The organism is Streptomyces sp. BYX5S (assembly GCF_054724165.1).
The window spans coordinates 855,568-964,998 of sequence record NZ_CM138829.1 but is presented as its reverse complement, the minus strand read 5'-3'; the positions used below and the strand labels follow the sequence as shown (position 1 = coordinate 964,998).

Here is a 109,431-nt window from a genome sequence, read left to right as displayed (position 1 = left end):
ACGCGGCCGGGCCGGAGGCGCCCGCGGTCAACGAGTGGGTGGACTTCCGCGTCTCGGCGCACGCGAGCGCGATCGGCAAGAGCCTGCTCGGCCAGCTCGACATGAACGGGCGGCGGGACCATCTCTCGCGGCACAAGATGGCGCGGCTCACGTCGCGGACGATCACGAACGAGAAGGTGCTGCTGTCGCGGCTGGCGTCGCAGCCGGCGACGGTTCCGGTGCTGGATCTTCAGGAGTACGCGGTGGGGACGGTGTGCGCGGCGGTGCCGATCACGGCGGGGGCGGCGGTGGGCTGCCTTGCGCTTTCCCTGCCGGTCGAGCATGCGCACCGTTTGCACGATGCGGCGGAGCAGCTCAACAAGGAGGCCGCGCCGGTCCTCCTCTCCCTGACCATCTGACCCACCCGTCCGTCCCTCACGCCACGGGGCTCCGCCCCGGACCCCGCTGCTCAATCGCCGCAGGGGCTTGATAAGCCGCAACAGAGCGAGGCCCCCGCACTGCGGGGGCCTCGCTCTTCTGTGCGCCATCAGGGACTCGAACCCCGGACACGCGGATGCTGCATTTCCCCGGGGGATAACCCCCGGACCCCCAGCCGGGCTTGTCGGCGTCGGGGTTGTGCGGTGTTCATGACGAAAGCCCCCCGCTGTTGCGGAGGGCTGTGCGTCTGGTGCGCCATCAGGGACTCGAACCCCGGACACGCGGATTAAGAGTCCGCTGCTCTAACCAACTGAGCTAATGGCGCCGGTTGACGAGGTAAATACTACCTGGCCCCAGGGGGTGCTTCCGACCACTGGCGTCACGGGGCGGTGAGGAGGGTTTCGCGGCCGTGTTCGCGGTAGGAGGTCGTGAGGCGGGCCTGGTCGGCGGAGGTCAGGGGGCGGTAGGCGGGCTCGCCCGGCGGGTGCCACCACACCGTGCCGCCGGACCAGAACCCCTCGCGGCGCAGCTCACCCCGCCGCACCTTGTTCGTGGCGGTCACCGGCATCCGGTCCACGATCCGGAGGAAGCGGGGCGGCATCTTCGTACTCAGGTCCGACTGGGCCCGCAGGAAGGCCGAGAAGCACGCCGCGTCGAAGGCCGCGCCCTCGTGGAGCGCCAGCGTCGCCATCACCTGGTCCCCGGCCACCGGGTCCGGCACCCCGTACACCGCCACGGCGGCCGCGTCCGGCCAGCGGGCGAGGATGTTCTCGATCATGGCGGGGGCGAGGTTCTCGCTGTCCACGCGGATCTTGTCGTCGCCGCGCCCGGCGAAGTAGAGGAACCCGTCGGCGTCCCGGTAGAAGTGGTCGCCGGTCCAGTACCAGCCGTGCTCGCGGACGCGCTCCGCGTACGCGGCGTCGTTGCGCCAGTAGCCCTCGAACGGTGAACGGGACCGGTTCACCAGCTCACCTATCGCCACCGCCCCGTTGAGGAGCCGGCCCGCCCCGTCGAAGGCCGCGGGCGGGCACTCCTCCTTCGTCCGCGGGTCCAGGACGGCCAGGTCACTGCCCGGCGCCGCACGGCCGATCGCGCCCGCCGGGGTGTCCGGGGTGCGCTGCACCGCCGCGCCGCCCTCGGAGGACCCGTACCCCTCCACGAGCCGCACCCCGAACCGCGCCTCGAAGCGCGCCGCGTCCACCGCCCCCGCCTCGGTGCCGAAGCCGACCCGGAGGGGGTTGTCGCGGTCGTCCGGCCGTTCCTCCGTGGCCAGGATGTACTGCACGGCCCGGCCCACGTAGGTGAAGTACGTCGCGCCGAATTTCCGTACGTCGTCCAGGAAGCCGGACGCCGAGAAGCGGCGGCGCAGCGCGACGCCCGCCCCCGCGGCGACGGCGGGTGCCCAGTCCGCGATGACGGCGTTGCCGTGGAAGAGGGGCATGCAGATGTAGTGGACGTCGTCCGCGCTCACCCCGAAACTGCGCACCAGGGAACGGCCCGCCGCCGCCAGCCGCCCCTGCGTGCACAGCGCCGCCTTCGGCGCGCCGGTGGAGCCGGACGTGAAGGAGAGCAGCATGCGGGTGCCGGGCCCGACCCCGGCGGCGATCTGCGGTTCGGCCCCTGCGTAGGGCGCGAGCAGTTCGTCGTACGCGTCGGTGTCGGTCACGAGGATGCGGACGCCGGGCAGGGCGAGGCCGTCGAGCAGCGGGAGGTGGGCGCGCTCGGTGACCAGGACGCGGCATTCGGTGTGCGTGATGTCGCGGGCGAGTTCGGCGCCGCGCCGGGTGGGGTTGAGGCCGGCCACGGCCGCGCCGGAGAGGGCGGCGGCGCCGAGCCACTGGGGGAACTCCGGCGTGTTGTCGAGCAGCACCCCGACGTGCGGCTCCCCGGACCGTGGCAGCAGCTCCCCGAGCAGCGCGGCTCGGGCCGCCGCGCCGGCCGCGACCTGGTGCTGGCTGAGCATCAGCCCTTCCGAGGCGAGCCCCGGCCGCCGGTCGCCCCACCGCGCCTGAACCAACTCAGCAAACGTCTCCGCCACGTTCCCCATGCGCCCGCACCATAACTGACACCCCATCAGATTCCCACCCCGCGAACCCGCCCCACCCCTTCAAGCTCCTGCGGCGATGCCCGTTCAAGCCCCTGCGGCGATTGAGCAGCGGGGTCCGGGGCGGAGCCCCGAGGCGTGGGGGCGGGGGGCCGGGTGCCCCGGTGCGCCGTGGGGCGACGCACCGGGGCCGCGGAGGATCAGAAGGTGACGTCCGAGCACGCGTAGAACGCGTTCCCCGTATCCGCAACCGTCCACACCGCAAGAATCACGTGATGCCCCGACTTCCCGGAGGGCAACGTGCCGGAGTGCGACAACGTCGCCGGCGGCTGCCCACTGAACGGCACCGTCAGGAACGGCGTCGTGTTCAACGCCGCCCGCGTCAACGGCTGACTCTGGTCCCACCCGTCCTTGGTGATGTAGTACCGGAAGTCCGTCGTCGAGTGCCGCGCCGTGAACTGCCACCGGAAGGTCTGGCTCTGACCGCCCGTCACCTTCGTCGTCGGCCAGGCGTTCCCGTTCGGCTGCTTCGCCGCGTCCAGCGCGCTGAAGCCACCGTTGCCGGCCGAACACAGCTTGCCGTCCGCGGGCCCGGCGGCCGGGAACCCCTTGGGACCCTCGACGCTCTGCGGCTCCCACTGGATGTTGCCGCACCCACTGACGGACCCGTTCGCACAGAGCTTCTGCCTGCTGATGGGCAGATCGGTGTAACCGTGACCGCTCGCACCACCCGCCGAGAACGCGAACGCTCCCGCGGTGGTCAGGCCGAGCAGGCCCGCGTACGCCTTCGTACGCTTGGAGATTCTTCGCATGCTGCCGCTCCTGGGGGGTGTTGGGAGTGGTGCCGGAAGCCGTGCGCACAGCGATGGTTCAGGTCTAGACCAACGCCCAATGTAGAACCGCCCATTGGGCATGTCCAGACCAATCGCAATTCCCGGAACGCCCCACTCCCCGTCACCCCACCACCTCCCTCTCCCCCGCTACTCCCCTCTCCCCGTGTAGAACGCCACCGTCAGGTCCTTCACGAGCAGCTTGCGCTCGTAGTCGTCCAGATCGACGAGCCCGCGCGCGGTCAGCCGCGTCACCGTGTCCTCCACCGAGTCCACGACCGACGCGAGAACGGTGTCCCGCTGCCGTGCGTCGAGCGCCGCGATCCGGCGCCGCCGCATCGCCGCGGCCACCTCCGGCTCGTACTCGATCCGGGTGGGCTGCGCCGAGAACACCTCGATGCCGACCGCCTCCGCGTCCTCGGCAAGCCGCCGGGTGAGCAGGTCGCCGAGGGCCTCGGCGTTGCGCAGCACCGGCTCGTCCCGTTCCAGTACGTCGGCGGGGAGTTGGGCCAGCACCCTGGTGAGCCCCGCCTCCACGCACTCGCGCAAGTACGTCTCGTGGTCCGCGATCCCGAGCGTCGCCCGCGCCGTGTCCTTGATCCGCCAGGCGACGAGCACGACGACGCGCAGCGCCTCGCCATTGGTGTCGACCGCCGGCATCGGCTCGCTGCGCCAGTGCCGCAGCCGCAGGTCGACGCGGCGGCGCGGGACCAGCGGGTTCAGCCACAGCAGCCCCTGCTTGCGCACACTCCCCCGGTACCGGCCGAAGCGAGTGAGCACCCAGGCCCCGCCGGTGCGCCCGCGCGCCAGCCCGCCGACGCCGAACAGGGCGAGCGCACCCGACCCGGCGAGCGCCGCCCACTGCGCCGGGCCGAACCCGGCGGCCGCGATCCCGTCGATCCCCGCCCGCCCGGCGAGGTCGGTCATGATCCGGGGCAGCTCCCCCGCCCAGCCGAGCGAGGCCGTGACCCCGGCCGCGCCCACGGCTCCGCCGAACAGGCCGAAGACCCCGGGCAGCGCCCGTGCGGGACGCTCCTTCAGGTCCGGGTCGACGGTCGGCGCGGGCCGCGGCGGGGCGGCGGCACTCTCGACCGCACCCGCGCGTACGCCCGCCCCCGCCCTGCCGATGCTCCCGGTGGAGACCACCGCGGGCCGCAGCGGCACGGCCACCGGGTCGGGGTCGTCACGGAAGAGAAGGTGGACCGGGATCTCGGTGGTGGACTCGTTGCGGATGAGCCGCGCGGTGCGCGTGCCTCCGTCGGTTTCGGTCATGGAATCCTCCGCGTTGCGCGTCATGAGAAGAGCCGGCGCCAGGTCTCGGGGCCGGGATAGCCGTCCGCCGCCTTGCCCCGCCAGCCCTGGGCCCGCTGGAACGCCTCGACGTTGCGTCGGTCCGCCTCGGTCCAGCGCGGCCCGGGACCCGTGCGATAGAAGGTGCCGAATCCTTTCTTCACGAGCTGCTCGCCGAGCCGCGTGACATCGGCGTTCCGCGCGCCGGAGCGGAACTTGTCCCGCCCGGGAAAGGCCGTCGACCCGGCCCGCTCACCGGCGGACCCGCCACTGCCGCCACCGCCCACGGGCGGAATGCTCCGGCCCTGCCCCTTCGACAGATACGCCCAGGTCGTGGGCCCGGGGATGCCGTCCGCGTCCTTGCCGCGCCAGCCCTGCGCGCGCTGGAACGCGGCGGTGGCCCTGCGGTCGGCGTCGCTCCAGCGCGGGGTGGGGCCCACCCGGTAGTAGCGCTTGCCGCCGCGCTCGACGAGCATCTCCCCGAGCCGGGTGACGTACTTGTTGTTCTTGCCGGGGCCGAAGTACTTGGTGCCGGGGAACTTCGTCGTCGTCGCGCGCGAACCCGAACTGCCGTCCGTGACGGCCTTGTAGCGCAGCGCGATGTAGCGGCTCGAATTGCTCCAGTACGCGTACGGGGTGGACTGCATCCGCGCGCCGGGGCGGGTCTGCTCGTACGCCATGTAGTGCGTACGGCTGCTGTCCGTCCAGCCGGCGAAGATCGTGACGTGCGAGCCCTTCTCCGGGTCGGACGGGTTGTGGAAGAGCAGGATGTCGCCGGGCTGGAGCTGGGCCTTGGTGATCCGGGTGCCGTACTGGGCGAGGCTCCCGGTCCACTCGTTGCCCGGCAGCCCCCAGGCCATGGAGACGAACCCGGAGCAGTCCTGCCGGTACCCGTCGTTCCAGTACTTGTTCATGCTGTACGGCACCTTGGCCGCGATCCACGTCCGCGCGCGGTCGAGGATCGCGGCGCGGGAGGTCTTGCGCAGAGCGGTGGACTTCGTGAGCGAGACGGAGGCGGCCGCCTGGCCGGGGGCGCCGTGGAGGGGGCCGGTGCCGCCCTGCGGTGTCCGGTCCGCGTCGTCGCCCGGGGCGGGGGTGAGCGGTCTGGCCTCGTGGTGCTCGGCCGCGGTCGCCGAGGGGGTCTGGACGCCGCCGATGACGGTGCCCGCGGCGGCGGCGAGCACCAGGGCGTGCCGGGTGCACGCCTTGGCGCGCGCCGGGTGGTGTGCGGTCCGCCGCCATTCGGCGCAGCCCGCGCAGTCGCAGTCCTCGGCCGGGTCGACGTCCTCGAAAACGGGTGCGTCCATGCGCTCCATGCGATTCCCCTCACACTCCGGTGCCGGACTTCGGAATAACAAGCCTCGATTTCGCACGCTGGAAGCGTCTCAACTGTCCACGCAAATCGCATGTTGACGGTCCAAAAGGTGGAAATCCACAGAAACCACCTATCTCCTCGGCGCGTCGAGTGGTCAGGAGCACCCCGGAGGGTCGGGTAAAGTTATGCACGTCGACAGGCGCCATTAGCTCAGTTGGTTAGAGCAGCGGACTCTTAATCCGCGTGTCCGGGGTTCGAGTCCCTGATGGCGCACCAGACGCACAGCCCTCCGCAACAGCGGGGGGCTTTCGTCATGAACACCGCACAACCCCGACGCCGACAAGCCCGGCTGGGGGTCCGGGGGTTATCCCCCGGGGAAATGCAGCATCCGCGTGTCCGGGGTTCGAGTCCCTGATGGCGCACAGAAGAGCGAGGCCCCCGCAGTGCGGGGGCCTCGTTGCGTATGTCCGCGTTCGGCGGCGGGTGCGCCCCATCAAGCCCCTGCGGCGATTGAGCAGCGGGGTCCGGGGCGGAGCCCCGTGGCGTGGGGCACGGCTCGGGCAGAAGCGGTAAACGGCATGTTTCGCTGCGTATCGGCCTTGCGATCATGAACCGGGGCACAGCACTCTGTCATGGAGCCTTTGGCTCCCAAGATGCTTACGGTACAAGGCAGTTGAAGCGGGCACCGAGTCGAGCCGGGCCCGAACACCGGTTGCCGACCGCGCGGGGAGGGGGCCCCGCCCATGAACCGATGCCGAGGGGGGCATCATGCAACCGGAAGGCCGCCGTACCAGTCTTATGTAAGTAGGTAAGGGTGGGACGGTGGCCCGCCAGTGATACGTCCGGGGGCACGGTCAGGGGGCCCGTTCCCGGGCGCAGGACCACGACCACGCGGTGACGCGTGCGGGGGGATGACTCATGACGTCTACGCCGACGGGCGCCCGGCCGGAATTCGACCCGTCCGAGACGACCCAGCTGCGGCTGCCACCACAGCGCACGGCCGGTTTCCGCCGCCTCAGGAAATCGTTGCCACGGTACGACTACGAGCACTACAGCCGGCTTGCCGGGCCTCTGACCCAGCCCGATCCGAACAAGCCGTACACGGTGCGCTACCGCTCACTGCTCTCACAGGAACCGCACAGGGTCCGGGCCGCGCTGATGCTGGGCGCGGCGCCGCTGCTCTCCCTCGTCCTGCTGTTCTGGCTGATGCAGCCCGAGCACTGGACCGAACGGGACTACCCCGCCTACGACTTCCTGCCGGCCCTGGACATCGTGATGCTGGTGTCCATCGGCCTCATCGAGTTCTTCCGCTGCATGAACGTGCTGTCGAACGCACACGCGACGCTGGTCGCCCGCGACCCCATCCCGGTGGTCCCGGAGACCGGCACCCGCGTCGCGTTCCTCACCTCCTTCGTGCCCGGCAAGGAACCGCTGGAGATGGTGACGAAGACCCTGGAGGCGGCGGTGAAGCTGCGCCACCGGGGTCTCATGCACGTATGGCTCCTCGACGAGGGTGACGACCCGGCGGTCAAGGAGGTCTGCGAGCGCCTCGGCGTGCACCACTTCTCCCGCAAGGGCGTCGCGAAGTGGAACCAGCCCAAGGGCCCGCACCGCGCGAAGACCAAGCACGGCAACTACAACGCCTGGCTGGACGCGCACGGGGACGAGTACGACTTCTTCGCCTCGGTCGACACCGACCACGTGCCGCTGCCCAACTACCTGGAGCGGATGCTCGGCTTCTTCCGCGACCCGAACGTCGGGTTCGTCATCGGCCCCCAGGTGTACGGCAATTACGACAACTTCATCACCAAGGCCGCCGAGTCCCAGCAGTTCCTCTTCCACGCGCTGATCCAGCGCGCGGGCAACCGGTACGGCTCGCCGATGTTCGTCGGCACCTCGAACGCGGTGCGCATCAGCGCGCTCAAGCAGATCGGCGGCCTCTACGACTCCATCACGGAGGACATGGCGACCGGCTTCGAGATCCACCGCCACAAGAACCCGGCGACGGGCAAGAAGTGGCGTTCGGTGTACACGCCGGACGTGCTGGCGGTCGGTGAGGGGCCGAGCGCCTGGACGGACTTCTTCACCCAGCAGATGCGCTGGTCGCGCGGTACGTACGAGACGATCCTCAAGCAGTACTGGAAGGGCTTCTTCACGCTCCCGCCGAGCAAGCTCTTCAACTACACGATGATGATCATCTTCTACCCGATGGCGGCCATGAACTGGATTCTGGCGGCGCTGAGTTGTGCGCTGTTCCTGGGTCTGGGCGCCTCGGGTGTCAACATCGACCCGACGGTCTGGCTGATGCTGTACGGCAACGCCTCGGCGCTCCAGATCGGCCTGTACATCTGGAACCGCCGGCACAACGTCTCGCCGCACGAGCCCGAGGGCTCCGGCGGTGTGGCCGGCATGGTGATGTCGGCGCTGTCCGCGCCGCTGTACGCGAAGGCGCTGATCGACTCGCTGCTGCGCCGGAAGTCGAAGTTCGTGGTGACGCCCAAGGGCGACTCGGCCAGCCCCGACCGCTGGTTCGGGACCTTCCGCTACCACTGGTACTTCATCCTCATCTTCGCCGCGTCCATCACCGCGGGCTTCGTCTATGGTCACTCCCACCCGGCGATGATCACGTGGGCCACGTTCGCCCTGCTGATCACCGCCGCCCCGATGTTCGCGTGGCGCTACATGCTCCGCCAGGAGAAGAAGAAGCCGAAGGCTTCCGAGGCCCCGCGGCAGGAGCGCCCCGAAGCGGTGGCGCCGTCCCGGGCGCACTCCGTGCCGCAGCAGAAGCCCAGTTGGGCCGCGCAGCCGCAGGGCGGGGGCACCACGGCGGGCGGGGGCAACGAAGAGACCATGCAGATTTCCCTGGGGGGACGTAAGCAGTGAAAGACGGTGCGAGCCGCCGCCGTGCCCGGCGCATAGTCATCGGCACGGTGGTGGTCCTGGCGCTGGCCGGGATGAACGGACCCTGGCTGTACCGCTTCGGGTCGGCCAAGTACCACGAGTACAAGATCAACAGACCGGAGTACAAGGCCGAGAACGGGCACTGGGACGTCATCGAGTTCCCTCAGAACATGCGCCTCAACACGATCCACGCGGCGCTGCTCCACACCGGGAAGATCCTGCTGGTCGCCGGTTCCGGGAACAACCAGAAGAACTTCGACGCGAAGAAGTTCGACACCCGGCTGTACGACCCGGTGAAGAAGACCATCAAGAAGATCGACACGCCGAGTGACCTGTTCTGCACGGGACATACGCAGCTGGCGAACGGGAATCTGCTGATCGCGGGCGGCACCAAGCGCTACGAGAAGCTGAAGGGCGACGTCACCAAGGCCGGCGGCCTGATGATCGTGCACAACGAGGACCCGGACGCGCCCAAGACCATCAAGGCGGGCACGGTCTTCACGGGCAAGAAGAACGGCAAGTCGTTCGTCGCCAAGGACAACATCACCATCGAGCGCGCCAAGAAGGTCTTCGACAAGGCGACCGGACGGTTCCTGCGCAATGAGCCGGGCCTCGGCCGTGTGTACGTGGAGGCGCAGAAGTCCGGCGCGAAGTACGAGACCGGTACCCAGGACAACTACCGGGTGCAGGGCCTCACCGGCCAGGACGCGCGCAATGTGTACGGCATCGCGCAGAAGCTCGCCCTGGACAAGAAGGACTTCCAGGGGATCAAGGACTCCTACGAGTTCGATCCGGTCGCCGAGAAGTACATCAAGGTCGACCCGATGAACGAGGCGCGCTGGTACCCGACGCTGACCACGCTCTCCGACGGCAAGGTCCTCTCGGTGTCCGGGCTCGACGAGATCGGGCAGCTGGTGCCGGGCAAGAACGAGGTGTACGACCCGAAGACGAAGAAGTGGACGTACCTGAAGGACGTCCGCCAGTTCCCGACCTATCCGGCGCTGTTCCAGATGGAGAACGGGAAGATCTTCTACTCGGGCGCGAACGCCGGTTACGGGCCGGACAACGTCGGGCGCAAGCCCGGTATCTGGGACCTGACGACCAACAAGTTCCAGAAGATCCCGGGGCTTTCCGACGCCAACATGCTGGAGACCGCCAACACGGTCGAGCTGCCGCCCGCGCAGAACCAGACGTACATGGTGGTCGGCGGCGGTGGTGTCGGCGAGTCCAAGCTGTCCAGCGAGAAGACCCGCATCGTCGACCTGACGGACCGGAACCCGGAGTTCGTGGACGGGCCGAGCCTGGACACGGGCACGCGCTATCCGCAGGCGTCGATCCTCCCCGACGACTCGGTGCTGGTCGCCGGCGGTTCGCAGGACTACCGCGGGCGCGGCGACTCCAACATCCTCGAGGCGCGGATCTACGACTCGAAGAAGAACACGTTCAAGCGGGTCGCCGACCCGAACGTGGGCCGCAACTACCACTCGGGTTCGCTGCTGCTGCCCGACGGGCGCGTGCTGTTCTTCGGTTCGGACTCGCTGTACGCCGACAAGGCGAACACGAAGCCGGGGGTGTTCGAGCAGCGCATCGAGATGTACACGCCGCCGTATCTGTACCGGGACTCGCGGCCCACGCTGGAGGGTGGCGAGCGGACGATCCGGCGGGGCGGGTCGGCGACGTACAAGACGGATCACGCGTCGTCGATCAAGTCGGCGCGGTTGATTCGGCCGAGTGCGTCGACGCATGTCACGGACGTGGACCAGACGTCGATCGCGCTCGATCTGAAGAAGTCCGACAGGTCGGTGACGGTGGGGGTGCCGAGGAGTCGGTCGTTGGTCGAGTCCGGGTGGTACATGCTGTTCGTCACGGACGACGAGGGGACGCCCAGTAAGGCGCAGTGGGTGCGGGTGCCCTAGGCGGGCCGCCATGCGGAGTGGGGCGGAGCGCCGAGTCGTCGTTGTCGTTGCCTACGACTCGGGGCTCCGCCCCGGACCCCGCTGCTCAATCGCCGCAGGGGCTCCAACGGCTATTTGGCTTCTGCCAGTTTCAGGGCGTACTCGCCCCACCATTCGCCGGCCTTGGGGCCGCCCTTGCAGGTGCCGTCGGATTCGCCGGGGCGTTTGACCCAGAGGTAGGCCTTCACCTGGGGGTCGCCGGTCTTGGTGGTGGGGGTCTCGCCGAGGGCGCGGCCGGGCGGGTTGCACCAGCGTTCGTCGGCGGCGCCGCCGGTGTACGGCCCGTTGCCGTTGCGGCTCGTGTCGACGACGAACGGCTTGTTGCCGACCTTCGCCGACAGCTCCTTGCCGTACTTGACGGACTCCTCGGTGGTGTAGAAGTTCGACACGTTGACCGAGAAGCCGTCGGCCTGGTCGATGCCCGACCACTTCAGCGGCTCGTAGATCTGGTCGGGCTTGCCCCAGCCCGCGTTGCCCGCGTCGAGGTAGACCGTCGTGTTCTTCAGGGACGTGAGCTTCGTGATGGCGCCCTTGAGCAGGTCGTAGCGCTCCTCGTGGAACTGCTCCGGCGTGCAGTTGTCCACCATGTGCTGCACCGCGTCGGGCTCCAGGATCACCGTCGCGGGGCGGTCCCCGATGCCCGCGGCGACCTGGTCGATGAACTCCCGGTACGCGTTGCCGTCCGCGGCGCCGCCGCCGGAGTACTGGCCGCAGTCGCGGTGCGGGATGTTGTAGACGACGAGCAGCGCGTCGCGGTCGGCCTTCTGGGCCGCCTCGGTGAAGCCGCGCGCCTGGTCCCGCGCGTTCTCCGGCAGGAGCCACTCGCCGCTCGGCTGTTCGGCGATCTTGCGGACCGTGGCGGCCTCGTCGTCCTTGCCGTCCTTCGACAGGCTCGCGACGGCCTTCGCGGCCTTGCTCTCCGGGTTGACCCAGAACGGATCCGCGCTCTTGGGCTGCTGCTTCACGGGCGACCCGGCGTCACTGCCCTCGTTGTCCCCGCCGCCCGAGGAACACGACGTACAAGCCGCCGCGAGCAGTGCCGCCCCCACGACGACCGCTCCAGTCCTCATTTTCCGGTACATCCACTCCCCCTTGGGTGCACTGCCTGGCTCTCAATCCTGGCATACGCCCCTGTCGTGCCACGAGCGCGTGCTTCCCTTGTCAAGGACCTGTTACAGCTCCCGCGCCTCGGGTAGGCGGCGCCCAAGAACTCTCTGGTGCGCGGGGGGAAGGGGGGCGCCACATGTCCCACGCGACGCGTGAACTGCGTCTGGCAGCGGCCCTGTTGGAGTACGCGGAGATATTCCGGGACTCCTTCGACCCGCCGCGCTGCCTGCACCGGCTCACCCACCACTGCGTGGATCTGCTCGGTGCGCTCGGTGCGGGCGTCCTGCTCTCCCAACCCCGCTTTCCCGCACCCGCGACACATCATGCCGACCGGCACGACGTCGTCCGGGAACTGGTGGACGCGGACGGCCCCGCGGGCCCCGCGCACGACGCGCTGCGGACCGGGCAGGCGGTCGCCCCCGTGGACCTCGCGTCGACGACGGCCATGCAGCGCTGGCCGGTGTTCACGGTGATCGCCCGGGGCCGCGGCATCGCCTCCGCGTACGCGGTCCCGCTGCGCCGGGACGAGGACATGGTGGGGGCGCTCGCCGTGTTCCAGCCGGAGCCCGCCACGCACCACGGGGAGCCGGCGCTCGCGCAGGCCCTCGCCGACGCGGCGGCCGTGGGGCTGCACAACCACCGGGTGCACACCGAGTACCGGGAACTGACCGAGCAGTTGCGCGGGGCGCTCGCCAGCCGCGTACGGATCGAGCAGGCCAAGGGGATGCTCGCGGAGCGCTGGGAGACCGTGCCGGACACCGCGTTCTCGGCGCTGCGCCGGTACGCCCGGACGAACCGGCTGCCGCTCGACCGGGTCGCGTCCGCCGTGATCCACCGCGCCCTGCCCGACGCCCGGATCCGGCCCGACTCCCTGTGAACCGTCGACGACACTCTGTGCCGCACCGCCAAAGCGTTCTAGAGTCGGGGTGCAGGGCCCCAGTCCTTGGCCTGCCCGAACCGATGGATCATCACAGCCTCCCGTGCCGAGGCCGGGCCCTCCCGCAGCCCGCTGCCCGCGCGGTCGAGGACCAGCCCGGCCGGCGGCTCCGGGGGGAGCGTGCTGTCGGCCGGGCCAGGTGCCCCAAGGCGCCCGCCCCGCCCGCCCGCGCTCAACTCGCCCGCTGTGGAGCCTTGTCGGCGCCCGTGACGTCCGAGAGGTACGCGGAGACGACGACGTTCGCGTCATAAGTGTGCGAGGCCTTGTCGAAGGTGCCGCCGCAGGTGATCAGGCGCAGCTCGGCGCGGTCGCCGCGGTGCGGCCCGTACGCCTTGGCCGGGTCGAAGTCGTCGCGGGTGAACACGCGGACGTCGTCGACGGTGAACTCGGCGACGGAGCCGTCGTCCCGCGTCACGCGCACGGTGTCGCCGGGCTCCGCCTCGCTGAGGTGGTAGAAGACGGCGGGTTCGGTCTCGGTGTCGACGTGGCCGACGAACAGCGCGGTGCCGCGCTCCCCCGGCCGCGCCCCCTCGCCGTACCAGCCGACGACGCCGGCCCGTGCGTACGGCGGCGGGTCGACGGCGCCGCCGCCGTCCAGTCCGCGGGCCACGACGGGGGCCCGCACCTTCAGCGCGGCGATGTCGACGCGCTGCGGGGCGGCGCCCGCGACGGGCTGGTGGGCGGGCGGCAGGCGGACCTCGGAGGGGCGGCCGACGGCGGCCGCGTCCCCGGTGGTCGGCGAGGACAGGTTCAGTTCGGTGGCGCCGCGCCCCCACAGCCACAGGCCGAGCAGCAGCACCGCCCAGGCGACCCCCGTCAGGAGCCGCCCCGCGCCCTGCGACCGGTCGCCCATGCCGGGTCAGCGCCTGGTCGGCGCTTCGGAGGCCCGGCGGCGGCGGACGCTGCGCACGGCCACGGCGACGGCGGCGATCGCGGTGAAGCCGAGCCCGATGAGGGCGTGCCGGGTGCCGGGGCCCTCGGCGGGGGCGGCGGCCGGGGAGCTGAGGACGGCGAGGGCCTGCCCGTCGGCCGCGGTGCCGCCGCCGCCCGCGTGCACGGGGGCGGTCGGGGTGGGGGTGGTCGAGGCGTCCGCGTCGAGGACGCGGAGCGTGCCCGTGACCTTGCCGTCGACTCCGTCGCAGGTCACCGTGATCGGGTAGGTGTCGGGGGCCGCGGTGGACTTCACGCGGGCCTCCGCGAAGAGGGTCGGTCCGTCGGCGGAGGGCGCAAGGCGGGCGGTGGTGACGAAGACCGCGGAGCGGGCGCTGCCCGTGGTGCCGTCGCAGCCGCTGACCCGCAGATCGACCTCGGTGCCCGCGGGGGCGTCGGACGGGGTGACGGTGATCGCCGCGCCGCCGTCGGCCGTCGGGGCCGCCGCGACCCCCGCGGCCGGTGCGGTCACCAGGACGGCCGCACCCGCGGCACTGACAGCAAGCAGTCCTGCACGCATCGTGAACCTCCTCTAGGCAGGGTCACGCTTTCCGGCGCGTTCCGCATCCCGAGAGGCTCCTGTGGCAGGTCACAGCGGGAGGGGCGGGTGCATACGATGGCAGTTCCGTCGATCGAGCGCCGAGGAGTCCGCAAGCATGGCAGAGCCCAAGCCCATCGAATCGTGGCTGACCGACATGGACGGGGTCCTCATGCACGAGGGGGTGCCGATCCCGGGGGCGGACGCCTTCATCAAGAAGCTGCGGGACTCCGGCAAGCCGTTCCTCGTCCTCACGAACAATTCCATCTACACGGCCCGTGACCTGCACGCCCGCCTCAACCGGATCGGTCTGGAGGTGCCGGTCGAGAACATCTGGACCTCGGCCCTGGCGACCGCCCGGTTCGTCGACAGCCAGCGGCCGAACGGTACGGCGTACGTGATCGGCGAGGCCGGTCTGACGACGGCGCTGCACGAGGCCGGGTACATCCTCAGCGACTCCGACCCCGACTTCGTGATCCTCGGCGAGACCCGTACGTACTCGTTCGAGGCGCTCACGAAGGCGATCCGGTTGATCAACGGCGGGGCCCGGTTCATCGCCACCAACCCCGACAACACGGGCCCGTCCACGGAGGGTGTGCTGCCCGCGACGGGGTCGGTGGCCGCGCTGATCACCAAGGCGACCGGCAAGGACCCGTACTTCGTGGGCAAGCCCAATCCGCTGATGATGCGGACGGGGCTCAACGCCATCGGGGCGCACTCGGAGTCCAGCGCCATGATCGGCGACCGGATGGACACGGACGTGCTCGCGGGTCTGGAGGCCGGGATGACGACGTATCTCGTGCTGACCGGGCTCACCGGCCAGTCGGACATAGACCGTTTCCCGTTCCGGCCGACCGAGGTGGTCGACTCGATCGCGGACCTCGTCGACCTGGTCTGAGGAACGTGCGCGGGCGGCCGGTCGCTCAGCTGCCGGTCGCCGTCTTCCAGGCGTCGACGTAGCTCCGGAGGTTCTTCGCGACGTCGGTCCAGTCCGGCTCGAAGACCTGCACGCCGTCCATGATCTTGGCGAGTGCGACGGCGTCCGCGTCGGTGGCCTGCACGTCGGCGCGCGAGGAGAAGCCGCCGCCGACGGAGCTGACGGCCCGCTGCTGCTTCGCGGCGAGCATGAAGTCGAGGAGCTTCTTGCCGTTGGCGGTGTGCGGGGCGTTCTTCACGAGGCCGCCCGCGTACGGCAGGGCGAAGGAGGTCGGCCTGCCCGCGCCTCCGGAGCCCTTCCTCGGGAACCAGATGCCGAGGTTCGGCATGTCCTTGGCCTGGGCGTAGTTCATCTGGACGTCTCCGTTGGCGACGAGGAGTTCGCCCTTGTCGACCTTGGGCGCCAGCTTGCCGGTGGAGGCGGACGGGCCGACGTTGTTGGCCTGGAGCTTCTTCAGGTAGGCCATGGCCTGCTCCGTGCCGCCGAAGTCGTGCATGGCCTTGACGAGCAGGGCGGTGCCGTCGCCCGCGACGCCGGGCGTGGAGTACTGGAGCTTGTTCCGGAACTTCGCGTCGAGGAGCTGCTCCCAGGTGGTGGGCGGGGTCTTCAGCTCCTTCTTGTTGTAGACGAAGCCGAAGTAGTTGTTCACGACGGACGTCCAGGTGCCGTCGGCCGACTTGTCGGCGCCGTCGACATGCTCGGACCCCTTCGGCTTGTACGCCGCCAACAGGCCCTTCTCGTCGGCCTGTTGGATGAACGGGGGCAGGGTGACGAGAACGTCGGCCTGGGTGTTGACCTTCTCGCGGACGGCGCGCTGCACCATCTCGCCGGAGCCGCCCTCCACGTACTCGACCTTGATGCCGGTCTCCTTGGTGAAGTCCTCGAAGACCTTGTCGTACCAGCCGTCGCCGTTCTCGCCCTTGAGGCCGTCGGCGCTGTAGACGGTGACGACGTTCTTGTCGGCGGCGGCGGAGCTGCCGCCGCAGCCGGTGAGGGTCGCGGCGAGGGCGAGGCTGCCGGTCAGGGCGCCGAGGGTGGTGAGCGTGTTCTTGCGCATGACGTGGTGAACTCCGTTGTGAGGGCGGGGCTTTCAGCGGTACGAGGCCTTGCTGCGGATCCGTGAGAGGGCCAGCAGGACGAGCAGCGTGGCGGCCATCAGGACCACGGCGACGGCCGAGCCGGTGAACAGGGAGCCGCGGTCGGTGGCCGCGTAGATCCGCACCGGCAGCGGCATCCAGTCCGGCGGGTAGAGCATCATCGTGGCGCTCAGCTCGCCCATGGACAGGGCGAAGCAGAGGCCCGCGGCGGCGTTCAGGGACGGCAGCAGCAGCGGCAGCTTCACCTTCCACAGCACGTACGCGGGGCGGGCGCCGAGGGAGGCCGCGGCCTGCTCGTACACCGGGTCGAGGCGCCGGAGGGCGGCGGAGACGGACTGGTAGGCGAACGCGGTGACGAGGATCGTGTGGGCGATGATCACGATCCAGCGGGTGCCGTTGAGCAGCATCGGCGGCCGGGAGAACGCCACGAGGACGGCGAGGCCGACGACCACGGACGGCACGGCGACCGGCAGCACGAACAGCGCGTCCATGAAGCGGCGCCCGCGCTTCCCGAGCGCGGCGGCGGCCAGCGCGGCCCAGCCGCCGACGACGAGCGCGAGCACGCTCGCGGTGACGGCCGTGACGAGGCTGGTGGTCAGGGCGGACAGGGACTCGCCGCGGGTGGCCGCCGCGTAGTGCCCGGCGGTGAATCCGGAGGGCAGGGCGCCCGACCAGTTCGTGGCGAAGGACGCGGCGAGGACGACGAGGAGCGGAAGGGCGAAGAGGGGCAGGAACAGGACGAAGAAGAGGGCCCAGGCGGCCCACCTGCCGGTCCGGCTATGCACGAGCACGACGGCTCACCACCCGGTACAGGCCGTAAAGGCTCACGGAGACAAGGACGTTGACGACCGCGACGACGCAGGCGCCCGGGTAGTCGGATTCGAGGATCGCCTTGCTGTAGACGAGGGTCGGCAGCGTCGTGACGCCCTTGGCGCCGGTGAAGAGGACGATGCCGAACTCGTTGAGGCAAAGGACGAGGACGAGGCTGCCGCCGGCGGCGAGCGCGGGCAGCGCCTCCGGCAGGATCACCTGCCGCACGATCCGCGCGGGCCGCGCCCCGAGCGACGCCGCGACCTCCAGCTGTCCCGTCTCGACCTGCGAGAACGCGGCGAGCAGCGGGCGCATCACGAACGGCGTGAAGTACGTGATCTCGGCGAGCAGCACGCCCCACGGCGTGGTCAGGAACCGGAAGGGTCCGGTGGCGGCCCCGGTGACGTCCGTCCACAGCCCGTTGGCCATGCCCACCTGCCCGTAGACGAACAGCAGGGCGAGCGTGATCAGGAACGACGGGAAGGACAGGAAGACGTCGATGAAGCGGGCGACGGCCCTCGCGCCGGGGAACGGCACGAACGCGACGATCAGCGCGAGCGCGAACCCGAGGACGAGACAGCCCGCGGTCGACCCGACGGCGAGCCACACCGTCGTGCCGAGCGCCTCGCGGAACGCGGCGGAAGCGAAGACATCGGCGTACGGCTCCAGGGAGGTGCCGCCGGTGTCGGGGGTGAGGGACTGCTGAACGACGAGGAGGAGGGGGTAGAGGAACACGACGGCGAGAGCGGCGACGGGTGGCAGCGCCCATATCCAACCTCGTCGTGCTGTACGGGACTTGGTGGCACCCTGGCGGGGCGCGGCGAGCGTCGTGCTAGCCATGCCTGGCCACCTCCGAAGCGACCCCCGAGGCCAGCAGCACCGCGTCCTCCGGTGCGAAGTGCACGGTGATCCGGTCCCCGAGCGCCGGTGGCTCGCGCAGTTCGCGCAGGTCGGCCTTGAGGCGGTGGCCGTCGATGTCGACGTGGAGGCGGTGGGTGGAGCCGCGCCACTGGACCTCGGTCACCTGTCCCGTCAGGGAGTTGGGGCCTTCGCCGAGGCCGACGAGGTGGGGGCGGACGCAGAGGGTGGCGGTGGCCCCGGCGGCCACGTCGCCCGGCGCCGGGACCTTCAGTTCGGTCGACCCGAGGGAGACGGAGTCCGTGCCGACCGTCACCGGGAGGAGGTTGGCGTTGCCGACGAAGGAGGCGGTGAACTCGGTGCGGGGGCGCCGGTACAGGTCCTGCGGCGTGCCGACGTCCTGGAGGCGGGCCCGGTCCATGACCGCGATGCGGTCGGCGAGGGTGAGCGCCTCGACCTGGTCGTGGGTGACGTACAGGATCGAGACGTCGGGCAACTCGCGGTGCAGGCGCGCCAGTTCGGCGAGCATCCCGGAGCGGAGCGTCGCGTCGAGCGCGGACAGCGGCTCGTCGAGCAGCAGCACGCCCGGCCGGACGGCGAGGGCGCGGGCGATGGCGACGCGCTGCTGCTGCCCGCCGGAGAGTTCGCGCGGGTGGCGCTTGGCGTAGGCGGCCATGCCGGTCAGTTCGAGGGCCTCGGCGACGCGGGCGGGGATCTCGCCCTTGGGCACCTTCTGCGCGCGCATCCCGAACGCGACGTTGTCCTCGACGCGCAGGTGCGGGAAGAGCGCGTAGCTCTGCACGACCATGCCGATGCCGCGGCGGTGCGGCGGCAGGTCGGTGACGTCGCGTCCGCCGAGGAACACCCGGCCGGACGCGGGCCGCACGAACCCGGCGACGGCGCGCAGCGCGGTGGTCTTCCCCGAGCCGGAGGGGCCGAGGAGGGCCATCACCTCGCCGGGCTCGACGGTCAGGTCGAGGGAGTCGAGAACGGTGGTGCCGCCGTACGCGACCGACACCCGGTCGAACCGGATGCCGCTCAGCTTCTGGTCGATGTCTCTCACGGCGGCCACGCTCGTGGCGGCGGATGTCCCGGGCGGAGCGGCGCGGCAACGGGAGGGTGAACGGGCACCCAAGCTTGGACCAGACCCGTTACCGTTCTGTTATTGGGGTGAGAATCGGGAGGTCAACCAGCGCCCTGGGAGCGGGAGTTACCAGCCGTCCGCGCCCAAACGCGTGGTGAACGAGAACCGGTCCCCCCGGTAAAGCGTCCGCACGCGTTCCGTGGCGCGGCGCCCGGTGTCGTACGAGATCCGGTGGATGAGCAGCATCGGCAGCGCGGGCGGCGTGCCGATGAGCAGGGCCTCGCGCGGCGTCGCGAGCACGGTCTCGATGCGCTCGTCGGCCGAGCCGAACTCGATGCCGAGGCGGTCGTGGACGTAGGCGTAGAACGAAGAGTCGGGGTCGAAATCGGTGTCGAGGCGCGGCATCCGGGCCACGGAGACGTAGGTCGATTCGAGGCCGACGCGCTCGTCGTCGGCGAGGAGGACGCGCTCCATGTGCCAGACGGGTTCGCCGCGTTCGAAGCCGGTCTCGGCGGCGAGGGCGGGCGGGCACGGGAAGCGTTCGAGGCCGATGAGGGTCCGGCCGGGGCGCCGCCCCTGTCTGCGCACGCCTTCCGTGTACGAGGCGAGGGACAGCGGCTGGGCGAGTTTCGGGCCCGCGACGACGGTGCCGCGCCCCTGACGCCGCAACCGTCCTTCGAGCAGCAGCTCGCGCAGCGCCTGCCGCACGGTCTCGCGGGCGACCTCGTACCGCAGGGCGAGCTCGCGCTCGACGGGGAGGGCGGCGCCTTCGTCCAACGCGTCGATCAGCGCGGCGATGCGGGCCTTCACGGCGTAGTACTTCGGAATCCGGCCGTGCTCGGGGATGCCGTCGCGCACGGGGGCGCCGGGGGCCTGGTCGTTCGGGTAGTCCACGCGGGGATGGTCGCAGACGAGGGTGAACGGTTCGGGGGCGTACGCCGTTGGCGGCGGGTGGGGTCAGCGGGCGGCGGCGCGCAGGCGGCGGGCGCCGACCACGAGGGCCGCGCCGGCGAGCAGCAGCGCCCCGGAGGCGATGCCCAGCCCGAGCGTGGCGCGCTGGGTGCCCGTCCGGGCGAGTTCGTCCGTGGCGGCCGGGGCGGCGGGGGACTCCTCGATGGTGAACGGGTAGTCGTCGGACTCGCCGACCCAGTCGCCGTCGTCGTCCCTGCGGCGGACGAGCGCGGCGTTCGCGACGACCCGGCCGGAGCGGGCGCCGTCAGCGAACGCGAGGCGTACATCGACGGTGACGGTCTCGCCCGCGCCGACCGAGAACCCCGGGAAGCCGGCGAAGACGCCGACGTTCTCGCGGGCCTCGGTCCGCTCGAAGTCGACGGGACGCCAGCGGGCGCCGTCCCGGAATTCGAGGCGGATGCGCCGGGGGGTCAACGCCCGTTCCTGGTCGACCAGTACGAGGACGGGGTGGAGGTCGGCGCAGCGGGAGGCGGTGGTGTTGGTGAGGTCGAGCGTGAAGTGCCGGGCGGCGGCGCCGGGGTGGTAGGTGGTGGGGCCCTCGTCGATACGGGTGTCGATCGGGAAGTCGCCGCCGCGGTCGGCGGCGCAGGCCCTGGTGCCGGTGTCCGCGGTGGCGGTGGCCGGTGCGGGGGTGGCGGTCGCGAGGGCGAGGGCGGCGGTGGCGGTGACGCCGAGGGTGAGCGGGCGGCGCGGTCGCATCAGTCGCATGGAGGGCCTTTGCTGGTCGCGGACTTGACCGACAGTCGTGGGCCAGAACCCTTCCATCGCGGGTGGGGCGGGTGGGGTGCGTACGCCGCGACACCCCGAGCGGCTCCCTCGGGTGGCGGATCCCCGGCGCCGGGGGCGCCACCACGGAGCTCCGCTTTGGAGCGGATCACCTGCGCCGGGGGCGCCACCCCCGGGGCCCCGCCCCGGAGCGGATCACCTGCGCCGGGGCGCCACCCCCGGGGCGCCACCCCGGACCCCGCTCCTCAATCGCCGGAGGGGCTCGAAAGGGCGACCGCCACGGGCACGCTGCCGCCGGTCACGGCCCGCCTTGGGCAATCTGCCGCCAGGGGCGGCAGGGTGGGCAAGGCGGCGCACGGTGCCGCGCAACGGGGACGACGGGCGCCGACCACGACGCAGACCCTCGGCACCCCGCGCCGACCGGCAACCGCTACCTCCGCCCGCTCGCGGGAGCGCGTCCGTACAGGGGCGCCAGCACCATGTGGGCCGCGCCCTCCACCGCGAGGGTGTCGCCGCCGGGGGCCGCCCGCACGGGGATCGCGGGGCCGCCGCCCTCCCGCTGGGCGCGCGCCGCGACGACCCGCCGCACCCCTCGGACGAACCGCTCCTCGTGCGCCGCGACGGTCCGCCCGCCCAGCACCACCGCGTCGATGTCGAGCAGGCTCACCAGGTTCGCCGCCCCCTCCCCCAGCACCCGCGCCGCCTCGTCGAGCCCCCGCTCCGCGCCCTCGCCGACCGCCGCGAGGCAGAGCGCCTCGATGCACCCCCGGTTCCCGCACCCGCACACCGGCCCGTCCAGCTGGATCACCTGGTGCCCGAACTCCCCCGCGCCGGTCCGCGCGCCCCGGTACAGCGCCCCGTCGAGCACGAGACCCGCCCCCAGCCCCGTACCGAGGTGGAGGTACGCGAAGGAGGGCTCCGCCTCGCCCTCCAGCGCCAGCGCGAGCCCGAGCGCCGCCGCGTTCGTGTCCTTGTCCACGACGACCGGCAGCCCGAGCCGCTCCGCGAGCGCGTCCCGCAACGGGAACCCGTCCCACTGCGCGAACCCCGTGACCCGGTGCAGCACCCCCTCGGCGTGGTCCAGCGGCCCCGGCACCGCGACCCCCACCCCGAGCACGCTGCGCCCGCCGTCCGCGTCCAGCAACGAGTCCACCTCGCAGGCCGCGGCCCCCAGCACCGCGTCGGCGCCCGCCCCGAGATCGAGCGGAGCGCGCCGCGCCGCCACCACCGCCCCGGACAGATCGACGAGCACCGTGCGCAGCTCGTCGCGGTCCAGGTGCAGGCCCACCGCGTGCCCGGCCCCCGCCAGCAGCCGCAGCACGGTCCGGGGCTTGCCGCCCGTGGACGCCCGGCGCCCCGCCTCCACGGCGAGACCGTCGCCCCGCAGCCGCGCCGTGATCTTGCTGACGGCCTGCGGGGTCAGCCCCGTGCGCTCGGCGAGCTCCAGGCGGCTTATCCCGTCCTCCCCCGCCGTCCGCAGCAGATCGAGCACGAGCGCCGCGTTGTGCCCGCGCAGGGCGCTCAGGTTCGCGCCCACCGTCGCGGCCATGGTCCTCCTCACGTGTGCTGTCACCAGCCCATTGTCCCCCGCGCTTGCACTTTGGCAACACCGTTGCTTAAGTGGGGGCATGACTGGTACGAGTGCTGCTCTCCGCGTGGGCCTGGTCGGCTACGGCCTGGCGGGCTCCGTCTTCCACGCCCCGCTGATCGCCGCGACCGAGGGCCTGACCCTCGACACGGTCGTCACCTCGAACCCCGAGCGCCAGGCCCAGGCCCGCGCCGAGCACGGCGACGACCTGCGCTTCGTCTCCTCCCCCGACGAACTGTGGGCGCACGCGGACGAGCTCGACCTGATCGTCATCGCCTCCCCGAACAAGACGCACGTACCGCTCGCGAAGGCCGCCATGGCGGCGGGCCTCCCGGTCGTCGTCGACAAGCCGCTCGCGGGCACCGCGGCCGAGGCCCGCGAGCTCGCGGAGCTGGCCGAGAAGCAGGGCGTCCTGCTGTCGGTCTTCCAGAACCGCCGCTGGGACAACGACTTCCTGACGCTCCAGAAGCTCCTCGCCGACGGCGAGCTGGGCGACATCTGGCGCTTCGAGTCCCGCTTCGAGCGCTGGCGCCCGCAGCCGAAGGGCGGCTGGCGCGAGTCCGGCGACCCGGAGGAGATCGGCGGCCTGCTGTACGACCTCGGCAGCCACGTCGTCGACCAGGCCCTGGTCCTGTTCGGCCCCGCCGTCTCCGTCTACGCCGAGTCGATCGTGCGCCGCCCCGGCGCCGAGGCCGACGACGACACGTTCATCGCGATCACCCACGCGAACGGCGTCCGCTCGCACCTCTACGTCTCCGCCACCACGGCCCAGCTCGGCCCGCGCTTCCGCGTCCTCGGCTCGCAGGCCGGCTACGTCAAGTACGGCCTCGACCCCCAGGAGGCGGCTCTGCGCGACGGCAAGCGCCCGGCGGAGGGCAAGCCGTGGGGCGTGGAGTCCGAGTCCCTGTGGGGCCGCGTCGGCTCCGGCGAGTCCCCCCTCACCGGCGGCGGCCGCCCGCTGCCGACGGCCGACGGCGACTACCCCGCGTACTACGCCGCCATCGCCGCGGCCCTGCGCGACGGCGCCCCCAACCCGGTCCCCGCCACGCAGGCCGCCGACGCGCTCGACGTCCTCGAAGCGGCCCGTGTCTCGGCCCGCGACGCCAAGGTGGTGACCCTGTGACGAACCCCGAGGGCGCCCCGCAGATCCCGGAACTGGAGGCCCAGGAACGCCGCCTCGTACTGAACTCCTTCACGTACGACGACGCCTGGACCCTCGGCAACCTCCTGGTCGACCTCGCCCGCGAACGCGAGGCCCCCGTCGCCATCGACATCACCCGCGGCGGCCAGCAGCTCTTCCACGCGGCCCTGCCGGGCTCGACCCCGGACAACGACGCCTGGATCACCCGCAAACGCCGCGTCGTCGAGCGCTACCACGCCTCGTCGTACCTGGTCGGCAGCCGCTTCCGCGCCAAGGGCACGACGTTCGAGGCCGCCTCCCGCCTCGACCCGGACACCTACGCGGCCCACGGCGGAGCGTTCCCCCTCACGGTGCGCGGGGCGGGCGTCGTCGGCACGGTGGTGGTGTCGGGCCTGCCGCAGGTGGAGGACCACAAACTGGTGGTGGAAGCCCTGGAACGCTTCGTCGCGGGCGAGGGGTCCCACTCCTCACCCGAGTGAACTCTTAACAAAAGCGTCCGCCTCACACCCCGGCTGCGCTTCTATGTCCCCATGCAGCTGCCCCCCTTCGTAGATCTGCGCCCCATCGGCCGCTGCAATCTCAGCTGCCCCTTCTGTTTCGGCCCGCGCCACGAGGTCGAGACCATGGGCCAGGACGACGCCCTGCGAGTCGCCTCCGTCCTTCGGGCCGGAGGCGTGCAGGGCGTCGTCATCTCGGGCGGCGAGCCCACCCTGCTGCCCTACCTCCGGGATCTGGTCCGGACGCTGAGCGCGCCGCTGGCGGACGGGCGATGCCCGCGCGTCGTTCTCAGCACCAACGGCCTCGCCCCGCTGCGCGCCATGGAGAAGGTGCTGCCCCACCTCTCGTGGATCGCCCTGCCGCTGGAGTCCCGGGACGAGGCCGAGCACAGGCTTCTGCGCACCGGCGTCGCACCCCACCGCGACAAGGCTCTCGGCCTTCTCAGGGAGGTCCGCAAGAACCATCAGCACGTCCGCGTGAAGCTGGGCACGGTCGTCACGCGCCTCAACACGAAGGGGGCGCCGGGCGTCCTCGACCTCATCGAGGACGACGCCTCGCTGCCGGACGTGTGGAAGGTCTACCAGATGTCCGAGACCAACTACGGTGCGGACAACCGGGACTGGCTCTCCGTCGGGGACGACGAGTTCGAGTCGGTCGTCGACCGGTGCCGTGAGGCCGCCGCCCAGCGCGGAGTACCGCTGCGCGTCTATCGCAACTCCACACGCACGGGCAGCTACTTCTTCATCGACCCGGACTGCGAGATCGTCGTCGTGGACGAGAGTGGGGAACGCAGGGAGGGGAATCTCTTCGAGAGGCTGGACGCGGGGACACTGCACCCCGCCGAACTGATCGTCCCGTCACGCAACGCCGAGAACTTCGACGGTACGTACCCCGATGCGTGAGGAGTCTTTGATGACCCGAAACGTACGCGTAGGCGTCCAGGCCATCGTCCGCCGTGACGACGACGTCCTGCTCGGCCTGCGAACCAACTGCTTCGGGGCCGGCACCTGGGGGCTCCCCGGCGGACATCTTGAGGTGGGCGAGTCCCTGACGGGGGCCGCCCGACGGGAGTTGGCCGAGGAGACGGGCGTCCACGCCCTGGAACTGCGGGTCGTCTGTGTCACCGACCCCGACCCGGCCGCGAACCACCACATGCAGATCGGCGTGGAGGTCATCGACTACACGGGCGACATCCGCGTACGCGAGCCGGACAAATGCCTGCGCTGGGAGTTCTGGCCGCTGGACGCGCTGCCCGACGAGCTCTTCGTCGGCTCGGTCGACGTGCTCGGGAGCATCAGGACCGGCGCCCTGCACCGTCTGTGAACCCGTCGCCGTCCGACTCGTCGTTCCGCTTGCTCAGCCGGTCGTCGGACTGCGTGGCCGCCAGCGCCCGCAACCGGTTCTTGTGCTCCTCCTCGTGCACCCCGAAGTGCTCCCACGTGCTGGCCTGCGCCCAGTCCTTCAGGAAATCGGCCAGGCTGTCCACGTGGTACTGGCTGTCCTTGAGGAACTTCTGCTCGAAGGCCCTCAGGCCACGGCGCGTCCTGTCGTCCAGATTCATGGTGGTGTACGGCTCGAAGAAGCTCACTTCCGAGGTGAGCAGGGTCGAACCGGGCAGATCGATGTTGGTCAGCTTCAGCTCCACCTTGCCCGGGAACTCGTCGCGCAGCGCCAGATAGGAGCGGATGACGGGTCGATACGTCTTCAGGTAGTAGTCGCCCGCCTTCACCCTCGCCACGATGTCCTCACCGGCGCGCTCCGCGTCCCTGGCATGGCCCCGGGATGTGGCGAGCGGGTTCCAGGGGCTGCCGAGAATCACGTGGAAAAGCGTTCCGCGCCGCAGGGCGGCCCTGATCTGCCAGTAGAAGATGTCCAGGTCGCCCAGGAAATAGGAGGCTCCGGCCTGAGCGATGAGACGGATGACGTTGTCCTCCGCCTCAATGGCCGCCCGCTTCGCGGCATTGCGCAGGTCGTTCTCCTGGGGCGTGTAGGTGTAGTCGATGAGGTAGGGCAGATCGTCGGGCTCGACGGTGGCCGCCCGCAGATGGGCCAGCGCCTCCCGGATGGCGAGGGTCTGCGTATGGCCACGTCCCAGCACGTCCACCGCCGCCTGTTCGGCCAACTCCAGCAGGGCCACGGCTCGCTTGCGGCGCGGCGGGCTGCCCGAACTTCCGCTCGCCGCCTCGAACTCGGCGACGGCCAGGGCCGCTTGGGCGACGATGGTCTCGCGGTGGCGGGCCCCGAGCAGCGCGGCCGCGTTCAGCTTGACGATCTCCATCTCGCCCAGCCCCTGCTCGCCGCGCCCCACGTCGTGCGTCGCGGCCGCCGTCTCGGACTTCGCCGTGGCGAGGGCACGTCGCGCGGCGATGGCCGTGGGGTGGGCGCCGCCCTTGCGGCGGATGACGACATCGGCGGACCGGTCGAACTCGTCGATCGCGGCGCCGAGCCGGGTGATGTCCGTACCGGACCTGGCGACCTCCAGCCGCACCCAGTCCGCGATCATCCGTGCCTCGTGGTCCTCGTCGCCGCACGTGTCCAGTTCGCGCAGCGCCTTGTCGGCCCAGACATCGGCGTCCGCGACGTCCCCCATGCGCAGGCTCACCGCTCCCAGGTTGGCCAGGATCCGGCCGCGGTCGGGGACGCCGCTGCCCCGCTTCGCCCGGTTGAGGGCGCAGCACAGGATGAGCTTGGACCGTTCGAGCTCTCCGTGCTCGGCGAGCAGCGCTCCCAGTTCGTTCCAGACGGAGGCCGTGTACACCTCGTCGTCCGCCTCCGAGATCTCCATGTGCCGCAGCGTCATGCCCACCACGGACAAGGAGAGGGTCTTCATGCGGAGCGCGCCGAGCAGCTTGGCGAGATGTGTGAGGCGCTCGGCGGAGTCCTGTGGCCAGGCGGCGGGGTGCTGCGGCCTGGCGACGTTCTTCACCCGGTCCGCGAGGCTGTCCTTGTCGCTTCTGCGCGGCTCGGTGGGCGCCAGGAGCATTTCCTCGGCGGCCGCTATGGCGTCGTCCAGGTTCTCGGTCGTGGTCATGGTCCCTCCTGGGATACCGCCGGACCGCTGCCGGCCAGGGTGTGGTCAGCGGCGCTTCCACTGCGGTCGCACCAGGGCCGAGTAGCCCGCCTCGTCGAGGGCCTTGCGCACGGCGGCCCTGATGTCCGGCTCGTGCGCCGACTCGATGGGCTCCACCCGGTACGGGCTCACGGACCTGGGATACGGCTCCCGGCCCAGGTCCTCGATGCGGAAGCACTCGAACCGTCGGACGGCCTCCCGCACGGTGCCCGCGTGGACCGACTCCGGGGGTGCCGCTCCCGACCGGCGCTTGACGATGAGCCCGAGGACGACGGGCGGGTGATAGGGGTCGCCGCGCTCCACTGGGCTGCCGGCGAACTTGCGGTAGTCGTCCGGGGGTTGGTGACAGAGCAGACGCAGGGCGCTGATCTCGGCTCCCTCGGTCGTCCGCCGGTACAGGCCGGCGACCTCGGCGACCGTACCGGCCAGGACCTGTCCGTTGTCCGGAGGCTGGTGGGTCGCCTGCCACAGCTCGCCCTCGGAGGCGACGTCGAAGCACACACCCGGCAACTGGATGTCCTCGTCCCGGTGGAAGACGATCCTGAGCAGCGCGAGGTCGGACAGTTCGTCGTGGTCCTGGACCTCCCCCCGGACATGCTTGCCGTCCGGCAGCCGCAGCCGCACCGGAACCGCGTCCTCGAGCTCACCCTTGTCGAGGCAGTGCGCCGCGGTGAGAGCGAAGTCCCGGGTGAGCCGTACGCCCGAACCCAGACGGCAGTCGTTCCGGAAGATTTCGATGAAGAACTCGTCGTGCACCACGGGCCCCCGTCCTGCCCCGGAGCGACCCCCGCTTTCGCCCGGAAGACGCCATGGTAGCCAGGAACGGTTTCAGCGGCGCCGGATTGTCGGCACTTCTTGGCGAATATGCCGGAAGGAAATCGGAGACCGCCGTTCAGTTCCGCCTCTGCCGCCATTCCCGTCTCTCCCGCACCTTCCACCACTTGGGCGGCCGTGCGGAATGCAATTCGGCCCGCAACAGCTCGATGACCCGGCTCTCAGCCGCTTTCGATCTCTGCACGGCGTCCAGGAATTTCACCCACAGCGGGTCGGTCCTGCTGCGCCGGGGGTTGGTCTCGCGCTGCCTGGTCCACACGCCCCATGCCCAGTGCCAGCCGTCCATCGCCTCCGAGGCCTCCTCGCAGGCCTGGAGCAGCGCGTCGGTTCCGTAGATGTCCATGCGGGCGACCACGGGGACCATGTCGCCGAGCGGATCCGGGGCGCCGGCGGGGCGCGGGGGAATCCTGCCGGTGTCCTCGACCTCGTCGCGCAGCCGCCCGATCCGGTGCATCACGACCACCGTGTCGTCGTACACCGCCCGCCGTCGTTCCCAGACGCGGCCGTCGTGCTCGCGCCGAGCCGTGGCGCGCTGGATGAACCACGCCGTGCAGAACGTGGTGAGGGACCCCAGCGCCGCGCCGGTGAGCGCGGCTTCGACCGCTGTCAGTCGCACGACGCCATCATGCCGCGTCGGCGCTCCCGGCAGACCGGGAACGCCGACCGCCGCCGACGGGGCCTACGCCCCCTTCAACTCCTGCCGCTGCCGCCCGAGACCGTCGATCTCCAGCTCGACCACGTCCCCCGCCCGCAGATACGGCTTCGGCTCGGGCTGCCCCATCGCCACCCCCGCCGGGGTCCCGGTGTTGATGACGTCGCCGGGGTACAGCGTCATGAACTGGCTGACGTAGCGGACCACTTCGGCGACCGGGAAGATCTGGTCGGCCGTGGTGCCGTCCTGCTTCAGCTCGCCGTTCACCCACAGGCGCAGGCCGAGCGCCTGCGGGTCCGGGACCTCGTCGGCGGTCACGAGCCACGGGCCGAGCGGGTTGAACGTCTCGCAGTTCTTGCCCTTGTCCCAGGTGCCGCCGCGCTCGATCTGGAACTCGCGCTCGGACACGTCGTGCGCCACCGCGTATCCGGCGACGCACGCGAGCGCCGCCTCGTGGGAGTCGACGTAGCGGGCCGTGCGGCCGATGACGACGGCCAGCTCGACCTCCCAGTCCGTCTTCACGGAGCCGCGCGGCACGAGCACCGTGTCGTCGGGCCCGACCACCGTGTCGGCCGCCTTGAAGAACACGACCGGCTCGGCGGGCGGCTCGGCGCCGGTCTCCGCCGCGTGGTCGTGGTAGTTCAGCCCGATGCACACGACCTTGCCGATCCGGCCCACCGGCGGGCCGACCCGCAGCCCCGACGCGTCGAGGGCGGGAAGGCTCCCGGACGCGGCGGCGGCCCGTACGCGCTCCAGCGCGGCGTCGTCCGCGAGCAGCGCCGCGTCGACGTCCGTGACGAGTTCCGACAGGTCGCGCAGGGTGCCGTCGGCGTCGAGCAGCGCGGGGCGCTCGGCTCCGGCGGGACCGACTCGGAGCAGCTTCATGGTGTAACTCCCTCTGCAGTAGGAGGAGCCTCCACGGCCCGGTGCGGCGTGCAGCCATCGGAGGACTGGTCGATCCTCCAAGGAGAACGTCCAGTCCGCAATACCTCGTTCACGGACTGGACCCGCCCCGCCGCTCAGCGTGGCCTCAGAGCGCGGGCGCGGCCGCCGCCCCGCCCGCGTACGGCATGTCCCGGTAGAGGACGGCCCGCTCGATGGAGCTCCAGGTCGTCGACGTGACGACGTACAGCGCGGCGGCGAGCGGCACGAAGGCCACCGTGAACAGGGTGAAGAAGGACATCAGCGGCATGAATTTGCCCATCGCCGCCATGCCCGGCACCGGCTGGTCGCCCTGTGGCCCCGGCGCCTGCGCCATCTGGCGCTTCGTGCGCCGGTAGTTGAAGGTCGCGACGACGGCGACGAGCGCGAACAGCGCCACGTAGACGAGCCCCTGCTCCCCGAAGAGCCCGCCGTGCGCGAGCGCGTCGTGGAACCGGCCGCCGAGCGGGGCCGCGCCGAGGGTGTGGCCGAGCAGCGCGTTCGGCTCGTCGCCGATGCTGCTGTTGGAGAACAGGTGGTAGAGCAGGAAGAACGCCGGCATCTGGAAGAGCATCGGCAGGCAGCCGGTCAGCGGGGAGACCTTCTCCTCGCGGTGCAGCGCCATGATGGCCTTCTGCATCTCCTCGGGGTTCTTCTTGTGCTTCTTGCGCAGTTCGGCGATGCGCGGCTGGAGCCTGGCCCGCTCCCGCTGCCCGCGCGCCGCGGCCCGCGACAGCGGGTGCACGAGGAGGCGTACGAACGCGGTGAACAGGACGATCGCGGCGGCGGTCGCGGAGGCGTGCAGCAGCGGCTGGAGAAGGTCGGCGAGGTGCTCGACCAGGCTGGCGAAAACGGACATGAACGACGACATGGGTGAGCCCTCCGGGGGTCTCGTCGTGCCGGAATCAGGAAGAGCTGAGTCGGCGTGACGGACCGCGAACCCGGGACGGGTTCAGCGGGCCGTCGGGACGGGACGTCCGGGTGCTCGGGGCCTGGGGCGGCCGGAGGCGTCGGGATCGCGCTGTGGCAGGAACGCGGTGCGCCGCTCGCGGTCGCGGATCGCGGTGCGTACGCGGGTGCGCGGCACGGTGGGCGCGGAGCGCGCGGCGAGGACGGCGCAGGCGGCGAGCGCGGAGCCCGCGGCGGCGGTCGCGGCGAGCGCGACGGCGCCGACGAAGCTGCCGGTGTCGACGAGCGCCGAGCCGAGGAGGACGAAGAGCAGCAGGGCGACGGGCCGGAGCGCCGTGATGCCGCTGGTCGTGCGTGCCATGTGCCTGCCTCCTCTCGCCGCTCGTGCGGTCGGTTCGTCCTGCCAGTTATACAGGCTCGGTCACGACCGGCTGGAGGAGGCGTCGCGGTTCGAGCAGCGCCCGGCTGACCGGATCGGCGGGGTCGGGGTCGAGCCCGGCGCCCGGCAGCATCTCGACGTCCTCCAGTTCGACCGGCCCGCCCCCGCACGTCGCGCACTCGCCGACGACCCCGAGCGGCGTCCCGCACGCGGCGTGCCGGAACTCGCGCATCGGCAGCGCCCCCGGGATCTCCCGGCCCCACGCGCCGAGCGCCCGCACCGCGGGCCACAGCCCGCGCCCGTGCCGGGTCACGACGTACTCGTGGCGCGGCGGCGCGTCCTGGTACTGCCGCTTCTCCAGGACTCCGGCGGCGGTGAGCGCCTGGAGCCGGGAGGCGAGGACGGCGCGCGGGATGCCGAGGTGGACGAGGAAGTCGTTGTAGCGGCGCACTCCGTAGAGCGCGTCGCGCACGACGAGCAGCGTCCAGCGCTCGCCGACGATCTCCAGTGCGCGGGCGAGCGAGCACTCCTGCGACGCGTAGTCCTTGCCGAGAGCCATGCCCCCACTGTAGCCACTTTCCAGCTTCTCGGTTCAGTGACCGAACCTACCGTGCTACGTTCGTCGGACCCGGTTGGTTCATTCACTGAACCTGAGCCCTGAGACTGGATGGGTCCACCCATGCCACAGCCACAGCCCGTACGCACCCAGGCGCCGCGCGACACCGCCTCCCCGACGGCGGCGCCGCCCCGCCCCACCGCCACCCTCGCCGTCACGAGCGCGGCGACGGCCGTGGCCCTGATGACGTACACCGCGCCGATGATCACGCTCTCCGACACGGCCGCGTCCCTGCACACGGGACTCTCCGCCCAGGCCTGGCTCCTCAACGGCACCCCGCTCGGCCTCGCCGCGCTGCTCCTGGTCGCGGGCAGCCTCGCCGACGACTACGGGCGGCGCCGCGCCTTCGTCCTCGGCACCGCCCTGCTCGCCGTCACGACCGCGCTCGGCGCGCTCGCCACGAACACCCTCCTGTTCACGCTCGCCCGGATCGCGCAGGGCGCGGCGTCGGCGGCGATCCTGGCCGCGAGCCTGGGCCTGCTGGTGCACGCGTTCCCGAGCCCGGCGGGCCGGGTGCGGGCCACCGGGGTCTGGGGCGCGTTCGTCAGCGGCGGCATCGCGCTCGGCCCGGTCCTCGCGGGCGCGGTCACGGACCTGGCCGACTGGCGCTGGGCGTACGGGGTCCTGGCCCTGGCCACGGTCGTCGTCGCGGTCCTCGCGCCCCGGGCGCTCACCGAATCCCGTTCTCCGCGCGGCGGCCGCCCCGACCTGCCCGGCGCCCTCACCCTCGGCCTCGCCCTGGTCGCGCTCCTCGCGGCGCTCACCCTCGGCCGCGACGGCTGGCTGCGCGCCCCCGTCGGCGTCCTGCTCGCGGCGACGGCCGTCCTCCTGACGGCGTTCGCCGTCATCGAGCGCCGCAGCCGCACGCCCATGATCGACCTGTCCCTGCTGCGCCGCCCGCTCTTCCTGGCGTCGACGGCCGGTGCGTTCTTCACCGGTTTCGCCGTCGTGGCGCTCTTCAGCTACGTCCCCACGCTCGTGCAGCACACGATGGGCGTGACGGCGATGGGCACGGCGGGCCTGTTCGTGCTCTGGTCAGGGACGTCGTTCGTGGTGGCGCTCCAGGTGAGGCGCCTCGCGGGCCGCGTCTCGCCGCGCCACCAGCTCGCCGCCGGTTTCGCCCTGCACGCGCTGGCCGTCGCGACGATGCTGGGCGCGGCCGGCTCCGGCGACTGGCGGCGCCTGCTGCCGGGCCTCGTCGTCTCCGGCATCGGCAGCGGCCTGCTGAACGCCGCGCTGCCGCTGCTCGCGGTCGACTCGGTGCCGGCCGACCGGGCGGCGATGGGCTCGGGCGCCAACAACACGTCCCGGTACATCGGTTCGGCGGCGGGCGTGGCCCTGATGATCGCGCTCGCCACGTCCACCGGGACCACGCGCCACGCCCTGGACCAGGGCACGAACGCGGCGCTCGCGGCATCGGCGGTGCTGGCACTGGCGGCGGCGTTCCTGCTGCTCGCGCTGCGGGAGCGGCGGCCGGTGCCCGAGCGGCCCTGAATGCGCTTCCGGTAAGGGAGTTCTCCCGAGCGCGCGCCGCCCGGTGCCCGGTGGGAGCGGCTACCCCGCCGCCCCGACCGGATCCCGCGCCAGTACGTCCTCGTCCGCCCGCTCGTCCCGGTCGGCGGGACGCGCGTACGTCACGACCAGCGTCACGACGAGGTTCACGGCGAGCGCCACGATCCCGGCGTTCACCCCGAACACGGGATCGTGCCCGCTGAACACGAGCCCGCACACCACCCCGACGCCCACCACGAGCCCGCTCAGCGCACCGGCGAGACTCAGCCGCCGCCACACGAGCCCCACCAACAGCATCGGCACGAGCTGCGCCATCCCCTCGTACGAGATGAGGGAGAGCCGTACGAGGGTGTTGGGCGCGGCGTACGTGAGGACGAGCGCGAGCGAGCCGGCGATCACGACGACGGCCTGCGCCCCGGTCTTCTGCGCCGGGGAGGACCCCCGCCACCGCGGCACGAGGGAGAAGACGCTGCTCCCCCACATCGTCCCGATGACCAGCATGAACACGGCCATCGGCACGATCGACGACAGCGCCGCCGCGACCCCGACGATCCCCACGACCCACGCGGGCAGCGAGTCGACGACGAGCTTGAACAGCGCGAGGTTCGAGTCGGCCCCGGTGAGGCCTGGTACGACGAACAGCGCCGCCATCCCGAGGAACATCGGCACGAACAGCAGCACGTTGTACGCGGGCAGCCACATCGCGTTGCGCCGCAGGGCGTCGGCGCTGCGCGCGCCCAGATATCCGGCGACGGTGGTCGGGAAGATGACGACGGTGAGGGCGTTGAGGAAGGTCGTGGTGGCAAACCACCCCTCCCCGTACGGCGATCCACCACTCCCGGGAAGGGTGAGCCAGGCACTCTTCTCCTCGACGAGCCGGTCGAGGAACGGCCCGTAGCCGTCGAAGTAGTGCAGCGGCACATAGAAGGCCAGGAAGGCGAGGGTGACGATGACGAGCAGGTCCTTCATCACCGACACCCACGCGCTCCCCCGCAACCCGCTCACGACCACGAACAGCGTGGTGACGGCGAAGCCGACGAAGTAGGCCCAGTTGAGGCTGACGGCACCGTAGGAGATCGTCGAGACGACGACGCCCATGCCCGTGATCTGCAACTGGATGTACGGGAGCAGGAACACGGTGACGAGGACCGCGACCGCGGCGCCGAGCCAGGGCCTGCGGTACCGGTGCGCCACCATGTCCGTGATGCTCACGAGCCCGTGCTGCCGCGCGTACGACCAGAGCAGCGGCCCGACGACGTACCCGATGGCGTACCCGCAGGACATGTAGGCGACGACGTACAGCACCGGGGCGCCGTAGTTGTACCCCCACCCGGCGGCGCCCAGGTAGCTGAAGCTGGTGTACCCCTCCCCCGCCATCAGCACCCACACGAAGACGGCCCCCAGCGACCGCCCGCCCACGGACCACTCGGCGAGCCCGCCCCCGCTGCCGCGCCCGCGCACGGCGAGCAGTCCGAGGCCGACGGTGGCGACCATGAAGACGCCGAAGAGGGTGGTGGCGACGGCGGCGTTGCTCACTTCGCGGCCTCACGCATCGCGTGGTCACCGCGCCAGGTGAGCCAGACGGCGAAGGGGGTGAGCAGCGTGGCCCCGAGCAACCACACGAACAGGAACGGCAGCCCGAACACGACGGGTTCGACGCGGTTCACGAAGGGCAGCGCGCCGATGTAGAGCACGAAGGGGACGAGGAGCCAGAGCAGATGGGGCCGTTTGTTCACGAAACGGCAGCTTAACCGGGGTGCCGGTCGCTACCGGGGACGCATGGCGGTGAGCTTCCCCCACACCACGAGCCGGTACTTGGAGGTGAACTCGGGCGTACAGGTGGTGAGGGTGATGTAGTACCCGGGGTCGCTGTACCCGGCCGACGGCACGACGCCGCTGCGCGGCACGGGATTGATCACACCTCCGTCCCCGGCCGAGGTCTGCGCGAGCGTTTTGTCGACGACGTACGTGTACGAGGCGGACTTCGTCTCCACGGTGAGGGTGTCGCCGCGCCGCAGCCGGTTGATGTACCGGAACGGTTCGCCGTGGGTGTTGCGGTGCCCGGCGAGCGCGAAGTTCCCGGAGCGGCCCGGCTGGGCGGTGCCCGGATAGTGGCCGACGTAGCCGCGGTTGAGGACCCCGGACTTGCTGACGCCCTGGGCGACGGGGGCGCGGAGGCCGAGGCGGGGGATGCCGAGGATGGCGTAGGCCTGGTCCCAGTCGGGGGCGTTGGCCGGGTGGCTCGCGGCGGACCGGGGATCGGACCGCGGATCGGTCTGGGAGGACGACGCGTCGCCGGAGGAGCCGTTGCCGCCGGGGCCGGGGTCCTCGGAGGGCCGGCCCTCGGAGCCACGGTCCTGGGAGTCGGCGCCCCCGGAGGACGACCGGTCCCCGCCCCACTGCCGCTCAAGGGCCCGCACCTGCCGGTCGGCGCCGGCCTTGGCCTCCCTGTTGGTCCACCACAGCTGGTGCACGACGAGCAGGAGCACGACGGCGCCGAGGGTGACGGCGACCTCGGCGCCGTTCCACAGGGCGCGCCGGACGGGCGCCCGGGGCGTCGGCCCCTGGGCGACGACGGCGGGCCGGTCGGCGCGCGGACGTCGCCCACGTTGCATGGATTGCACACGTTGCGGCAGCACGCGCGCAAGATAGATCGCGGGGCGCGAAGTCACCAGGGCCGCGGCACGGTCGCGACGGGCGCCCGACCCGATCGGGCCGGTCCTTCGCCCGCGTTCCGGCAGTACGGTGTCCACCATGCGCCCCGACACCCCTGGCACGCCCGCCGAGCCGACCCCCACGACCGACCGAGCGAACCACGTCGCGGAAGCCGAGCGCCTGGAGCGCACGGCGGCGATGTACCCCGAAGACGCGGAGCACCTGCTCGTCCAGGCCGCGGCCCACTACGAACTGGCCGAGGCCCGCGACCGCGCGACCACCCTCTACGACAACCTGCTGGCCGGCACCGGCCTCCAGGGCGACCTCCAGTCCCCGGCCCTGGTCCGCGCCTTGAAGGCGGCGAACCTCTGGGAGTACGGCCACGAGGCGGAGGCCCGCGCGATCATCACGGGCGTCCGCACGGCGGCCCCGCGGGACCCGGCGCCGTGGGTGATCGTGGCGGAGTCCCTGGAGTCCCACGACGAGCTGGAACAGGCCCACGAGACGTTCACGGAGGCGCTGGAGCTCCTGGTCCCGGACGCCGAGCGCGACGCGGGCGGCACCGGCATCCCCCTCGCCAAGCACGCCCTCCTGCTGGGCCGCCACCGCGTCCGCCGCCTCCTGGGCGTGGACCACGACGCGTGGGACGGCCTGGCGGACGAGGTCAACCGCACGTCGGTGTCCCTGGACGAACTCCACGACCCGAAACGGGTGTGGGCGCTCGGCTCGGAGAACCCGGCGGAACTCGAAGCGGAAATCACCCGCATCCGCGCGGAGTTGGGCAACTACCGGGAGGCCCTGTCCCGCCCGTTCCCGGTGGCGGTACTGCACTGGCCATCGTCCGAGTACACGGAACTCCTCTCGGCGTACCCGTCCTTGTCATCCGAATACCCCTCGTACGAAGCCCACTTGACGTCCACGGAAGCATCCCTGCGCGAACTGGCGGCATCGGGCACCCAGAACCTCGGCATCGTCACGGGCACGGTCCCCTCCTACGAAGCCTTCGCCGCCTCCGAAGCCACCCCACCCTCCGACCCGAACCTCCTCCCCCAGTACGCCACCACCCTGGCCGCCCGCGGCCGCGCGGTGCCGTGGCCGCCGGCGGCGGGGGCGGAGTGCTGGTGCGGGTCGGGGAACGCGTATGAGGTGTGTCATGGGGCGGGGGCCTGACGGCGGACCACCCCTTCGCCCCTCTACTGACGGACCACTCCTCCGCCTACGATGCCGGGCATGCCACTCCTTCTGATCCGCCAGAAGTTCACGGACTACACCCAGTGGCGCAAGGCCTTCGACTCTCTCGACGCCCAGCGCGCCACCCTCGGCCTCGAAACGGTGACCGTCACCCGGAACATGGACGACCCTCACGAGGCAGTCGTCCTGTTCCGCTTCCAGAACATCGACCGCCTCCGACAGCACTTTCCGTCCCCAGCGCTAGAAGAGGCGTGGCGGCGGGGCGGGGTGATGGAGGGCAGCAACCAGGTGACGTTTTTGCGGGAAGAGGACTGAGCGCGGGGAGAATGTCGCGCATAGCGTGATCCATCTCGCTGTCCGGCACAGTTCGGCCTACATGAGCGGACAGGGTTCCCGCGGCACTTGGCGCGAGGTGGCATGCCGCCGCCTCTTGAGAGCAGCGAGCCTGCGCCACGGCTCCCGGTTCCCCGGCATGCCGCGGCTCATATCGACATCGTCGGCGGCAAAGACAAGATCACTGCCTCCGGCACCCCACTCTTCGGACACCTGCGCGGCCAGGAGCCAACCATCTAAGATCCACGGCCATAGCGCTTGATTCCGCTGTCGTCGACTCCCACCGAGGTAAATGGTGAATGACTATCTATTTCGGGACATTGAAGCCACACAGAACCTTATCCGGGCAAGCACTCCACAAGAAGCGGATGCCCCTCTGGATGAAGTGCTCACCTGGTTCAAAAAGCAGACAAACCTGGAAGAGAGATTCGGATACGTCTTCAGACAGTCCATCGACGAGGTACTCGATGGACAGCGTACCGGCCGATTCGACATCAACCAGGCCGAGAAGACGGAAAAAACCTACCTGGGGACAAAGGTAGAAATTATTCTACGTTCCGAGTTCTCCCTGCCACGCGGAGAACGCATGGACAACCTTATCGCCGGACATGAAACGGACTCAAAATTCACCAGCCAGGCCAACTGGACTATCCCGCGCGAGGCTGATGGGCACATTTGCCTCCTAATGAAGGCCGACGATCACGGCGGCCGCTACGAAGTCGGGCTACTTCGAATCTGCGATAGCTATCTCAACCTGGGAAGAAATCGCGACGGGAAGCGCACCCCTTCCGCTATCGGAAGGCGCGCTATTCGGTGGATTGTTCAGAATGGAAAAATCCCGCCCAATACGTTGCTCAATCTCCGAGAGTCGGATCGGAGGGCGATCTTCAGTGCGTCTGAAGGCCACCGAGGCGGCGGAAACGGTGGCCAGCTGCGCACAAACGAGCTATTCCGTCGAGTGCAAGGAGAACCAGTAAATCGAAACACCGTCCTCACAGTCGCGAGCCAAGACGACGGACCTAAGCGCGTGCGCGATGCGCGCATACACCTCCGCCCCGAGGGAATCTTGATTCTAGGACATCAGGGCCAGCACCCAAGAATCGCTCGCGAACTGGGCCTCCCCGTGCCCAACAAGGGATCCTGGATAGCTGTGCACCTATCAAAGGCAGATCCAGGAGCAACCAACAGGCCCGTCACGGAGATTGACGGGAAAATCTATACGGTCTGGCGCGAAGGGGACGCACATACGCCCGCACCAGTGGCATGACGAACGGAGCACGGCCCTATGAGTAGCGACGGGCACCCATCCTCAGCATGGAACCCGCCAGAAGGATCCTGGGCCTCCTCCGCTGCAAGACGTCGCAATATGCAGGCGATCCGCAGCAGGGACACCAAACCGGAGCAGCTCATCCGTCGGCTGGTGCACGCCCAGGGCCTTCGTTACCGCGTCGCTGCACGCCCGCTGCCCAGCCTTCGCCGCACTGCCGACATGGTATTCCGTCCGTCGAAGGTCGCGGTATTTATTGACGGCTGTTACTGGCATGGCTGCCCAAAGCACTACGTCTCACCTAAGACAAACCCCGGATATTGGTCGGCCAAGGTAGCCCGGAACATGGCACGCGACCGGGACACTGACCAACGCCTCACAGAAGCCGGATGGCTCGTGCTCCGGTTCTGGGAGCACGAGCCATCCGCTGACTGCGCAGAACAGATTGCGGCCGAAGTCAGAAGTCGGCGCGAGGGCCTCAACGACCGCAAGAAAGGGTCGAATTAGCTAGCGCCCCCGTCTCGCCCGCGAGCCGCCTTCAGTACCTCGATGATCGATTTCCCGATGGCCTCAGCAACCGGTGGCGGGAAAGCGTTACCCACCTGCCGATAGCGCGCCGTCTTACCGCCAACAAACTCCCAGTACTCAGGAAACCCTTGGATGATCGCAGCCTGCTGAACCGTGAGCATGGGACCTTCCTTGCCGAACAGGTCCCGGTCTTCGGTGCCCTTCTCCCGGCAAACCTCCGGATCGTTGGCTACGCCCATACCCGAGACACCGAGTGCCCGCCATGCCTTTTTGGCGCGGCTGGGGCCTAGGTCAGCACCACCATGCTTCTTCGAACCACCCACCAGCGTCGGGGCGACCCCCCTAGCCGAATCCTGCGACCAGCCATCAAGGATCCGCTTTGCTTCGGCTGCGCGAGGCCCGTCAAGGTAGGGCTTGAAGCGCTCCTCCATCGTCTTCTCAAGCGCCTTGAAGACCGTACGCACCTCAGTCCCCGCGACCGGCTCCTCGTACTTCAGGTCCTGGAGCACATCAGCCCGGAACGCCACCAAAATCGACCGCGGACGAAGCTGCGGAACTGAAAAGTCGGCGGCTTCGAAGACCTTCCACTGGACCACCTCATAGCCGGGCAGTCCGTCAGCGTCCGGCTTCATCTTTTCCAGTTGATCAGAGATCCACTTGCGATACTCGTCGAACTTTGCGTCCATAAGACCGCGCACGTTCTCAATCATCACGGCCTTGGGCCGGACCTGGTCCGCCAACTGCAGGATTCGCGGGAAGAGATCCCGCTCGTCGTCCCTCCCGAGCTGGTTTCCCGCGTGGGAAAACGGCGGGCAGGGAACGCCACCGGCGAGCAGGTCCACCTCACCCTTGCGGTACAGACCCTTGCTCTTCCGAAGGTGCTCCTCCGGCTCGAACTCCACTACGTCCATGCACAGCACGTCGCAGTTTTGGTGCTCCCACTCCCACTTCGGGTGCACGTCGATGTTGCTACTCAACGTAGCCGCTGCGTGCTTGTCGATTTCGACGAGCGCGAGATGCCGGAAACCAGCTGCATGCAGGCCGATCGCCTGGCCACCTGCACCAGCGCAGATCTCAATCGATGTGTAGTCCCGGTCAGTGCCGGTCATGGACCCTCCTCTTACACGAACCCTGCTGACGCCCCGTACCGCCAGTCATTACAGAGGGTGACAGACGCCACTGACATCGCGACTGACTTCGCGGTCCACCCCAGTTTGCGCCATCACTTGCTCGACTCCAGCCACTCCCGACACGCCATCGAATACCCGTACGATATCGCTCGTGGCGAGGACACCCTGGAGTCGAGACGAACTGCTGCTGGCCTGCGCGCTCGTGGCCCAGAACGGCTGGCGCGAACTGCGACAGACTGACGAGCGAGTACGTGACCTGTCCAGCCTCCTCCGCTCGCTCCCGATCCGGCGGGACACCGCGGCCAACGACCCCAGCTTCCGGTCTGTGAACAGCGTCAGCCGGAAGACTACGGATATCGCCACGGCCCATCCCGACTATCGCGGCACCCGAACCCGCGGCGGCAGGCCCACCCAGAAGGCAGTCAGCGACTTCCTGGAACGCCCTGGCGAGATGATGGATCTCGCCGACGCCATCCGTGCCGGAATGAACTCCGGAGAGCTGCACGGCCTGCCGCCGCTGGATGAGACCACCGCCGAAGGCGAGGACGCCGTCGGCCGAGAGGGAGAACTCATCCCGCGACTGGTTCGCAAACGGGAGCGGGATCCCAAGCTGCGCCGCCTCAAGCTTGAGCAGGTTCGCCGCCGCGGGCAGGTCATTCGCTGCGAGGTGTGCCTCTTCGATTTCCACACGACGTACGGCGGGCTCGGCAACGGGTACATCGAGGTGCATCACCGACTCCCTCTCCACATATCGGGCCGGACCGAGACCCAACTCGACGACTTGGCTCTCCTGTGCGCCAACTGTCACCGCATGTGCCACAAGAGCTTCGATGACAAATCCTGGCGCACCCCCGACGAGCTGAAGGCCGAGATAGCGAAGTCTGGCGGCAGCTGATCTCTGACGGGCCAGGAAAAGCACGCCGCCCACGTCCTCCATCTCAAGCCGCCGCACCGGCTACTCGCTCATCCAGATCCATGCCAAAATCGGCAGCCAAGACCAACGCCAACCGTCGGTACGCCTGCGTCTCCCGTCGGCGCATTTCCTCGACCGCAGCCTGATAGGAACGCACCAGCAAGTTCTCGTCACCGCTGATCGGTGAATCCAGACCATATGGGGAACGGTGTGCTGGCAGGCGCAGCGGCTCCGTGGCCGCTTCCAACGTCGTCGCCAAGGCCTCCGCGGGACCCAGCACCACACCACACTCCGCTGGCCGGCGCACGGCCCCCGGCCCGACCTGTACCCAAAGACGATGGATAAGCGCCCGGACCCCGCCCCTCACGTCCCCTCCCCCTCGTAGCGCACCACAGCCTGATCCAACAGATCATCCGGGTCACACCCCCGGGCCGCCGCCCAGTGCAGGAGGTCGGCGATCAGCTCAACGGCGGGCTGGGCGAGGCCTGTTGGTGCCTTCACCGCGAACAGGAGTGGGCGGCCCCGGTGGTCTTGATACGCCTCAAGGGCGTCGTTGGCACGCCTGACGCCGGACGTGAACTGTTCTGCAGGAAGGCCCAATTCGCACCAGACCGCCTTGCCCGACGCCGTGAGCAAGATGCCCCACTCCGCGACGAGCGCCGCGATCAGATAGAGCCCCCGGCCGCACTCCGCACCGCACCCTGCCTCCGTAAGCACCGGGATCGCATGGCTCTGGTCATGGACTTCGACGCGGCAACAGCCGTGCCTCACCTCAAGGACCAACGTGGCCGCAGCACCTGCGCCGACATGGTGCAGGACGTTCGTCGCCAGTTCTGTCACGACGAGCTGAGCCTCCTCGACGAGGGCATCGAGCGCCCAGCGGACAAGGACGTCGGCGACTTCCCGGCGCAGACGCCGTATCTCCAGTGGGGCCGCCTCGAAGGGCAGCACATAGCGGAGTTGGTTCTCAGAAGAGATGTTGTGGTCGGCCATAGCCGTGCTCCCTCCCAGGCCACACAGCGCTGCGCCCGCCGCGTCCACGCGACTGCACTGCGTAGCGGTACGTGCACGAGCATGGCATAGAGAAGTCTCGCTGTGTAACTTCTCACGAGTCTCCATCGAGTGAATCCTCTGGTACGTCAACTCCTCTCACACCTAGCCTGTTTGAGAAATCCGGGACTCTCCCGGCGCACACGGGAGGAAGTCCATGCCCGCCGTCCGGACCACCACGCGGCGCCGTCAGCTCGGCGCGACGATGCGGAAGCTCCGCACCCGCAAAGGGCTGACCCTTGAGGAGGCCGGGAACCTGGTCGGCGTATCGAAAGCGACCGTCAGCCGGTACGAGACCCAGGCCGGACCCGTGAAGTGGCTCGTGGTGGACGCGCTCTGCCGGGAGTACGACGCGACCGAGGCCGAACGAGTGGCAGTTGTCGCGATCGCCAAAGACGCCAAGCAGCAGGGCTGGTGGAGTTCCTTCACCGACTCCATCCCCGAGGACATGAACCTGCTGCTCACCCTGGAGGACGAAGCCGTCCGCGAGGATCACTTCTGCTCGGTCTACGTTCCCGGGCTGCTCCAGACCCGCGAGTACAGCACGGCCCTCCAGAAGGCCAACGAAGTCCGGCTCGCCCAGCCCGAGATCGAGCGCCTCGTAAACATCCGCATGAAGCGGCAGGCCATCCTCGACCGCCCCAGCCCTCCACACCTGTGGGCCGTCCTCGACGAGTCCGTGATCCGACGCGTCGTGGGCTCTCCCGCCATCATGAAGGCGCAGCTCGACCGGCTTCTCGAAGCGAGTGAGTCGGCGAACATCACGCTGCAGATCCTGCCGTTCGCCAAGGGGGCTCATGGGGCAGCCCTGGGAAGTTTCGTGATCCTCGGGGCCGCCGAATCCGCCCTCGACGTCGTGTACGTGGACCTCCACACCGGCTCCCTCTTCCTTGAGAAGGAAGAGGAACTCGCGCGCTACCGGCTTGCGTTCGAATACCTTCGCGCACAAGCGTTGGACATGGAGGCTTCCGCCGCCGTGATCCAGAACGTACGTAAGGAGCTCTAATGCGAGGTGGGTCCGCACATCCAGCGGCTCGGACATGGTTCAAGTCGTCCTACAGCGGCGCCAATACGACTGAGTGCGTGGAAGCCTGCCCGGTCACCGGCGGCATCGCGATACGCGACTCCAAGGACCCCGAGGGAAACGTCACTACCTTCGGCGCCCGCCCCTGGGCCCACTTCCTGCTCTCCCTTCGGGTCGCCGGCCCCCGCGGCCCGCTGGGCGGGCGGTAGACGTCGCCGACCGTGGTGGCGGGTTGACGAGGAGCGGAGGTGCCGGGTGGTGGCGCGTCGTGGTCAGCGCCACCCGGATCTCACCCGCCACCCCCTCCGCCCGCCCCCGCAGGTCCTCCGCCGTGACGGCCAGGACTGGGAGGCCGGCGCGGGCGAGGCGGTTGCGTTGGGAGAGGGTGCGGCGCCAGGAGGCGGGGTCCAGGTGGAACTCGCGGGAGTCGACCTCCAAGGCGACGCCTTCCGTCGGCCAGTAGGCGTCGGGGCGGGCCAGGAAGGCTCCCGTCGTGACGTCGTGGAGGTCCGGGTTCCACAGAGGCTCGGGCAGTCCGAAGCGGTGGATCAGGGCGCGGGCGTCCGCCTCCAGCACGGAGTGCACACCCGCGATCAGGTGCGACGCCGCCGTGACGACGTACGGAGCGAAGCGGCGTCGAGTCGCGCGGAGCTCCGTCAGGATCTGCTCCGCCGTGCAGAAACCACGTTGCACGGCCTCCGCGAGCAAGGCGGTCACATCACGCTCGCAGGCCAGTCCGGGGACCGCGTCCACCACCGCCCTGACCGGCGCCGCACACCGTAGGCCCGCCACCGGGAACTGGTCCGGCATCCGACGCGTGCGGTGCACCTTCACGAAGCTGCGGCCGGACGGGCCTCGGGACGAGCCGACGCCCTCGTACGGGACGAGTACGTCGATATAGCGCAGCCGTTCGGGTCGCGGCGCCGCGCGGAACTTGTGCATGGCGAGCGCCGCATGCCCCGTGAGCAGGGCGTTCTCACCCGCGTACAGCAGAGCGGCCCGCATGCGCTGGCGCGGTGTCGGGGTGCCGGTGTGGAGGAGTACGACCCTGGGGAGCAGACGCTGCCACGGGCCGTCGCGGCGGCAGCGGTAGTCGATGGTGGAGTCGGCGCACCCGAGGGCCAACAGCTGCGCGCGAGTGAGGAGTTCGTCCTGGCCGCGGGCCAGCTGATGGCGCGCGAAGGCCGCTGCCGAGGTCGAGGGCGAGCGGCCGGGCGCGCTGGTGCTTGGAGAGGGGTTCTGGTTCACACCGCCTCTCATCCCCCTCCCCCACCCCCTCCGTACCCGCTCCCCACCTCTCCGTAGCGGCTCTGTGGCTGATCACGGACCACACCGTGACCGCCCCCGCCAGTCCCTCCGCGTTTTCGCGTCACAGCCCCCAACCAACTCCCCTTGCGATACGGAGCGTTGCGGGCTCAGGCCATGGATTGCGTTCGCGGCCCCACCCGTGTCACTCTCCGTCAGCGGGGCCTCACGGGCGCCCGCCACCACCACAACTCCACACGACACAGGCGACCCCCGCGAGGCGGCAACCTCCGGGGGTCCGGCACAAGGAGCCACAACTCCCCATGCAGGTTCATCGTATCCGTCGGCATGAGCGGGACTTCACCGTCATTGCCAACAAAGCCATCCGCGATCCCCGGATCTCCCATACTGCGCGCGGCATTCTCGCGTACGTCCTGTCGCTGCCCAGCGGCGCCCAGGTCAACGTCCGCACCCTCAGCGACGGCTTCCCGCAGGGGCGGCTGGCCGTGTCCAAGGCGGTCAAGGAGCTGCGGGAGCTGGGTATTGGGTGACGCGGACCGAGCGGGACTGTCGCAGTAAGCGGATCGTCTCCAGCGTTGACGTGTACGAGCTTCCTGGGCTTCGGCCCTCCACGGATGCCGGTGAGCCGTTTGCCCGTAAGCCGGTTCCCGGGCGGGTGGGAACCGGGGAACCGGGAGCGATTTCCCCTACCGGGGAGGACTTCCACAAGGACGGGAGGAAGGACCCTCCCCCTCCCCTCCCCGCGGCCGCACGACCCGCCACCGCACGACCCGCCACCGCCGAAGCCGAGGTCGCGTGTGATCCGCGCGCCGACGAGAGCGCCCGCATTCTGCGGCGGCTCGGCGTCGTCGACCCTCGGCTGCGGCTCTCCGAGCGGAGCGTGCGGGAGCTGGTGCCCGAGGTGGTGAGGTGGCTCGACCGGGGGGCTTCCGCCGCCGAGATCCTCGACGCCGTGACCGTCGGGCTGCCCGCGAAGGTGTACTCGGCCGCTCGGCTCGTCGGCGACCGGCTCGTACGGAAGCGGCCCGAGCGGAAGCGGGTCTGGCGGCAGGTGCACGAGTGTCCTGAGTGTCGTGATCCGTTGCCCTGGGGGGTGGAGGGGGGCGTGTGCCGTGCGTGTACGGCGACATCGGCCAGTTCGGCGGGGCCCGCCCTCGACCGCTTCGCCGCCGCCCGAGGCTGAGCCGCACCCCGACGGGCCCCGACGAGCCCCAGCAAGCCCCGGCGAGCCCCGACGGGCCCCCGCGAGGCATGAGACCCACATCACATCCGCCCGTGTCACATCTCCGCTCTCCGCTCCGTCACATCTACGTAGCCGCCACCAAGGCACGTAGCACGTACACAACGAGACCGGGAGCACACCATGGAAGCTCGCCTCAACCCCTTCGCCAGCCCGCTCGCCGGGAAGGTCATCAAGCACATCAACTCGGCCGGGAAGGTCGTCGCCGAGTCCGGCGTGCCCGCCGCCACGCAGGAGCTCGTGAAGATCCGGGCGAGCCAGATCAACGGCTGCGGGTTCTGCACCGACATGCACACCAAGGACGCCGCGGCCGCGGGCGAGGACGTGCAGCGGCTGCACCTGGTGGCGGCCTGGCGCGAGGCCACCGTGTTCACCGACGCCGAGCGGGCCGCGCTGGAGCTGACCGAGCAGGGGACGCGGATCGCGGACGCGGCCGGCGGCGTGCCGGACGAGGTGTGGGCGAACGCCGCCAAGCACTACGACGAGGAGCAGCTCCTCGCGCTCGTCGCCCTCATCGGCCTCATCAACCTCTACAACCGCATGAACGTGATGGTGCAGATGCCCGCCGGTTCCTACCAGCCGGGGCAGTTCGCCTGAGACACCCGTACCGCCCGGCGGCCCGGACGCGACCCCCGAGGTCCGCGTCCGGGCCGCCGGGCGTAACCTCACAAAAGAGACACGCCGCACGGCGACCCGAAGACCCCGGAGGTTCACCCCATGGCCCGCGCCCTCCCCACCGCCCCGATAGCCGCCGCCGGACTCGTCGGCGGATACGCCACCGCCCGGTTCACCAAGAAGCGGCAGCTCGGTGGGGCCGTGCTCGCCGTGGCCGGGGCGACCGCCGCGACGCAGTGGACGAAGACGCGGGGCGGGAAGGTCGCCGGGGCGCTGACCGGGGCGTACGTCGCCGCCTTCGCCGGGTCGCACCCGCTGGCCAAGAAGGTCGGGGCCTGGCCCGCCGTCCTCGGCGTCGCCGGTGCCGTGGCCGCCGCGTCGTACGTGCTCGTGGACCGCCGCGCCTAGGAACCGCGGGTGTGCGTGAGTACGTTCACCACCTTGCCCTGCGGGTCCCGTACGAAGAAGCGGCGCACGCCCCACTCCTCGTCCCGCAGGTCGTGGACGATCTCGGCGCCGGCCGCGACCACGGCCGCGTACACCGCGTCCACGTCGGCCACCTCCACGCTCATGTCCGGCACGACCGGCGCCGTCGCGTCGTGCGTGAGGAACTGGACCTGGGCCGTGGGGTCGGACGGGGAGACCATGGTCATGATCCAGCCCATGTGCATGGCCTCGCGGAAGCCGAGCGCGCCGTAGAAGTCGCGGTTCGCCGCCATCGCGTCCGCTCCTGAGACCTCTACGTTCGGCACCGCCCGGCGGATGGGGTGTTCGGCTGCGTCGCTCATGGCCTCATCGTCCCCTGAACGTCGCCCGGTACGCCCCCGGCGACACCCCCAGCAGCGCCTGGAAGTGCTGGCGCAGGGACGTGCCGGAACCGAAGCCGGTCTCCGCCGCGACGCGGTCGACGGTGTGGTCCGTCTGTTCCAGCAACTCCCGTGCCCGGTCGACTCGTTGGCGGTTCAGCCATGTCATGGGCGTGATGCCCGTCTCCTCGCGGAAGCGGCGGTTGTACGTGCGGATGGACATGGCGTCGCGGGCCGCCAGGTCGGCCAGGGTCAGGGGCTCGGCCAGTCTCCCCAGCGCCCAGGCCCGTGAGCGCGCCGTCGACGCCGGTCCGGACGTCGACCCCGGGCCCTCCACCGGTACGGGGCGCTGGATGTACTGCGCCTGGCCGCCGTCCCGGTACGGCGGCACCACCGTGCGGCGCGCCACCTCCGCGGCCACCGCCGAACCGTGGTCCGCACGGATCATGTGCAGGCACAGGTCGATGCCCGCCGCCTCCCCGGCCGAGGTCAGGACCCGGCCCTCGTCGACGTAGAGGACGTCCGCGTCGACCGTCACCGACGGGAACGTGCGCGCGAACGCCTCCGAGGACATCCAGTGCGTCGTCGCCCGGCGGCCCTCCAGCAGGCCCGCCGCCGCCAGCACGAACGAACCCGTGCAGATCGACGCCACCCGGCCCCGGGCGGCCGCCTCCGTGAGTGTCTCCGCCAACTCCGCTTCGAGACCGCCCGGTTGAAGCTTCTCGTCCAGTTCGTGCGACGCCGGGACCAGCACCGTGTCCGCCGCCGCCACCGCCGCCAGGCCGGCTTCCGCGTAGATCGGGAAGTCGGCGTCGGTGCGGATCCGGCCGGGGCGCGGCGCGCACGTCGTCACCTCGTAGAGGCGCTCGCCCGTCGACGGGTCCCGGGCCGTGCCGAACAGCTGGTGGACCAGGCCCAGCTCCATGGGCAGGACACCGTCCCGCACCAGGACCGCCACCCTCGACCTCGCACCTCGATCACGCCGCGCCGTCGTCATGGCCAAATTCTTTCACATCGCGGCCATCTGGCCAGTCGTGCCGACCCGTCCTCGCGGCGCAGGGTCGAGGGCATGGACAGAAAGTGGATCGTCGCCGCCGGTGCCGCGCTCGCCATCGTCGTCGCGGGCAGCTTCAGCACGCTCGCGGGGCTGCTCGTCGGGCCGTTGCACGAGGAGTTGGGGTGGTCGCGGGCGGACATCGGGTTCGGCTCGCTCGTGAACATGGTCGTGTACGGGGCCACCGCCCCGCTCGCCGCCGCCCTCATGGACCGCATCGGGATGCGCCGCGTCGCCACGGCGGCGCTGGGGCTCATCGCCACCGGGACCCTGCTCGCCACCACCATGACCGCGCCCTGGCAGTTCGCCCTCTACTGGGGGGTGTTGGTCGGCGTCGGGACCGGGGCGACCGCCACCACCTTCGCCGCGACCGTCACCGAGCGGTGGTTCGTGGCGCGGCGCGGGCTCGTCGCGGGCATCCTCACGGCGGCCAGCGTGGTGGGGCAGTTCGTGTTCCTGCCGCTGCTGTCGTGGGTGATCGACGAGTGGGGGTGGCGGGCCGCCGCGTACGGGCTCGCCCTCGCCGCCGCGGGCGCGCTGCCGCTCGTGTACGCCACCGTCCGGGATCCGCACGCCACCCCTCGTACGGAGAAGATCCCGCGACCCCACGTCAACTTCCTGCGCAGCGGCGCCTTTTGGCTGCTGGCTGGGACCTTCGCCGTGTGCGGCGCCTCCACCAACGGCGTGATGTGGACCCACTTCGCGCCCGCCGCGCACGACCACGGGATGCCGACGACCGTCGCCGCCTCGCTGCTCTCGCTCATCGGGATCTTCAACGTCGCCGGGACCATCGGCTCCGGGTGGGCGACCGACCGCACGGACCCGCGGCGGCTGCTCGCCGCGTACTACGCGGCGCGCGGGCTCAGCCTCCTCGCGCTGCCGCTGCTGCTGAGCGCGAGCGTGAACCCGCCGCTCGTCGTCTTCACCGTCGCCTTCGGCCTGCTCGACGTCGCCACCGTGCCGCCCACGATCGCCCTGTGCCGCGCCCACTTCGGTGCCTCCGCCCCCGTCGTCTTCGGCTGGGTGAGCGCCGCGCACCAGGTGGGCGCCGGATCGGTGGCGTACGTCGGGGGCGCGGTGCGGGACGTGTTCGGGTCGTACGACCTGATGTGGGTGGGGACGGGTGTGCTGTGCGCGGTCGCGGCGCTGCTCGCGCTCGTCATCGGGCGCGGGGCACCGGGCGCTTCCACGGTGCCCGAGCGATCGGGGCGGCCCGTGCCCGTCTACTCTCCCGATCATGGCTGACTGGACCCTGCGGGCCGCCGCGCCCGAGGACATCGAGACGATCGCCGAGCTGCGCGCCGTCGTGATGCGCCCCGACCTGGAGCGGCTCGGACGGTTCGACGAGCGGCGCGTACGGCAGCGGTTCCGCGACGGCTACGCCCCCGCGCACACCCGGGTGATCGAGGTCGGCGGAGCCTTCGCCGGATGCGTGGCGCTGCGCCCGGACGGCGCCGAGTACTGGCTGGAGCACTTCTACCTCGCCCCGGAACTGCACGGCCGGGGTGTCGGCGGCGCCGTCCTCGGCGCGCTGCTGGAGCGCTGCGACCGGGAGGGCGCCACCGTCCGCCTCGACGTGCTGCGGGGCAGCCGGGCCCGGGGCCTCTACGAACGGCAGGGCTTCGTCGCCTACGACGAGGACCCCGTCGACGTGTTCATGGTGCGCCGCCCGGCCACCGGTCCCCGCTGATCAGACCGCCGCCCCCTGCTTCGGCCCCGCCGCCGACAGCGGCTGCGCGATGTCCTCCAGAGACCGCCGCTCCGCCCGCACCGCGAACACCACCGCGACCAGGCCCGCCAGGCACATCAGCGCGGCGCCGATCTGGAACGCGAGCACCGTGTCGGCGACCTTGCCGGACTCGGTGAGTTTCGCGAACAGCAGCGGGCCGCTGATGCCGCCGGCCGCCGTACCGACCGCGTAGAAGAAGGCGATCGCCATCGCGCGCGTCTCCATCGGGAAGACCTCGGAGACCGTGAGGTACGCGCTGGAGGCACCGGCCGACGCGAAGAACAGCACCACGCACCAGCACGCCGTCAGCGTCGTCGCGGTCAGCGAACCGCGGTCGAACAGCCAGGCCGTGCCGAAGAGGAGGGTCCCGGAGAGCAGGTACGTCGACGAGATCATCACCCGGCGGCCGACCGTGTCGAAGAGCTTGCCGAGCAGCAGCGGGCCCAGGAAGTTGCCGGCCGCGATGACCGCGAAGTAGTAACCGGTGCTGCCCGTCGGCACGTCGAAGAACGTCGTGAGGATCGCGCCGAAGCCGAACGTGATCGCGTTGTAGAGGAACGCCTGCCCGATGAAGAGGGACAGGCCGAGCGTGGTGCGGCGCGGATACTTCGTGAACACCGTGCGCGCGATCGTGCCGAAGCCGATGCTCTTGCGCTGGTGGATGGTGATCTCCCCGGCGGGCGGCGGGAGTTCGGCGCCGCCGCGTTCCGCGCGCACCTGTTCCTCCACGCCCGCCACGAGCGATTCGGCCTCCTCCGCCCGGCCGTGGATGAACAGCCAGCGGGGGCTCTCGGGAACGTTGCGCCGTACGAGCAGGATGACCAGGCCGAGGACGACGCCGAGGGCGAAGGTGAGCCGCCAGCCGACGTTCATCGCGAACAGGTCCGTGTCGAGCGCGACGATCGACAGCAGCGAGCCGCCGATCGCGCCGAGCCAGAAGCTGCCGTTGATGATCAGGTCGACGCGGCCGCGGAAGTTCGACGGGATCAGCTCGTCGATGGCCGAGTTGATGGCCGCGTACTCGCCGCCGATGCCGAAGCCGGTGAGGAAGCGGAAGAGGAAGAACCACCAGGAGGAGAACGACACCGCGGTGAGGGCCGTCGCCGCGAGGTAGACCGCCAGGGTGATGAGGAAGAGCTTCTTGCGGCCGAAACGGTCGGTCAGCCAGCCGAAGAACAGCGCGCCGGAGCAGGCGCCCGCCACGTACAGGGCGGCGGCGGTACCGGTGACCTGCGCGGACGAGATCGGCAGGCCGCTGCCGGACTCGGAGAGGCGGCCGGCGATGTTGCCGACGACCGTGACCTCCAGGCCGTCGAGGATCCATACGGTGCCGAGGCCGACGACGACCATCCAGTGCCAGCGGGACCAGGGGAGGCGGTCGAGGCGGGCGGGGACGGCGGTGGTGACGGTGGCGCCGCCGGTTCGGTGGTGCTCGGGGTGCGGTGCGGGCATTGACCCTCCTCGTTGAGGGGTGGGTCGTCCGAGTCCCCCGCCGAGCAGGGGTTACGCCCGCGGGGCTCCGCCCCGGACCCCGCTCCTCAAACGCCGGAGGGGCTGGATTGGGGAGCAGGGGTTACGCCTGCGGGGCTCCGCCCCGGACCCCGCTCCTCAAACGCCGGAGGGGCTGATATGGCTCGCCGGAGGGGCTGAAGTGGCGCGGGCTACGCGCCGAAAGCCTGCGAGACCGTGTAGATGACCAGGCCCGCCAGGGAACCCACCACCGTGCCGTTGATCCGGATGAACTGGAGGTCGCGGCCGATGTGGGCCTCGATCTTGCGAGTCGTGTGCTCGGCGTCCCAGCCCGCGACCGTGTCCGTGATCAGCGACGTGATCTCCGCGCGGTACGTCGTCACCACGTACACCGCGGCGCCCTCCACCCAGCCGTCGACCTTCGCGCGCACGTCCGGCTGCGTCGACATGCGGTGGCCGAGCGAGAGCAGGGACGCCCGGACCCGCAGCCGCAGCTCGCTCTGCTCGTCCTCGGCCGCCGCGACGATCATCCCGCGGACCGCGGACCAGGCGGAGGCGATGATGTCCTGCACCTCGGACCGGCCGAGGACCTCCGACTTCAGGCGCTCGACGCGGGCCCGGGTGTCGGAGTCGGACTGGAGGTCGGAGGCGAAGTCCACCAGGAAGCGGTCGAGGGCGCCGCGCGCCGGGTGCTCGGGCACGTCGCGCATCTCCGTGACGAAGCGCAGCAGCTCCTTGTAGACGCGCTCGCCGACCCGCTTGTCGACGAACCGCGGCGTCCAGCCGGGGGCGCCGCCCTGCACCGCGTCCATCACGTGGTCGGAGTGGAGCACCAGCCAGTCGTGGGCGCGGGCGCACACGAGGTCCACGATCCGCTTGTGCCCGCCGTCCGCGACGACCTTGTCGAGCATCTTGCCGAGGCCCGGCGCGATCTCCGCGTTGTCCGCCCGGCGCGTGATCGCCTCGCCGACGATGGCCTGCACGTCGGAGTCGCGCAGCACGGTCAGGGCGCCCCGCAGCGCCGTCGCCAGCTCCGCCGTCACCCGATCGGCGTGCTCGGGCATCGCGAGCCACGAACCGAGGCGGCTGGCGATGCCGACGGAGCGCAGCCGCTCCCGTACGACGTCGCCGGAGAGGAAGTTCTCGCCGACGAACTCGCCGAGCGAGACACCCAGCTGGTCCTTCTTCGTGGGGATGATCGCCGTGTGCGGAATCCGCAGACCCAGGGGGTGGCGGAAGAGGGCCGTGACCGCGAACCAGTCGGCGAGCGCGCCCACCATGCCCGCCTCGGCCGCCGCCGCGACATAGCCGGCCCAGGCGCCCGCGCCCGCGTGCTCGGCCCAGGTGGCCAGTACGTAGACGATCGCGACGAGGACCAGCAGCCCGGTCGCCGTCAGCTTCATCCGGCGCACGCCGCGGCGCTTCTCCTCGTCGGCCGCGGTGAACTCGTTGGCGAACCGGCGGGCGGGGGCGGGGCGGGATTGGCCCGGTGCCGTACGGGCAGACTGCCTGGTGCCCGCTTCCTCCGCTTTGTCAGGTACGTTCGTCGCCGTGCTCGACGCCCCGCGCGTCCCCCCGACCCCGCGCGCCTCCGGTGTCACATCGCCGTCCACTCAGCCCACTCCGCATCCGTCATCGGCCCGGCCCTCGCCTGTCACCGAACCCGGCTCCCACCGGCCTCGCCCGCCACTGTCATTCGCCTCACACATTGTCTCTTCCTGACCTACTCCCGGAACGAACCAAAGGTTCCCGGCGTCTACCTGTCCGGAGGGGGGCAGTGTCGGCCCCCTCGTTTGACGGTCCCATCCCATGCCGCATCATGGGTTCATCACACCGGAGCCTCGGGCTCCCCCTGCTCGAGGAGACAAACACCGCATGACCAAGCGTCACGGTTATGCCTTGTTGACCGCGCTCGTCGCGGTCGTCGTGATGATCTCGGCCGCCATCTACGTCGGATTCTCCGGAGTCCTCGGCGGCGACGACGACAACGTACAGGCAGGCGGCGCGCACCCGCGCGGATCCGCCGCACCGGCCTCCACCGGCACGTGGGCCGGCACCTGGTCCGCCTCCCCCGCCGGCGGAGAGCCCGGCACGGAGACGAACGGCTTCTACGGCCACTCCATCCGCAACATCGTGCACACCAGCGTCGGCGGCAACGCCGCGCGCATCACCCTCTCCAATCTGTACGGCCAGTCGCCGCTGCGCATCACGCACGCCTCCATCGCCGTGGCCTCGGCACCCAACAACCCGACGGCGCTGTCCGACACGATGCGGCGCCTGACGTTCAACGGAAACCCCTCGGTCGTCATCCAGCCCGGCCAGCAGACCGTCAGCGACGCCCTGCGGATCACCGTGCCCAGCGACTCGGACATGCTGGTCACGACGTACTCGCCGACGCCCTCCGGTCCGGTCACGTACCACCCGCAGGCCCGCCAGATGTCGTACGTCGCGCGGGGCGACCGCACCGAGGACCCCAGCGGCACGCTCTACAACCAGCAGAGCCCGTACTGGCGCTATCTGACCGCGCTCGACGTGCTCAGCAACGAGGCGCAGGGCAGCGTCGTCGTCGTCGGCGACTCCCTCACGGACGGCATCACCTCCACGATGGGCGCCAACCGCCGTTGGACGGACGTCCTCGCGGAGCGGCTGCGCACGGAGTCGGGTGCCCCGCGCTACGGCGTCGTGAACCAGGGCATCAGCGGAAACCGGATACTGGCCGACGGCTTCGGCCGCCCCGCCAACAACCCGAGCGGCCTCTCCCGCTTCGAGCGGGACGCGCTCGGCCGTGCCGGGGTCCGCGCCGTGATCATCGACCTCGGCATCAACGACATACTGCGCACCCCGCAGCAGACGGACGCCTCGAAGATCGTCGCCGGACTCCAGAAGATGGTCCAGCAGGCGCACGGGCGCGGCCTGCGGGTGGTCGGGGCGACGCTCATGCCGTTCCAGGGCCACCCCGGCTACCGCACGGACCTGGAGGCGGTCCGCCAGTCCGTGAACCAGCAGATCCGCGCCGGCAAGGTCTTCGACAGCTACGTCGACTTCGACCGCGCCCTGCGCGACCCCTACAACCCCCGCCGCCTCCTCGACCAGTACGACTCCGGCGACCACCTCCACCCCAGCGACGCGGGCTACCGCAAGATGGCGGAGTCCTTGGACCTTTCCGCGCTGCGGGGGTCGTCGGGGGCGGAGCTGTAGCGGGGACCGGTCCGGCGGGAGACCTGCCGCGTGCAGGCGGTGCCGGATTTGTCGGACGGAACCCGGGATAAGCGCGGGATACGCGAAAGGGCACCCCTAGTGGGTGCCCTTTCCTTGCGTGTGGTGCGGCTGGTGGGACTCGAACCCACACAGGATTTCTCCCAGACGCCCCTAAAACGCCCGCCGATACCGATTTGGCTACAGCCGCATCAAAGCGGGCATGATGCCCGCTCTCATTGTTGCGTGGGGCCAGTGTACGGCGGGTGCTTGCGCCCGGGGGAGCCGGAGGCCGCCCTGTCGTCAGGACGGCCCCGCGGGCGGCTCCAAGTCCTGGTCTGCGCGTGACAGGTGGGGCACAAGTACCGCAAGTTCCCAGCCCGGTTGTCGAGCCTGTCGCCACTGATGTGGTCGATCTCCAGCACCAGCCGTTTCCCCTGCCACTGTTCACCGAGCCCGCACTCGGCGCACGCGCGCACGACCCCCACCTCGTCGAGCGCCCGGCGCAGTAGCGCCGTCTTGGTACGCCGGGAGTCCGCCGGACGGCGGACAAGGATTTCCTGGGCTGATTTGCGCGCCGATGAGGGGACGCCGCCGTAGTGCCCCTGTCCCGTGAAGTGCTCGGTCGAGAGCCCGTACTCGTCGATGCTCCGGCACGCCTTTGCACGGGCAGCCCCGTGGAACGGTGGTAGCCCCAGGCGACGCATCAGGTCTGCCAGGCCACGGGACGCGGCGACGGCTCGCGTGATTTCCTCCTCGGGGAAGAGACCGCCGCCGATGCCCGATCGCGGTGACGCGAAATGACTGGTGTCGATGCCGAACAGTTTGAGTCTGCGCTTCACATGCTCGTACGGACCGTCTTCTGGCGGGATGCCCATCAGGAGGAACATCCCGCGGATGCTGGTAGAGCGCGCCGCCGCTTCGGCTAGAACTTCCTTGGAGTACGACCGCTTCGGCCGCTCAGGCAGGGGTTCGTCTTGGAAGTGAGACGTGTCAATGCCGTAGTGGGCGAGCCGCATGCGCAGATATCGCCGTGGCTTGCTGCCCAGAGGAGCGTGGACGCGGCGCATGAGATCAACCAGGCTGGAGGAGGCCGCAGCGGTCTCCTCCAAGAGCTTTCGCGGGTACTTGCTCATGACGACCGCCGCTTCCGGCCTCGATAAGTGTCCGTCACTGCATGGCAGTTCGGGCACACAAGGCGCAGGTTGTCCGGGCGGTTGTCCCACCATTCACCGCTGACGTGATCGACCTCCAGCGGGATCGGCATCTCGCGCCACTCCGCGTGTCCGCACATAGCGCACCTGTCCGGGACCCCGAGCCGTAGCAGCTCGCGACGGAGACGCGATCCCGGGACGCGGCCGTCATCCGGAGACCGCAGGGTCAGCGGATTTCCCAGCGAGCCCTTGGGGCGGGACTCGACACGAGCGAAGTGCGAGGTGTCGATGCCGAGTGCCGTGATCCGGCGACCGATGTGAGCGTGGTTGCCGCCGACGTTACTGATGCCCAGGCGGCGCACCACGTCCTTGACGCTGCGCGCCTTCGCAACGGCAGTTCGCAATTCCTCATCCGTATGCCTCGTCCATTGACGAGGGAAGTGCGACGTGTCGATTGCCGCCTCGCGCATCTTCTGGCGCAGGTAGCGGCGGCTGCCCGCCGTTGGCTCGCCCCCGCAGAACCGCACCGCCTCGTCCCACGACCCCGCGCTCCGCGCCGCCGATTCCAGCAGTTCCCGTGTGTACCGCCGCCCCGCCATCCCCGCCCTCCCTCTTCGACCGCGCGTTCGCGGTCTCGCACAGGACAACGAAACGAAAATCGGACCGTCACGCACGAAATGCGGAACGGTCCGATCCGGTGTGGGCGGGCCCTCTGGGGGTTGTGGCCCGCCCACGTAGAGCAGGGGGTCGGGTCAGAACTTCGGGGTCGGGGCCTGGGATTCGACCAGCTCGGCGGCTTCCTCGTCCGTTTCCACCGAGGGTGGGGAGCCGGCGAGAGGCTTCTGGGCGGTTTCCTTCATGCAGGCCACCGCGATGACGCCGACGAGGGCCGCGGCCATCGAGTAGTAGGCGGGCATCATGTCGGAGCCGGTCAGGCCGATCAGGGACGTGATGACCAGGGGGGTCGTGCCGCCGAAGATCGAGGCCGAGAGGTTGTAGCCGACCGAGAGGGAGCCGTAGCGGACCTGGGTCGGGAAGAGGGCCGGGAGCGCCGCCGACATGGTGCCGAGGAGGCAGACCAGGGAGAGGCCGAGCATCAGCATGCCGAGCGAGACCGCCCACAGGGCGCCGTTCTTGACCAGGAGGAAGGACGGGACCGAGAGGACGAAGAAGCCGATCATGCCGGCCATGAGGAGCGGCTTGCGGCCGAAGTGGTCGGAGAGCTTGCCGACCTGGTTGATCAGGCACATGAGGATGATCATGGTGACGATCAGGATGAGCAGGCCGTGCGTCTCCGAGTAGCCCATCTCGTCCGACAGGTACGTCGGCATGTACGACAGGAGCATGTAGTCGGTGATGTTGTACGCGCCGACGAGGCAGATGCACAGGATCAGGGTCGGCCAGTAGTCGCGGAAGATCTTCGCGAGGTCGCCCTTGGCGGTCGTCTCGACCGAGGAGGCGGCGTCGGTCGCGCGGTGCGAGGACTCGTCCTCCAGCTTCTGGAAGGCCGGGGTCTCGTCGAGGCGGAGTCGCAGGTACAGACCGACCAGGCCGATGGGGCCCGCCACCAGGAACGGGATGCGCCAGCCCCAGGACTCCATGCCGTCGCTGCCGAGCCACGCGGTGAGGATCGTGACGAGGCCCGCCGCGCCGACGTAACCGGCGAGCGTGCCGAACTCCAGGAAGCTGCCGAAGAAGCCGCGCTTCTTGTCGGGGGCGTACTCGGCGATGAAGGTCGAGGCGCCGCCGTACTCACCGCCGGTGGAGAAGCCCTGCACGAGGCGGAAGACGATGAGGAGCACCGGCGCCCAGAAGCCGATCGTCGCGTACGACGGGATCAGACCGATCGCGAAGGTGCCGACGGCCATGAGGATCATCGTCAGCGCGAGGACCTTCTTGCGGCCGACCTTGTCGCCCATCGGGCCGAAGACCATGCCGCCGATCGGGCGTACGAGGAACGAGACCGCGAAGGTCGCGAACGACGAGATCAGCTGGACCGTGTCGTTCCCGGACGGGAAGAACACGTGGCCAATGGTGACGGCCAGGTAGGAGTAGATGCCGAAGTCGAACCACTCCATGGCGTTGCCGAGCGACGCCGCCTTGACCGCCCGCTTCACTGCCGCTTCGTCCGTGACGGTGATGTCGGTACGGCGCAGTGGCGGGTTCTTCCGCCGCCTGACGGCGCGGAAGAGGGCGCGGTGACGCTTGACCGCCTCCGGGTCGGGCACCAGCCCTTCCTCGGTGTCGGTGGCCATGGGGTGGTTCCCTTCTCTGACTGCAAAGCTTTTCCAGGCTCCACCTGCTCAGTGCTGACAGTTGCAAACGAAAGTCCCCGGCCTTCGGGACTTTCGTCACAACCTTTCGCCCTTAACTTCCGCCAATGACCGAACTTTCGCACCCCGAGTCGCTCAAGCGGGTGCGGGGATTCTCAGATGCCGAGATCCTTGATGATCTTCGCCACGTGGCCGGTGGCCTTCACGTTGTAGAGGGCGCGCTCGACCTTTCCGTCCTCGTCGACGACGACGGTGGAGCGGATCACTCCGGTGACGACCTTGCCGTAGAGCTTCTTCTCGCCGAAGGCACCGTAGGCCTCCAGAACCTTCTTCTCCGGGTCCCCCACCAGCGTGACCTTCAGGTTCTCCTTCTCGCGGAACTTGGCGAGCTTCTCCGGCTTGTCGGGCGACACGCCGATGACGTCGTAGCCGGCCTCGGCGAGCACGTCGAGGTTGTCGGTGAAGTCGCAGGCCTGCTTGGTGCAGCCGGGGGTAAGCGCTGCCGGGTAGAAGTAGACGATCGTCTTACGGCCCTTGTGGTCGGCGAGGGAGACCTCGTTGCCGTCGGCGTCGGGCAGGGTGAAGGCGGGCGCGGTGTCGCCGGGCTGAAGTCGCTCGCTCATGGGGGCCTCCTGGGGCGTCGTGACAAGTGGACTCGGTTGAGCGTACTGACGTCGCCGTCCGGTGTGCCGACGGAGCATCTTGGGCTGCTTTGCCCGGCCGGGGGTACGGGGGTTGTCCCCCGGATGAGAGCAGCATGGGGGTGCCGGGGGGTGGGGCGGGCGGTGAACTGACAGACTGTCCATTACTCATACGCAGTGAGAGCAGCGACCTTGGAGGCAGCGCGGTGTCGCACATGTCCAGCACGCCGGATACCCCGGATACGCGAACCCCGGCTCAGATCGAGGCGGACATCAAGCGCCGCCGCGACACCCTGGCCGAGACGCTCGACGAGATCGGCATCCGGGTGCACCCGAAGACGATCGTGGGCGACGCGAAGGCGAAGGTGGCCTCGCAGGTCGACCACACCCTCGGGCGGGCATACGTCGGGGCGAACCGGCTGGTCTCCGAGGTGAAGGGGCAGTTCGTCTCGGAGGAGGGCGCGCCGCGCCTGGAGCGGATCGTGCCGGTCACGATCGTCCTGGTGGGTGTCGTGGGGCTGCTCACGGTGGGCTCGCGGCGCCGTAAGCGCTGACCCGGCGGCGTACAACGGGGCGTGGGGCAGGTAAGTTCGTCGGCGTGAGCCCCCATTCCGATAAGCACAGCACCCACGACGACAAGTTGCCCATCCGGATGCTGCACGACCGTGTGCTCGTGCGGCAGGACACCTCGGAGGGTGAGCGGCGCAGTGGTGGCGGCATCCTGATCCCCGCGACGGCCGCCGTGGGCAAGCGTCTCGCCTGGGCGGAGGTCGTCGCCGTCGGGCAGAACGTGCGGGCGGTGGAGCCGGGCGACCGGGTGCTGTTCGACCCGGAGGACCGGGCGGAGGTCGAGGTGCGGGGCGTGGCCTACGTGCTGATGCGGGAGCGGGATCTGCACGCCGTGGCGGCCGACCGTTTCGAGGGCTCCGAGGACTCGACGGGCCTGTACCTGTAGCCGTTCCCCCGTGTACCGAGAAGGTAGCGAGAAGGAACCGAGAAGGGCTGGTGACCATCGTCACCAGCCCTTTTTATGTGCTCTTTGCTACCTTGGAGGCACCCGACGAGACGCGCCGTACCGGGCTGAGCTGTACTTCGCAAAGACGACGCACCCCTGTTGAGAACCACTGACGGAGGTGCCAGTCATGGCCTGGATCCTGATCGTGATCGCCGGACTTCTCGAGGTCGCCTGGTCGATCGGCATGAAGTACACCGAGGGCTTCACCCGGCTGTGGCCGAGCGTGTTCACCGGCGCGGGGATCGTCGCGAGCATGGTGCTGCTGTCCTACGCCGCCAAGTCCCTGCCCATCGGCACCGCGTACGGCGTGTGGGTGGGCATCGGCGCCGCGGGGGCGGCGATCGTGGGCATGGTGGCGCTGGGCGAGCCGGCGTCGGCGGCGCGGATCGGGTTCATCGCGCTGCTGCTCGTGGCGATCGTGGGGCTGAAGATGACCTCCGGTCATTGAGCGGCGGCCCCGGGCCGACGACGGCCTCGGGTCATTGGATGTCGGGCAGCGGGTTCAGGCCGTCGCCGCCGTCCTGACCGCCGTCCTGCCCGCCGTCCTGGCCCCCGGTCTGGCCGCCGTCCTGTCCCCCGTCCTGGCCTCCGGTGCCGGGTTCCTCGGTCGTCGGTTCCTCTTCGGTGGGCTCCTCGGTGGGCGTCTCGTCGCCGGGGGTCTCGGAGGCGGTGTCCGAGGGGGTGTCGGAGGCCGTGTCCGAGGGGGACGCGGTCTCCGTCTCCGATCCGGTCGCCGAGGTCGAGGGCAGGGGTTCCTGCTGGGCGCCGTCCTGGAGTTCCAGGTCGAAGTCGTTCGCCGGGGTGCCGGAGAGGGCCGCCCGGGTGAACTGGGCCCAGATCTGCGCCGGGTATCCGCCGCCGTTGATCCGCTGGAGGCCCGTCGCCCCGTACAGCGGGGTCTGCGTACCGGATTCGGGGTCCTGGCCCATCACGGAGACGACGGTCGCGAGGTCCGGGGTGTAGCCGGCGAACCAGGCGGCCTTGTCCTCCTCCGCGGTGCCGGTCTTGCCGGCGGCGGGGCGGCCCGCGGCCTGGGCGGCGGTGCCGGTGCCGCCGTCGACGACCGACTTGAGGATCGAGGTGGTGGTGTCGGCGGCCTCGCGCGGGACGGCCTGCCGGGTCTCCTTCTCGGGCAGCGTGACCTTCTCGCCGTTCCTGGAGATCGATTCGACGAGCGTGTACGTGCCGTGCTCGCCGTGGTTGGCGAGCGTCGCGTAGGCCTCGGTCATGTCGAGCACGGAGGCGGTGGACGGGCCGAGCGCGATCGACGGGGAGGCGTTCAGGTCCGGGGTGCTCTCGGGGATGCCGAGATCGAGGGCGGTCTGCTTGACCTTGTCGGAGCCGACGTCGACGGCCATCTGCGCGTACACGGCGTTCACGGACTTGTCGGTGGCGGTGGAGACGGTGATGTTGCCGTAGGAGCGGTCGTCCTCGTTGGCAGGGGCGTAGTTGCCGCCGTCCCAGCCCTGGACGGGGCGCTTGTTGGTGCCGTCGTAGATGGTGCTGGGGGTGATGCGGCGGCCGTCCTGGGTGGTCGAGTCGTTCTCGACGGCGGACGTGAACACGAACGGCTTGAACGTGGAGCCGACCTGGTAGTCGCGGCGCGTGGCGTTGTTGACGTACTGCTTGACGTAGTCGACGCCGCCGTACATGGCGCGGACCTTGCCGTTGGAGGGGTCGATGGCGGCGCCGCCCGCGCGGACGTTCTTGTCGATGTCGCGGGCGTCCTTGTCGAGCTTCGACATCAGCTGGTCGTCGACGGCCTTCTTGAAGGCGTCCTGCTTCTTCTTCTGGAGCGTGGTGGTGATGCGGTAGCCGCCGCCCGCGAGGGTGTCCTCGTCGAGGATCTTGTTGTCGGTGATGTAGTCCTTCACGGCCTGCACGATGTAGCCGCGCTGTCCGGAGAGCCCGGAGGGCGCCTTGGCCGCGTCGGGCGCCGGGAACGTCATGGTGTCGCGGTCGGACCGGTCGAGCCAGTCCTCCTTGACCATGCCGTCGAGCACGTAGTTCCAGCGGGCGGTGGCCGCCGCCTTGTTCTCGGGGTGGGCGGCGACGTCGTACGCGCTGGGGGCGTTGACGAGGGCGGCGAGGTAGGCGCCCTCGGCGGTCGACAGGTCCTCGACGTCCTTGCCGTAGTAGGCCTGGGCGGCGGCCTGGATGCCGTACGCGTTGCGCCCGAAGTAGCTGGTGTTGAGGTAGCCCTCCAGGATGTCGTCCTTGGACTTCTCGCGGTCCAGCTTGATGGAGATGAAGAACTCCTTCACCTTCCGGGTGACGGTCTGCTCCTGGCCCAGGTAGTAGTTCTTCACGTACTGCTGGGTGATCGTGGAGCCGGACTGCTTGCCCTTGCCGGTGACGGTGTACCAGGCGGCGCGCAGCATGGCTTGCGGATCGACGGCGGACTCGGAGTAGAAGTCGCGGTCCTCGGCTGCGAGCACGGCGTGCTGCACCGGCTTGGGGATCTGCGTGAGGCTCACGTTCTCCCGGTTGACCTCGCCGTCGCGGGCGATCTGGCTGCCGTCCGCGTACAGGTAGACGTTGCTCTGCGCGGTGGCGGCCGAGTTGGCGGCGGGGATGTCCACGAGGAAGTAGCCGAGCGCGAACAGGCCGACGCACAGCAGGATGAAGCCGATGAAGCCGCCGAGCACCATCCGCCAGGTGGGCACGAGGCGTCGCCAGCCCGTGCGCTTGGGACGCCTGCCCTTGCCCTTCGCCCCGGTGGCGGCCGCGGTGGAGGTGTCACCGGGCGTGCTCGCGTCCTCGGGGCCTTCGGGCGTCTCGCCGTGCGGCTCGTCGCTGTTCATGTCCTGTGGAACTCCTGATCCGCGTCGTACGTCACGTACGTCTCGTATGACACATAAGACATCCAAGACTGCTACACCGCACGGAAAATTCGTGGCAGGCGACGCGGGGGCTCACTAGGCTCGTGCGCTTGGGCCTGTTGCGCGAGGGGGACGTGTGGGAGCAGTGCGGCTGTACGCGGCCGTCGCCGCCGGGGGGTTTCGGCGGTACGCGACGTACCGCGGCGCGACCCTCGCCGGAGTCTTCACGAACACGGTGTTCGGCCTGATCATCGCGTGTACGTACATCGCGCTGTGGGACGAGCGGCCGCGGCTCGGCGGGTACGACCAGGCGCAGGCGCTCACGTTCGTGTGGGTGGGGCAGGCGATGTTCGCGGTGATGGTGCTTCAGATGGGGGGCGGTTTCGAGGCCGACCTCATGGAGCGGATCCGCAGCGGGGACATCGCCATCGATCTGTACCGGCCGGTGGATCTTCAGTTGTGGTGGCTGGCGCAGGACCTCGGGCGGGCCGCCTTCCAGTTCCTCGGGCGCGGGGTCGTGCCGATGACGGTGGGGGCGCTGGTCTTCGAACTGGCGCTGCCGGCGGATCCGTTGAGGTGGCTGGCGTTCCTGCTGACGCTGGTCGGCGGGGCGGCGGTGAGCTTCGCGCTGCGCTATCTGGTGTCGCTGTCCGCGTTCTGGCTGATGGACGGCAGCGGGGTCGTGCAGATGGCGGGCCTGGTGTCGACGTTCCTGTCGGGGATGCTGCTGCCGCTGAACGTGTTCCCGGGCGCCTTCGGTGAGTTCGCCCGCGCGCTGCCCTGGTCGGCGCTGGTGCAGGTGCCGGCGGACGTGCTGCTCGGTGAGCGGGGCGCGGCCAGTGCGCTGCTGTTCCAGGCGGCGTGGGCGGTGGTGCTGCTGGGCGCGGGGCGGCTGGTGCAGTCCGTCGCGACGCGGAGGGTGGTGGTGCAGGGTGGCTGAGCGGGGCACGGCGCTGGGCGCGGGGCTGCGGACGTACCGGCTGGTCGGCGGGGCGTGGATCCGGTCGACGATGACGTACCGGGCGTCGTTCCTGATGACGGCGTTCGGGAACTTCGCGGTGACGGGTCTGGAGTTCGTCGGGATCCTGCTGATGTTCTCGCAGGTGGACCGGCTGGGCGGGTACGGGCTCGGGGAGATCGCGTTCCTGTACGGGGCGGCGGGTACGTCGTTCGGCCTCGCGGACCTCGCGTTCGGTTCGGTGGGGCGGCTCGGGCAGCGGGTGCGGGACGGCACGCTCGACACGTTCCTGGTGCGGCCCGCGCCGGTGCTGGCGCAGGTCGCGGCGGACCGGTTCGCGCTGCGCAGGCTGGGGCGGGTGATCCAGGGCGTGGTGGTGCTGGTGTACGGCCTGGCGGCGATCGACGTGGCGTGGACGCCGCTGAAGGTGCTGCTCGTCCCGGCCCTGGTGGTGAGCGGCGGCGCCATCTTCACGGCCGTGTTCATCGCGGGCGCGGCCTTCCAGATCGTGGCGCAGGACGCCTCCGAGGTGCAGAACGCGGCGACGTTCGGCGGCAACGCGATGCTCAGCTATCCGCCCACCGTCTTCGGCGACACGCTGCTGCGCGGCGTCACCTTCGTCCTGCCGCTGGCCTTCGTGAACTGGCTGCCCGGCCTGTACATCCTGGGCCGCCCCTATCCGCTCGACCTGCCGCGGTGGGTGGCGTTCGCGCCGCCGCTGGTGGCGGTGGTGTGTCTGGCCGTCGCGCTGTTCGCGTGGCGGGCGGCGCTTCGCACGTATCGCAGCACAGGGAGCTGAGTCGGCATGACCTTCGCGGGTGAGGACTTCATCCAGCTGGACGGCGTCGAGAAGGTCTTCGACGTACGGCGCAAGACCGGATTCATGCGGCGGGAGCGGCGAGAGGTGCGGGCCGTGGACTCGCTGAGCTTCTCGGTGCGGCGCGGCGAGATGGTCGGCTACATCGGGCCGAACGGGGCGGGGAAGTCGACGACGATCAAGATGCTGACGGGCATCCTGACGCCGAGCGCGGGCCGCCTGCGCGTCGCGGGCATCGACCCGTCGCGGGAGCGGGCGCGCCTGGCGAGCCGGATGGGCGTGGTCTTCGGCCAGCGGACGACGCTGTGGTGGGACCTGCCGCTGATCGACTCGTACCGTCTGATGCGCCGCATGTACCGCATCGAGGAGCGGCGCTACGAGGAGAATCTGGCCCGCTGCGTCGAACTCCTCGAACTGGGGGACCTGTTGGACGCTCCGGTGCGTCAGCTGTCGCTCGGGCAGCGGATGCGCGGGGACATCGCGGCGGCGCTGCTGCACGACCCGGAGGTGCTGTACCTGGACGAGCCGACGATCGGCCTGGACGTGGTGTCGAAGGTCAAAGTGCGGGAATTCCTCCGGGACTTGAACCGGGACCGCGGCACGACGGTCCTCCTGACGACCCACGACCTGACCGACATCGAGCAGCTGTGCAGCCGGGTGATGGTCATCGACCACGGGCGGCTGGTGTACGACGGCGGGCTGGAGGGTCTGCACGAGGCGGGTGGCGGGGGCGCGGCCGAGCGCACGCTGGTCGTGGACCTCGAACGTGAACTGCCGCCGCTGGACGTGGAGTCGGCGCGGGTGGTGAAGGTGGAGGGGGCGCGGCAGTGGCTGGCGTTCCCGGCGGGGCAGTCGGCGGCGCCGCTCGTGGCGCGGATCGCGGAGCGGTATCCGATGGTCGACCTGTCGGTGCGCGAGCCGGACATCGAGGCGGTCATCGCGCGGATGTATGCGAGGGACACATCCGTAGCGCCGTCGGACCGATCCTCCGTACGCTGACTGACATGACGGACGAATCCGGTCTCCCGAAGCCCTCCTCCGGCTCCCACCCCGAACTGCGCGCCTCCGATGCCGACCGCGAGCTGGTCGCCGAGCGGTTGCGGGACGCGCTCGCGGAGGGGCGGCTCGACATGGAGGAGTTCGGCGAGCGGCTGGACGCGGCGTACCAGGCGCGTACGTACGGTGAGCTGGAGCCGCTGACGAAGGACCTGCCGGTCGGGTCGGGCGGCGCGCCGGGGCCGGTGAGCTTCGTGAAGGAGCCGCTGCCCGAGGGGGCGGTCGACTGGCCGTCGCGGATCCGGGGCGAGGCGACGTCCACGTGGGGCGTCGGGATCATGTCGGGGTTCCAGCGCAAGGGGCGGTGGACGGCGCCGCGTCGGTTCAACTGTTTCGCGTTCTGGGGTGGCGGTGAGATCGACCTGCGCGAGGCGGACTTCGAGGCGCGGGAGATCGTGATCAACTGTGTGGCCCTCATGGGCGGGATGAACGTCGTCGTGCCGCCCGGGGTGGAGGTCGTGGTGCGCGGCATCGGCATCATGGGCGGCTTCGACCACAGTGAGGAGGGCGTCCCGGGCGAGGTGGGCGCGCCGCGCGTGGTGATCACCGGTTTCGCCTTCTGGGGCGGGGTCGGTGTGGAACGCAAGGTGACGCGGGCGGAGAGGCGCCGCCTGAAGGAGGCCAGGCGGCGGGATCGCTTGGAGCGCGGCGACGGTTGAGCTCCGCTCGGGCCGGGGCGGGGATCAGGTCGGCCGAAGAGCGCGTCGACCCCGCGGGGCTCCGCCCCGGACCCCGCTGCTCAATCGCCGCAGGGGCTTGATTGTGCCCGGTCCGCCGCCAATTGAGCCCCCGCCGTCGATTGAGGCGCGGGGCCGTAACGTCGGTGCCGCCAATCAAGCCTCGCCGGCGATTGAGGCGCGGGGTCCGGGGCAGAGCCCCGAGGCCGTAACGTCGGTGCCGCCAATCAAGCCCCGCCGGCGATTGAGGCGCGGGGTCCGGGGCGGAGCTCCGGGGGCGTAACGCCGGGGGCGCGGCCCCGGGACGGTCAGCCCAGAAGGTCCCGCACCGCAGGTACCAGCGCCCGGAACGCCTGCCCCCGATGGGAGATCGCGTTCTTCTCCGCCGCCGAAAGCTCCGCCGCCGTCCGCCCCTCCCCCTCCACCTCGAGAATCGGGTCGTACCCGAACCCGCCCGACCCCGCCGGCGCATGCCTCAGCACACCCCGCATCCGCCCCTCCACCACCCGCTCCGTCCCGTCCGGCAGCGCCAGCGCCGCCGCGCACGCGAAGTGGGCCCCCCGGTGCACGTCGTCGTCGATGTCGGAGAGCTGCGCCAGCAACAGGTCGAGGTTCGCCTGGTCGTCGCCGTGCTTGCCGGCCCAGCGGGCCGAGAAGATGCCGGGCGCCCCGCCGAGCACGTCGACGCAGAGACCGGAGTCGTCGGCGACGGCGGGCAGGCCGGTGGCCCGGGCGAGGGCGTGGGCCTTGAGGAGGGCGTTCTCGGCGAAGGTGACGCCGGTTTCGCGCACGTCCGGCACCTCGGGGTACGCGTCGGCGCCGACCAGCTCGTGGGGCAGGCCGGCGTCGGCGAGGATGGAGCGCAGTTCGACGATCTTGCCGTTGTTACGGGTGGCGAGAATGAGGCGGGTCATGCCTCCAGTATCCAGCCACCCGGGCCCGCGGCCGCGGTCGGACCCCAGGACACCTAGGACGTGCAGACCTTCGTCAGCTCGCCCGCCGCGTCCGTGACGGGGGTGACGTCGGGTGTGCCGTCGCCGTTGTTGACCGACGTACGGACGTTGTCCACGGCCTTGTTGAGGTCGTCGACCGCCTTGGAGACGTCCGTGTTGTCGGTCTTGGCGCCGATGTCGTCGAGGTTCTTGTCGATCCGGTCGAGCGCCTCGTCGGCCTGCGTCGGGTCGTTGGACGCGTTCTCCACGGCCTGCTGGAGGTCGGTCACGCTGTCGGCGATGGAGTCGGCGGTGCGGGCACAGTCGAGTGCCTTGTCGACGGCCGAGCAGCCGACGGTGGCCGGAATCGCGACGAGTGCCGCGGTGGCGGCCAGTAGGGCGATACGGCGGTGACGCGCGGGCATGGAACGGTCCTCCCCTGAAGTACGGACGGGCGGACGGCCGTTGGTGTCGTAGGCCGTCCATCCACCCGTAGTGACGCAGCCGTCGGCTGTCCGGTTGCTGTGCGCCACCACACTACTTGGGGTTTTCTTTACCTTACGAAAGCGTCTCCTCCAGCGCCTTGCGCTGGATCGCCGCCAGTTCGTCGCAGCCCGAAACGGCCAGGTCCAGCAGGGCGTTGAGCTCGTCGCGGGCGAAGGGCTCGGCCTCGGCGGTGCCCTGGACCTCGACGAAGCGGCCGTCGCCGGTGCAGACGACGTTCATGTCGGTGTCGGCGCGCACGTCCTCCTCGTAGGGGAGGTCGAGCATCGGGACGCCGTCGATGATGCCGACGGAGACGGCGGCGACGGAGCCGGTGAGCGGCTTGCGGCCGGCCTTGACGATCTTCTTGCCCTGGGCCCACGCCACCGCGTCGGCCAGCGCCACGTAGGCGCCGGTGATGGCGGCCGTGCGCGTACCGCCGTCGGCCTGGAGGACGTCGCAGTCGAGGACGATCGTGTTCTCGCCGAGCGCCTTGGTGTCGACGACGGCGCGCAGCGAGCGGCCGATGAGACGGCTGATCTCGTGGGTGCGGCCACCGATCTTGCCGCGCACGGACTCGCGGTCGCCGCGGGTGTTCGTGGAGCGCGGCAGCATCGAGTACTCGGCGGTGACCCAGCCCTCTCCGCTGCCCTTGCGCCAGCGCGGGACGCCCTCGGTGAAGGAGGCGGTGCAGAAGACCTTGGTGTCGCCGAAGGAGACGAGGACGGAGCCTTCGGCGTGCTTGCTCCAGCCGCGTTCGATGGTGATCGGGCGGAGCTGGTCGGGGGTGCGGCCGTCGATGCGAGACATAGGGAGGAGCGTATCGGGTACGGCGAAGGCCCCGTCCACGCGTACGCGGACGGGGCCTTCGCGGGCGACCTTCAGCAGGTCACATCATGTCCTCGATGTCGGCGGCGATCGGGTCGGCGTCGGTGCCGATGACGACCTGGATCGCGGTGCCCATCTTCACGACGCCGTGGGCGCCGGCGGCCTTCAGGGCGGCTTCGTCGACCAGGGCCGGGTCGACGACCTCGGTGCGCAGGCGGGTGATGCAGCCCTCGACCTCTTCGATGTTGTCGAGCCCGCCGAGGCCGGCGACGATCTTCTCAGCCTTCGTGGCCATTTCGTTCTCCCTGTGTTCTCCGGGCCCGCCTCTGGGCCGCTTTGTCACGGTAACCCACGGTTGGCCCATCTTCGCGAGCGGTGAACCCACCTGTGCCGAAAGATGACGAGCACGGACCGACCCGTCCCCGCAACTGGTCTACACCAGTAGCCAGAGTATCTGACGCCCGCCAAACGTGGCTTGTTCCGGGAGGACGCCCATGAGCGCCAATGCTGCCGCCGCGCCCCGACCGAGTCCCTGGAGCAATTTCTTCCAGGGACTCCAGAAGATGGGGCGCAGTCTGCAGCTGCCCATCGCCGTCCTTCCCGCCGCCGGCATCGTCAACCGGCTCGGCCAGCCCGACGTCTTCGGCGACGACGGCCTCGGCTGGACGAACGTCGCGAAGGTCTTCGCGGGCGCGGGCGGCGCGCTGCTCGACGCCGACCTCGGTCTGCCGCTGCTGTTCTGCATCGGCGTCGCGATCGGCATGGCGAAGAAGGCCGACGGTTCGACGGCGCTCGCGGCCGTGGCGGGCTTCCTCGTCTACCGCGGGGTGCTGCACCAGTTCCCGGTGGACTGCCCGGACGGCTCGAAGACGGTGGCGACGGGCTGTCTCGCGGACGGGGCCGTGACCGCCTCGACGTTCCAGAACCCCGGCGTGTTCGGCGGCATCATCATGGGGTTCCTGGCCTCGTTCTTCTGGGTCCGCTACCACCGCACCAAGCTGGTGTCGTGGCTCGGCTTCTTCAACGGCCGCCGGCTCGTCCCGATCATCATGGCCTTCGTCGGCATCGTCTTCGCGGCGCTGTGCCTGTGGATCTGGCCGCCGGTCGGTGACGGTCTGGAGAGCTTCTCCAACTGGCTGGAGAGTCTGGGCGCCGTGGGCTCCGGCATCTTCGGCGTCGCCAACCGCGCGCTGCTGGTGATCGGTCTGCACCAGTTCCTCAACGTGCCGCTGTGGTTCCAGTTCGGCTCGTACACGAAGCCGGACGGCACGACGGTGCACGGCGACATCAACATGTTCCTCAGCGGCGACCCGACGGCGGGCATCTACCAGTCGGGCTTCTTCCCGATCATGATGTTCGCGCTCCCCGCGGCCTGCCTGGCGATCGTGCACTGCGCGCGGCCGGAGCGGCGCAAGGTGGTCGGCGGCATGATGCTGTCGCTGGCGCTGACCTCGTTCGTCACGGGCATCACCGAGCCCATCGAGTACTCCTTCGTCTTCATCGCCCCGGCGCTGTACGCGGTGCACGCGCTGCTGACCGGTGTCTCGATGGCGGTGACGTGGGGGCTGGGCGTCAAGGACGGGTTCAGTTTCTCGGCCGGTCTGATCGACTATCTGATCAACTGGAACCTGGCCACCAAGCCATGGATGATCATTCCGATCGGCCTGTGCTTCGCCGTCGTCTATTACGTGGTCTTCCGCTTCGCCATTACGAAGTGGGATATCAAGACGCCGGGTCGCGAGCCCGAGGAAGAGGTCGAGGACATCACCAAGGCATAACGCTTTCGACTCCCTCGGGAGTCTCGGCACAAGGGCCCCCGGACCTCTCGGTCCGGGGGCCCTTCGCGCGCTGGAATCAAGGGTTCCTTATCCCGCCTTCACCGTGCTACAACAGGTCTACACCACTGAGTGGTGTAGACCATGTGGCCCTCGGCCACGGTCCCCCGGACGCCGCCGTCCCCCTTGTCCCTTCGGCGGCGCTGCCCCACTGGAGGAAGTTGTGTCCACGGCTAGTGCCGCGCCCGCGGCCGACAAGAAGAAGGGCGCCGGCGCGATGGCTGTCTTGCAGCGCATCGGCCGCAGCCTCATGCTGCCGGTCGCGGTGCTGCCCGCCGCCGCGCTCCTGGTCCGGTTCGGCCAGGCAGACATGCTGGGCAGGGACTCGTTCCCGACGTTCATCAACAAGCTCGCCGGTTACATGGCCGCCGGCGGCGGCGCACTGCTCGACAACATGCCCCTGCTGTTCTGCGTCGGCATCGCCATCGGTTTCGCGAAGAAGTCGGACGGCTCGACGGCCCTGGCCGCCGTCACCGGCTACCTGGTCTTCCAGAAGGTCCTCGCGACCTTCACGGACAAAAACCTTCCGAAGGTCGCCTCCGTCGTTGACGGAAAGATCGTCATGAACGAGGCGCCGGTGGACGCCGGGGTCCTCGGCGGCGTGGTCATGGGCATCGTCGTCGCCCTGCTCTACCAGAAGTTCTACCGGACCAAGCTGCCCGACTGGGCCGGCTTCTTCGGCGGCCGTCGCCTGGTGCCCATCCTGTCGGCCTTCGCCGGCCTCGCCGTCGGCATCGTCTTCGGCCTCATCTGGCCGGTCCTCGGAACAGGTCTGCACAACTTCAGCCAGTGGCTCGTGGACTCCGGGGCCTGGGGCGCGGGCATCTTCGGTGTCGCCAACCGTGCGCTGATCCCGATCGGCATGCACCACCTGCTGAACTCCTTCCCCTGGTTCCAGGCCGGTACGTTCAACGAGGGCGGCACCGCGTACCACGGCGACATCGCCCGCTTCCTGCACGGTGACCCGACCGCGGGCCAGTTCATGACCGGTTTCTTCCCGATCATGATGTTCGCGCTCCCCGCAGCCTGCCTCGCCATCACGCACTGCGCCCGCCCCGAGCGCCGCAAGGTCGTCGGCGGCATGATGTTCTCGCTCGCCCTCACCGCGTTCGTCACCGGTGTCACCGAGCCGATCGAGTTCACGTTCATGTTCATCGCCCCGGTCCTGTATGCGATCCACGCGGTACTGACCGGTGTCTCGATGGCACTGACCTGGGCCCTGGGCATGAAGGACGGCTTCGGTTTCTCGGCCGGCGCGGTCGACTACTTCCTCAACCTGGGCATCGCGTCCAAGCCACTGATGCTCGCCCTGGTCGGCCTCTGTTTCGCGGCGGTCTACTACGTGGTCTTCCGCTTCACGATCACCAAGTTCAACCTGCCCACCCCGGGCCGCGAGTCCGACGAGGAACTGGCGGAACTCCTCAAGGCGGAGGGCAAGTAGCCCCACCCCCGAAACCGAACACCCTGAATTCCCCGACCGCGTGACGGTCGGGGAATTCGGCATGCCCACTCGGGGATGAAACTCCCCCCCGACGTGTTTTTCGACCCTCACGTTCCAGGAACAACCTGTGGGCGTGATCACGAATCGTTACCCCTTGATCACGACAAGTCCTCCTGCTTAGCGTTGCGATCGGCCGAAACCGGCCAAGACCACTGAACGGAAAAGGGGAACTCATGAGCCTGCAAGCTCTGCGCGAGATGAAGTTCGAGGCGCTGCGCGACGAAGAGGCGGCAGCCGCCTCAGGCGCGGGCAAGCCCAGCCGCGCCCGGTGCGAGTACATCTTCGCCCAGATCGGCAATCCGCTGGGCTGCAGCTACGGGGACTACTACAAGCTCTGGAAGTCGCTGGGCTGCGACAAGCTGTAGCAGAAAGCGGCGCCCGTCCCTTTCGGAGGCGGGCGCCCGCATTTCCCCACCAGGAGTCCTTCGGTGAAGTGGCAGAGATACCACACCCATCAGTCGGGAGAGACCGACTGCGGTCCTGCGTGCCTGCGCACCGTGCTCATGCGGCACGGATCGGTGGTGGACGCGGCGCTCCTGCGCGAGTCCACGGGCCTCGGCGAACGCGGCTCGAATCTGCTCCGCCTCCGGGAGGTGCTGCGAGGGTACGGCGTCGACAGTGAGTTGCTGCGGCTGGACACAGCCCAACTGCGGCATGCCCTGCGGATCGCGGGGCCTGCGATCGTACTGCTGGACGAGGACGGCGACCGGCATTTCGTGGTCGTCCACGAGGTCACCGACAGTGGGCACTTCATCGTCGGCGATCCCCTGCTGCCACGCCCTCTCCGGCTCGCGCCCGAGGTACTCGACGACGTCTTCCACGGCGAGACGCTGATCACCGACAGGCCTACCGCCCGGCTGCCGCTGGGGGCGCGCCTGAGGGCCTCGTACCGGCAGGACCTCGTATGGCAGATGCTGCGCGCGCACCGCAAGCAGCTGCTGTTCATCCTGGCGGCAACCGTCGTCGTCGCCCTGGTGGCCCTGCTGAACAGTCTGTTCGTGCAGATAGCGGTGGACCGCGTCATGCGGGACGGCTCCCGACGGGCCCTGGCGGTCCTCGTCGCCGAATTCACCGCGATCGCCCTTTCCGCAGCGGGAATCCAGTTTCTGCGGGGCCGCGCCATCGTGGCTCTGAGCCAGTCGCTCCAGCGGCAGTTGTCCGAGCGTTATCTGCGGAAACTCCTGCGCCTTCCAGCCACTTACTTCAAAGGACGCAGATCCGGCGACCTGGTGAGCCGGATCGACGATGTCCAGGAAATCCAAGGGCTGGTCACGGCAGCCTCCGTCAGAGCGGCCATCGACCTCTGCGTCGTCCTCACCGTCGGCGCATACCTGCTCGCCACCGCCCCGACTCTCTTCCTCGTTCTGGTCCCACCGGCCGCCATCAACGTACTCAGTTCCGTTCTTCTCTATCCGCACATCAGGAACGCGGCGGCGGAGGCTCTCCAGCGAGACGCGACGCTGAAATCGGAGACCCTCAACTCCCTCAGAGGACACACGGAGTTGATCGGTTACGGACGAAGCGACTACGCATTCGGCCGCATGCGCGGGGCGCTGGGACGACGAATCGAGGCGGAGACCCGGCTCGGCCATCTGGAGAACATCAACTCCGTTGTCAAAACCGCCAGTCAGACCGTTTTCACCGTGCTGGCAGCCTGGCTCGGGCTGAGCCGGATGCTGTCCGGAGAGCTCACGGTGGGCCAGGTCTTCGGATTCCTGACCATGGCCGGCTACTTCCTGGGGGCCATGGATTCGGTCGCGTCCCTCCAAGTGACGGTCCAGCGCACCTCCGCCGCCCTGGGGCGCTACCGGGACGTGGTCCTGCAACACGACGACGCCCGGCACTCACTCGCGGCGGAACGCACGCGCACGCCGCAGGAGCCCGCCGACCTCACGGTCAGGTCCCTGCGGTTCAGCCACCCTGGGGCCCGGCGCAGCGCCCTGACAGGCATCGATCTCGACGTTCCGTACGGAGCGCGCATGCTCCTGCGGGGCACGAACGGCGCGGGCAAGAGCACGCTCCTGTCCCTGCTGGCGGGCGTGCACGACGGCTACGAGGGGAGCATCGCCCTCGGCGGAGCGGAGGTCTGCCGCATCGCGCCGGAGGAGCTGCCCCGCTGGATCCTCTACCTCCCGGAACATCCGGCCCTGCTCACCGCCTCGCTACGCGAGAACCTGACCCTGGGCGCGGAGCACAGCACAGCAGAAATTCTGGAAGCCTGCCGTGTCGCCTGCTTTCTCGACGTCGTCGAAAGCCTTCCCGAGGGACTGGACGAACCGGTGCGGGAGAGCGGCGCCGGATTCTCGCGGGGCCAGCTCCAGCGGATGTCGATCGCCCGCGCTGTCCTTCACGCCCCCCGGGTGTACCTCTTCGACGAGACGTTCAGCGGCATCGACCGGGATACGCTCGCGCGGATCTGGAAGGCGCTGAGCGCGCTCGAAGGAACGAAGATCATGGTCTCGCACGGACAGACGGAAGACGTCGCGTTCGACCTGGTGCATTCCCTCGACTCCTCGTCCGACCACTGTCAGGAAAGCGTCCAGCCATGATGAAGTTCTCCGAACTGCTCGACCTCGTCAGCGTCTCCGGCGGACTCCCGCCCTCCCGGCTGACGGCCGATCTGGCCCTGATCACTTCCATGTCTCCGGAGCTCGCGGACACCCCGCTGCCCTCGGCCGATCTCACGGAGCTGGCCAGCGGATACGCGGCGCACCGGGCCCGCCCGGTGACCGCCGTCATCCTCACCTCGAACGAGGAGGAACGCATCGGGGAGTGTCTGCGAGCACTCGCCGACGACGTGGACCACGTGCTCCTGGTCGACTGCGAGTCCACCGACGGCACCGTCGAGCAGGCGCTGCGGGCCGACGGCACCGCGCGGATTCTGTCCGCGCCCTGGCCGGACGACTTCTCCCGGCAACGCAATCTCGCCTTCGGCGAGGTGGCCGAGGGCTGGCTGTGCCATGTCGACGCCGACGAGGTACTCACCGAGGCGCATGCGGGCCGACTCCGCCGTGCCCTGTCGGTCCTGGACTATCTGCTGGCCGACTCCGACCTCGTCGTCTCCCCCGCCATCGCCGACGTGGACGAGGGCCCCGTGTACACGAACACCCAGCGCGTGCTCCGTGCGGACGGACCGTTCCGCTTCCGCGGGCGGGTCCACGAGCATCCCTACGATCCCGAGGGCCGGGCCCCGGCCCAGGTGCGGATCGCCGTCCGCTTCAATCACTTCGGGTACCTGCCCGAGGTGATCGAGCGGCGGGCCAAGCGGGACCAGTACGTCAGGCTGGCCCGGCTGGCACGCGTGGCAGAGCCGGACAACCCGAAGTGGGTGTACTACGAGGTGCGCGACGGACTTGATCTCCGGTCGGCGTCAGCTGAGGATCTGCGCGCCGCGTTCGCCCTGTTGGCCGCGCACGCCGGTGACCACGTGCCCGCCGGGCCGCCCGGCCACCGGACGGAGCGGATCGTCGACTCCTGGGGTCTGCTGTGCGAGCTGGCTCTTGGGCTCGGTGAGGCGGAGGCCGTGAGCCGTTACGCGGGCCTGCTCGGCGAGGCGGGACGGACCATCGAGGCCACCTACTACCGGTCGCTGCTGGAGTCGGCCCGGATGCTGGGCAGGCTGTCCGCCCTCGTCGAAGAGATCGACACGGTGCGGGAAGCCGAGGAACCGGGCGACCGCCATCTCATGGCAAAGCTCTACGAGCTTCAGTCGACGCTGGCCCTGGCCAGTGGACGGTACGAGGCGGTCCTGCCCGCCTACCGCAGAGCGGTGGAGCGGGGCGCGGGGCATGGCGTGGCCGAGGACTTCGAGAAGCTCGGCCGGATGCTGGCCGAGCTTCCCGAACGGTCCGGCGCTCGCGGTACGACGAGGGATCAGATCTCGTAGACGGTGCCCGGCGCGGCCAGCTCCACCGGGCCGTCGTACACCGCGCGCGCGTCCGCCAGGTTCACCTGCGGGTCGGTCCACGGCGGGATGTGGGTCAGGACCAGTTTGCGGGCGGCCGCGCGCTGCGCCGACTCCCCCGCCTCCCGCCCGTTGAGGTGCAGGGCCGGGATGTTCTCCTTGCCGTCCGTGAACGCGGCCTCGCACAGGAACAGGTCGCTGTCCTCCGCGAGTTCGTCCAGCGCCGCGCACGGGCCGGTGTCCCCGGAGTACGTCAGCGAGCGCCCGCCGTGCTCGACCCGGATCGCGTACGACTCCACCGGGTGGCAGACCTTCTCCATGCGGACGGAGAAGGGCCCGATCTCGTACGAACCCGGCTTCACGGTGTGGAAGTCGAAGACCTCGCTGAACGCGGAGGCCGAGGGCGTGTCCGCGTGCGCGGTGGTCAGCCGCTGCTCGGTGCCCTCGGGGCCGTAGACGGGCATCGGCGCGCAACGGCCGCCGTCGTGGCGGTAGTAGCGCACGACGAAGTACGCGCACATGTCGATGCAGTGGTCCGCGTGCAGATGCGAAAGGAAGATCGCGTCGAGGTCGTAGAGACCGCAGTGGCGCTGCAACTCGCCCAGGGCACCATTGCCCATGTCGAGAAGCAGCCGGAAGCCGTCGGCCTCGACGAGGTAGCTCGAGCAGGCCGAATCCGCGGACGGGAACGACCCCGAGCAGCCGACGACGGTGAGCTTCATAAGAGCTTTCAACCTCCGCGCTGGCGGTCGGAATGCGTAGATGGAGCCATGGGGCCATGGGCCGGGGCATTCGAGCGTAAGGCGCAAAAGGGCGGGTGGCTCCTCCGTCACGGGCCGTTGTGGGCGAACTCACCTGCGCTGTCACCGGTTCGGAGGGGTTCCGGTCCGCGTGCGCACCCCTTGCGTCCCACCGGTACCGTCTTGCCTATGGACACGTCCTGGTGGCTCGCGCTCGCTGCCGTCGTACTGCTCGCGCTCGTCGCGACGCTGGTCGACGGGTGGGGGCGCGGCACGCGTCACCGCCGCCGGGAGCGGCACGTTCCGCGCGACCGGCACGGGCGGGGGCCCGAGCCCGGGGACATCTGGTGGGCGCTCGTGCCGTACGAGGACGGGCCGGGGGCGAAGGACCGGCCGTGCCTGGTGCTGTCGGTGCGGCGGGGCGTGGCGACGGTCGCCAAGATCACGAGTCGCTATCACGATGAGCGGCCGGGGGTGATCGCGTTGCCGCCGGGGTCGGTGGGGGATGCGCAGGGGCGGGCGAGTTTCCTGGAGACGGACGAGTTGCGCGCGGTGCCGCTGGGGGATTTTCGGCGGCGTGCCGGGGTGATCGATCCGGGGCTGTGGGACCAGGTCCGCCACCTCGGCCGTTGACCCGTCCCACCGCAACGCCTCGGGGCTCCGCCCCGGCCCCCGCTCCTCAAGCGCCGGAGGGGCTCAATACGCGCCCGACTCGACTTGTCGGCCGCCGCATCCACAGCCCCTCCGGCGCTTGAGGAGCGGGGTTCGGGGCGGAGCCCCGGGGGGGTTACGCCCAGAGTTGGCCGTGGAGGACCTCGATCGCCTCTTCCGTCGTCGCGGCCGTGTAGACGCCCGTCGACAGGTACTTCCAGCCACCGTCGGCCACGACGAACACGATGTCGGCCGACTCCCCGGCCTTCACCGCCTTCTTGCCCACCCCGATCGCGGCATGCAGCGCCGCCCCCGTGGAGACCCCCGCGAAGATGCCCTCCTGCTGGAGGAGGTCACGGGTGCGGGTGACCGCGTCGGCCGAGCCGACCGAGAACCGGGTCGTGAGGACGGAGGCGTCGTACAGCTCGGGGACGAAGCCCTCGTCGAGGTTGCGCAGGCCGTAGACCAGGTCGTCGTAGCGCGGCTCCGCAGCGACGATCTTGACGTCCGGCTTGTGCTCACGCAGATACCGGCCGACGCCCATGAGAGTGCCGGTGGTGCCGAGCCCCGCCACGAAGTGCGTGACCGAGGGGAGGTCGGTGAGGATCTCCGGGCCGGTCGTGGCGTAGTGCGCGCCCGCGTTGTGCTCGTTGCCGTACTGGTAGAGCATCACCCAGTCCGGGTGCTGCTCCGCCAGCTCCTTGGCGATGCGGACCGCCGTGTTGGAGCCGCCCGCGGCCGGGGACGGGATGATCTCCGCGCCCCACATGGCGAGCAGGTCGCGCCGCTCCTGCGAGGTGTTCTCCGGCATGACGCAGACGATCCGGTAGCCCTTGAGCCGGGCGGCCATCGCGAGCGAGATGCCGGTGTTGCCGGAGGTGGGTTCGAGGATGGTGTCCCCGGCCTTGATCCGGCCTTCCTTCTCCGCCTGTTCGATCATGTGGAGCGCGGGGCGGTCCTTGATCGAGCCGGTCGGGTTGCGGTCCTCCAGCTTCGCCCAGATCCGTACGTCGTCGGAGAGCGAGAGCCGCGGCAGGCGCACCAGGGGGGTGTTGCCCACCGCGGCCAGCGGGCTGTCGTAGCGCATCGGCCGGCTCAGCGCATTCCGCCGGCCACGGCCGGCAGGATCGTGACGTTGTCGCCGTCGGCGACCTTGGTGTTGATGCCGTCGAGGAAGCGGACGTCCTCGTCGTTCAGGTACACGTTCACGAAGCGGCGCAGCTGGCCGTTGTCCACGATGCGGTCGGCGATGCCCGCGTGCCGGGAGTCCAGGTCGGCGAAGAGCTCGCCGAGGTTGTCGCCGCTGCCCTGGACGGCCTTCTCGCCGTCGGTGTAGGTGCGGAGGATGGTCGGGATGCGGACCTCGATGGCCATGCTGGGCTCCTGTCGGGAGTCGGAAGTCTGGTGGGTGAGCGCGCGGCGGCGCTTCCGTACGGGCCGATGGCGGCCTGCGGTACGGCGGTGCGGCTCAGCGCGGACAGATGGCGCTGGCGAGGCGGCACAGGTCGACGTGCAGCCGCGCAACGAGCAGCATGCCCGGCGTCTTTTCGCTCACGTCGTGGGAAACCATGGGCTCATCGTATCGATTCCCGGTCCGGGTCCCGGAGTGTGATCTCATCATGCGGTCGTTCTGCGTCCGCCGGTTGAGATTCAGGCCGTGACCTGGACTTCTTCCTCGGTGATTTCGCCCTCGACGATGCGGAACGAGCGGAACTGGAAGGGGCCCGCGTCGTCGGTGTCGGCGGTGGAGACCAGGACGTAGTGGGCGCCCGGCTCGTTGGCGTAACTGACGTCGGTGCGCGAGGGGTACGCCTCGGTGGCCGTGTGCGAGTGGTAGATCACGACCGGCTCCTCGTCGCGGTCGTCCATCTCGCGGTAGAGCTTCAGCAGGTCGCCGGAGTCGAACTCGTAGAACGTGGGCGAGCGCGCGGCGTTCAGCATCGGGACGAAGCGCTCGGGGCGGCCCTCGCCGACCGGGCCCGCGACGACGCCGCAGGCCTCGTCGGGGTGGTCCTTGCGGGCGTGCTCGACGATCTGGTCGTACAGGGTCTGGGAAATCTTCAACATGCGGCCAGCATAAGCAAGCGGGCCCGCCCGTACCGGAGTGCGGTACGGGCGGGCCCACCTGTTGAGATGCGGGGCTCAGTCGCGCTTCGAGAAGGCGGCGGCCTCCGGGTTGCGCTTCTTCAGCAGGAAGTAGGCGACACCCAGGATCGCGGCCCAGACCGGGGCGGCGTACAGGGAGACGCGCGCGTCGGGGTCGATGCCCATCAGGACGATGACCATGAAGATGAACGCGAGCGCGAGGCCGCTGACCCAGACGCCCCACGGGGCGCGGAACTCGGACTTCGGCAGCTCGCCGCGGTCGGACTTGATGCGGTAGCGGATCTGGCAGATCAGGATGATGATCCAGGCCCACATGCCGGAGATGGTGGCGAAGGAGACGACGTAGTTGAACGCCTCGCCCGGCCACTGGTAGTTGATCCAGACGCCGACCAGCATCATCGCGGCGGAGAACGTGGTGCCGATGACGGGAAGACCGTTCTTGCTGAGCTTGGTGAAGAACTGCGGGCCCTGGCTGTTCTGCGCGAGGTCGCGCAGCATGCGGCCGGTGGAGTACATGCCCGAGTTGCAGGAGGACAGCGCAGCGGTCAGCACGACGAAGTTGACGATGGCGGCGCCGACGCCCAGGCCCATCTTGTCGAAGGCGTGCACGAAGGGGCTCTCGCCGGCCTTGAAGGAGGTCCACGGCACGACCGAGAGGATCATGATCAGCGCGCCGACGTAGAAGACGGCGATGCGCCACGGCACGGTGTTGATGGCCTTCGGCAGGACGGTCTTGGCGTCCTTGGCCTCGCCCGCGGTGACGCCGACGAGCTCGACGGCGAGGAACGCGAACATCACCATCTGGAGCGTCATCAGCGTCGAGCCGATGCCGTTCTCGCCGGCGAAGAAGCCGCCGATGTCCCACAGGTTCGTCAGGGTGGCGGTGTCACCGGCGTCGGAGAAGCCGATGGTGAGGATGCCGGCGCAGATCAGGATCATGCCGATGATGGCGGTGACCTTGACGGTGGAGAACCAGAACTCCAGCTCACCGAAGAGCTTCACGGAGATCAGGTTGGCGCCGTAGAGGATGACGGTGAAGACGAGTGCGGACACCCATTGCGGGATGTCCCACCAGAAGGTCATGTAGGTGGCGGCCGCGGTGACCTCGGTCATGCCGGTGATGACCCAGAAGAGCCAGTACGTCCAGCCGGTCGCGAAGCCCGCGAAGGGGCCGATGAACTCGCGTGCGTACTCCGAGAAGGAGCCGGACACGGGGCGGTACATGAGGAGCTCGCCGAGGGCCCGCATGATGCAGAAGATGACCACGCCGGCGACCGCGTACGCCAGGATCAGGCTGGGCCCCGCCTTGGAGATGCCCTTGCCCGCGCCGAGAAAGAGTCCGGTCCCGATGGCGCCGCCGATGGCGATCATCTGGATCTGCCGGGCCCCGAGTCCGCGTTGGTAACCCTCGTCGGTCTCGGCCTGCGCGGCCTCATTGCCGTCGTGCTGCTCGTCGACCTGCACTGAGGTCATGATGTGCGCCTTTCTCCATGCCGATCCGTGCCGTACTCGGCTCGGATCGACTGTGACGATCCTTTGGGGTCTGGGCCCCTGGATGGATGGAGCTTGTGCCTACCGGCGGTCGGCCGGTCGGGGCGCCCTCTGAGGAGACAGGGGTGGCGTCCCTCAGGTGGTCGTGAAGATTTATCACGGCGTTCACCGAGGTTGGCCGAGGCGCGTGTGGCGTACGCCACCGGCAAAACGGGACATAAAAATCACCGCGCCGCATTGAGGGTGGGCGCGGTGACGCGATCGTTATACGGATTTGAGGACCCGCTGAGCGAACAGGCCAGGGTGGCTCCGGAGCGGCCCCGGAGCCTCACTCAAGGTCAGGGCATCAGGGTCTCGACGAGCGTCTCCTGGAGGCCGCCGAGCCACAGATACGCCATGACCATCGGCTTGCGCGCGTCGTCGTCCGGGAGCCGGTAGAGGAGGTCCGTGTCCTCCTCGTCGGTGATGTCGAGGCGGGTACCGATCGCCAGACGCAGGTCGTTCAGGGCCCGCATCCACTGGACGGACTCGCCCTGGGACAGCTTGAGGACCGCGCCGCCGTCGCCCGCCGGGCTGAGCGTGTCCAGCGAGCGGATCACCGCGAGGGCGTCCTCGCGCTTGCCGGCCCGCAGGTCGTTCTCGGTGAAGCGGCGGAACTCCGCGGAGTGGACGCGCGCCTCGTCCGCGCTCTCGACGTCCCCGTCGTCGGCCGCGGGACCGCCGTACGCGTCGGGGAAGAGGCGCCGCAGCACCGCGTCGCTGGGCGGTTCGGTCGGTCCGTCGGCGAAGAGCTCCGCGAGCGGGTCGTCGCTGACGTCGCCGCCCGGCCCGGGGCCGATGAGCTCCAGGAGCTGCACGGCCAGCGAGCGGATGATGGAGATCTCGACGTCGTCGAGGGCGACGGCCGCGCCGCCGCCGGGGATCGGTTCGAAATGACCTGGCATCGGGATGCTGCTACTTCCGATCCTGTTGAAGCGTGGCCCACAGGCCGTATCCGTGCATCGCCTGCACGTCGCGTTCCATCTCCTCGCGGGTACCCGTGGAGACGACCGCCCGCCCCTTCTGGTGTACGTCCATCATGAGTTTGGTGGCCTTGTCCTTGGAGTACCCGAAGTACGTCTGGAAGACATACGTCACGTAACTCATCAGGTTCACCGGGTCGTTGTGGACGAGCGTGATCCAGGGGACGTCCGGCTCGGGGACGACGGACGCGTCCTCCGTCGTCTCGGGCCTCTCGATCTCAAGGGGTGCAGGAGCCGTCACAGGGCCCATGCTGCCACCACCACCCTGCCCACGCACAAACGGACGCAGAAATCGTCACCTTGACGCTAATCCGGGGTAGCATTCCTCCTATGAACACAGCGGACCTTGGCCTGCCGGTGGACGTCCCGTCGACAGCGCTCTTCACCGATCACTACGAGCTGACGATGTTGCAGGCCACCCTGCGGGGCGGCACCGCCGACCGGCACTCGGTCTTCGAGGTCTTCACCCGGCGGCTGCCCGAGGGGCGGCGCTACGGGGTCGTCGCGGGCACCGGGCGCGTCCTGGACGCCGTCGAGAACTTCCGCTTCGACGCGGGCGTGCTCGGCTTCCTGCGCGAGCGCGGCGTCGTCGACGAGCCGACGCTCCAGTGGCTCGCGGACTACCGGTTCTCCGGCGACATCTGGGGCTACCCCGAGGGCGAGGTCTACTTCCCCGGCTCCCCGATCCTGCGCGTCGAGGGCTCCTTCGCCGAGTGCGTGCTCCTGGAGACCGTGATCCTGTCGATCCTCAACCACGACTCGGCGATCGCCGCGGCCGCCTCCCGGATGTCCTCGGCCGCCGGGGACCGGCCGCTGATCGAGATGGGCGCGCGCCGTACGCACGAGCTGGCGGCCGTCGCCGCCTCGCGCGCCGCTTACGTCGGCGGGTTCGCGACGACCTCCGACCTCGCGGCCGGGTTCCGGTACGGGATCCCCACGGTCGGCACCAGCGCGCACGCCTTCACGCTGATCCACGACACCGAGCGGGACGCGTTCCGCGCCCAGGTCGACTCCCTGGGCAAGGGGACGACGCTGCTCGTGGACACGTACGACGTGAAGGAGGCGGTCAAGGCGGCCGTCGAGATCGCCGGGCCCGAGCTGGGCGCCGTCCGGATCGACTCCGGCGACCTGCTGCTCGTCGCGCACCGGGTGCGTCAGCAGCTCGACGAGCTGGGCGCCAGGAACACCAAGATCGTGGTCACCTCCGACCTCGACGAGTACGCCATCGCCTCGCTCGCCGCCTCCCCCGTGGACGCGTACGGCGTCGGTACGCAGCTGGTGACCGGCTCCGGGCACCCCACCTGCTCCATGGTCTACAAGCTGGTCGCGCGCGCAGGCTCCGCCGACCCGAAGGCGCCGCTCGTGCCCGTCGCGAAGAAGTCGGCGGGCGGGAAGACCTCCGTCGGCGGCCGCAAGTGGGCCGCGCGGCGCCTCGACGCGGACGGGATCGCGGAGGCCGAGGTCGTCGGCACGGGGCCCGTCCCGGCCGAGCTGGCCGACCGGCAGCTCCTCGTGGAGCTGGTCAGGGGCGGTGAGGTGCTGCACCGGGAGCCGCTCGACGCGGTGCGCGAGCGGCACATCGCGGCGCGCGACGGGCTGCCGCTGTCCGCGACGCAGCTGTCGCGCGGCGAGGCCGTCATCCCGACCGAGTACGCCTGAGGCGCGGCCGGCGCCCCCGGCCGCGCCCCACGCCCTCTCCCGCAACGCACTTGAAGCTTCTACGCTCGTAGTCTCCAAGCAGAAGGACAGCCATCATGCGCCGCGCCCTGATCGTCGTAGACGTGCAGAACGACTTCTGCGAGGGCGGCAGCCTCGCGGTGGCGGGAGGTGCCGACGTCGCTGCCGCGATCACCGACCTCGTCGGGCAGGCCGGCGGCGGCTGCTACCAGCACGTCGTCGCCACGCGGGACCACCACATCGACCCCGGGGACCACTTCTCGGAGGCGCCGGACTTCCGGCACAGCTGGCCGCGGCACTGTGTCGCGGGCACGGAGGGCGTGGGGTTCCACCCGAACTTCGCCCCGGCGGTCGCCTCCGGTGCGATCGACGCCGTGTTCGACAAGGGGGCGTACTCGGCCGCTTACAGCGGGTTCGAGGGGGCGGACGAGAACGGGGTGCCGTTGGCGGAGTGGTTGCGGGCGCGGGAGGTGTCCGAGGTGGACGTGGTGGGGATCGCCACGGATCACTGTGTGCGGGCCACTGCCGTGGATGCGGCGCGGGAGGGGTTTCGGACGCAGGTGTTGCTCGATCTGACGGCCGGGGTTTCGGCGGTCTCCACGGAGGCCGCGCTTGAGGAGCTGCGCTCGGCGGGGGTCGAACTCACCGGCAAGCCCGTCGTGGCCTAGCTCGCGGGGCTCCGCCCCGGACCCCGCGCCTCAAACGCCGGCGGGGCTGGAAAGATCGGGGCTCCGCCCCGGACCCCGCGCCTCAAACGCCGGCGGGGCTGGAGTTACGCCACCGTGGCGTTGCGCAGGAGCGCGCGTATCGGGTGCCAGAGTTCGCCGGATCTTGTGTCGGGGGCCGTGCGCCAGACGAGGCCGTCGGGGTGGTGGAGGACGGCGGTTATCTCGTCCGGGGTGGGGGGCTGGGTGTTGCCTCGGAGGTAGACCGCGCGCAGGCCCAGATTGCGCAGGCGGGTCAGGGCTCGGGGGCGGTTCGCGGCGTGCACCAGGACCCGTACGGCGCCGTCGGCGGAGCCGGGCGCGGGCAGGGTGAGGGCGACGACGACGGTGCCGCCCGGCAGCTTGCAGAACCCTCCTGCGGACATGACTGTCACACCCCCGTGAGACGTAGTGTCAATAAGGAACTCACAGGACGCACCTAAGCACGACCGGCCGCGACCCCGCTAGAGGGTCGCGGCCGGTACGTTTCTGACCTGCTGTTTTGCCTTACTTCTTGGCCGAGGGGCCGACCTTGATCGTCATCGAGGAGCCGTCGAGCGGCTGCTTCACGATGCTGATCTTGGTGTTGGTGTCAGTTGTGCGCACGCTGCCCGTGGGGTTCTCCGCGTACCAGTACGTGCCCTTGTGATCGTCGAAGACGGGGACACCGGCCTGCGCCGGGATCTTCGTTTCGACGCCCAGCTTGTGCAGCGTCATGCCGGGGACCGGGTAGTGGCCGAAGGCGGCGTCGTACGGCGTGATCTTGTTGGTGATCAGCTTGCCGTCGGCCCACTTCAGCGGCTTCGCGTGCGCGTCGACCGGGAGGATCAGACCCTTGCCGGGGTGCTGGCCGACGTTGTTGTTGCGCTGCGAGGTGTCCCACTGCCAGACCATGAGGCCGGGGCGGTAGGAGTAGTGCTCGACCCAGTTCTGCTTCGAACCGCCGTCGCGCCAGCCGAAGTTGTACGGGCCGACCTTGAGGGTCTTGTCGTAGCTGACGTACTGGCGGTTCTCGGCGATGTAGAACTGCGGGAAGTCACCGGTGATCGAGGCGCCGATGCGCGAGAAGCCGCGCGTGGTCCAACCGGCCTGCTCCGTCTCGGCGTTGTCGGAGAACAGCGTCGCACCGTCCGCCTTGACCGTGAAGTTGTCGAACGCGAAGCCCATTTGGGCCACGCCGCCGTCGGTCTTGTAGCGGAAGCGGACGTCGATCTTCTGTCCGGCGTAGTCGTTCAGCGGGTAACTCAGGTGCTGGAATTTGCCGTTGGTGCCCGTGAGGGCCGGCTTGTCGCCGCCGTCGCGCGGGATCGGCGAGCCGTCGGCGGTGCCGTCGATGGTCTTCCAGCTCGCGCCGCCGTCGGTGGACACCTGCGTGTACAGGTAGTCGTAGTCCTTCTCGATGTCGTACCAGCCGTCGAGTTCGAGGGACGCCGACGCCTTGCCGGTCAGGTCGACCGTGCGCGAGAGGGTGTTGTCCAGGTCGTCGCCGTAGTCCGACCACCACTGCCGCGAGCCCTCGGCGGGCTTGACGATGTCCGTCGTCACGGTCTTCTTCGGCAGCTCGACGACGAGCGCCTGCTTCAGCTTGGTGTTGTACTCCGAGACGCCCAGCTTGTGCGTGGAGTGCGTGGCGGCCTTCGCCGTGTCGTAGTTCAGCCAGCCGAGCTGGAGCTTGTCCCACGCGGTCATGTCGCCCGGCATGTCGCCGATGGACTCCTTGCCGGTGCCGAGCCAGGAGCCCGCCGACATCAGCGACCAGAAACCGACCGAGTTCTCACCGGTGTACGTCGTGTCGTACAGGTCCGGCAGGCCCAGGTCGTGGCCGTACTCGTGGGCGAAGACGCCGAGGCCGCCGTTCTCCGGCTGCATCGTGTAGTCGCCGACCCAGATGCCGGTGTCGCCGATCGGGGTGCCGCCCGCCTTGAAGCCGGACGGTCCGGTGTCGCCGTCGTCGCGGGAGAAGGCGTAACCGCGGTGCGCCCAGAGGGAGTCGCCGCCCTGCGCGCCGCCGCCGGCCGAGCCGTCCTCGCCCGCGTGCACGATCTGGAAGTGGTCGATGTAGCCGTCGGGCTCGTTGAAGTTTCCGTCGTTGTCGTGGTCCGTGCGGTCCCACTGGTCGTACTGGGCCATGTCGGCCTTGATGTCGGCGTCCGACTTGCCGGCGGCCTTCTGCTGCGCGACCCAGGCGTTGACGCCGTCACGGACCAGGTCCTCGACGTTGGGGCAGTTGTCGGCGCCGCAGTAGTTGGAGCCGTAACGGGCCTCGTTGTACTCGACCTTGACCCAGTCGGAGACCTCGCCCTCGACCGAGTAGCGGCCCGAGGAGGTCTTCTCGTAGTAGGTCTTCAGGGAGTGGATCTCCTTGCCGGAGGAGTCCTTGCCCTCGCCGAAGTAGAGGTCCTTGAAGTGCTGGGAGTCGTAGTCCTTCTGCCAGGCCGTGCTGTTGTCCTTGGCACGGTCCGGCTCGGCTATCTGGTTGTGCAGCGGGCCGGGCGTGCCGCCGTACTTGGGCTTCAGCTCGTCGGTGTCGTCGTCCGCGCGGTCCACCAGGGTGGTGTTGTCGACCTTGTCGCCGAACTCGGTCAGGATCGTGAAGATCTTGTCCGTGCGCTCACGGCCCAGCTCGACGTACTTGCCCTTCGACAGCTCCACCACCTTTGAGCCGTTCTTCTCCTGGACCTTCGAGGTGCCCTGGAGGACCTGCTGAAGCGCGGCCTGCCGCTGCTTCTCCTGCTGCTTGCTGTACGGGCCGTCGAAGACGTGGCCCTTGCCCCCGTACGTCTTTCCGGACGTCGCGCTCGTCGTGGCCGGGGTGTCGGCCTGGGCGGTCGTCGCGGTGAGCGCGCCCGTGGCCGCGGTGGCGGCGAGGGTAGCGAGCACGGCTACCGATCTCAACGCCCGTCTCTTGGTGGACACTTGAGTGATCCCCTCCTCCGTGGCATGAACACCACGCGTCACAAGTGACGTCATTTGACCGGAGGTAGAGGAGAAATAACAGACCTTGACTGTGACCTTCGCTGTGCATTATGCAGAGCGACCGGTTCGGAATGCGGACGGTCCAGCTTGTCCGGATCTCGCCCCGGTACTGTTCAACGGGCGCGCCACAACGTCCACTTGATGGACCCGGTGACTCCGTGCGCCCCCCATGCTCCGGCAGCAGCAGTGAGGGAATGCTTACCGAGCGCTCCGCTCGGGCACAGGTCCGAATAGTCCCCCGATGTCACGAGGACGGAATTCACCATGCCTCGCCCGACTGTCGCACAGCTCGCCTACGGTTCGGCCACCGTTGTCTGCTCCACGATCGCCATGGTTCTGCTGTCCCAGACGAGTTCGGGCCCAGGCATCCCGGTGATCGCCGTCTCCGCGCTCATCCTGGGTCTCTTCGTGGCGATGTCGGTGCCGACGCGCAAGCGGGAGCCCGAGGACACGGCGGAGGCCGCCTCCGGTGCCGGGGAGCGGGTGCCGGAGCAGCGCCTGAGCTCCACGGTGCGCGCCCGCTCGTCCGCGTCGGCGTCCGAGGCCGCGCGGGACGCCGTACGCGAACCGGCGGGCCCGTGAGGCACGGACCCGCCGGTACTTCGGTGTGGGGTTCGGTCAGGCGGTGCTGACCACCACGGTCTTGACCGCCTTGTCGTGCAGGCCCTGCTTGTAGGGCTTGTCGAAGAAGCTCCAGCCACCGCTGATGGCCGTCCAGATGCAGGCGCAGCAGAAGACCGCGGGCACCCACAGGACGATCGCGCGCAGCAGGCTGGTCTGCACGCTGGGCGTCGCGCCGTCGCTGAGGTTGGCGACGCGCAGCTTCATCCACTTCTTGCCGAGGGTCTGTCCGGTCTTCGCCGTCATGATCGTGTCGTAGCCGACGTAGAGGACGGCGCCGAGGAGCGACTGGCCGAACCTCGCGCCGTAGTCCATGTCGTCGGTGTCCACGTCGACCTGGAGCAGGCCGAAGGCCCAGGAGAGCAGGCCCACGACGATCACGACGAGGATGATGTCGATGATCCGGGCGAGGACGCGTTTGCCGCTGTCGGCGAGCGGAGGCATGCCGGCGAGCGGGTCGGAGGCCCCGTAGGGGCCTCCGCCGTACGGGGGTGGTGGGGGTGGCGCCGAGCCGTAGGGGTTCTGGGGTGAGTCGTACGGGGAGCCGCCGGCCTGGTTCGGGGGTGGCGGCGGCTTGCGGAACGGATCGTCGTCCGGCGGTTGGCCGGACCCGGAGGGCGGCGGTTCGGTGCTCATGGCCCGAGTGGACCGCACCGTGCGTCCCGTTGCACGTGGCGGACGGCCGTCCGGATGACCGAACCCCACGATTCGGCCACCGCCAGCCTGCGCCCACCCACGGGGCTCCGCCCCGGACCCCGCTCCTCAAACGCCGGAGGGGCTGGAAAGTAGCTGAGCGGCTTCGGTGGGGGCACGCAATTCGAGCCCCGTGGGTCAGTTCGCGACGAAGGTGTTGGCGGCCTTGTCGTGGAGGCACTGGCGCCAGGGGCGGTCGACCGCACCCCACAGGACGCCGAGGACACCGATGACCAGGACCCCCGGCACGCTGTAGACGAGCCACCTCCGCAGCGCCGCCCCGAACGACGGCGCCTCGTGCTCCTCGATGTCCCGCACCTTCAGCCCCAGCAGCTTCTTGCCGAGCGTGCAGCCCCACTTCGACGTCGGCAACGCCTCGTACAGCGTGCCGAAGACCAGCAGCACCGCGAGCACGATCCCCAGGTACGTCCCCGTCGTGCCGTCGAGGAGCCAGACCGTCATCTCACGCCCCGACGCCTTCGCCGCGTCGATCTTGCCGTTGACGTGGTCGACGGCCTTTGTGCCGAGCGGCACCGCCACGGCGGCGGTGACCGCGCCGAGGACGACCGAGTCGATGAGCCGCGCCACGAGCCGCTTGCCGAGACCGGCGGGACGCGCCGCCGCCGCGGCCTGCGCCGCGGCGAGGAACGGGTCGCTGGCCACCGGCTTGAACGGGGTGACCGGGCCGGGACCGCTGCCGGGAGCCGCGGCGGGCGCGGCGGCCTGGCCCTGGTCCGCCAGTTGGTGCACCTGCTGCGCCCACGACGGGCTGCCGCCTCCCGGGCCCTGCGTCATGGGCGTCTGGAGGTGGGCCTGCGGTGGCTGCGGCTGCTGTGCCTGCTGGGGCTGGGGCTGCTGCGGCTGCTGTTGCGGGACATTCGGCTGGGCCGGGGCGGGGGCAGGGGCCGGGGCCGGGGCCTGCTGCGGGTTCAGGCCCGCCTGCGACTGGGCCTGCGCCTGCGGCGCTTCCTGCTTCGGCAGCGCGCGGAACGCCATCGTGCCGTCGGACCTCTCCGGCTGCCCGCCGCCCGGCCGCGCCGCACGGATCTTGACCGTGCCGTCGGTGCGCTCCGGCTGCGCCGCCGCCTCGGGCTCCGGCTGCTCGGCGCCCCCGGACGCCTCCGCGCCCCACGACACCCGCCGGTTCTGCTCACCGGCGAACCCGGCCTGCCGGTTCGTATTGGCGCCCCACGCGGACGCGGGCTCCGGCGCGGCGGAGACGACGGGAGCGGCGCCGGTCTCCGGCGCCCCCATCTCCGTACGCACGGAGGGTTCCTCGTCGAGGAAGACGGGGCCGGTCTCCTCCGCGGGAGGGGGCTCGGGCGTCGCGGCGGGGGCGGGGGCCGGGCCCGCTCCGGGCGGGGTCGGCAGCGACTCTCCGTCGGAGGGGGCGGGGCGGCTGGTGCCGGGGACCCACGCAGCCCCGTTCCAGTACCGGACATATCCGGGAATGGACGGATCGGGGTAGTAGCCTTCGCGGGGCCTGTCGTCGCCAGGGGCCGGGGTTGGGGCACTCATGTCCGTCGTCCCGTATCTGCTCGGGGGTCTTGTTGTGGGGTCCACATCTATCAGACCCCAGCACTCACACGCGCCGCTCCGTCATTACGGACCACTTTCCGGGGAACGTGACACCTGTTGCCGGAAGACGAAGAAATATCTTCGGCGAACTCGCGTAATGCTTCCGGCAGATCGAGCTCTCACCTTCCAACGGGCCCGCTCCGGACCCGTACGAAGGAGAGGAAGTGCCCGATATGAACGCCCACGACATGCACACCGTGGTGGAGCGCGAGCTGGAGCTGAAGCTCGTGCTGTCCCCGGAGCGGAGCATCCCCGTACCGGCCCGCCTGACCTACCGGACCGCCGACCCCTACGCCGTGCACATCGCGTTCCACATCGGCTCGAACCACCCGGTGAACTGGACGTTCGCCCGTGAACTGCTCGTCGAGGGCGTGTTCCGGCCGTGCGGGCACGGGGACGTGCGGGTGTGGCCGACGAAGGTGGACGGGCGCAGCGTGGTGCTGGTGGCGCTGAGTTCGCCGGACGGCGACGCGCTCCTGGAGGCGCCGGCGGCGCAGGTCTCGGCCTGGCTGGAGCGGACGCTGCGGGTGGTGGCCCCGGGCACGGAGGCCGATCAGCTCGGCATCGACGACGCCCTGGCCGAGCTGCTCGCCCCGATGCCGACCGGCGACGACCTGTACCTGTGCGACCCGTGGCCGGGGGACGAGTCGTCCTCCGACGAGCTGTGAGGGGCCTGCCACGGGGGTGGGGTCACGCGGCGGGGCCGCCCGGTTCGAGCGTGCCGGTGAGCGTGGTGCCTGCGGGGGCCGGGTCCGGCTGGGCGACCGCGGTGCCGACGGCGAGGCCGACGGAGGAGAGCGCGAGGGCGCCGACCAGGACGGCGGCGGTCGTCCTGCGGCGGCGCGCGGACCTGCCCGCGGTGCGCGTACCGCCGGTGCGGCTGCCGCTCGTCGGGCTGCTGGGGCTTACGGGGCTCGTCTGGCTCATCGGCGGGACCTCATCGGGCTGCGGGGTGCCGGCCGGCGCCCTGACGGCCGGCCGTGCGACCCCTCCAGGGTCCCGCCGGACCGCACCCCGCCGCTTGAGGCTTTCGTCCTTTATGCGAGCCGTACGCGACCGGGCTCCTCACAAGGCTCCTCGTAAGGCTTCCCGCGGTCAGAACAGCTTGCCCGGGTTGAGCAGGCCCAGCGGGTCGAAGGCCGCCTTGACGGCCTGCTGCATCTCGACGCCGACCGGGCCGAGTTCGCGGGCGAGCCACTCCTTCTTGAGGACGCCGACGCCGTGCTCGCCGGTGATGGTGCCGCCGAGTTCGAGGCCGAGCGCCATGATCTCGTCGAAGGACTCGCGGGCGCGGCGCCCCTCGTCGGCGTCCTGCGCGTCGAAGCAGACGGTGGGGTGGGTGTTGCCGTCGCCCGCGTGCGCGCACACGCCGATGGTGAGGTCGTACTTCTCGGCGATCCGCTCGACGCCTTCGAGGAGTTCGCCGAGCTTGGAGCGCGGCACGCAGACGTCGTCGATCATCGTGGTGCCCTTGACCGCCTCCAGCGCGGTGAGCGACAACCGGCGCGCCTGGAGCAGCAGTTCGGACTCGGCGAAGTCGTCCGCGGGCACGACCTGGGTGGCGCCCGCGGCCTCGCAGAGCGCGCCGACGGCGGCGAGGTCGGCCGCCGGGTCGTGGGTGTCGAAAGCGGCGAGCAGCAGCCCTTCCGTGGTCTCCGGCAGGCCCATGTTGGCCATGTCGTTGACGGCCTTCACCGTCGTACGGTCCATGAGTTCGAGCAGCGACGGGACGTGCCCGCCCTCCATGATCCGGCAGACCGCGTCGCAGGCCGCGGCGGCGGAGTCGAACTCCGCGGCGAGGACGAGCTGTTGGGGCGGCTGCGGCTTGAGCGCCAGCGTCGCCCGTACGACGACGCCGAGGCTGCCCTCGGAGCCGACGAAGAGCCGCGTGAGGTCGTAGCCCGCGACGCCCTTCGCGGTGCGCTTGCCCGTGCGCAGCAGCCGGCCGTCGGCGAGGACGACGTCGAGCCCGAGCACGTACTCCGCCGTCACTCCGTACTTCACGCAGCACAGGCCGCCGGAGGCCGTGCCGATGTTGCCGCCGATGGTGCACATCTCCCAGCTGGAGGGGTCCGGCGGGTAGGAGAGGCCGTGTTCGTTGACCGCGCGGGAGAGCGTGGCGTTGATGACGCCCGGTTCGACGACGGCGATCCGCTCGACCGGGTCGATCTCCAGGATGCGGTCCATCTTGGTGAGCGAGAGCACGACGCAGCCGTCGGACGCGTTGGCACCGCCGGACAGGCCGGTGCGGGCGCCCTGCGGGACGACGGGGACGCGCAGCGCGGTGGCCGTGCGCATCACGTGCTGGACCTCTTCGACGGTGCGCGGCAGTACGACGACGGCCGGGGTGCCCGCGTCGCAGAAGCTCGCCATGTCGTGGGCGTAGGAGGCGGTGATGTCGGAGTCGACGACGATCGCCTCGGCGGGCAGGACCTCCGCGAGCTTCGTCCGGAGCTCTTCCTGACGCTGTTCCATGAGGGTGCGGCTCATGATCACAGCCTCGCACTCGGGGCCATCGGTGTGAACCCGTCTGCGGGCTTCGTTCACGTGCCGGAATGGCGCGCATGTGTGTTCTTCGTACTGACGCAGAGTGAGCGCCATGGAGAACATGAAGCGCTCCGCGCGTCGGCCCCTCGCAGCCTCCCTCGTGGCGGTCCTCGCCGGATGTGCGCTGGCCACAGGCGTGTGGGCCCTGCTGCCCGGGGAGGAGCGGGCGGCCGCGCCGGACCCCGCCGGGCGGGCGGCACTCGCGGCGGCGGCCGGGGCGCCGGCCGCGCTGCCGGACCTGGCGGCGCTGATCCGTGAGCGGAGGGCGGCGGTGCGCGCCGATCCGCGCGACGACCGGTCGTGGGCGGCGCTCGGGGCCGCCTACGTGGAGCGCGGGGCGCGGAGCGCGGACACGGCGTACTACGTCAAGGCCGAACGGGCGCTGGGCAGTTCGCTGAAGGCGCGGCCGAAGAGGAACGCGGCGGCCCTCGACGGGCTCACCGCGCTCGCCGTCGCGCGCGGCGACTGGCCCGCCGCGCGGAAGTGGGGCGAGGCGGCGGTGCGGCTCGCGCCGGACAGCGGGGGCGCGCGCTCCCGCCTCGTCGACGCCTACCAGGGTCTCGGCGACCACAAGTCGGCGGGCCGCGCCCTGGACCGCCTCGCGGGGCTCGCGCCGGATACGGGGAAGGCGGCCGGGGGCACCGGTGACCGGCGGTCCGGGCTCGCCTCCGGTACGGCGGTGGCGCTGCGCACGGCGGACGTGTACTGGGACCGGGGCTGGCGGGAGGACGCGGCGGCGACGCTGTCCGACGCGGCGGCGCGGGCGGAGGCACCGGCCGAGCGGGCGGAACTGCTGCGCCGGGGCGGGGAGTTGGCGTGGGCGCGCGGCGAGGCGGCGGACGCCCTGCGGCACTTCGACGCCGCGCTCGCCGCCGACCCGCACTGCCACGCGGCGCTCGCGGGGCGTGGCCGGGCGCTGGCCTCGCTGGGCCGGACGACCGAGGCGGTCCGGGCGTACCGGAGCGCGCTGGCGAAGCGCCCGGCGCCCGAATACGCCCTGGAACTCGGCGAGTTGTACGCATCGCTGGACCGCCCCGACGAGGCCCGCGCCCAGTACGACGTCCTGCGCGAGCGGGTCGCCGCGCAGGACGCGCACGGTGTGGACGACGCGCTCGTGCTCGGCCGCTTCGAGGCGGACCACGGGGACCCGGCGGCGGCCGTCGAGCGGCTGCGCGCGCAGTGGCGCCGCGCCCCGAGCCCCGCGACGGCGGACGCCCTCGGCTGGGCCCTGCACCGCGCCGGCTCCCCCCGCGAGGCCCTCCCCTACGTACGGCGCTCCACGGACCGCCAGAAGTCCGGCTCGGTCCGCGAGGCGTCCTACATGTTCCACCGCGCCGCGGTGGAGGCCGAGTTGGGCGACACGGCCGCCGCCCGCCGCCACTACGACGAGTCCCTCCGCATCAACCCGACGTTCTCCCCCCTCGCAGCCCCCGAGGCACAACAGGCACTGACGAGGCTGGACACCTTCTAGCCTGCCGGGGCGCGGGGAACTGCGCGCCCCGCCGACGACCCCACCCCGCCCGCCAAAGGCACCCCGGTCACACCAGAGCCGTCCCAATGAGCCCGTTACGGGTGACCAGAGCCGCAAGCTCACCCTCACCCAGCCCACCCGTCCCGGCCGGCCTCCGCGGCAGCACCATGTACCGCGTCTCCGCACTGGAGTCCCACACGGTGACCTTGACGTCGTCCGGGAGCGTCACCCCGAACTCCCCCAGCACCACCCGCGGCTCCCGCACCACCCGCGACCGGTACGCCTCGCTCTTGTACCAGCCGGGCGAGGGCCCGAGGAGCCGCAGCGGGTAGCAGGAGCAGAGCGTGCACACCACGACGTTGTGCACGCTCCCCGTGTTCTCGGCGACCCGCAACCGCTGCGGCTGCACCCCGCCCGCCGAGAAGCCGAGCTCGGCCACTGCCGCCGACCCGTCCGCGAGCAGCCGCTCCTTGAACGCCGGGTCGGTCCACGCGCGGGCCACCACCTTCGCCCCGTTGACCGGTGAGGCGCCGGAGAGGAACCCGTCGATGACCTCGTCGACGGTCTCGCCGCCGACGATGCCCCGGTCCTCCAGCAGGGTCTCCAGCAGTCTCACCTGGCGGGAGATCGTCGCGTCGTCGTGGTCACCGGACATCGCCGTCGGCCTCCTCGCAGGGCTCCAGATAGCTCTCGGACAGGTCGAGGACGACGTCGTGCTCGCCCTCGCCCCACAGCTCACGCGCCGCGAACCGCACCGCGTAGATCATCTCGACGGGCGCGTCGTCCCGTCCCTGGGCACGCGCGTCGGCGAGCGGCGCCCGTCCCTCGGGCTCGACGACGACGCCGCGCTTGCCGCGGGCGTAGCGCGGCAGCCGGGTGTGGTGCGGCGGGTCGTGGCGGTACGTGCGGACCACGTCGCCCGCCGCGTAGGCGGGATGCTCAGGCACGGTCGAGCGCCCCTTCCGCGATGACGCCCTTGCGTTCCAGGAGCACCCGGATCGCGTGGAACCAGCGCTCGTAGTACGAGGCCGCCAGGTACTCCTGGGGCGGCATCGTCTCGATCGCGTCCCGGAACTCGTCGAGGTTGAAGACCTTCTGGACGAGCAGCACGCGCTGGAGCGCGAAGACGCGCGCCTCCCAGTCCGCGTGGAAGGGTTCGGCGTCGTCGGTGGTGTCGACGGCGCCGAACCCCGTGGTTCCGCCTACATCGTTCATCCTGGCCATGCGGCCAGACTAGAAGCCTTGGTCAGAGATTTCCGCGCTTCTCCTGCTCCCGCTCGATCGCCTCGAACAGGGCCTTGAAGTTGCCCTTGCCGAAGCCCATGGAGCCGTGCCGCTCGATCATCTCGAAGAAGACGGTCGGCTTGTCCTGGACCGGCTTGGTGAAGATCTGGAGCAGGTAGCCGTCCTCGTCGCGGTCGACGAGGATCTTCAGCTCGCGCAGCGTCTCCACGGGCACGCGGGTCTCGCCCGCCCACTCGCCGAGGGTGTCGTAGTACGAGTCGGGGGTGTCGAGGAACTGGACCCCGGCGGCGCGCATGGCCTTCACCGAGGCGACGATGTCGTTCGTGGCGAGCGCGATGTGCTGGACGCCGGCGCCGCCGTAGAACTCCAGGTACTCGTCGATCTGCGACTTCTTCTTGGCGATGGCGGGCTCGTTGATCGGGAACTTCACCTTGAGGGTGCCGTCCGCGACGACCTTCGACATCAGCGCGCTGTACTCGGTCGCGATGTCGTCGCCCACGAACTCCTTCATGTTCGTGAAGCCCATGACCTTGTTGTAGAACCCGACCCACTCGTTCATCTTGCCGAGTTCGACGTTGCCGACGCAGTGGTCGATGGCCTGGAAGGTGCGCTTGGCCGGGGGTTCGACGATCGGGTCGGCGGCGGCGAAGCCGGGCAGGTACGGGCCGGTGTAGCCGGAGCGCTCGACGAGGGTGTGGCGGGTCTTGCCGTACGTGGCGATGGCGGCGCGCACGACGGTGCCGTGCTCGTCCTTCGTCTCGTACGGCTCGTCGATGCCGCGGGCGCCGTGCTCGACGGCGTACGCGTAGGCGGCGCGGGCGTCCGGGACCTCGATGGCGAGGTCGACGACGCCGTCGCCGTGCGCCGCGACGTGGTCCTGGAGGAAGGCGCCCCACTCGGTGGTGGCCTTGATGACGGACGTGAAGACGAAGCGGGCCGAACCGTTGGTGAGGACGTAGGAGGCCGTCTCGCGGCTGCCGTTCTCCGGTCCGGAGTAGGCGACGAGCTTCATGCCGAACGCCGTGGAGTAGTAGTGCGCGGCCTGCTTGGCGTTGCCCACGGCGAAGACGACCGCGTCCATGCCCTTCACCGGGAAGGGGTCGGCCTGCCGGGCGGTGTCAGGGGTGTGGTGTGTGGTCTGCGTCATACGGTGAGGCTCCCGCCGGTCCGCAAGATGCGCAATAGTTTGCGTTTTCGCTGGGCAATCTGACCAATGGCGGCTCGGTTGCGGCGGGCGGCTTGTACAGGATGACCACTCGCGGGACGGGAGAGGGCGGCGGCCATGGCGATCGACGATCTGGACGGGCGGCTCATCGTGCTGCTGGCGCGCGAGCCGAGGATCGGGGTGCTGGAGATGTCGCGCAGGCTGGGCGTCGCGCGCGGCACCGTACAGGCCCGCCTCGACCGGCTTACCTCGAACGGAGTCATCCGCGGCTTCGGACCGCAGGTGGACCCGGCGGCCCTCGGGTACCCCGTCACCGCGTTCGCGACCCTCCAGATCAGACAGGGCCAAGGCGCCGACGTCAGGACCCACTTGGGGACCGTCCCGGAGGTCCTGGAGCTGCACACGACGACCGGCAGCGGCGACATGCTGTGCCGCCTGGTGGCCCGCTCGAACGCGGATCTCCAACGTGTGATCGACCGGGTTGTCGGTTTTGATGGCATCGTCCGGGCTTCCACGGCGATCGTCATGGAAAATCCTGTTCCGCTGCGCATCATCCCCCTGGTGGAACAGGCGTCAGGAGATTCCTGACGGCTATCCGAGCACCGCCCGGGAGTGAGGTGCGATGAACTTCTGGGACTACCTGGGCGCCCGGCACCAGCAGTTGCTCGCCGACGCCTATCAGCACGCGAGCGCCGTCTTCCAGTGCATGGTCCTCGCGACCTTGATCGGCATCGTCATCGGCATCGTCTCGTACCGCAGTGACTGGGCCGGGAACCTGGCGACGACCGCCACCTCGACCATTCTCACCATTCCCTCGCTCGCCATGATCGGTCTGCTGATCCCGATCGTGGGCCTCGGCGTCGCGCCGACCGTCATCGCGCTGACCCTGTACGGGCTGCTGCCGATCGTGCGGAACGCGATCGTGGGCCTGCGCGGCGTCGACCCCGCGCTGATCGACGCGGCGAAGGGCATCGGGATGTCCCGGACCGCCCGCCTGTTCAAGGTGGAGCTGCCGCTCGCCTGGCCGCCGATCCTCACGGGGATCCGGGTCTCCACCCAGATGCTGATGGGCATCGCCGCCATCGCCGCGTTCGCGTCCGGGCCCGGCCTCGGCAACGAGATCTTCCGCGGCATCGCCTCCCTGGGCAGCGCCAACGCGCTCAACCAGGTGCTCGCCGGAACGCTCGGCATCATCATCCTCGCCCTGCTCTTCGACGCCGCGTACGTCCTCATCGGACGGCTGACCATCCCGAGGGGGATCCGTGCCTGACACCACGACGACAGACGCCCCCGAGGCGTCCGGGGCCAGCATCGAGCTGGAGAACCTCACCAAGCGCTACCCGGGCTCCAGCGAACCCGCCGTGGACAGCGTCAACATGGAGATCAAGGCGGGCGAGCTGATCATCTTCGTCGGCCCGTCGGGCTGCGGGAAGTCCACGACGCTGAAGATGATCAACCGGCTGATCGAGCCGACCGGCGGGCGCATCCGCATCGGCGGCGAGGACGTCACCGACATGGACCCGGTGAAGCTGCGCCGCAAGGTCGGGTACGCGATCCAGTCCTCCGGGCTCTTCCCGCACATGACGGTCGCCCAGAACATCGCGCTGGTGCCGAAGATGATCGGCTGGTCCAAGTCGCGGATCAAGTCGCGGGTCGAGGAGATGCTCGACCTGGTCGGCCTCGACCCCGGCGAGTACCACGGCCGGTACCCGCGCCAGCTCTCCGGCGGCCAGCAGCAGCGCGTCGGCGTGGCCCGCGCGCTCGCGGCCGACCCGCCCGTGCTGCTGATGGACGAGCCGTTCGGCGCGGTCGACCCGATCACCCGCGACCACCTCCAGGACGAGCTGATCCGGCTCCAGCACGAGCTGCACAAGACGATCGTCTTCGTCACCCACGACTTCGACGAGGCCATCAAGCTCGGCGACCGCATCGCGGTGCTCCGCGAGAAGTCGCACATCGCGCAGTTCGACACCCCGGAGGCCATCCTCACCAACCCGGCGGACGACTTCGTGTCCGGGTTCGTCGGCGCCGGCGCCGCGCTCAAGCGCCTCAACCTCACCCGCGTCCGCGACGTGGAGGTCACCGACTACCCGACGGTGGGCGTCGACGACCCGCTCCAGGACATCTTCGACAAGCTGCGGGCGTCCGGCACCAACGAGCTGCTGCTGCTCGACCGGCGCGGCCGCCCCTACAAGTGGCTGCGCCGCGGCGACCTGATGCGCGCCAAGGGCTCCCTCGCCCGCGCCGGCACCCTCGTCCACGACACCGTCACCTGGGACGCCACCCTGCGCGACGCCCTGGAGGCGGTCCTCACCGACAACGCGGGCCGGGTCGCGGTGACCGGGCGGCGCGGCGCGTACGAGGGCGTCGTCGACATGGAGACGCTGATGAACTCCGTGCACGAGCTCCTGGAGGCCGACCGGCTCGAAGCGGTCGAGCACCAGCACGAGCTGGAGGAGCAGCGCGCCGAGCAGACGCACCAGGAGCAGGAGGGCTCCCAGGCCCCTCACGGGGAGGCGAAGGCGTGAGCACACCGTCCCGCAAATCACCCGTGAAGGGCGAGCGTCCCGAGGGCGAGCACGAGGTCAAGGGCCTCGCGTTCCGCGACGAGGGCGAGGGCGAGCAGGAGTCCCGCTCCCCCATCCAGAAGGACCCGCCCCGGATCCCCTGGAAGAAGCTGACGTTCCTGCCGGTGTTCCTGGTCCTGGTGCTGCTGATCACGTGGCTGTGGTTCCGCAACGCCGACCTCGACACCATCTCCGAGAACGCCATCTCGGGCGGCGCGGTCGGCAAGGCGCTGCGCCAGCACATCAGCCTGACGGTGATCTCGACGTTCTTCGTGCTGATCATCGCGATCCCGCTGGGCATCGTGCTGACCCGCAGGATGTTCCGCAAGGCGACCCCGTTCGCCCTGGCCATCGCCAACATGGGGCAGGCCACCCCCGCGATCGGTCTGCTCGCCCTGCTGGTCATCTGGCTGGGCATCGGCGAGAGGTCGGCGCTGATCGGCATCATCATCTACGCGATCCTGCCGGTGCTCTCCAACACCATCGCGGGCCTGAAGGCCAACGACCCGACGCTCCTGGAGGCCGCGAAGGGCATCGGGATGTCACCGATGGGAGTGCTGCGCAAGGTCGAACTCCCCCTCGCCGTCCCGCTGATCCTCGCGGGCGTGCGCACGGCGCTCGTCCTCAACGTCGGTACGGCGACGCTCGCCACGTTCGGCGGTGGCGGCGGCCTCGGCGTCCTCATCACCACCGGCATCACCAACCAGCGCATGCCGGTGCTGATGCTCGGCTCGATCCTCACCATCGCGCTCGCCCTGCTCGTCGACTGGCTGGCCTCGCTGGCCGAACTCCTGCTGCGCCCGCGCGGGTTGGAGGTGCGCTCATGAAGTACCCCATGCGCCGCAGGCGCCGCGTACGGGTGGCCCTCGCCGCGAGCTGCGGGATCGCGCTCCTCGCGAGCGGCTGCGGCCTGACCAGCGGCAGCCCGCTCGTCGACGACGTGCAGCCCGGCTCCATCGGCAGGAACAAGCCGCTGGAGGGCGCGGACATCACCGTCACGTCCAAGGAGTTCACCGAGCAGCTGGTGCTCGGCGCGATCATGGGCATCGCGTTCAAGGCGGCCGGCGCCGACGTCCTCGACCGGACCGGCATCCAGGGCTCCATCGGCGCCCGCGAGGCCATCAAGTCCGGTGACGCGGACGCCATGTACGAGTACACGGGCACGGCCTGGATCACGTACCTCGGCAACTCGGACCCGATCTCCGATCCGCAGAAGCAGTTCGAGGCGGTGCGCGAGGCCGACAAGAAGAACGGCATCACGTGGCTGCCGCAGGCCGAGCTCAACAACACCTACGCGCTCGCCATGAACAACGCCAACTACAAGAAGTACGGCACCAAGACGCTCTCCGACGTCGCCGCGCTCGCCAAGAAGGACCCGAAGGCCGTCACGCTGTGCGTGGAGAGCGAGTTCGCCAACCGGGCCGACGGGCTGCCCGGCATGCAGAAGGCGTACGGCATGAAGGTGCCGACCGGCAACATCACGCAGATGGACAGCGGCATCATCTACACCCAGGCGTCCAAGGGCAGTTGCACGTTCGGCGAGGTCTACACGACCGACGGCCGGATCAAGGCGATGAACCTGAACGTCATGGAGGACGACAAGAAGTTCTTCCCGAACTACAACGCGGCGCCCGAGATCAACAGCGAGGCGCTGAAGAAGTACCCGGAGATGGCGGACATCCTGGAGCCGATCACGAAGAAGCTCGACAACACCGTCGCCCAGGACCTCAACGCGAAGGTGGACGTCGACGGGCAGGACCCGCACGACGTGGCCAAGGAGTGGCTGGTGAAGGAGGGGTTCGTCACGGAGTGACGGCCCCCGCCCCGGCCGTCAGCACCGCGGGACCGTGCCCGAGCCCTTCGCCAGGTTCGTCAGCGCGGTCATCGTGCCCTTGAGCGTGCTCACCGAGATCAGCTCCATCGAGTCCGGCGCGGAGGCCTTCGCGTCCGCGCACTCCGCCTTCGGTACGAGGAAGACGGTGGCGCCGTCGCGGTCGGCGGCCTGCACCTTCAGCGAGACGCCGCCGACCGGGCCGACCTTGCCGTCGTCGTCGATGGTGCCGGTGCCCGCGATGGACTTCCCGCCCGTGAGGTCGCCGCCGCTGCCGTCGCCGTCCAGCTTGTCGATGATGCCGAGGGAGAAGAGCAGGCCCGCGCTCGGGCCGCCGACGTCGCCGAGCTGGAGGTCGACCTCGATGTCCTTCGACGACTTGCCGAGGTAGGACAGGGCGGCCTCGGTGGCGGCGTCCTGCGAGCCCTTCATCTCCTCCTTGTTGTGCTGCTCGATCTCCTTCGTGGTGCCGCCCGAGGGGTAGACCGCGTCGCGCGGCATGACCGCCCGGTCCTCGGCGAACCAGCCGTCGAAGACGTCACCGAGGTGCACGGAGGTGTCCGGGCCCGTCGCCACGATGGTCACCGCGCGGAGCTTGCCCTCGGTGTCCCGGGTGGGCGCGCCGGTGATGTCGATGACGGGTTCGCCGTCCGACGTCCCGAGGACGTTCGTCGTGGGGCCTGGCTGCGCCACGGAGAACGGCAGCGGGGCGAGGCCCGCGACCGCCAGGAGGGCGAGCACGGGTGCGGCGCAGACGGCCAGGGCGGCGGGGCGGCTGAGGCGATTGAGCACGGTGTGACTCTAACGTGGTCGGGAAACATAGAGCCCCGCCGGCGATTGAGGCGCGGGGTCCGGGGCGGAGCCCCGCGAGCGCAACACCGTCGCCGGGGAGCTCACCGCAGCGCGTCCGAGACCTCTCGGGCCGCGTCCAGGACCCGGGGGCCCACCCGCTCCGGGACGGAGTCCGAGAGCATGACGACGCCCACGCTGCCCTCCAGACCGGTGACGCCCAGGAGGGGAGCCGCCGCACCGCTCGCCCCGGCTTCCAGCTCACCGTGGGTGAGCGTGTAGCCGGTCTCGGGCAGGACGCCCTGGCGGGCACCGAGGATGGCGCGGCCCGCGGCGCCCCGGTCGAGGGGGTGCCGGAAACCCGTGCGGTACGCGACGTGGTAGTCGGTCCAGGTCGGTTCGACGACCGCCACGGCCAGGGCCTCGGTGCCGTCCACCAGCGTGAGGTGGGCGGTCGCCCCGATGTCCTCGGCGAGCGAGCGCAGCGCCGGCAGTGCGGCCTCGCGCACCAGCGGGTGGACCTGGCGGCCGAGCCGCAGCACGCCGAGCCCGACGCGGGCGCGGCCGCCCAGGTCGCGGCGGACGAGGGCGTGCTGCTCCAGCGTGGCGAGCAGGCGGTAGACGACCGTCCGGTTGACGCCGAGCTTGTTGGACAGCTCGGTGACGGTCAGGCCGTGGTCGGTGTCGGCGAGCAGTTTGAGGACGCGCAGTCCCCGGTCGAGCGTCTGGGAGGTCTCCGCGGTCACGACGCCCACTCCTTAGTGGTGAGGGACGGCGGTCTCCTGCGCGAGGGTCGCGTCACCTGTCCCGTGGGCGACGCGCGTGAGAGGCCGCCGGTCGGTGATCAGGCGCTGGGCTGCTTACGGCTGTCTTGGTGCACACCGGCTGCGCTCCGCGGCGGCGCTGCCACGGGGCGTGTGCGTTGCCCGGAATGTAGCGAGGTCGTCCCGCTGAGCGGAAGACTCCGTCCAGAATCCGGTCAGTCGACGGCCTGACTTGTGCCTGAATGCCCTCACTTGACCCCCGCTTTACTTCATGCGGGTCGCCCACTCCTGGACCTTGGCGATGCGCTGGCGCAGCTGACCGCCGGTCGCCTCCGCGCTCGGCGGGCCGCCGCAGACCCGGCGCAGCTCGGTGTGGATCACACCGTGCGGCTTGCCGCTCTGGTGCACGTACGCGCCGACGATGGTGTTGAGCTTCTTGCGCAGCTCCATCAGCTCCTTGTGGGAGACGACGGGGCGGCGGTCGGCGGGCAGCTCCAGGAGGTCGGCCTCGCTGTCGGGCTTCTTCTTGCTGTGCGAGATCTGGCGGGCCTGGCGCTTCTGGAGGAGCAGCTGCACCTGGTCGGGTTCGAGGAGGCCGGGGATGCCGAGGTAGTCCTGCTCCTCCTCGCTGCCGGGGTGCGCCTGCATGCCGAACTCGGCGCCGTTGTACATGACCCGGTCGAAGGTGGCCTCGGACTCCAGGGCCTCGAAGGAGAACTGCTCCTGCTCGCCGGTGTCCTCGTCCTGCTCCTTGTTCGCCTCCTCCATCTCCTTCTCGGACTCGGCGTACGGGTCCTCCTCGCCGTCCTTCTTCGGCTTGTCGAGGACGTGGTCGCGCTCGACCTCCATCTCGTTGGCGAAGCCGAGCAGGTCCGGGACGGTGGGCAGGAAGACGGAGGCCGTCTCGCCGCGCCTGCGGGAGCGCACGAAACGGCCCACGGCCTGCGCGAAGAAGAGCGGGGTGGAGATGGTGGTGGCGTAGACGCCGACCGCGAGCCGCGGCACGTCGACGCCCTCGGACACCATGCGGACCGCGACCATCCACCGGTCGTCACTCGCCGCGTAGTCGTCGATCCGCTTCGAGGCGCCCGTGTCGTCGGAGAGCACGACGGTCGCCCTGGAGCCGGTGATCTCGCGGATCAGCTTCGCGTAGGCGCGCGCCGAGTCCTGGTCGGAGGCGATGACGAGGCCGCCCGCGTCCGGGATGCCCTTCCTGACCTCGGTGAGGCGGGCGTCGGCGGCGCGCAGCACGCTGGGCATCCACTCGCCGCGCGGGTCGAGGGCGGTGCGCCAGGCCTGGCTGATGGCGTCCTTGGTCATGGGCTCGCCGAGCCGCGCCGCGATCTCGTCGCCGGCCTTCGTGCGCCAGCGCATGTTGCCGCTGTACGAGAGGAAGATGACCGGCCGCACGACGTTGTCGGCGAGGGCGTTGCCGTAGCCGTAGGTGTAGTCGGCGGCGGAGCGGCGGATGCCGTCGTTGCCCTCCGCGTACTGCACGAAGGGGATCGGGTTGGTGTCGGAGCGGAACGGCGTACCGGTCAGCGCGAGGCGGCGGGTGGCCGGCTCGAAGGCCTCCAGGCAGGCCTCGCCCCACGACTTCGAGTCACCGGCGTGGTGGATCTCGTCGAGGATCACGAGCGTCTTGCGCTGCTCGCTGCGGTTGCGGTGCAGCATCGGCCGCACGCCCACACCCGCGTACGTGACGGCGATGCCCTGGTACTCCTTGCTGAGCGGGCCCGCGCTGTACTCCGGGTCCAGCTTGATCCCTATGCGGGCCGCCGCCTCCGCCCACTGCTTCTTCAGGTGCTCGGTGGGCGCGACCACGGTCACCTGCTGCACGACGTGGTGGTGCAGCAGCCAGGAGGCGAGGGTGAGCGCGAAGGTGGTCTTTCCGGCGCCCGGGGTGGCGACCGCGAGGAAGTCGCGCGGCTGCTCCTGGATGTACTTGTCCATCGCCCCCTGCTGCCAGGCGCGCAGCTTGTTGGCGGTGCCCCAGGGAGCACGGCCCGGGAAGGCCGGGGACAGGTGGTGGTTCGAGGCGGCGGCTGTAGTAGTCACGGTCTCCGATTACTCAGGCTGGACGGCACGTCGACGCGGGCGCTGGGCCGCGTACGACGACAACACGGCTACGTATGACAACCGGGCCACCCTACCGGTGCCGAGGTTGACGGGCGTGCCGGGCGAGGCCGGGAGCGGGGAGGTTGGGACGTGCGTCACAGATCAACTGGCCGCCCGCCGCGCCTACTTCCGCAGCCGCGCCGCCACCCACACCCCGGCCAGCGCGACGACCGCCATCGGGAGGAACACGGCGGCGAACGCGGCGGGGTGCGAGCCGCCCGCGCCGTGCGCGACGCCGTGGCCCACCGCTCCCCCGCCGAGCGCGGCGAAGGCGGCGCCCCCGGCGGCGAGCAGCAGCGCGTTGGACAGTCCGTCGGAGATCTGGAGGGCGGCGGAGTTCGCCCCGGCCTCCTCGGGCGCGGACAGCTGGAGCAGCAGCACGGACGTGGAGGAGATCACCAGGCCCATCCCGAGGCAGCCGAAGGCCCAGGCGACGGCCACGGTCCACACCGGTACGGCCTCGATCAGCACGCTCGGCGCGGCGGCGATGGCCGCGGCCACCAGCACCATGCCCACCGCGACGAGCCGCTCCCGGTACGGCTCGACGCGGGGCCGCGACTGGAGCCACGAGCCGAACGCCCAGGTGCCGCCGCCCGCGGCGAGCGAGAACCCGGCGAGCGTGGGGCTCAGCCCGCGCTGCGTCACCAGCATCAGCGGTACGAACGACTCGGCCGCGATGAACGACCCGGCCGCGATGCCGCGCAGCAGCACCACCGACGGCAGGCCGCGCGCGGCCCGGTAGGTGCCGCGGGGCAGCAGGCCGAGCACGGACGGCACGAGGAGGGCGGCGCCGGCGGCTGCGGGCAGCAGGGACAGCGGGCGCAGGTCCTGGGCGGCGTACTGGAGCAGGCCCGCGCCGAGCGAGATCCCGAGGGCGAGCCGGATGCGGCGCCGGTCGAGGGGCGCGGGCGCGGCGCCCTCGGGTGCGCCGCCGGCCCGGCGCCGGACCTCCGGGAGGGCGAGGGCGAGCGGCAGCACGACCAGGGCGGGGATGCCGAGGAAGACCCACCGCCAGCCGAGGTGCTCGGTGACCGCGCCGGACGCCAGCGGGCCGACGATCGAGGGCACGACCCAGCTCGCCGCGAACGCGGCCATGATCGCGGGGCGCAGCCGCTCCGGGTAGGCGCGGCTGACGACGACGTACAGGCCGACGATCACCAGTCCGCCGCCGAGGCCCTGCACGGCGCGGCCCGCGATGAACAGCCACATGGTGCCCGCGGTCCCGGCGAGCAGCAGGCCCGCGGCGAAGGCGCCGATGCCGGCGGTGACGGGGCCGAGGGGCCCGCTCCGGTCGGCCCACTGTCCGGCGAGCACCATGCCGAACAGGCTCGTGGTGAAGAAGCCGGAGAACGCGAACGCGTACAGCGGGACGCCGTCCAGTTCGCGGGCGGCGACGGGCATGGCGGTGCCGACGGCGGTGGCCTCGAAGGCGATGAGGAGGACGACGGTGACGATGCCGATGCTGAGGGCGCGGTGGCCGCGGCCGAGGATGCCGCCCGTCTCCGACGTGACGGGCAGGGGTGCGGGATTTGTCGGGGTGGGGACGACGCCGGTGTCGTCTTCGAGGGCGGCCATGCGGATCAGGGTAAGGGGCGTTCTCGGTGCTGACGCCTGTCGGGAGGCGGGGGTGATCTCGTCCGTTGGTCGTAGGTCACCGCCCCGCCGCGCCGCGGGGCTCGAACAGCGGGGCGGGTGACCGCGCGGGATCAGTCGTAGGTGATGTCCGACTCCTCGTACTTGCAGTACGTGCCGTCCGGGCCGGAGCCGATCTCCTCGGGCTCGTCACCGGAGTCGTTGCCCTCGAACCGTACGCACGGCTCGATGTCCTGGTCGTCGTCGCCGTGGATGCGGATGTTGCTCAGGGTCGCGGTGTCGCCGTAGTTGGAGTTGATGCCGACGAGCGACTTCCCGGGCGCGGTGACGTCCACGTCGTCGACGACGACCGTGCGCTTGTGCTGCGTGGAGCAGTTGCCGCAGGAGCGGACCAGCTTGCCGAAGTCGGAAACCTGGAAGCCGCTGACGGTCAGCGTGCCCGCCCCGTTGAACTGGAGCACCTTGTCGTCGGCCTTGCGCGCACCACCGCCGACGACCTTGTACGCGGCCGAGGACGACGTGCCCTTGAAGGTGGCGGCGTCCTCGCCGACGTCCTCCCACCACACGTTCTCCAGCGTGCAGCTGCCCGCGCAGTGCACGCCGTCCGCGGCGGGCGAGCCGATGATGACGTTCTTGAGGACGGCCCCGTCCTTCAGGTTGAAAATCGGGTCCTGGCCCTCCTCCTGCCCGTCGCCGCCCAGGTCGCCACTGCCGTAGTAGCGCTTGAGGCCGCCGTCGAGCGTGCCGGAGACGGAGAGGGACGACGAGACGGCCTGCTCGCCCTTGGCCTCGGGCCATGCGGTGGCGGCCCCGGCGGAGCCGAGCATCCCGTTCGTGACGAGCGCGGCCCCGGCGAGGGAGAGCGCTCCGGCCCCGGCCCACAGGGCGCGGCGGCCGGTGACGTTGCGACGATGACGTGTGGGGGTCATGTCCTGCTTCCTTGGGGGGAGTTGTCGTGCCTGCTTGCCCCCTTGGGTCGCCGCGGACGGCGCGGAGGTTGCCCCGGGTCCCCGAGCCGTTTGTGAACGGCGTATGGCAGTCGCGTTGCGGCCGCCCCGGAATCCTTGATCCGCGCTCTTCGGCCGCCGTACGTTCTTCAGCGAAGGCACGGCCGTGTGCCCGAGTGGCTTAGGGATTCGCCTGCAAAGCGAAGCACACCGGTTCGATTCCGGTCACGGCCTCCGAGGAACGGAGAAGGGGTGCACCGCGAGAGCGGTGCACCCCTTCTCCGTGCGTCGGGTCAGGCGGTCGGCTCCGGCGCGGGCGCCGCCGCCTCCGTGACCACCGCGGCCTGCGGCCTGATCGGCAGCCGGTTCACGAGCCGGCCGGTCGCCGCGCGGACCGCCGAGGCCACCGCCGCCGGGGCCGCGACCACGGGCGCCGCGCTCGCCGCCTTCGCGCCGAACGGGGCCACCACGTCGCGCTCCTCGACCAGGTTGACGATGTGGATGTCGGGGGCGTCGAGCGAGGTCGGCAGGGCGTAACCGGTCAGGTCGGGGCGGCGGACGATGCCCTTCGGGGTCCGGAGGTTCTCCGTGAGGGCCACGCCGACGCCCTGGGTGACACCGGCCTCGATCCGGGCCGCGAGCTGGGCCGGGTTGAGGATCCGGCCGACGTCCTGGGCGACCGCGATCTCGACGACGCGCACCGAGCCGAGCTCCACGTCCACGTCGACCACCGCGCGGATCGCGCAGAAGGCCATGCCCACGAAGGCGTCGCCCTGACCGGCGGCGTCGAGCGGCTCGGTGGGGTGCGGGCGGCACTGCGCGGTCGCCCACAACTCCTTGCCGTCCATGGCTTCCTGGACCGTCGTCGAGAGCACCCCGTCGTACGAGGTGATCTTGCCGTCGGCGATCTGGAGCAGCTCCGTGGACATGCCGAACTTGTGGGCCAGCGGCTGGAGGAGCTGGGTGCGGACCATCTTGGCGGCGCGCTCGACGGCCCCGCCGGAGACCCACGTGTGACGGCCCCGGCAGCCGGGGCCCGCGGGCGGCTGGTCCGTGTCGACCGGCGCCACGTGGACTTCCTCGATGCCGAGCGTCTCCTGGACGATCTGGCGGGCGAGCGTGGCGAAGCCCTGGCCGGTCTCCACGGCGGCGCAGATGACCGTCGCGATGCCGTCGTGGACCTTGACCGTGGCGGTGGAGACCTCGTCGGCGCCCTCGGAGCCGAGCATGTGCACCATGCCGACCCCGTAGCCGACGCCGCGTCTGACGGCGGCGGGCTCCCCCACGCCCTCGGGTCCGCCGGGGAGCAGCCAGTCCTCCTCGGGGGTGTCCATGGGCAGCGGCGGCAGCTCGAAGTCCCGTACGGAGGTGAGGAGTTCGGCCACGGGAGCCGGGCACGTCACCGTCTGGCCGGTCGGGAGCACGTCCCCGGTCGCCAGCACGTTGCGCATCCGCAGCTCGGCCGGGTCGAGCCCCAACTTCTTGGCCAGCTTGTCCATTTGGGCCTCGTACGCGGCGCACACCTGCATGGCGCCCTCTCCGCGTACGTGCCCGGAGGGCGGGTTGTTCGTACGGACCGCCCAGCCCTCGATGGAGGCGTGCGGCACCACGTAGGGGCCGCAGGCGAAGGCTACCGCCGCGGCGAGCGCGTCGGACGACGTGTCCGCGTAGGCGCCCGCGTCGAGCAGGATCTGGGCCTCCACCTTCACCAACTTGCCCTCGGCGTCCGCGTGGTGGCGGTAGCGCAGCAGGGTGGGGTGGCGGTGCGGGTGGCCGAGGAAGGACTCCTCGCGGGTCGCCGCCAGCTTGACCGGGCAGCCGGTGTGCAGGGCGAGCAGCCCGAGCGGCAGGTGGAAGCTCGGGTCCTCGCGGTCGGCGGTCGCACCCGGCACACCGGTCACGACGACCTTCACGCGCTCGCGCTCCAGGCCGTAGCGGGCGGCCGCGAGATCACGGTCGCCGTGCGGGTCGGTGGAGGCGATGTACAGCTCGACGCCGCCGTCGGGGCGGGGCACGGCGAGACCGGCCTCGGCCCCGATCGGCGCCGGGTCCTGCCGCCCGATCCGGTACAGCCCCTCGACGATCACCTCACCCGTCGTCTCGGCGTCGCCGTGCTGGAGCGGGATGTGGCGGACGAGGTTGCCGTCGGGGTGCAGGGGCTCGGCCGCGAAGGACTGCTCGGGGTCGGTGACCGGTTCCAGGACCTCGTACTCGACGACGATCGCGGCGGCGGCCATCCGCGCGGTGTCCGGGTGGTCGGCCGCGACGGCGGCGAGCGCCTCGCCGTGGTGCCGGACGACATCGGAGGCGAACATCGGCCGGTCGGCGGCGCGGTGGCCCGGCAACGGGCCGCCGGGCACGTCCTCGTGGGTGACGACCGCGCGCACGCCGGGCATCTCGCGCGCGTGGGTGGTGTCGATGGAGACCACGCGCGCGTGCGCGTGCGGGGAGCGCAGGACCGACGCCCACAGCAGGCCCTCGGCCCACAGGTCGGCGGCGTACGGGAACGTGCCCTCCGTCTTGGCCCGCGCCTCCGCCGAGGGGAGCGACATGCCGAGACCGTGCGGAAAGCTCTCCGCTTCCTGGGCGGCGGGACCCGTGGAGGTCGTGGCGGTCTCGCTCGTCATGCCTGGCCTCCGTCCGGGAAGTCCTGGTGGATGTCCTCGTTCGCCGACGGGCTCGCCTGCCGCGGGATCCGCGGCTCGCCCTCGCCGCCGCCGTCCGCGTCCGACGCCTCGGACGCGGCCTCGGCCGCCGCCCGCCGCTCGTCGGCGACCTGGCGCACCGCGTCCACGACGCCCCGGTAGCCGGAACAGCGGCACAGGTTGCCGCACAGCGCCTGGCGGGTCTCCAGGGCGGTCGGGTTCGGGTTGCCCTCCAGCAGATCGTGCGCGGTCATCGCCAT

At 70.4% G+C, this 109,431-nt stretch carries 112 protein-coding genes, 4 tRNA genes and 1 riboswitch (2 of these 117 cut by a window edge); of the genes, 48 read left to right on the top strand and 68 right to left on the bottom strand.

Translation table 11 applies throughout. The features are described 5' to 3' along the window. Positions 1–398 carry the 3' portion of an IclR family transcriptional regulator gene (locus tag ACYBSK_RS04380; RefSeq protein ID WP_457475492.1) on the top strand. 373 nt of this gene lie to the left of the window's left edge, so only the last 398 of its 771 coding nucleotides appear in the window; its start codon lies off the left edge, out of view; it ends in the stop codon at positions 396–398. 267 nt (positions 399–665) lie between these two features. On the opposite strand, the gene ACYBSK_RS04375 is transcribed toward ACYBSK_RS04380, so the two are convergent. From ACYBSK_RS04375 to ACYBSK_RS04355, 5 genes are all read right to left on the bottom strand, one after another. Next, a tRNA-Lys gene (locus ACYBSK_RS04375) sits at positions 666–742 on the bottom strand. Positions 743–796: 54 nt separating this feature from the next. Continuing rightward, positions 797–2,464, bottom strand: coding sequence for an AMP-binding protein (locus ACYBSK_RS04370; RefSeq protein WP_460245228.1), 1,668 nt, complete (start codon positions 2,462–2,464; stop codon positions 797–799). Positions 2,465–2,661: 197 nt separating this feature from the next. Then, entirely contained in the window at positions 2,662–3,264 is a 603-nt protein-coding gene (locus tag ACYBSK_RS04365; RefSeq protein WP_460246960.1) for a lytic polysaccharide monooxygenase auxiliary activity family 9 protein, read from the bottom strand. Between the two features lie 177 nt (positions 3,265–3,441). Then, a complete protein-coding gene (locus tag ACYBSK_RS04360) occupies positions 3,442–4,563 on the bottom strand; it encodes an SPFH domain-containing protein (RefSeq protein ID WP_460245227.1) in 1,122 nt (373 codons plus the stop codon). A 20-nt stretch (positions 4,564–4,583) separates the two neighbouring features. Then, entirely contained in the window at positions 4,584–5,888 is a 1,305-nt protein-coding gene (locus ACYBSK_RS04355) for a peptidoglycan-binding protein (protein ID WP_460245226.1), read from the bottom strand. A 207-nt stretch (positions 5,889–6,095) separates the two neighbouring features. Here ACYBSK_RS04355 and ACYBSK_RS04350 point away from each other — a divergent pair. The 3 genes from ACYBSK_RS04350 to glxA all read left to right on the top strand — a co-directional run bounded on the left by ACYBSK_RS04350 (position 6,096) and on the right by glxA (position 10,713). Next, positions 6,096–6,172: transfer RNA gene (locus ACYBSK_RS04350), tRNA-Lys, on the top strand. Between the two features lie 642 nt (positions 6,173–6,814). Continuing rightward, positions 6,815–8,779, top strand: coding sequence for a glycosyltransferase family 2 protein (locus tag ACYBSK_RS04345; protein ID WP_460245225.1), 1,965 nt, complete (start codon positions 6,815–6,817; stop codon positions 8,777–8,779). Further along, complete coding sequence (gene glxA, locus ACYBSK_RS04340) at positions 8,776–10,713, top strand: radical copper oxidase GlxA (RefSeq protein WP_460245224.1); 1,938 nt, start codon at positions 8,776–8,778, stop codon at positions 10,711–10,713. Before ACYBSK_RS04345 ends, glxA begins: the two co-directional genes overlap by 4 nt. 110 nt (positions 10,714–10,823) lie before the next feature. On the opposite strand, the gene ACYBSK_RS04335 is transcribed toward glxA, so the two are convergent. Continuing rightward, complete coding sequence (locus tag ACYBSK_RS04335) at positions 10,824–11,822, bottom strand: glycoside hydrolase family 6 protein (protein WP_460245223.1); 999 nt, start codon at positions 11,820–11,822, stop codon at positions 10,824–10,826. 173 nt (positions 11,823–11,995) lie between these two features. On the opposite strand from ACYBSK_RS04335, the gene ACYBSK_RS04330 reads away from it, so the two are divergent. Continuing rightward, a complete protein-coding gene (locus ACYBSK_RS04330) occupies positions 11,996–12,736 on the top strand; it encodes a GAF and ANTAR domain-containing protein (protein WP_460245222.1) in 741 nt (246 codons plus the stop codon). A gap of 232 nt (positions 12,737–12,968) precedes the next feature. Here ACYBSK_RS04330 and ACYBSK_RS04325 read toward each other — a convergent pair whose 3' ends face one another. Then, positions 12,969–13,649 carry a class F sortase gene (locus ACYBSK_RS04325; protein ID WP_457475484.1) on the bottom strand — a complete coding sequence of 227 codons (681 nt, stop codon included), beginning with the start codon at positions 13,647–13,649 and terminating at the stop codon, positions 12,969–12,971. Positions 13,650–13,655: 6 nt separating this feature from the next. Beyond that, on the bottom strand, positions 13,656–14,246 hold the full coding sequence (locus tag ACYBSK_RS04320) for a hypothetical protein (RefSeq protein ID WP_460245221.1): 591 nt from the start codon (positions 14,244–14,246) through the stop codon (positions 13,656–13,658). 136 nt (positions 14,247–14,382) lie between these two features. Between ACYBSK_RS04320 and ACYBSK_RS04315 the strand changes: the two genes are divergently transcribed. After that, complete coding sequence (locus ACYBSK_RS04315) at positions 14,383–15,162, top strand: HAD-IIA family hydrolase (protein ID WP_457475482.1); 780 nt, start codon at positions 14,383–14,385, stop codon at positions 15,160–15,162. A gap of 25 nt (positions 15,163–15,187) precedes the next feature. Here ACYBSK_RS04315 and ACYBSK_RS04310 read toward each other — a convergent pair whose 3' ends face one another. The 7 genes from ACYBSK_RS04310 to ACYBSK_RS04280 form a co-directional block, all read right to left on the bottom strand. Further along, on the bottom strand, positions 15,188–16,258 hold the full coding sequence (locus ACYBSK_RS04310) for a 2-aminoethylphosphonate ABC transporter substrate-binding protein (RefSeq protein ID WP_460245220.1): 1,071 nt from the start codon (positions 16,256–16,258) through the stop codon (positions 15,188–15,190). Positions 16,259–16,291: 33 nt separating this feature from the next. Continuing rightward, positions 16,292–17,089, bottom strand: coding sequence for an ABC transporter permease (locus ACYBSK_RS04305; RefSeq protein ID WP_460245219.1), 798 nt, complete (start codon positions 17,087–17,089; stop codon positions 16,292–16,294). Then, positions 17,076–17,948: a 2-aminoethylphosphonate ABC transporter permease subunit gene (locus ACYBSK_RS04300; protein WP_460245218.1), complete on the bottom strand. Its 873-nt coding sequence runs from the start codon at positions 17,946–17,948 to the stop codon at positions 17,076–17,078. The genes ACYBSK_RS04305 and ACYBSK_RS04300 overlap by 14 nt, the downstream gene beginning before the upstream one ends. Continuing rightward, positions 17,941–19,020 (bottom strand): ABC transporter ATP-binding protein, encoded by a 1,080-nt coding sequence (locus ACYBSK_RS04295; RefSeq protein ID WP_460246959.1) that lies wholly within the window; start codon positions 19,018–19,020, stop codon positions 17,941–17,943. Before ACYBSK_RS04295 ends, ACYBSK_RS04300 begins: the two co-directional genes overlap by 8 nt. A 156-nt stretch (positions 19,021–19,176) precedes the next feature. Then, positions 19,177–19,944, bottom strand: a complete 768-nt coding sequence (locus ACYBSK_RS04290; protein WP_460245217.1) for a GntR family transcriptional regulator — start codon at positions 19,942–19,944, stop codon at positions 19,177–19,179. A gap of 63 nt (positions 19,945–20,007) precedes the next feature. Further along, positions 20,008–20,730, bottom strand: coding sequence for a hypothetical protein (locus ACYBSK_RS04285; RefSeq protein WP_460245216.1), 723 nt, complete (start codon positions 20,728–20,730; stop codon positions 20,008–20,010). A 448-nt stretch (positions 20,731–21,178) separates the two neighbouring features. Beyond that, entirely contained in the window at positions 21,179–22,297 is a 1,119-nt protein-coding gene (locus ACYBSK_RS04280) for an ROK family transcriptional regulator (protein ID WP_457475476.1), read from the bottom strand. A 79-nt stretch (positions 22,298–22,376) separates the two neighbouring features. On the opposite strand from ACYBSK_RS04280, the gene ACYBSK_RS04275 reads away from it, so the two are divergent. Genes ACYBSK_RS04275 through ACYBSK_RS04260 form a run of 4 tightly spaced genes read left to right on the top strand, consistent with a single transcriptional unit; the run spans position 22,377 to position 25,298 of the window. Then, a complete protein-coding gene (locus ACYBSK_RS04275) occupies positions 22,377–23,459 on the top strand; it encodes a Gfo/Idh/MocA family protein (RefSeq protein ID WP_457475475.1) in 1,083 nt (360 codons plus the stop codon). Beyond that, on the top strand, positions 23,456–23,956 hold the full coding sequence (locus ACYBSK_RS04270; protein WP_460245215.1) for a heme-degrading domain-containing protein: 501 nt from the start codon (positions 23,456–23,458) through the stop codon (positions 23,954–23,956). Before ACYBSK_RS04275 ends, ACYBSK_RS04270 begins: the two co-directional genes overlap by 4 nt. 51 nt (positions 23,957–24,007) lie before the next feature. Then, a complete protein-coding gene (locus ACYBSK_RS04265) occupies positions 24,008–24,877 on the top strand; it encodes a radical SAM protein (protein ID WP_457475473.1) in 870 nt (289 codons plus the stop codon). Between the two features lie 10 nt (positions 24,878–24,887). Beyond that, entirely contained in the window at positions 24,888–25,298 is a 411-nt protein-coding gene (locus tag ACYBSK_RS04260; RefSeq protein ID WP_460245214.1) for a nucleotide triphosphate diphosphatase NUDT15, read from the top strand. Here ACYBSK_RS04260 and ACYBSK_RS04255 read toward each other — a convergent pair. The 7 genes from ACYBSK_RS04255 to ACYBSK_RS04225 form a co-directional block, all read right to left on the bottom strand. Further along, positions 25,270–27,006: a hypothetical protein gene (locus ACYBSK_RS04255; protein WP_457475471.1), complete on the bottom strand. Its 1,737-nt coding sequence runs from the start codon at positions 27,004–27,006 to the stop codon at positions 25,270–25,272. The two genes, ACYBSK_RS04260 and ACYBSK_RS04255, sit on opposite strands and share 29 nt — an antisense overlap. A 45-nt stretch (positions 27,007–27,051) precedes the next feature. Then, positions 27,052–27,804, bottom strand: coding sequence for a S1 family peptidase (locus tag ACYBSK_RS04250; RefSeq protein WP_457475470.1), 753 nt, complete (start codon positions 27,802–27,804; stop codon positions 27,052–27,054). 133 nt (positions 27,805–27,937) lie between these two features. Then, a complete protein-coding gene (locus ACYBSK_RS04245) occupies positions 27,938–28,495 on the bottom strand; it encodes a hypothetical protein (RefSeq protein ID WP_457475469.1) in 558 nt (185 codons plus the stop codon). A gap of 63 nt (positions 28,496–28,558) precedes the next feature. Further along, positions 28,559–29,416 (bottom strand): fumarylacetoacetate hydrolase family protein, encoded by an 858-nt coding sequence (locus tag ACYBSK_RS04240; protein WP_457475468.1) that lies wholly within the window; start codon positions 29,414–29,416, stop codon positions 28,559–28,561. Positions 29,417–29,561: 145 nt separating this feature from the next. Next, a complete protein-coding gene (locus tag ACYBSK_RS04235; protein ID WP_457475467.1) occupies positions 29,562–30,323 on the bottom strand; it encodes a YidC/Oxa1 family membrane protein insertase in 762 nt (253 codons plus the stop codon). Between the two features lie 81 nt (positions 30,324–30,404). Further along, positions 30,405–30,722 carry a DUF6412 domain-containing protein gene (locus tag ACYBSK_RS04230; RefSeq protein WP_460245213.1) on the bottom strand — a complete coding sequence of 106 codons (318 nt, stop codon included), beginning with the start codon at positions 30,720–30,722 and terminating at the stop codon, positions 30,405–30,407. A gap of 46 nt (positions 30,723–30,768) precedes the next feature. Beyond that, on the bottom strand, positions 30,769–31,299 hold the full coding sequence (locus ACYBSK_RS04225; protein WP_457475465.1) for a winged helix-turn-helix transcriptional regulator: 531 nt from the start codon (positions 31,297–31,299) through the stop codon (positions 30,769–30,771). A 120-nt stretch (positions 31,300–31,419) separates the two neighbouring features. Between ACYBSK_RS04225 and ACYBSK_RS04220 the strand changes: the two genes are divergently transcribed. Then, positions 31,420–32,850, top strand: a complete 1,431-nt coding sequence (locus ACYBSK_RS04220; protein ID WP_460245212.1) for an MFS transporter — start codon at positions 31,420–31,422, stop codon at positions 32,848–32,850. Positions 32,851–32,910: 60 nt separating this feature from the next. Here the strand turns inward: ACYBSK_RS04220 and ACYBSK_RS04215 are convergent, their stop codons facing one another. The 3 genes from ACYBSK_RS04215 to ACYBSK_RS04205 are packed head-to-tail and all read right to left on the bottom strand — an operon-like array spanning position 32,911 to position 35,483. After that, a complete protein-coding gene (locus tag ACYBSK_RS04215; RefSeq protein ID WP_460246958.1) occupies positions 32,911–34,362 on the bottom strand; it encodes a sodium:solute symporter family protein in 1,452 nt (483 codons plus the stop codon). A 38-nt stretch (positions 34,363–34,400) separates the two neighbouring features. Further along, positions 34,401–34,604 carry a DUF3311 domain-containing protein gene (locus ACYBSK_RS04210; protein WP_460245211.1) on the bottom strand — a complete coding sequence of 68 codons (204 nt, stop codon included), beginning with the start codon at positions 34,602–34,604 and terminating at the stop codon, positions 34,401–34,403. 30 nt (positions 34,605–34,634) lie between these two features. Beyond that, the gene (locus ACYBSK_RS04205) at positions 34,635–35,483 is read right to left on the bottom strand and encodes a class E sortase (RefSeq protein WP_460245210.1); all 849 of its coding nucleotides are present in this window, start codon (positions 35,481–35,483) and stop codon (positions 34,635–34,637) included. A 139-nt stretch (positions 35,484–35,622) separates the two neighbouring features. Here ACYBSK_RS04205 and ACYBSK_RS04200 point away from each other — a divergent pair, with 139 nt between their 5' ends. The 4 genes from ACYBSK_RS04200 (at position 35,623) to ACYBSK_RS04185 (ending at position 38,821) form a co-directional block, all read left to right on the top strand. Continuing rightward, entirely contained in the window at positions 35,623–36,693 is a 1,071-nt protein-coding gene (locus ACYBSK_RS04200) for an SEC-C metal-binding domain-containing protein (protein ID WP_460245209.1), read from the top strand. Positions 36,694–36,753: 60 nt separating this feature from the next. Then, the gene (locus ACYBSK_RS04195) at positions 36,754–37,029 is read left to right on the top strand and encodes a hypothetical protein (RefSeq protein ID WP_460245208.1); all 276 of its coding nucleotides are present in this window, start codon (positions 36,754–36,756) and stop codon (positions 37,027–37,029) included. Positions 37,030–37,339: 310 nt separating this feature from the next. Beyond that, on the top strand, positions 37,340–38,314 hold the full coding sequence (locus ACYBSK_RS04190; RefSeq protein ID WP_460245207.1) for a NaeI family type II restriction endonuclease: 975 nt from the start codon (positions 37,340–37,342) through the stop codon (positions 38,312–38,314). A gap of 99 nt (positions 38,315–38,413) precedes the next feature. Continuing rightward, a complete protein-coding gene (locus ACYBSK_RS04185; protein ID WP_460245206.1) occupies positions 38,414–38,821 on the top strand; it encodes a very short patch repair endonuclease in 408 nt (135 codons plus the stop codon). Here ACYBSK_RS04185 and ACYBSK_RS04180 read toward each other — a convergent pair. Then, positions 38,818–39,951: a DNA cytosine methyltransferase gene (locus ACYBSK_RS04180; protein WP_460245205.1), complete on the bottom strand. Its 1,134-nt coding sequence runs from the start codon at positions 39,949–39,951 to the stop codon at positions 38,818–38,820. The genes ACYBSK_RS04185 and ACYBSK_RS04180 overlap by 4 nt on opposite strands. 172 nt (positions 39,952–40,123) lie before the next feature. Between ACYBSK_RS04180 and ACYBSK_RS04175 the strand changes: the two genes are divergently transcribed. Further along, on the top strand, positions 40,124–40,867 hold the full coding sequence (locus ACYBSK_RS04175; protein WP_460245204.1) for an HNH endonuclease: 744 nt from the start codon (positions 40,124–40,126) through the stop codon (positions 40,865–40,867). 43 nt (positions 40,868–40,910) lie between these two features. On the opposite strand, the gene ACYBSK_RS04170 is transcribed toward ACYBSK_RS04175, so the two are convergent. After that, complete coding sequence (locus tag ACYBSK_RS04170; RefSeq protein WP_460245203.1) at positions 40,911–41,168, bottom strand: hypothetical protein; 258 nt, start codon at positions 41,166–41,168, stop codon at positions 40,911–40,913. 80 nt (positions 41,169–41,248) lie between these two features. Continuing rightward, a complete protein-coding gene (locus tag ACYBSK_RS04165) occupies positions 41,249–41,878 on the bottom strand; it encodes an ATP-binding protein (protein ID WP_460245202.1) in 630 nt (209 codons plus the stop codon). A 214-nt stretch (positions 41,879–42,092) separates the two neighbouring features. Between ACYBSK_RS04165 and ACYBSK_RS04160 the strand changes: the two genes are divergently transcribed. Both ACYBSK_RS04160 and ACYBSK_RS04155 read left to right on the top strand, forming a co-directional pair. After that, the gene (locus ACYBSK_RS04160) at positions 42,093–42,941 is read left to right on the top strand and encodes a helix-turn-helix domain-containing protein (protein ID WP_460245201.1); all 849 of its coding nucleotides are present in this window, start codon (positions 42,093–42,095) and stop codon (positions 42,939–42,941) included. Beyond that, entirely contained in the window at positions 42,941–43,168 is a 228-nt protein-coding gene (locus tag ACYBSK_RS04155) for a DUF397 domain-containing protein (RefSeq protein ID WP_460245200.1), read from the top strand. Before ACYBSK_RS04160 ends, ACYBSK_RS04155 begins: the two co-directional genes overlap by 1 nt. Here ACYBSK_RS04155 and ACYBSK_RS04150 read toward each other — a convergent pair. After that, positions 43,086–44,207 (bottom strand): hypothetical protein, encoded by a 1,122-nt coding sequence (locus ACYBSK_RS04150; protein WP_460245199.1) that lies wholly within the window; start codon positions 44,205–44,207, stop codon positions 43,086–43,088. The genes ACYBSK_RS04155 and ACYBSK_RS04150 overlap by 83 nt on opposite strands. A gap of 320 nt (positions 44,208–44,527) precedes the next feature. Between ACYBSK_RS04150 and ACYBSK_RS04145 the strand changes: the two genes are divergently transcribed. From ACYBSK_RS04145 to ACYBSK_RS04135, 3 genes are all read left to right on the top strand, one after another. Next, positions 44,528–44,755: a hypothetical protein gene (locus ACYBSK_RS04145; RefSeq protein ID WP_460245198.1), complete on the top strand. Its 228-nt coding sequence runs from the start codon at positions 44,528–44,530 to the stop codon at positions 44,753–44,755. An 833-nt stretch (positions 44,756–45,588) separates the two neighbouring features. Then, positions 45,589–46,062 (top strand): carboxymuconolactone decarboxylase family protein, encoded by a 474-nt coding sequence (locus tag ACYBSK_RS04140; protein WP_460245197.1) that lies wholly within the window; start codon positions 45,589–45,591, stop codon positions 46,060–46,062. 120 nt (positions 46,063–46,182) lie between these two features. Then, a complete protein-coding gene (locus ACYBSK_RS04135) occupies positions 46,183–46,488 on the top strand; it encodes a hypothetical protein (RefSeq protein ID WP_457475448.1) in 306 nt (101 codons plus the stop codon). On the opposite strand, the gene ACYBSK_RS04130 is transcribed toward ACYBSK_RS04135, so the two are convergent. Further along, positions 46,485–46,868 (bottom strand): VOC family protein, encoded by a 384-nt coding sequence (locus tag ACYBSK_RS04130; RefSeq protein WP_457475447.1) that lies wholly within the window; start codon positions 46,866–46,868, stop codon positions 46,485–46,487. The genes ACYBSK_RS04135 and ACYBSK_RS04130 overlap by 4 nt on opposite strands. Before the next feature lie 4 nt (positions 46,869–46,872). Then, positions 46,873–47,883 (bottom strand): GlxA family transcriptional regulator, encoded by a 1,011-nt coding sequence (locus ACYBSK_RS04125; protein WP_460245196.1) that lies wholly within the window; start codon positions 47,881–47,883, stop codon positions 46,873–46,875. Positions 47,884–47,955: 72 nt separating this feature from the next. Here ACYBSK_RS04125 and ACYBSK_RS04120 point away from each other — a divergent pair, with 72 nt between their 5' ends. Then, entirely contained in the window at positions 47,956–49,185 is a 1,230-nt protein-coding gene (locus tag ACYBSK_RS04120; protein ID WP_460245195.1) for an MFS transporter, read from the top strand. Further along, complete coding sequence (locus tag ACYBSK_RS04115) at positions 49,178–49,630, top strand: GNAT family N-acetyltransferase (RefSeq protein WP_460245194.1); 453 nt, start codon at positions 49,178–49,180, stop codon at positions 49,628–49,630. The genes ACYBSK_RS04120 and ACYBSK_RS04115 overlap by 8 nt, the downstream gene beginning before the upstream one ends. Here ACYBSK_RS04115 and ACYBSK_RS04110 read toward each other — a convergent pair whose 3' ends face one another. Both ACYBSK_RS04110 and ACYBSK_RS04105 read right to left on the bottom strand, forming a co-directional pair. Next, a complete protein-coding gene (locus tag ACYBSK_RS04110; protein ID WP_460245193.1) occupies positions 49,631–51,121 on the bottom strand; it encodes an MFS transporter in 1,491 nt (496 codons plus the stop codon). Between the two features lie 209 nt (positions 51,122–51,330). Beyond that, positions 51,331–52,542: a DUF445 domain-containing protein gene (locus tag ACYBSK_RS04105; RefSeq protein WP_460246957.1), complete on the bottom strand. Its 1,212-nt coding sequence runs from the start codon at positions 52,540–52,542 to the stop codon at positions 51,331–51,333. A 472-nt stretch (positions 52,543–53,014) separates the two neighbouring features. On the opposite strand from ACYBSK_RS04105, the gene ACYBSK_RS04100 reads away from it, so the two are divergent. Further along, the gene (locus ACYBSK_RS04100) at positions 53,015–54,337 is read left to right on the top strand and encodes an SGNH/GDSL hydrolase family protein (RefSeq protein WP_457475442.1); all 1,323 of its coding nucleotides are present in this window, start codon (positions 53,015–53,017) and stop codon (positions 54,335–54,337) included. A gap of 121 nt (positions 54,338–54,458) precedes the next feature. Here ACYBSK_RS04100 and ACYBSK_RS04095 read toward each other — a convergent pair. The 5 genes from ACYBSK_RS04095 to bcp all read right to left on the bottom strand — a co-directional run bounded on the left by ACYBSK_RS04095 (position 54,459) and on the right by bcp (position 58,384). Further along, positions 54,459–54,545: transfer RNA gene (locus tag ACYBSK_RS04095), tRNA-Leu, on the bottom strand. Positions 54,546–54,570: 25 nt separating this feature from the next. Continuing rightward, positions 54,571–55,470 carry an HNH endonuclease gene (locus ACYBSK_RS04090; RefSeq protein WP_457475441.1) on the bottom strand — a complete coding sequence of 300 codons (900 nt, stop codon included), beginning with the start codon at positions 55,468–55,470 and terminating at the stop codon, positions 54,571–54,573. Beyond that, positions 55,467–56,087, bottom strand: a complete 621-nt coding sequence (locus tag ACYBSK_RS04085; protein ID WP_460245192.1) for an HNH endonuclease — start codon at positions 56,085–56,087, stop codon at positions 55,467–55,469. Before ACYBSK_RS04085 ends, ACYBSK_RS04090 begins: the two co-directional genes overlap by 4 nt. A 153-nt stretch (positions 56,088–56,240) precedes the next feature. After that, complete coding sequence (proP, locus tag ACYBSK_RS04080) at positions 56,241–57,743, bottom strand: glycine betaine/L-proline transporter ProP (protein WP_457475439.1); 1,503 nt, start codon at positions 57,741–57,743, stop codon at positions 56,241–56,243. Positions 57,744–57,916: 173 nt separating this feature from the next. Then, on the bottom strand, positions 57,917–58,384 hold the full coding sequence (gene bcp / locus ACYBSK_RS04075; protein ID WP_327663139.1) for a thioredoxin-dependent thiol peroxidase: 468 nt from the start codon (positions 58,382–58,384) through the stop codon (positions 57,917–57,919). A gap of 233 nt (positions 58,385–58,617) precedes the next feature. Here bcp and ACYBSK_RS04070 point away from each other — a divergent pair, with 233 nt between their 5' ends. From ACYBSK_RS04070 to sugE, 3 genes are all read left to right on the top strand, one after another. Continuing rightward, on the top strand, positions 58,618–58,956 hold the full coding sequence (locus ACYBSK_RS04070) for a DUF3618 domain-containing protein (protein WP_457475438.1): 339 nt from the start codon (positions 58,618–58,620) through the stop codon (positions 58,954–58,956). 98 nt (positions 58,957–59,054) lie between these two features. Beyond that, positions 59,055–59,357 (top strand): GroES family chaperonin, encoded by a 303-nt coding sequence (locus ACYBSK_RS04065; protein WP_326015685.1) that lies wholly within the window; start codon positions 59,055–59,057, stop codon positions 59,355–59,357. A gap of 81 nt (positions 59,358–59,438) precedes the next feature. After that, positions 59,439–59,512: riboswitch (guanidine-III (ykkC-III) riboswitch) on the top strand. A 32-nt stretch (positions 59,513–59,544) separates the two neighbouring features. Beyond that, complete coding sequence (sugE, locus tag ACYBSK_RS04060; protein ID WP_457475437.1) at positions 59,545–59,865, top strand: quaternary ammonium compound efflux SMR transporter SugE; 321 nt, start codon at positions 59,545–59,547, stop codon at positions 59,863–59,865. Between the two features lie 31 nt (positions 59,866–59,896). Here the strand turns inward: sugE and ACYBSK_RS04055 are convergent, their stop codons facing one another. After that, complete coding sequence (locus tag ACYBSK_RS04055; RefSeq protein WP_460245191.1) at positions 59,897–62,221, bottom strand: transglycosylase domain-containing protein; 2,325 nt, start codon at positions 62,219–62,221, stop codon at positions 59,897–59,899. A 163-nt stretch (positions 62,222–62,384) separates the two neighbouring features. Here ACYBSK_RS04055 and ACYBSK_RS04050 point away from each other — a divergent pair, with 163 nt between their 5' ends. The 4 genes from ACYBSK_RS04050 (at position 62,385) to ACYBSK_RS04035 (ending at position 65,729) form a co-directional block, all read left to right on the top strand. Next, the gene (locus ACYBSK_RS04050) at positions 62,385–63,179 is read left to right on the top strand and encodes an ABC transporter permease (protein WP_460246956.1); all 795 of its coding nucleotides are present in this window, start codon (positions 62,385–62,387) and stop codon (positions 63,177–63,179) included. A gap of 70 nt (positions 63,180–63,249) precedes the next feature. Beyond that, on the top strand, positions 63,250–63,996 hold the full coding sequence (locus tag ACYBSK_RS04045; RefSeq protein WP_460246955.1) for an ABC transporter permease: 747 nt from the start codon (positions 63,250–63,252) through the stop codon (positions 63,994–63,996). A 6-nt stretch (positions 63,997–64,002) separates the two neighbouring features. Beyond that, positions 64,003–65,013, top strand: a complete 1,011-nt coding sequence (locus ACYBSK_RS04040; protein WP_460245190.1) for an ABC transporter ATP-binding protein — start codon at positions 64,003–64,005, stop codon at positions 65,011–65,013. A gap of 5 nt (positions 65,014–65,018) precedes the next feature. Beyond that, entirely contained in the window at positions 65,019–65,729 is a 711-nt protein-coding gene (locus ACYBSK_RS04035; RefSeq protein WP_460245189.1) for a DUF1707 SHOCT-like domain-containing protein, read from the top strand. A gap of 326 nt (positions 65,730–66,055) precedes the next feature. Here the strand turns inward: ACYBSK_RS04035 and rdgB are convergent, their stop codons facing one another. The 4 genes from rdgB to ACYBSK_RS04015 form a co-directional block, all read right to left on the bottom strand. Beyond that, on the bottom strand, positions 66,056–66,661 hold the full coding sequence (rdgB, locus tag ACYBSK_RS04030) for an RdgB/HAM1 family non-canonical purine NTP pyrophosphatase (RefSeq protein WP_460245188.1): 606 nt from the start codon (positions 66,659–66,661) through the stop codon (positions 66,056–66,058). A 53-nt stretch (positions 66,662–66,714) separates the two neighbouring features. After that, positions 66,715–67,104: a hypothetical protein gene (locus tag ACYBSK_RS04025; protein WP_457475432.1), complete on the bottom strand. Its 390-nt coding sequence runs from the start codon at positions 67,102–67,104 to the stop codon at positions 66,715–66,717. Positions 67,105–67,237: 133 nt separating this feature from the next. Continuing rightward, positions 67,238–67,972, bottom strand: a complete 735-nt coding sequence (gene rph / locus ACYBSK_RS04020) for a ribonuclease PH (protein ID WP_457475431.1) — start codon at positions 67,970–67,972, stop codon at positions 67,238–67,240. A 79-nt stretch (positions 67,973–68,051) separates the two neighbouring features. After that, positions 68,052–68,285 carry a PTS glucose/sucrose transporter subunit IIB gene (locus ACYBSK_RS04015; protein WP_356376300.1) on the bottom strand — a complete coding sequence of 78 codons (234 nt, stop codon included), beginning with the start codon at positions 68,283–68,285 and terminating at the stop codon, positions 68,052–68,054. Positions 68,286–68,553: 268 nt separating this feature from the next. Between ACYBSK_RS04015 and ACYBSK_RS04010 the strand changes: the two genes are divergently transcribed. From ACYBSK_RS04010 to ACYBSK_RS03990, 5 genes are all read left to right on the top strand, one after another. Further along, positions 68,554–69,768: a PTS transporter subunit EIIC gene (locus ACYBSK_RS04010; RefSeq protein WP_457475430.1), complete on the top strand. Its 1,215-nt coding sequence runs from the start codon at positions 68,554–68,556 to the stop codon at positions 69,766–69,768. Positions 69,769–69,988: 220 nt separating this feature from the next. Continuing rightward, positions 69,989–71,266: a PTS transporter subunit EIIC gene (locus ACYBSK_RS04005; protein ID WP_457475429.1), complete on the top strand. Its 1,278-nt coding sequence runs from the start codon at positions 69,989–69,991 to the stop codon at positions 71,264–71,266. 233 nt (positions 71,267–71,499) lie between these two features. Then, positions 71,500–71,691 (top strand): hypothetical protein, encoded by a 192-nt coding sequence (locus ACYBSK_RS04000; protein ID WP_457475428.1) that lies wholly within the window; start codon positions 71,500–71,502, stop codon positions 71,689–71,691. Positions 71,692–71,754: 63 nt separating this feature from the next. Next, the gene (locus tag ACYBSK_RS03995; RefSeq protein WP_457475427.1) at positions 71,755–73,875 is read left to right on the top strand and encodes a peptidase domain-containing ABC transporter; all 2,121 of its coding nucleotides are present in this window, start codon (positions 71,755–71,757) and stop codon (positions 73,873–73,875) included. Continuing rightward, a complete protein-coding gene (locus ACYBSK_RS03990; protein ID WP_460245187.1) occupies positions 73,872–75,212 on the top strand; it encodes a glycosyltransferase in 1,341 nt (446 codons plus the stop codon). Before ACYBSK_RS03995 ends, ACYBSK_RS03990 begins: the two co-directional genes overlap by 4 nt. Here ACYBSK_RS03990 and ACYBSK_RS03985 read toward each other — a convergent pair. Further along, the gene (locus ACYBSK_RS03985) at positions 75,200–75,952 is read right to left on the bottom strand and encodes an MBL fold metallo-hydrolase (RefSeq protein WP_460245186.1); all 753 of its coding nucleotides are present in this window, start codon (positions 75,950–75,952) and stop codon (positions 75,200–75,202) included. The genes ACYBSK_RS03990 and ACYBSK_RS03985 overlap by 13 nt on opposite strands. Before the next feature lie 207 nt (positions 75,953–76,159). Between ACYBSK_RS03985 and ACYBSK_RS03980 the strand changes: the two genes are divergently transcribed. Next, the gene (locus ACYBSK_RS03980) at positions 76,160–76,603 is read left to right on the top strand and encodes a type II toxin-antitoxin system PemK/MazF family toxin (RefSeq protein WP_457475424.1); all 444 of its coding nucleotides are present in this window, start codon (positions 76,160–76,162) and stop codon (positions 76,601–76,603) included. Positions 76,604–76,757: 154 nt separating this feature from the next. On the opposite strand, the gene ACYBSK_RS03975 is transcribed toward ACYBSK_RS03980, so the two are convergent. The 7 genes from ACYBSK_RS03975 to clpS all read right to left on the bottom strand — a co-directional run bounded on the left by ACYBSK_RS03975 (position 76,758) and on the right by clpS (position 81,490). Further along, positions 76,758–77,708, bottom strand: a complete 951-nt coding sequence (locus ACYBSK_RS03975) for a PLP-dependent cysteine synthase family protein (RefSeq protein WP_457475423.1) — start codon at positions 77,706–77,708, stop codon at positions 76,758–76,760. Positions 77,709–77,716: 8 nt separating this feature from the next. Further along, complete coding sequence (locus ACYBSK_RS03970; RefSeq protein WP_457475422.1) at positions 77,717–77,995, bottom strand: MoaD/ThiS family protein; 279 nt, start codon at positions 77,993–77,995, stop codon at positions 77,717–77,719. Between the two features lie 94 nt (positions 77,996–78,089). After that, positions 78,090–78,191, bottom strand: coding sequence for a putative leader peptide (locus ACYBSK_RS03965; protein WP_323179532.1), 102 nt, complete (start codon positions 78,189–78,191; stop codon positions 78,090–78,092). A gap of 80 nt (positions 78,192–78,271) precedes the next feature. Further along, positions 78,272–78,688: a M67 family metallopeptidase gene (locus tag ACYBSK_RS03960; RefSeq protein ID WP_457475421.1), complete on the bottom strand. Its 417-nt coding sequence runs from the start codon at positions 78,686–78,688 to the stop codon at positions 78,272–78,274. A 75-nt stretch (positions 78,689–78,763) separates the two neighbouring features. Further along, positions 78,764–80,200: an amino acid permease gene (locus ACYBSK_RS03955; protein ID WP_460245185.1), complete on the bottom strand. Its 1,437-nt coding sequence runs from the start codon at positions 80,198–80,200 to the stop codon at positions 78,764–78,766. A 356-nt stretch (positions 80,201–80,556) separates the two neighbouring features. Continuing rightward, positions 80,557–81,162: a DUF2017 domain-containing protein gene (locus ACYBSK_RS03950; protein ID WP_460245184.1), complete on the bottom strand. Its 606-nt coding sequence runs from the start codon at positions 81,160–81,162 to the stop codon at positions 80,557–80,559. A gap of 10 nt (positions 81,163–81,172) precedes the next feature. Beyond that, on the bottom strand, positions 81,173–81,490 hold the full coding sequence (gene clpS, locus ACYBSK_RS03945; RefSeq protein ID WP_457475418.1) for an ATP-dependent Clp protease adapter ClpS: 318 nt from the start codon (positions 81,488–81,490) through the stop codon (positions 81,173–81,175). Positions 81,491–81,570: 80 nt separating this feature from the next. Here clpS and ACYBSK_RS03940 point away from each other — a divergent pair, with 80 nt between their 5' ends. Then, positions 81,571–82,899 carry a nicotinate phosphoribosyltransferase gene (locus ACYBSK_RS03940; RefSeq protein ID WP_460245183.1) on the top strand — a complete coding sequence of 443 codons (1,329 nt, stop codon included), beginning with the start codon at positions 81,571–81,573 and terminating at the stop codon, positions 82,897–82,899. A 95-nt stretch (positions 82,900–82,994) separates the two neighbouring features. After that, complete coding sequence (locus ACYBSK_RS03935) at positions 82,995–83,585, top strand: isochorismatase family protein (RefSeq protein ID WP_457475416.1); 591 nt, start codon at positions 82,995–82,997, stop codon at positions 83,583–83,585. A gap of 104 nt (positions 83,586–83,689) precedes the next feature. On the opposite strand, the gene ACYBSK_RS03930 is transcribed toward ACYBSK_RS03935, so the two are convergent. Both ACYBSK_RS03930 and ACYBSK_RS03925 read right to left on the bottom strand, forming a co-directional pair. Next, positions 83,690–84,007, bottom strand: coding sequence for a hypothetical protein (locus tag ACYBSK_RS03930; protein WP_457475415.1), 318 nt, complete (start codon positions 84,005–84,007; stop codon positions 83,690–83,692). A gap of 121 nt (positions 84,008–84,128) precedes the next feature. Then, the gene (locus ACYBSK_RS03925; protein WP_460245182.1) at positions 84,129–86,537 is read right to left on the bottom strand and encodes an immune inhibitor A domain-containing protein; all 2,409 of its coding nucleotides are present in this window, start codon (positions 86,535–86,537) and stop codon (positions 84,129–84,131) included. Positions 86,538–86,861: 324 nt separating this feature from the next. Between ACYBSK_RS03925 and ACYBSK_RS03920 the strand changes: the two genes are divergently transcribed. Further along, the gene (locus ACYBSK_RS03920) at positions 86,862–87,179 is read left to right on the top strand and encodes a hypothetical protein (protein ID WP_460245181.1); all 318 of its coding nucleotides are present in this window, start codon (positions 86,862–86,864) and stop codon (positions 87,177–87,179) included. Between the two features lie 36 nt (positions 87,180–87,215). On the opposite strand, the gene ACYBSK_RS03915 is transcribed toward ACYBSK_RS03920, so the two are convergent. Together ACYBSK_RS03915 and ACYBSK_RS03910 are read right to left on the bottom strand one after the other, a co-directional pair. Further along, positions 87,216–87,854, bottom strand: coding sequence for an RDD family protein (locus tag ACYBSK_RS03915; RefSeq protein ID WP_460245180.1), 639 nt, complete (start codon positions 87,852–87,854; stop codon positions 87,216–87,218). A gap of 195 nt (positions 87,855–88,049) precedes the next feature. Continuing rightward, on the bottom strand, positions 88,050–89,429 hold the full coding sequence (locus ACYBSK_RS03910) for an RDD family protein (RefSeq protein WP_460245179.1): 1,380 nt from the start codon (positions 89,427–89,429) through the stop codon (positions 88,050–88,052). Between the two features lie 248 nt (positions 89,430–89,677). Here ACYBSK_RS03910 and ACYBSK_RS03905 point away from each other — a divergent pair, with 248 nt between their 5' ends. Further along, positions 89,678–90,157, top strand: a complete 480-nt coding sequence (locus ACYBSK_RS03905; RefSeq protein ID WP_457481644.1) for an SsgA family sporulation/cell division regulator — start codon at positions 89,678–89,680, stop codon at positions 90,155–90,157. Positions 90,158–90,179: 22 nt separating this feature from the next. On the opposite strand, the gene ACYBSK_RS03900 is transcribed toward ACYBSK_RS03905, so the two are convergent. Together ACYBSK_RS03900 and ACYBSK_RS03895 are read right to left on the bottom strand one after the other, a co-directional pair. Next, positions 90,180–90,416, bottom strand: coding sequence for a hypothetical protein (locus ACYBSK_RS03900; protein WP_457475410.1), 237 nt, complete (start codon positions 90,414–90,416; stop codon positions 90,180–90,182). Between the two features lie 168 nt (positions 90,417–90,584). After that, positions 90,585–91,979, bottom strand: coding sequence for an FAD-binding oxidoreductase (locus ACYBSK_RS03895; RefSeq protein WP_457475409.1), 1,395 nt, complete (start codon positions 91,977–91,979; stop codon positions 90,585–90,587). A 109-nt stretch (positions 91,980–92,088) separates the two neighbouring features. Between ACYBSK_RS03895 and ACYBSK_RS03890 the strand changes: the two genes are divergently transcribed. Next, a complete protein-coding gene (locus tag ACYBSK_RS03890) occupies positions 92,089–93,507 on the top strand; it encodes a tetratricopeptide repeat protein (protein ID WP_460245178.1) in 1,419 nt (472 codons plus the stop codon). Positions 93,508–93,574: 67 nt separating this feature from the next. Here the strand turns inward: ACYBSK_RS03890 and nthA are convergent, their stop codons facing one another. From nthA to hppD, 4 genes are read right to left on the bottom strand one after another with little or no spacing between them, the layout of a single operon-like run. Continuing rightward, positions 93,575–94,162 (bottom strand): nitrile hydratase subunit alpha, encoded by a 588-nt coding sequence (gene nthA, locus ACYBSK_RS03885; RefSeq protein WP_460245177.1) that lies wholly within the window; start codon positions 94,160–94,162, stop codon positions 93,575–93,577. After that, positions 94,152–94,454: an SH3-like domain-containing protein gene (locus ACYBSK_RS03880; RefSeq protein ID WP_460245176.1), complete on the bottom strand. Its 303-nt coding sequence runs from the start codon at positions 94,452–94,454 to the stop codon at positions 94,152–94,154. Before ACYBSK_RS03880 ends, nthA begins: the two co-directional genes overlap by 11 nt. Next, a complete protein-coding gene (locus ACYBSK_RS03875) occupies positions 94,447–94,731 on the bottom strand; it encodes a hypothetical protein (RefSeq protein ID WP_457475405.1) in 285 nt (94 codons plus the stop codon). The genes ACYBSK_RS03880 and ACYBSK_RS03875 overlap by 8 nt, the downstream gene beginning before the upstream one ends. 22 nt (positions 94,732–94,753) lie before the next feature. Continuing rightward, entirely contained in the window at positions 94,754–95,899 is a 1,146-nt protein-coding gene (hppD, locus tag ACYBSK_RS03870) for a 4-hydroxyphenylpyruvate dioxygenase (protein ID WP_457475404.1), read from the bottom strand. A 135-nt stretch (positions 95,900–96,034) separates the two neighbouring features. Between hppD and ACYBSK_RS03865 the strand changes: the two genes are divergently transcribed. The 5 genes from ACYBSK_RS03865 to ACYBSK_RS03845 are packed head-to-tail and all read left to right on the top strand — an operon-like array spanning position 96,035 to position 100,297. Then, the gene (locus ACYBSK_RS03865) at positions 96,035–96,505 is read left to right on the top strand and encodes an Lrp/AsnC family transcriptional regulator (RefSeq protein WP_457475403.1); all 471 of its coding nucleotides are present in this window, start codon (positions 96,035–96,037) and stop codon (positions 96,503–96,505) included. 34 nt (positions 96,506–96,539) lie between these two features. Further along, on the top strand, positions 96,540–97,187 hold the full coding sequence (locus ACYBSK_RS03860) for an ABC transporter permease (protein ID WP_457475402.1): 648 nt from the start codon (positions 96,540–96,542) through the stop codon (positions 97,185–97,187). Next, a complete protein-coding gene (locus ACYBSK_RS03855; RefSeq protein WP_460245175.1) occupies positions 97,180–98,445 on the top strand; it encodes a betaine/proline/choline family ABC transporter ATP-binding protein in 1,266 nt (421 codons plus the stop codon). Before ACYBSK_RS03860 ends, ACYBSK_RS03855 begins: the two co-directional genes overlap by 8 nt. Further along, positions 98,442–99,311: an ABC transporter permease gene (locus ACYBSK_RS03850; RefSeq protein WP_460245174.1), complete on the top strand. Its 870-nt coding sequence runs from the start codon at positions 98,442–98,444 to the stop codon at positions 99,309–99,311. Before ACYBSK_RS03855 ends, ACYBSK_RS03850 begins: the two co-directional genes overlap by 4 nt. Then, positions 99,308–100,297, top strand: coding sequence for a glycine betaine ABC transporter substrate-binding protein (locus tag ACYBSK_RS03845; RefSeq protein WP_457475399.1), 990 nt, complete (start codon positions 99,308–99,310; stop codon positions 100,295–100,297). Before ACYBSK_RS03850 ends, ACYBSK_RS03845 begins: the two co-directional genes overlap by 4 nt. Before the next feature lie 18 nt (positions 100,298–100,315). Here ACYBSK_RS03845 and ACYBSK_RS03840 read toward each other — a convergent pair whose 3' ends face one another. The 5 genes from ACYBSK_RS03840 to ACYBSK_RS03820 all read right to left on the bottom strand — a co-directional run bounded on the left by ACYBSK_RS03840 (position 100,316) and on the right by ACYBSK_RS03820 (position 106,508). Then, the gene (locus tag ACYBSK_RS03840) at positions 100,316–101,107 is read right to left on the bottom strand and encodes a S16 family serine protease (protein WP_460245173.1); all 792 of its coding nucleotides are present in this window, start codon (positions 101,105–101,107) and stop codon (positions 100,316–100,318) included. A gap of 101 nt (positions 101,108–101,208) precedes the next feature. Further along, entirely contained in the window at positions 101,209–101,850 is a 642-nt protein-coding gene (locus ACYBSK_RS03835) for an IclR family transcriptional regulator (RefSeq protein WP_460245172.1), read from the bottom strand. 282 nt (positions 101,851–102,132) lie between these two features. Continuing rightward, complete coding sequence (locus ACYBSK_RS03830; protein WP_457475396.1) at positions 102,133–103,926, bottom strand: DEAD/DEAH box helicase; 1,794 nt, start codon at positions 103,924–103,926, stop codon at positions 102,133–102,135. A gap of 183 nt (positions 103,927–104,109) precedes the next feature. Further along, complete coding sequence (locus ACYBSK_RS03825) at positions 104,110–105,561, bottom strand: MFS transporter (protein WP_460245171.1); 1,452 nt, start codon at positions 105,559–105,561, stop codon at positions 104,110–104,112. A 131-nt stretch (positions 105,562–105,692) separates the two neighbouring features. Then, complete coding sequence (locus ACYBSK_RS03820; protein WP_460245170.1) at positions 105,693–106,508, bottom strand: pectate lyase; 816 nt, start codon at positions 106,506–106,508, stop codon at positions 105,693–105,695. 180 nt (positions 106,509–106,688) lie between these two features. Between ACYBSK_RS03820 and ACYBSK_RS03815 the strand changes: the two genes are divergently transcribed. Then, positions 106,689–106,760, top strand: a tRNA-Cys gene (locus tag ACYBSK_RS03815). A 59-nt stretch (positions 106,761–106,819) separates the two neighbouring features. Here ACYBSK_RS03815 and ACYBSK_RS03810 read toward each other — a convergent pair. Both ACYBSK_RS03810 and ACYBSK_RS03805 read right to left on the bottom strand, forming a co-directional pair. Further along, positions 106,820–109,153, bottom strand: coding sequence for a xanthine dehydrogenase family protein molybdopterin-binding subunit (locus ACYBSK_RS03810; protein ID WP_457475393.1), 2,334 nt, complete (start codon positions 109,151–109,153; stop codon positions 106,820–106,822). After that, positions 109,150–109,431, bottom strand: partial view of a (2Fe-2S)-binding protein gene (locus tag ACYBSK_RS03805; protein WP_460245169.1) — the end only. The gene runs 1,050 nt beyond the window's last position; only the last 282 of its 1,332 coding nucleotides appear in the window; the start codon falls outside the window, past its right edge — the gene reads right to left on this strand; it ends in the stop codon at positions 109,150–109,152. Before ACYBSK_RS03805 ends, ACYBSK_RS03810 begins: the two co-directional genes overlap by 4 nt.

Bases quoted from the DNA above. Each gene is read 5' to 3' on its own strand.
- ACYBSK_RS04360 (WP_460245227.1), bottom strand. From the start codon at position 4,563: ATGACCGAAACCGACGGAGGCACGCGCACCGCGCGGCTCATCCGCAAC.
- ACYBSK_RS04195 (WP_460245208.1), top strand. From the start codon at position 36,754: ATGCCACTCCTTCTGATCCGCCAGAAGTTCACGGACTACACCCAGTGG.
- ACYBSK_RS04345 (WP_460245225.1), top strand. From the start codon at position 6,815: ATGACGTCTACGCCGACGGGCGCCCGGCCGGAATTCGACCCGTCCGAG.
- ACYBSK_RS03910 (WP_460245179.1), bottom strand. From the start codon at position 89,429: ATGAGTGCCCCAACCCCGGCCCCTGGCGACGACAGGCCCCGCGAAGGC.
- ACYBSK_RS03920 (WP_460245181.1), top strand. From the start codon at position 86,862: ATGCCTCGCCCGACTGTCGCACAGCTCGCCTACGGTTCGGCCACCGTT.
- ACYBSK_RS03950 (WP_460245184.1), bottom strand. From the start codon at position 81,162: ATGCCAGGTCATTTCGAACCGATCCCCGGCGGCGGCGCGGCCGTCGCC.
- ACYBSK_RS04000 (WP_457475428.1), top strand. From the start codon at position 71,500: ATGAGCCTGCAAGCTCTGCGCGAGATGAAGTTCGAGGCGCTGCGCGAC.
- ACYBSK_RS03825 (WP_460245171.1), bottom strand. From the start codon at position 105,561: ATGGCCGCCCTCGAAGACGACACCGGCGTCGTCCCCACCCCGACAAAT.
- ACYBSK_RS03980 (WP_457475424.1), top strand. From the start codon at position 76,160: ATGGACACGTCCTGGTGGCTCGCGCTCGCTGCCGTCGTACTGCTCGCG.
- ACYBSK_RS04280 (WP_457475476.1), bottom strand. From the start codon at position 22,297: ATGGCCGCGACGGTGGGCGCGAACCTGAGCGCCCTGCGCGGGCACAAC.
- ACYBSK_RS04105 (WP_460246957.1), bottom strand. From the start codon at position 52,542: ATGAAGCTGACGGCGACCGGGCTGCTGGTCCTCGTCGCGATCGTCTAC.
- ACYBSK_RS04165 (WP_460245202.1), bottom strand. From the start codon at position 41,878: ATGGCCGACCACAACATCTCTTCTGAGAACCAACTCCGCTATGTGCTG.
- ACYBSK_RS04015 (WP_356376300.1), bottom strand. From the start codon at position 68,285: ATGGCCACGAAGGCTGAGAAGATCGTCGCCGGCCTCGGCGGGCTCGAC.
- ACYBSK_RS04070 (WP_457475438.1), top strand. From the start codon at position 58,618: ATGTCCAGCACGCCGGATACCCCGGATACGCGAACCCCGGCTCAGATC.
- ACYBSK_RS04025 (WP_457475432.1), bottom strand. From the start codon at position 67,104: ATGCCCGCGCGTCACCGCCGTATCGCCCTACTGGCCGCCACCGCGGCA.
- ACYBSK_RS04215 (WP_460246958.1), bottom strand. From the start codon at position 34,362: ATGGTCGCCACCGTCGGCCTCGGACTGCTCGCCGTGCGCGGGCGCGGC.
- ACYBSK_RS04120 (WP_460245195.1), top strand. From the start codon at position 47,956: ATGGACAGAAAGTGGATCGTCGCCGCCGGTGCCGCGCTCGCCATCGTC.
- ACYBSK_RS03900 (WP_457475410.1), bottom strand. From the start codon at position 90,416: ATGAGCCAGACGAGCCCCGTAAGCCCCAGCAGCCCGACGAGCGGCAGC.
- ACYBSK_RS04055 (WP_460245191.1), bottom strand. From the start codon at position 62,221: ATGAACAGCGACGAGCCGCACGGCGAGACGCCCGAAGGCCCCGAGGAC.
- ACYBSK_RS04130 (WP_457475447.1), bottom strand. From the start codon at position 46,868: ATGAGCGACGCAGCCGAACACCCCATCCGCCGGGCGGTGCCGAACGTA.
- ACYBSK_RS04285 (WP_460245216.1), bottom strand. From the start codon at position 20,730: ATGCGACTGATGCGACCGCGCCGCCCGCTCACCCTCGGCGTCACCGCC.
- ACYBSK_RS04140 (WP_460245197.1), top strand. From the start codon at position 45,589: ATGGAAGCTCGCCTCAACCCCTTCGCCAGCCCGCTCGCCGGGAAGGTC.
- nthA (WP_460245177.1), bottom strand. From the start codon at position 94,162: ATGTCCGGTGACCACGACGACGCGACGATCTCCCGCCAGGTGAGACTG.
- ACYBSK_RS04100 (WP_457475442.1), top strand. From the start codon at position 53,015: ATGACCAAGCGTCACGGTTATGCCTTGTTGACCGCGCTCGTCGCGGTC.
- ACYBSK_RS04115 (WP_460245194.1), top strand. From the start codon at position 49,178: ATGGCTGACTGGACCCTGCGGGCCGCCGCGCCCGAGGACATCGAGACG.
- ACYBSK_RS04045 (WP_460246955.1), top strand. From the start codon at position 63,250: ATGACGTACCGGGCGTCGTTCCTGATGACGGCGTTCGGGAACTTCGCG.
- rdgB (WP_460245188.1), bottom strand. From the start codon at position 66,661: ATGACCCGCCTCATTCTCGCCACCCGTAACAACGGCAAGATCGTCGAA.
- ACYBSK_RS04255 (WP_457475471.1), bottom strand. From the start codon at position 27,006: ATGACCACGACCGAGAACCTGGACGACGCCATAGCGGCCGCCGAGGAA.
- ACYBSK_RS03965 (WP_323179532.1), bottom strand. From the start codon at position 78,191: ATGGTTTCCCACGACGTGAGCGAAAAGACGCCGGGCATGCTGCTCGTT.
- ACYBSK_RS04135 (WP_457475448.1), top strand. From the start codon at position 46,183: ATGGCCCGCGCCCTCCCCACCGCCCCGATAGCCGCCGCCGGACTCGTC.
- ACYBSK_RS03955 (WP_460245185.1), bottom strand. From the start codon at position 80,200: ATGACCTCAGTGCAGGTCGACGAGCAGCACGACGGCAATGAGGCCGCG.
- ACYBSK_RS04205 (WP_460245210.1), bottom strand. From the start codon at position 35,483: ATGCAACGTGGGCGACGTCCGCGCGCCGACCGGCCCGCCGTCGTCGCC.
- ACYBSK_RS04040 (WP_460245190.1), top strand. From the start codon at position 64,003: ATGACCTTCGCGGGTGAGGACTTCATCCAGCTGGACGGCGTCGAGAAG.
- ACYBSK_RS03975 (WP_457475423.1), bottom strand. From the start codon at position 77,708: ATGCGCTACGACAGCCCGCTGGCCGCGGTGGGCAACACCCCCCTGGTG.
- ACYBSK_RS03905 (WP_457481644.1), top strand. From the start codon at position 89,678: ATGCACACCGTGGTGGAGCGCGAGCTGGAGCTGAAGCTCGTGCTGTCC.
- ACYBSK_RS04355 (WP_460245226.1), bottom strand. From the start codon at position 5,888: ATGGACGCACCCGTTTTCGAGGACGTCGACCCGGCCGAGGACTGCGAC.
- bcp (WP_327663139.1), bottom strand. From the start codon at position 58,384: ATGAGCGAGCGACTTCAGCCCGGCGACACCGCGCCCGCCTTCACCCTG.
- ACYBSK_RS04260 (WP_460245214.1), top strand. From the start codon at position 24,888: ATGACCCGAAACGTACGCGTAGGCGTCCAGGCCATCGTCCGCCGTGAC.
- ACYBSK_RS03845 (WP_457475399.1), top strand. From the start codon at position 99,308: ATGAAGTACCCCATGCGCCGCAGGCGCCGCGTACGGGTGGCCCTCGCC.
- ACYBSK_RS04330 (WP_460245222.1), top strand. From the start codon at position 11,996: ATGTCCCACGCGACGCGTGAACTGCGTCTGGCAGCGGCCCTGTTGGAG.
- ACYBSK_RS04145 (WP_460245198.1), top strand. From the start codon at position 44,528: ATGCAGGTTCATCGTATCCGTCGGCATGAGCGGGACTTCACCGTCATT.
- ACYBSK_RS04225 (WP_457475465.1), bottom strand. From the start codon at position 31,299: ATGGCTCTCGGCAAGGACTACGCGTCGCAGGAGTGCTCGCTCGCCCGC.
- ACYBSK_RS04300 (WP_460245218.1), bottom strand. From the start codon at position 17,948: ATGGCTAGCACGACGCTCGCCGCGCCCCGCCAGGGTGCCACCAAGTCC.
- ACYBSK_RS04160 (WP_460245201.1), top strand. From the start codon at position 42,093: ATGCCCGCCGTCCGGACCACCACGCGGCGCCGTCAGCTCGGCGCGACG.
- ACYBSK_RS04010 (WP_457475430.1), top strand. From the start codon at position 68,554: ATGGGGCGCAGTCTGCAGCTGCCCATCGCCGTCCTTCCCGCCGCCGGC.
- ACYBSK_RS03865 (WP_457475403.1), top strand. From the start codon at position 96,035: ATGGCGATCGACGATCTGGACGGGCGGCTCATCGTGCTGCTGGCGCGC.
- ACYBSK_RS04335 (WP_460245223.1), bottom strand. From the start codon at position 11,822: ATGAGGACTGGAGCGGTCGTCGTGGGGGCGGCACTGCTCGCGGCGGCT.
- ACYBSK_RS04200 (WP_460245209.1), top strand. From the start codon at position 35,623: ATGCGCCCCGACACCCCTGGCACGCCCGCCGAGCCGACCCCCACGACC.
- ACYBSK_RS04220 (WP_460245212.1), top strand. From the start codon at position 31,420: ATGCCACAGCCACAGCCCGTACGCACCCAGGCGCCGCGCGACACCGCC.
- ACYBSK_RS04180 (WP_460245205.1), bottom strand. From the start codon at position 39,951: ATGACCGGCACTGACCGGGACTACACATCGATTGAGATCTGCGCTGGT.
- ACYBSK_RS04265 (WP_457475473.1), top strand. From the start codon at position 24,008: ATGCAGCTGCCCCCCTTCGTAGATCTGCGCCCCATCGGCCGCTGCAAT.
- ACYBSK_RS03820 (WP_460245170.1), bottom strand. From the start codon at position 106,508: ATGACCCCCACACGTCATCGTCGCAACGTCACCGGCCGCCGCGCCCTG.
- ACYBSK_RS04370 (WP_460245228.1), bottom strand. From the start codon at position 2,464: ATGGGGAACGTGGCGGAGACGTTTGCTGAGTTGGTTCAGGCGCGGTGG.
- ACYBSK_RS04235 (WP_457475467.1), bottom strand. From the start codon at position 30,323: ATGTCGTCGTTCATGTCCGTTTTCGCCAGCCTGGTCGAGCACCTCGCC.
- proP (WP_457475439.1), bottom strand. From the start codon at position 57,743: ATGGCCACCGACACCGAGGAAGGGCTGGTGCCCGACCCGGAGGCGGTC.
- ACYBSK_RS04185 (WP_460245206.1), top strand. From the start codon at position 38,414: ATGCAGGCGATCCGCAGCAGGGACACCAAACCGGAGCAGCTCATCCGT.
- ACYBSK_RS04325 (WP_457475484.1), bottom strand. From the start codon at position 13,649: ATGGGCGACCGGTCGCAGGGCGCGGGGCGGCTCCTGACGGGGGTCGCC.
- ACYBSK_RS03810 (WP_457475393.1), bottom strand. From the start codon at position 109,153: ATGACGAGCGAGACCGCCACGACCTCCACGGGTCCCGCCGCCCAGGAA.
- ACYBSK_RS04320 (WP_460245221.1), bottom strand. From the start codon at position 14,246: ATGCGTGCAGGACTGCTTGCTGTCAGTGCCGCGGGTGCGGCCGTCCTG.
- ACYBSK_RS04035 (WP_460245189.1), top strand. From the start codon at position 65,019: ATGACGGACGAATCCGGTCTCCCGAAGCCCTCCTCCGGCTCCCACCCC.
- clpS (WP_457475418.1), bottom strand. From the start codon at position 81,490: ATGGGCCCTGTGACGGCTCCTGCACCCCTTGAGATCGAGAGGCCCGAG.
- ACYBSK_RS04090 (WP_457475441.1), bottom strand. From the start codon at position 55,470: ATGAGCAAGTACCCGCGAAAGCTCTTGGAGGAGACCGCTGCGGCCTCC.
- rph (WP_457475431.1), bottom strand. From the start codon at position 67,972: ATGTCTCGCATCGACGGCCGCACCCCCGACCAGCTCCGCCCGATCACC.
- ACYBSK_RS03875 (WP_457475405.1), bottom strand. From the start codon at position 94,731: ATGGCCAGGATGAACGATGTAGGCGGAACCACGGGGTTCGGCGCCGTC.
- ACYBSK_RS03990 (WP_460245187.1), top strand. From the start codon at position 73,872: ATGATGAAGTTCTCCGAACTGCTCGACCTCGTCAGCGTCTCCGGCGGA.
- ACYBSK_RS04155 (WP_460245200.1), top strand. From the start codon at position 42,941: ATGCGAGGTGGGTCCGCACATCCAGCGGCTCGGACATGGTTCAAGTCG.
- ACYBSK_RS04085 (WP_460245192.1), bottom strand. From the start codon at position 56,087: ATGGCGGGGCGGCGGTACACACGGGAACTGCTGGAATCGGCGGCGCGG.
- ACYBSK_RS03985 (WP_460245186.1), bottom strand. From the start codon at position 75,952: ATGAAGCTCACCGTCGTCGGCTGCTCGGGGTCGTTCCCGTCCGCGGAT.
- ACYBSK_RS04240 (WP_457475468.1), bottom strand. From the start codon at position 29,416: ATGAAGCTGCTCCGAGTCGGTCCCGCCGGAGCCGAGCGCCCCGCGCTG.
- ACYBSK_RS03930 (WP_457475415.1), bottom strand. From the start codon at position 84,007: ATGTCCGCAGGAGGGTTCTGCAAGCTGCCGGGCGGCACCGTCGTCGTC.
- ACYBSK_RS04125 (WP_460245196.1), bottom strand. From the start codon at position 47,883: ATGACGACGGCGCGGCGTGATCGAGGTGCGAGGTCGAGGGTGGCGGTC.
- hppD (WP_457475404.1), bottom strand. From the start codon at position 95,899: ATGACGCAGACCACACACCACACCCCTGACACCGCCCGGCAGGCCGAC.
- ACYBSK_RS04110 (WP_460245193.1), bottom strand. From the start codon at position 51,121: ATGCCCGCACCGCACCCCGAGCACCACCGAACCGGCGGCGCCACCGTC.
- ACYBSK_RS04275 (WP_457475475.1), top strand. From the start codon at position 22,377: ATGACTGGTACGAGTGCTGCTCTCCGCGTGGGCCTGGTCGGCTACGGC.
- ACYBSK_RS04190 (WP_460245207.1), top strand. From the start codon at position 37,340: ATGGTGAATGACTATCTATTTCGGGACATTGAAGCCACACAGAACCTT.
- ACYBSK_RS03960 (WP_457475421.1), bottom strand. From the start codon at position 78,688: ATGTTGAAGATTTCCCAGACCCTGTACGACCAGATCGTCGAGCACGCC.
- ACYBSK_RS03895 (WP_457475409.1), bottom strand. From the start codon at position 91,979: ATGAGCCGCACCCTCATGGAACAGCGTCAGGAAGAGCTCCGGACGAAG.
- ACYBSK_RS03915 (WP_460245180.1), bottom strand. From the start codon at position 87,854: ATGAGCACCGAACCGCCGCCCTCCGGGTCCGGCCAACCGCCGGACGAC.
- ACYBSK_RS04315 (WP_457475482.1), top strand. From the start codon at position 14,383: ATGGCAGAGCCCAAGCCCATCGAATCGTGGCTGACCGACATGGACGGG.
- ACYBSK_RS04310 (WP_460245220.1), bottom strand. From the start codon at position 16,258: ATGCGCAAGAACACGCTCACCACCCTCGGCGCCCTGACCGGCAGCCTC.
- ACYBSK_RS03970 (WP_457475422.1), bottom strand. From the start codon at position 77,995: ATGGCCATCGAGGTCCGCATCCCGACCATCCTCCGCACCTACACCGAC.
- ACYBSK_RS03940 (WP_460245183.1), top strand. From the start codon at position 81,571: ATGAACACAGCGGACCTTGGCCTGCCGGTGGACGTCCCGTCGACAGCG.
- ACYBSK_RS03935 (WP_457475416.1), top strand. From the start codon at position 82,995: ATGCGCCGCGCCCTGATCGTCGTAGACGTGCAGAACGACTTCTGCGAG.
- ACYBSK_RS04230 (WP_460245213.1), bottom strand. From the start codon at position 30,722: ATGGCACGCACGACCAGCGGCATCACGGCGCTCCGGCCCGTCGCCCTG.
- ACYBSK_RS04065 (WP_326015685.1), top strand. From the start codon at position 59,055: ATGCTGCACGACCGTGTGCTCGTGCGGCAGGACACCTCGGAGGGTGAG.
- ACYBSK_RS03890 (WP_460245178.1), top strand. From the start codon at position 92,089: ATGGAGAACATGAAGCGCTCCGCGCGTCGGCCCCTCGCAGCCTCCCTC.
- ACYBSK_RS03860 (WP_457475402.1), top strand. From the start codon at position 96,540: ATGAACTTCTGGGACTACCTGGGCGCCCGGCACCAGCAGTTGCTCGCC.
- sugE (WP_457475437.1), top strand. From the start codon at position 59,545: ATGGCCTGGATCCTGATCGTGATCGCCGGACTTCTCGAGGTCGCCTGG.